Origin of the sequence: Streptomyces sp. NPDC058051, assembly GCF_042885475.1 — a bacterium.
Classification (GTDB): Bacteria; Actinomycetota; Actinomycetes; order Streptomycetales; family Streptomycetaceae; genus Streptomyces.
The window spans coordinates 747,502-838,658 of record NZ_JBHVRW010000001.1 but is presented as its reverse complement, the minus strand read 5'-3'; the positions used below and the strand labels follow the sequence as shown (position 1 = coordinate 838,658).

77 protein-coding genes and 1 pseudogene are annotated in these 91,157 nt (G+C 70.2%); 32 read left to right on the top strand and 46 right to left on the bottom strand.

The features are described from left to right. Positions 1–37: 37 nt before the first annotated feature. The 3 genes from ACFVUT_RS03545 to ACFVUT_RS03535 form a co-directional block, all read right to left on the bottom strand. Positions 38–262 (bottom strand): hypothetical protein, encoded by a 225-nt coding sequence (locus ACFVUT_RS03545; RefSeq protein ID WP_389643544.1) that lies wholly within the window; start codon positions 260–262, stop codon positions 38–40. A 176-nt stretch (positions 263–438) separates the two neighbouring features. Further along, positions 439–1,242, bottom strand: a complete 804-nt coding sequence (locus ACFVUT_RS03540) for a GPP34 family phosphoprotein (RefSeq protein WP_389643541.1) — start codon at positions 1,240–1,242, stop codon at positions 439–441. Beyond that, the gene (locus ACFVUT_RS03535) at positions 1,226–2,452 is read right to left on the bottom strand and encodes an amidase (protein WP_389643538.1); all 1,227 of its coding nucleotides are present in this window, start codon (positions 2,450–2,452) and stop codon (positions 1,226–1,228) included. Before ACFVUT_RS03535 ends, ACFVUT_RS03540 begins: the two co-directional genes overlap by 17 nt. A gap of 395 nt (positions 2,453–2,847) precedes the next feature. On the opposite strand from ACFVUT_RS03535, the gene ACFVUT_RS03530 reads away from it, so the two are divergent. After that, complete coding sequence (locus tag ACFVUT_RS03530) at positions 2,848–3,861, top strand: NAD-dependent epimerase/dehydratase family protein (protein ID WP_389643535.1); 1,014 nt, start codon at positions 2,848–2,850, stop codon at positions 3,859–3,861. 131 nt (positions 3,862–3,992) lie between these two features. Here the strand turns inward: ACFVUT_RS03530 and ACFVUT_RS03525 are convergent. From ACFVUT_RS03525 to ACFVUT_RS03510, 4 genes and pseudogenes are all read right to left on the bottom strand, one after another. Then, a pseudogene (locus ACFVUT_RS03525) lies at positions 3,993–4,264 on the bottom strand (relaxase domain-containing protein); the annotation flags it as partial. A 305-nt stretch (positions 4,265–4,569) separates the two neighbouring features. Further along, positions 4,570–5,238: a DUF4232 domain-containing protein gene (locus ACFVUT_RS03520; RefSeq protein WP_389643532.1), complete on the bottom strand. Its 669-nt coding sequence runs from the start codon at positions 5,236–5,238 to the stop codon at positions 4,570–4,572. Between the two features lie 399 nt (positions 5,239–5,637). Beyond that, on the bottom strand, positions 5,638–8,070 hold the full coding sequence (locus tag ACFVUT_RS03515; RefSeq protein ID WP_389643529.1) for a glycoside hydrolase N-terminal domain-containing protein: 2,433 nt from the start codon (positions 8,068–8,070) through the stop codon (positions 5,638–5,640). A gap of 174 nt (positions 8,071–8,244) precedes the next feature. Continuing rightward, on the bottom strand, positions 8,245–10,125 hold the full coding sequence (locus ACFVUT_RS03510) for a right-handed parallel beta-helix repeat-containing protein (protein ID WP_389643526.1): 1,881 nt from the start codon (positions 10,123–10,125) through the stop codon (positions 8,245–8,247). 587 nt (positions 10,126–10,712) lie between these two features. Here ACFVUT_RS03510 and ACFVUT_RS03505 point away from each other — a divergent pair. The 10 genes from ACFVUT_RS03505 (at position 10,713) to ACFVUT_RS03460 (ending at position 23,769) form a co-directional block, all read left to right on the top strand. Further along, complete coding sequence (locus tag ACFVUT_RS03505; RefSeq protein ID WP_389643523.1) at positions 10,713–11,864, top strand: FCD domain-containing protein; 1,152 nt, start codon at positions 10,713–10,715, stop codon at positions 11,862–11,864. A 593-nt stretch (positions 11,865–12,457) separates the two neighbouring features. Continuing rightward, complete coding sequence (locus ACFVUT_RS03500; protein WP_389643520.1) at positions 12,458–13,678, top strand: mandelate racemase/muconate lactonizing enzyme family protein; 1,221 nt, start codon at positions 12,458–12,460, stop codon at positions 13,676–13,678. Further along, complete coding sequence (locus ACFVUT_RS03495) at positions 13,675–14,697, top strand: hydroxyacid dehydrogenase (RefSeq protein ID WP_389643517.1); 1,023 nt, start codon at positions 13,675–13,677, stop codon at positions 14,695–14,697. Before ACFVUT_RS03500 ends, ACFVUT_RS03495 begins: the two co-directional genes overlap by 4 nt. A gap of 5 nt (positions 14,698–14,702) precedes the next feature. Continuing rightward, positions 14,703–15,704, top strand: a complete 1,002-nt coding sequence (locus tag ACFVUT_RS03490) for an aldo/keto reductase (protein WP_389643514.1) — start codon at positions 14,703–14,705, stop codon at positions 15,702–15,704. Positions 15,705–15,751: 47 nt separating this feature from the next. Next, positions 15,752–17,197 carry a hypothetical protein gene (locus tag ACFVUT_RS03485; protein ID WP_389670906.1) on the top strand — a complete coding sequence of 482 codons (1,446 nt, stop codon included), beginning with the start codon at positions 15,752–15,754 and terminating at the stop codon, positions 17,195–17,197. Between the two features lie 90 nt (positions 17,198–17,287). Beyond that, positions 17,288–18,553: an ABC transporter substrate-binding protein gene (locus tag ACFVUT_RS03480; protein ID WP_389643508.1), complete on the top strand. Its 1,266-nt coding sequence runs from the start codon at positions 17,288–17,290 to the stop codon at positions 18,551–18,553. A 2-nt stretch (positions 18,554–18,555) separates the two neighbouring features. Continuing rightward, the gene (locus tag ACFVUT_RS03475) at positions 18,556–19,467 is read left to right on the top strand and encodes a carbohydrate ABC transporter permease (RefSeq protein WP_389643505.1); all 912 of its coding nucleotides are present in this window, start codon (positions 18,556–18,558) and stop codon (positions 19,465–19,467) included. Continuing rightward, positions 19,464–20,306 (top strand): carbohydrate ABC transporter permease, encoded by an 843-nt coding sequence (locus ACFVUT_RS03470; protein ID WP_389643502.1) that lies wholly within the window; start codon positions 19,464–19,466, stop codon positions 20,304–20,306. Before ACFVUT_RS03475 ends, ACFVUT_RS03470 begins: the two co-directional genes overlap by 4 nt. 144 nt (positions 20,307–20,450) lie before the next feature. Continuing rightward, positions 20,451–20,792, top strand: a complete 342-nt coding sequence (locus ACFVUT_RS03465) for an L-rhamnose mutarotase (protein ID WP_389643499.1) — start codon at positions 20,451–20,453, stop codon at positions 20,790–20,792. 277 nt (positions 20,793–21,069) lie between these two features. Next, positions 21,070–23,769, top strand: coding sequence for a right-handed parallel beta-helix repeat-containing protein (locus ACFVUT_RS03460; protein ID WP_389643496.1), 2,700 nt, complete (start codon positions 21,070–21,072; stop codon positions 23,767–23,769). A gap of 64 nt (positions 23,770–23,833) precedes the next feature. Here the strand turns inward: ACFVUT_RS03460 and ACFVUT_RS03455 are convergent, their stop codons facing one another. Continuing rightward, the gene (locus ACFVUT_RS03455) at positions 23,834–24,583 is read right to left on the bottom strand and encodes a FadR/GntR family transcriptional regulator (RefSeq protein WP_389643492.1); all 750 of its coding nucleotides are present in this window, start codon (positions 24,581–24,583) and stop codon (positions 23,834–23,836) included. Positions 24,584–25,102: 519 nt separating this feature from the next. On the opposite strand from ACFVUT_RS03455, the gene ACFVUT_RS03450 reads away from it, so the two are divergent. Beyond that, positions 25,103–25,762: a ThuA domain-containing protein gene (locus ACFVUT_RS03450; RefSeq protein ID WP_389643489.1), complete on the top strand. Its 660-nt coding sequence runs from the start codon at positions 25,103–25,105 to the stop codon at positions 25,760–25,762. A gap of 83 nt (positions 25,763–25,845) precedes the next feature. Here the strand turns inward: ACFVUT_RS03450 and ACFVUT_RS03445 are convergent, their stop codons facing one another. The 5 genes from ACFVUT_RS03445 to ACFVUT_RS03425 form a co-directional block, all read right to left on the bottom strand. Next, positions 25,846–26,886 carry a LacI family DNA-binding transcriptional regulator gene (locus tag ACFVUT_RS03445; RefSeq protein WP_389643486.1) on the bottom strand — a complete coding sequence of 347 codons (1,041 nt, stop codon included), beginning with the start codon at positions 26,884–26,886 and terminating at the stop codon, positions 25,846–25,848. Between the two features lie 74 nt (positions 26,887–26,960). After that, the gene (locus tag ACFVUT_RS03440; protein ID WP_389643483.1) at positions 26,961–28,133 is read right to left on the bottom strand and encodes a fumarylacetoacetate hydrolase family protein; all 1,173 of its coding nucleotides are present in this window, start codon (positions 28,131–28,133) and stop codon (positions 26,961–26,963) included. Positions 28,134–28,143: 10 nt separating this feature from the next. Continuing rightward, complete coding sequence (locus ACFVUT_RS03435) at positions 28,144–28,947, bottom strand: enoyl-CoA hydratase/isomerase family protein (RefSeq protein WP_389643480.1); 804 nt, start codon at positions 28,945–28,947, stop codon at positions 28,144–28,146. Next, positions 28,944–30,041: an extracellular solute-binding protein gene (locus ACFVUT_RS03430; protein ID WP_389643477.1), complete on the bottom strand. Its 1,098-nt coding sequence runs from the start codon at positions 30,039–30,041 to the stop codon at positions 28,944–28,946. The genes ACFVUT_RS03435 and ACFVUT_RS03430 overlap by 4 nt, the downstream gene beginning before the upstream one ends. Further along, positions 30,038–31,246 (bottom strand): CaiB/BaiF CoA transferase family protein, encoded by a 1,209-nt coding sequence (locus ACFVUT_RS03425; protein ID WP_389643474.1) that lies wholly within the window; start codon positions 31,244–31,246, stop codon positions 30,038–30,040. Before ACFVUT_RS03425 ends, ACFVUT_RS03430 begins: the two co-directional genes overlap by 4 nt. A 201-nt stretch (positions 31,247–31,447) precedes the next feature. Here ACFVUT_RS03425 and ACFVUT_RS03420 point away from each other — a divergent pair, with 201 nt between their 5' ends. Further along, on the top strand, positions 31,448–32,194 hold the full coding sequence (locus ACFVUT_RS03420) for an SDR family NAD(P)-dependent oxidoreductase (RefSeq protein ID WP_389643471.1): 747 nt from the start codon (positions 31,448–31,450) through the stop codon (positions 32,192–32,194). Continuing rightward, complete coding sequence (locus tag ACFVUT_RS03415; protein WP_389643468.1) at positions 32,191–33,258, top strand: aldose 1-epimerase family protein; 1,068 nt, start codon at positions 32,191–32,193, stop codon at positions 33,256–33,258. The genes ACFVUT_RS03420 and ACFVUT_RS03415 overlap by 4 nt, the downstream gene beginning before the upstream one ends. A gap of 676 nt (positions 33,259–33,934) precedes the next feature. Here the strand turns inward: ACFVUT_RS03415 and ACFVUT_RS03410 are convergent. Next, entirely contained in the window at positions 33,935–34,843 is a 909-nt protein-coding gene (locus ACFVUT_RS03410) for a helix-turn-helix transcriptional regulator (RefSeq protein ID WP_389643465.1), read from the bottom strand. 159 nt (positions 34,844–35,002) lie between these two features. Between ACFVUT_RS03410 and ACFVUT_RS03405 the strand changes: the two genes are divergently transcribed. Together ACFVUT_RS03405 and ACFVUT_RS03400 are read left to right on the top strand one after the other, a co-directional pair. Beyond that, positions 35,003–35,596 (top strand): short chain dehydrogenase, encoded by a 594-nt coding sequence (locus ACFVUT_RS03405; RefSeq protein WP_389643462.1) that lies wholly within the window; start codon positions 35,003–35,005, stop codon positions 35,594–35,596. Next, complete coding sequence (locus ACFVUT_RS03400) at positions 35,597–36,625, top strand: hypothetical protein (protein WP_389643459.1); 1,029 nt, start codon at positions 35,597–35,599, stop codon at positions 36,623–36,625. Between the two features lie 249 nt (positions 36,626–36,874). On the opposite strand, the gene ACFVUT_RS03395 is transcribed toward ACFVUT_RS03400, so the two are convergent. Further along, positions 36,875–37,075, bottom strand: coding sequence for a hypothetical protein (locus ACFVUT_RS03395; protein WP_389643456.1), 201 nt, complete (start codon positions 37,073–37,075; stop codon positions 36,875–36,877). Between the two features lie 246 nt (positions 37,076–37,321). After that, complete coding sequence (locus tag ACFVUT_RS03390) at positions 37,322–37,789, bottom strand: DUF2000 family protein (RefSeq protein WP_389643453.1); 468 nt, start codon at positions 37,787–37,789, stop codon at positions 37,322–37,324. A gap of 52 nt (positions 37,790–37,841) precedes the next feature. On the opposite strand from ACFVUT_RS03390, the gene ACFVUT_RS03385 reads away from it, so the two are divergent. After that, entirely contained in the window at positions 37,842–38,642 is an 801-nt protein-coding gene (locus ACFVUT_RS03385) for an AraC family transcriptional regulator (RefSeq protein ID WP_389643643.1), read from the top strand. A 439-nt stretch (positions 38,643–39,081) separates the two neighbouring features. Here ACFVUT_RS03385 and ACFVUT_RS03380 read toward each other — a convergent pair whose 3' ends face one another. Further along, positions 39,082–40,170: a zinc-binding dehydrogenase gene (locus ACFVUT_RS03380; RefSeq protein WP_389643450.1), complete on the bottom strand. Its 1,089-nt coding sequence runs from the start codon at positions 40,168–40,170 to the stop codon at positions 39,082–39,084. 261 nt (positions 40,171–40,431) lie between these two features. Between ACFVUT_RS03380 and ACFVUT_RS03375 the strand changes: the two genes are divergently transcribed. Beyond that, positions 40,432–41,112: a TetR/AcrR family transcriptional regulator gene (locus ACFVUT_RS03375; protein ID WP_389643447.1), complete on the top strand. Its 681-nt coding sequence runs from the start codon at positions 40,432–40,434 to the stop codon at positions 41,110–41,112. Between the two features lie 177 nt (positions 41,113–41,289). On the opposite strand, the gene ACFVUT_RS03370 is transcribed toward ACFVUT_RS03375, so the two are convergent. Next, positions 41,290–42,546 (bottom strand): M20 family metallopeptidase, encoded by a 1,257-nt coding sequence (locus ACFVUT_RS03370; RefSeq protein ID WP_389643444.1) that lies wholly within the window; start codon positions 42,544–42,546, stop codon positions 41,290–41,292. Between the two features lie 525 nt (positions 42,547–43,071). On the opposite strand from ACFVUT_RS03370, the gene ACFVUT_RS03365 reads away from it, so the two are divergent. Then, positions 43,072–43,731 carry an MSMEG_1061 family FMN-dependent PPOX-type flavoprotein gene (locus ACFVUT_RS03365; RefSeq protein WP_389643441.1) on the top strand — a complete coding sequence of 220 codons (660 nt, stop codon included), beginning with the start codon at positions 43,072–43,074 and terminating at the stop codon, positions 43,729–43,731. 158 nt (positions 43,732–43,889) lie between these two features. On the opposite strand, the gene ACFVUT_RS03360 is transcribed toward ACFVUT_RS03365, so the two are convergent. Together ACFVUT_RS03360 and ACFVUT_RS03355 are read right to left on the bottom strand one after the other, a co-directional pair. After that, positions 43,890–44,612: a VOC family protein gene (locus tag ACFVUT_RS03360; protein WP_389643438.1), complete on the bottom strand. Its 723-nt coding sequence runs from the start codon at positions 44,610–44,612 to the stop codon at positions 43,890–43,892. 180 nt (positions 44,613–44,792) lie between these two features. Further along, positions 44,793–45,410, bottom strand: coding sequence for a TOPRIM nucleotidyl transferase/hydrolase domain-containing protein (locus ACFVUT_RS03355; RefSeq protein ID WP_389643435.1), 618 nt, complete (start codon positions 45,408–45,410; stop codon positions 44,793–44,795). A gap of 358 nt (positions 45,411–45,768) precedes the next feature. Between ACFVUT_RS03355 and ACFVUT_RS03350 the strand changes: the two genes are divergently transcribed. Further along, positions 45,769–46,239, top strand: coding sequence for an Lrp/AsnC family transcriptional regulator (locus ACFVUT_RS03350; protein WP_389643432.1), 471 nt, complete (start codon positions 45,769–45,771; stop codon positions 46,237–46,239). A 28-nt stretch (positions 46,240–46,267) separates the two neighbouring features. On the opposite strand, the gene ACFVUT_RS03345 is transcribed toward ACFVUT_RS03350, so the two are convergent. Next, the gene (locus ACFVUT_RS03345) at positions 46,268–46,753 is read right to left on the bottom strand and encodes an Lrp/AsnC family transcriptional regulator (protein ID WP_389643429.1); all 486 of its coding nucleotides are present in this window, start codon (positions 46,751–46,753) and stop codon (positions 46,268–46,270) included. A 247-nt stretch (positions 46,754–47,000) separates the two neighbouring features. Here ACFVUT_RS03345 and ACFVUT_RS03340 point away from each other — a divergent pair, with 247 nt between their 5' ends. From ACFVUT_RS03340 to ACFVUT_RS03310, 7 genes are all read left to right on the top strand, one after another. Continuing rightward, entirely contained in the window at positions 47,001–47,918 is a 918-nt protein-coding gene (locus tag ACFVUT_RS03340) for an ABC transporter permease (protein WP_389643426.1), read from the top strand. Continuing rightward, complete coding sequence (locus tag ACFVUT_RS03335) at positions 47,915–48,733, top strand: ABC transporter permease (protein WP_389643423.1); 819 nt, start codon at positions 47,915–47,917, stop codon at positions 48,731–48,733. The genes ACFVUT_RS03340 and ACFVUT_RS03335 overlap by 4 nt, the downstream gene beginning before the upstream one ends. A gap of 135 nt (positions 48,734–48,868) precedes the next feature. Then, positions 48,869–49,927 carry a PotD/PotF family extracellular solute-binding protein gene (locus ACFVUT_RS03330; RefSeq protein ID WP_389643420.1) on the top strand — a complete coding sequence of 353 codons (1,059 nt, stop codon included), beginning with the start codon at positions 48,869–48,871 and terminating at the stop codon, positions 49,925–49,927. 1 nt (position 49,928) lies between these two features. After that, a complete protein-coding gene (locus ACFVUT_RS03325; protein ID WP_389643417.1) occupies positions 49,929–51,008 on the top strand; it encodes an ABC transporter ATP-binding protein in 1,080 nt (359 codons plus the stop codon). 91 nt (positions 51,009–51,099) lie between these two features. Beyond that, positions 51,100–51,891, top strand: coding sequence for a carbon-nitrogen hydrolase family protein (locus ACFVUT_RS03320; protein WP_389643414.1), 792 nt, complete (start codon positions 51,100–51,102; stop codon positions 51,889–51,891). A gap of 5 nt (positions 51,892–51,896) precedes the next feature. Beyond that, positions 51,897–52,589: an RraA family protein gene (locus ACFVUT_RS03315; RefSeq protein WP_389643411.1), complete on the top strand. Its 693-nt coding sequence runs from the start codon at positions 51,897–51,899 to the stop codon at positions 52,587–52,589. A gap of 46 nt (positions 52,590–52,635) precedes the next feature. Beyond that, entirely contained in the window at positions 52,636–53,355 is a 720-nt protein-coding gene (locus tag ACFVUT_RS03310; RefSeq protein ID WP_389643408.1) for a 3-keto-5-aminohexanoate cleavage protein, read from the top strand. Positions 53,356–53,608: 253 nt separating this feature from the next. On the opposite strand, the gene ACFVUT_RS03305 is transcribed toward ACFVUT_RS03310, so the two are convergent. Continuing rightward, a complete protein-coding gene (locus ACFVUT_RS03305) occupies positions 53,609–54,067 on the bottom strand; it encodes an Lrp/AsnC family transcriptional regulator (RefSeq protein WP_389643405.1) in 459 nt (152 codons plus the stop codon). Positions 54,068–54,234: 167 nt separating this feature from the next. On the opposite strand from ACFVUT_RS03305, the gene ACFVUT_RS03300 reads away from it, so the two are divergent. Next, on the top strand, positions 54,235–54,879 hold the full coding sequence (locus ACFVUT_RS03300) for an AzlC family ABC transporter permease (protein ID WP_389643640.1): 645 nt from the start codon (positions 54,235–54,237) through the stop codon (positions 54,877–54,879). Beyond that, positions 54,872–55,201, top strand: coding sequence for a branched-chain amino acid transporter permease (locus ACFVUT_RS03295; RefSeq protein WP_389643402.1), 330 nt, complete (start codon positions 54,872–54,874; stop codon positions 55,199–55,201). The genes ACFVUT_RS03300 and ACFVUT_RS03295 overlap by 8 nt, the downstream gene beginning before the upstream one ends. Before the next feature lie 120 nt (positions 55,202–55,321). Here ACFVUT_RS03295 and ACFVUT_RS03290 read toward each other — a convergent pair whose 3' ends face one another. From ACFVUT_RS03290 to ACFVUT_RS03250, 9 genes are all read right to left on the bottom strand, one after another. Next, a complete protein-coding gene (locus tag ACFVUT_RS03290) occupies positions 55,322–56,356 on the bottom strand; it encodes an oligopeptide/dipeptide ABC transporter ATP-binding protein (RefSeq protein ID WP_389643399.1) in 1,035 nt (344 codons plus the stop codon). After that, positions 56,353–57,561, bottom strand: a complete 1,209-nt coding sequence (locus tag ACFVUT_RS03285; protein WP_389643396.1) for an ABC transporter ATP-binding protein — start codon at positions 57,559–57,561, stop codon at positions 56,353–56,355. The genes ACFVUT_RS03290 and ACFVUT_RS03285 overlap by 4 nt, the downstream gene beginning before the upstream one ends. Continuing rightward, positions 57,558–58,448, bottom strand: coding sequence for an ABC transporter permease (locus ACFVUT_RS03280; RefSeq protein WP_389643393.1), 891 nt, complete (start codon positions 58,446–58,448; stop codon positions 57,558–57,560). The genes ACFVUT_RS03285 and ACFVUT_RS03280 overlap by 4 nt, the downstream gene beginning before the upstream one ends. Beyond that, on the bottom strand, positions 58,445–59,566 hold the full coding sequence (locus ACFVUT_RS03275) for an ABC transporter permease (protein ID WP_389643390.1): 1,122 nt from the start codon (positions 59,564–59,566) through the stop codon (positions 58,445–58,447). Before ACFVUT_RS03275 ends, ACFVUT_RS03280 begins: the two co-directional genes overlap by 4 nt. 4 nt (positions 59,567–59,570) lie before the next feature. Beyond that, complete coding sequence (locus ACFVUT_RS03270) at positions 59,571–61,220, bottom strand: ABC transporter substrate-binding protein (protein WP_389643387.1); 1,650 nt, start codon at positions 61,218–61,220, stop codon at positions 59,571–59,573. Positions 61,221–61,601: 381 nt separating this feature from the next. Next, the gene (locus ACFVUT_RS03265; RefSeq protein WP_389643383.1) at positions 61,602–62,612 is read right to left on the bottom strand and encodes a dipeptidase; all 1,011 of its coding nucleotides are present in this window, start codon (positions 62,610–62,612) and stop codon (positions 61,602–61,604) included. Further along, positions 62,609–63,574 (bottom strand): hypothetical protein, encoded by a 966-nt coding sequence (locus tag ACFVUT_RS03260; RefSeq protein WP_389643380.1) that lies wholly within the window; start codon positions 63,572–63,574, stop codon positions 62,609–62,611. The genes ACFVUT_RS03265 and ACFVUT_RS03260 overlap by 4 nt, the downstream gene beginning before the upstream one ends. Beyond that, a complete protein-coding gene (locus ACFVUT_RS03255; RefSeq protein WP_389643377.1) occupies positions 63,571–65,334 on the bottom strand; it encodes a hypothetical protein in 1,764 nt (587 codons plus the stop codon). The genes ACFVUT_RS03260 and ACFVUT_RS03255 overlap by 4 nt, the downstream gene beginning before the upstream one ends. Before the next feature lie 503 nt (positions 65,335–65,837). Beyond that, positions 65,838–66,557: an IclR family transcriptional regulator gene (locus tag ACFVUT_RS03250; protein WP_389643374.1), complete on the bottom strand. Its 720-nt coding sequence runs from the start codon at positions 66,555–66,557 to the stop codon at positions 65,838–65,840. Positions 66,558–67,134: 577 nt separating this feature from the next. On the opposite strand from ACFVUT_RS03250, the gene ACFVUT_RS03245 reads away from it, so the two are divergent. After that, on the top strand, positions 67,135–68,637 hold the full coding sequence (locus ACFVUT_RS03245) for a carboxylesterase/lipase family protein (RefSeq protein ID WP_389643371.1): 1,503 nt from the start codon (positions 67,135–67,137) through the stop codon (positions 68,635–68,637). A 113-nt stretch (positions 68,638–68,750) separates the two neighbouring features. Here the strand turns inward: ACFVUT_RS03245 and ACFVUT_RS03240 are convergent, their stop codons facing one another. The 3 genes from ACFVUT_RS03240 to ACFVUT_RS03230 form a co-directional block, all read right to left on the bottom strand. Then, on the bottom strand, positions 68,751–70,961 hold the full coding sequence (locus tag ACFVUT_RS03240) for a HelD family protein (protein ID WP_389643637.1): 2,211 nt from the start codon (positions 70,959–70,961) through the stop codon (positions 68,751–68,753). A 374-nt stretch (positions 70,962–71,335) separates the two neighbouring features. Further along, the gene (locus ACFVUT_RS03235; RefSeq protein ID WP_389643368.1) at positions 71,336–72,259 is read right to left on the bottom strand and encodes an LLM class F420-dependent oxidoreductase; all 924 of its coding nucleotides are present in this window, start codon (positions 72,257–72,259) and stop codon (positions 71,336–71,338) included. Between the two features lie 333 nt (positions 72,260–72,592). Continuing rightward, on the bottom strand, positions 72,593–74,149 hold the full coding sequence (locus ACFVUT_RS03230) for a polysaccharide lyase family 1 protein (RefSeq protein ID WP_389643365.1): 1,557 nt from the start codon (positions 74,147–74,149) through the stop codon (positions 72,593–72,595). 506 nt (positions 74,150–74,655) lie between these two features. Between ACFVUT_RS03230 and ACFVUT_RS03225 the strand changes: the two genes are divergently transcribed. Further along, positions 74,656–77,367, top strand: a complete 2,712-nt coding sequence (locus ACFVUT_RS03225; RefSeq protein WP_389643362.1) for a cellulose binding domain-containing protein — start codon at positions 74,656–74,658, stop codon at positions 77,365–77,367. Between the two features lie 243 nt (positions 77,368–77,610). Here ACFVUT_RS03225 and ACFVUT_RS03220 read toward each other — a convergent pair whose 3' ends face one another. From ACFVUT_RS03220 to aroQ, 7 genes are all read right to left on the bottom strand, one after another. After that, positions 77,611–78,429 (bottom strand): isocitrate lyase/phosphoenolpyruvate mutase family protein, encoded by an 819-nt coding sequence (locus tag ACFVUT_RS03220; protein ID WP_389643359.1) that lies wholly within the window; start codon positions 78,427–78,429, stop codon positions 77,611–77,613. A gap of 242 nt (positions 78,430–78,671) precedes the next feature. Next, complete coding sequence (locus ACFVUT_RS03215) at positions 78,672–80,750, bottom strand: PQQ-dependent sugar dehydrogenase (protein WP_389643356.1); 2,079 nt, start codon at positions 80,748–80,750, stop codon at positions 78,672–78,674. A gap of 99 nt (positions 80,751–80,849) precedes the next feature. After that, entirely contained in the window at positions 80,850–81,812 is a 963-nt protein-coding gene (locus ACFVUT_RS03210) for a hypothetical protein (RefSeq protein WP_389643353.1), read from the bottom strand. A gap of 305 nt (positions 81,813–82,117) precedes the next feature. Further along, on the bottom strand, positions 82,118–83,131 hold the full coding sequence (locus tag ACFVUT_RS03205) for a pyridoxal-phosphate dependent enzyme (protein ID WP_389643351.1): 1,014 nt from the start codon (positions 83,129–83,131) through the stop codon (positions 82,118–82,120). A 415-nt stretch (positions 83,132–83,546) separates the two neighbouring features. Beyond that, complete coding sequence (locus ACFVUT_RS03200) at positions 83,547–85,346, bottom strand: bifunctional sugar phosphate isomerase/epimerase/4-hydroxyphenylpyruvate dioxygenase family protein (RefSeq protein WP_389643349.1); 1,800 nt, start codon at positions 85,344–85,346, stop codon at positions 83,547–83,549. Positions 85,347–85,365: 19 nt separating this feature from the next. Further along, entirely contained in the window at positions 85,366–86,241 is an 876-nt protein-coding gene (locus ACFVUT_RS03195) for a shikimate dehydrogenase (RefSeq protein WP_389643346.1), read from the bottom strand. Continuing rightward, on the bottom strand, positions 86,238–86,708 hold the full coding sequence (aroQ, locus tag ACFVUT_RS03190; protein ID WP_389643343.1) for a type II 3-dehydroquinate dehydratase: 471 nt from the start codon (positions 86,706–86,708) through the stop codon (positions 86,238–86,240). Before aroQ ends, ACFVUT_RS03195 begins: the two co-directional genes overlap by 4 nt. Before the next feature lie 139 nt (positions 86,709–86,847). Between aroQ and ACFVUT_RS03185 the strand changes: the two genes are divergently transcribed. After that, complete coding sequence (locus ACFVUT_RS03185) at positions 86,848–87,513, top strand: TetR/AcrR family transcriptional regulator (RefSeq protein ID WP_389643340.1); 666 nt, start codon at positions 86,848–86,850, stop codon at positions 87,511–87,513. Positions 87,514–87,661: 148 nt separating this feature from the next. On the opposite strand, the gene pqqE is transcribed toward ACFVUT_RS03185, so the two are convergent. From pqqE to pqqA, 5 genes are read right to left on the bottom strand one after another with little or no spacing between them, the layout of a single operon-like run. Further along, the gene (pqqE, locus tag ACFVUT_RS03180; protein ID WP_389643337.1) at positions 87,662–88,777 is read right to left on the bottom strand and encodes a pyrroloquinoline quinone biosynthesis protein PqqE; all 1,116 of its coding nucleotides are present in this window, start codon (positions 88,775–88,777) and stop codon (positions 87,662–87,664) included. Continuing rightward, complete coding sequence (pqqD, locus tag ACFVUT_RS03175; protein WP_389643334.1) at positions 88,765–89,040, bottom strand: pyrroloquinoline quinone biosynthesis peptide chaperone PqqD; 276 nt, start codon at positions 89,038–89,040, stop codon at positions 88,765–88,767. Before pqqD ends, pqqE begins: the two co-directional genes overlap by 13 nt. Further along, positions 89,037–89,789: a pyrroloquinoline-quinone synthase PqqC gene (pqqC, locus tag ACFVUT_RS03170; protein WP_389643332.1), complete on the bottom strand. Its 753-nt coding sequence runs from the start codon at positions 89,787–89,789 to the stop codon at positions 89,037–89,039. Before pqqC ends, pqqD begins: the two co-directional genes overlap by 4 nt. Further along, on the bottom strand, positions 89,786–90,685 hold the full coding sequence (pqqB, locus tag ACFVUT_RS03165; RefSeq protein WP_389643329.1) for a pyrroloquinoline quinone biosynthesis protein PqqB: 900 nt from the start codon (positions 90,683–90,685) through the stop codon (positions 89,786–89,788). The genes pqqC and pqqB overlap by 4 nt, the downstream gene beginning before the upstream one ends. Positions 90,686–90,696: 11 nt before the next feature. Next, positions 90,697–90,834 (bottom strand): pyrroloquinoline quinone precursor peptide PqqA, encoded by a 138-nt coding sequence (gene pqqA / locus ACFVUT_RS03160; RefSeq protein ID WP_389643327.1) that lies wholly within the window; start codon positions 90,832–90,834, stop codon positions 90,697–90,699. Between the last annotated feature and the right edge of the window lie 323 nt (positions 90,835–91,157).

The window sequence follows — 91,157 nt, the reverse complement described above, 5'->3', positions numbered from 1 at the left end:
TCACCACCCCTACCGACGTAGCCGCCTACCTCGACGCCTACGGCACCGAGCCCCCGGACAACATCAAACCCGCATGTTGATTCTCTGCGAGCCCTAAGGAGGCGCTGGGCACCGGAGTGCCCAGCTCGGGGTTGACGCTGATGGCGACGATCGCGCGGTCCAGCCGGTGTGTCTCGCTCGCGGTGAGCTTCGCCGGCTGGGTGAGCACGGGCTCCACCATGATGACGCGCGAGCGCCGGGTGCACCGCGGCGGCGTGTCCATCGTCCGTCCGCACGGGCCGGCAGCAGACTCTCGCCCCGCCTTGCCGGCAGAACCGCTCCAGCGTCCTGAAGCACGCGCACGAGCGCATCGTAGGCGGGCAGGAGTGGCCGCCGGACGGCTTCACCTGGATTGCTCCGGTGCAGGTGACCGGGCGCCGCAGCGTCCGGCTGTCGGAGTCACCAGCCGGCGTGCCCGTCGCTGTGGTGACCGGTGCCGCCTGCGCCGCCGCCTTCTGACCAACTGCCGGAGTCCAGGTCGTGGCCGAGACCGTGGCCGCCGGTGGTGAAGTCGGCGTAGAGGTCACTGAGCTCGCCGAGGAGTTGGCGGGTGAGGACGTCGGCGCCGGTGGTCAGTGCCACAGCGAGTTCCTCGTCGGCGACCGGGACCGCTCCGGCGGTTGCGGGGGTGAGACGGAGCGTTGCGGCGAGGGCGGCCATACGGCGGCGGTTGCTGATGCCGCGCAGTCCAGGGTAGGCGGCAGGGGCGAGGCGCGCGGCCTCGGCGAGCACGGCGAGGGTGAGGTTGCGGTCGGCGGTGGACCTTGCGGTGCCGGAGCGGACCACGCTGTCGAGGCGGGTCAGCAGCGCTTGGCGGCGTGGCAGGTCCACGGAGAGAATGTCGTTGCGGGTACGGCCGCTGGAATCGCGCCACCGACGGACACGGACCGCCTTCTGGTCCTCCAGTCGGGAGAGGTACTCGACGGTCAGGGAGCGCGGTGTCCGGCGCAGCCAGTCCTTGAGGCCGGGCGGGGGAGCAGCTGTGCCGAGACTTTGCAGGACATTGCTCAGGCGACGGTCCTCGACCGGCCGGGTGTCCAGCACCTCGATCCGCCGACGCCCGACGGCGATCCGTCCGGCCAGGCACAGATCCGCCAACTCCGAGATCCGCAGGGCGTACCGAAGCCGGTCCTCGCTTCGTATCCGTATGCGCTGCCTGCCCGGGACTATCGCGAGCAGGAGCAGTTCATCCCCCGTGGTCATGCCTGCCAGGGTAGGCGCGGCGGTCCGCGGAAGGGAGGGCTCGGCACTCCGGGGGGTCGGTCTCGGCGTTCAGGAAGGCGGCGAAGCTCCCGGCGATGTCGAGGAGTCGTCGCTCGTCGTGGTGGCGGGCTACGAGTTGGAGACCGACAGGTTCTCCCGCGGGGGTGGTTCCTACCGGCAGGGTGAGTGCTGGATGGCCGCTGATGTTGAAGGCCCAGGTCAGGGCGACGCTCATCCGTTGGCCTGGGCCGTCATGGCCGTGCGGTGGGTGAGGCGTGGTGGGGGTGATGAGGAGGTCGGCCTTCTCGAAACAGTCACGCAGCCGCTCATTGTTGGCGGTGACCCTGTCGGCGTCGGAGGGAGGGCTGCCCGCGCGGAGTGCCGTCCACGCGGGCGCGGGGTCCATGAGGGTGAGGTCGGACCCGGTCAGAGTGATCAACTGGGCCTCGCTGAGTCGTTCGGCTGCCCGGCGGGCGACGGCGGCGACCGACGCATCGGTGTCCGCATATCCCAGAGTGGCCGACCAGGTCGCTGTGAGCGGGTAAGCGGAGCGGGGCACCACCGCTGGCGACTCGTCGACTGCTTCGAGGTAGGCGAGGGCGTCCTCCGGGCTGCGGGCCAGGATGCCTGGCGAGTTCAGGCCAGCCCGGTCGCGGGCAGGAAGTCGACCGTTGGTGGGCTTGAAACCGACGATGCCGCACCATGCGGCCGGGATGCGTACCGATCCGGCACCGTCGGAACCGCTGGCGAGTGGCACCAGGCCGGCAGCGACCGCGACCGCCGAACCGGCAGAGGAGCCGCCGGGCGACCACGCCGGGTTAAGGGGATTGAGCGTGAGACCCCGGTCGGTGTGCCCGTACGTCTGCCAGCCCGAGCGGATGCGCGGGACCGAGGTGGCGCCGACCAGCACGCATCCGGCGGCCGCCAGGCGCTCGTTCTGGTGGGAGCGGGGGCCTTCGCTCGCCTTGACGCCGATGGGAACTCCCGCGAGCGGCAGTTGGGCGCCACGGGCGAGCTGCGCGTCGACACCGGCAGCCCGCTGGACAGCCTGTTCGGCCCAGACCTCGGTGAACGCGTGGAGCGCAGCGTCATGTTCACTGATGCGGTCCAGGGCGGCTGTGACGGCATCGACGGCTGTGAAGCAGCCGCTCCGTACGTGACGGGCGATGTCCAGGGCGGACAGCTCTGCGTACTCGCTGATAGTGGTCACCGTTGTCTCCTTCGCCTTCAGTGTGTGGGCCCTCGGCGCTTCTTGCTGTCGTGTTGGGCAGGTTGGTGCGCCGCACCGGGTCCGGAGACAGGGTCGGCGCCTTCTTTCCGGCCGGGCGCGTAGGTGCCGGTGCTGCGTGCCCTGGCCGCGGAGGTTCTGCGGCTCAGGTAAGGTGTCTTGGGGAACCTCCACGGCCGCCACGTCGGGTCGGCAGCCTGACGAACGATGCGTTCCATGAGCACGGCCATCTCCACGGAGCCGGCGACCGCGTTGGCCAGGATGGAGAAGGAAGGGCCGCCGGGCGAGGGTGTGTTCGGGAACGTCACGCGGTCCCGGTCAGCGCTGGTGGGAGGGGCCCCTTGGCAACTTCGCTGCATGATGAAAGTCTCGCGGGCATGAAGATCCTTTTCATCGGTGGAACTGTCTTCCTGGGCCGGGCGCTCGTCGACGAGGCGCTTCGGCGCGGGCACGAGGTGACGTTGTTCAACCGCGGGCAGTCGGGCCCGACACCTGCCGGGGTGGAGGCGGTCCAGGGGGATCGTGAGGACGAGAGCGCGCTGGCCGCGCTCGCGGAGGGCCGTAGTTGGGACTGGGTGGTCGACACCTGCGGGTTCGAGCCTCTGACCGTACGGAAGTCGGTGCGGGCGCTTGTCGGGCACGCTGATGCCTACGCCTTCGTCTCGTCGTTCCACGCGTACGCCGACTGGCCCGCCAAGGGCGTCGACGAGTCCTTTCCCCGGCACGCCTGTGCCGTCGACGCCTCGCCGGACGACGTGCCGTACAACGCGCTCAAGGCCGGCTGCGAGCGGGCCGTCGAGGAGGGCTTCGCCGAGAGCGCGCTGATCGTCAATCCCGGCATCATCGTCGGTCCGGGTGAGAACGTCGGCCGACTGCCGTGGTGGCTGGAGACCATCGCGCGTGGTGGCCGGGTGCTCGCTCCGGGATCCCCGGACCGTTCGATGCAACTGGTCGACGCCCGGGACATCGGCGTCTTCATGCTCGACCGGCTCGCCGACGGCGGCTTCGGTCGTTATCTGACCACCGGGGTGCCCGGGAACACCACCATGGGCGACCTCCTCGCGGCTTGTGTCGAGGCAACCGGGGCGGACACCGAACTCGTATGGGCCGACGAGCAGTTCCTCCAGGACCACGACGTGGCCCCGTGGACCGAGCTGCCGCTGTGGGCCCCGGACATCCCGGATGTCGCCGGTACCTGGACGGCTTCATCGGCCAAGGCCCTCGCTGCCGGGATGCGTTGCCGACCGGTCGCCCGGACCGTCGCCGACACCTGGCGGGCGCTCGACAAGGGCGGGTACCCGGTGCCGAAGTACCTGCAGGGGAAGATCCCGGTCGGCCTGGACAAGGACAAGCACGACGCGGTCCTCGCGGCGTTGGAAGCGCGGGGTTGAGGTCTGCCACACCGCGGCCTTGTCACTCACAAGCTGAGCCCTTGCGGCAGGCGGTTCACCAGCTCGTCCCCGAGGTGGTCATGAACTGCGAAGGGGTACGGCGCTACACCGATCCGGACATCGCACGCGACTGCCCTCGACTCGTAGTGCCGGAACGCTGCGACGATCAGCCCGTCCCGGATCGGGGCGCGGTACTTGCCGCCGCTCCCCCAGCGGATCTGTGCGACCGATCCCTCATCCACGCCGGCGTCTTGTCCCGGGCGATGTCATGGCACAGCTCCAGCACCATGCGGTGGTCGTCATCACCCAGCGCCCAGGCGATCTGTGCCGTCGGCGGAGGCCGGAACGTCAGGTCCATGGTCAGCCCGCCTTCGTCCAGCAGGAGCAGGCCAACGGACGGCATTGCCCCGGCTGTCAGGCGACCCGACCTGAACAACGGAGGCGATGCGGGTTCTCTACGGCGCCGCCTGACGATGTCGTGCGAATGCTGCGCTGCGGGCACACGAAGGGGGCCGGATTCCCCGTTTCGGAATCCGGCCCCCTTCCATCAGCCTCGGAGGCGTCGGGGCACTCGGCCGTCGGGAGTCAGGGAGATCCGGTCACGACCGGATCTCCGCCTTTCGCCCTGCGCGTCTCACTGAGCGTCGATGGCCAGGAGCCTCGCCGGATGCGGCGGTTCGGCACCGGCGTTGGCCGCGGGCGCCACCCCTAATTGGTTGTGTGCGTGGGGTAGACCTCAACGTCGGTGTAGGCGCCCTTGATCTCCCCCGCGCCCGCGGGCCACTTCAGGCTCACGGTGTGGGTCTCGTTCGGGGGCGTCACCAGGATGTTGGTCGGGGACGCGAGGCTGCCACCGGTGTTGTCGATGTCGTAGGCGAGGTCGAAGACAGCGGCGTCGCCGGGCTTCAGGGTCGTGATACGCGGCTGGGCGTGGCTGCGCTGGATGGGATTCGAGGTGTTGTCGGCGTCCTTGATGTCGACGCCCGCGAAGCCCGTTGCCGAGCAGGTGGTCGAACCCCGGTTGATCATGGTGATGTCGATCCTGCCGGAGTCCTTGTCGGGCGCGGCGTCCACCGCGTCGATGGCCAGGTCCTCCGTCTTGCAGAACGTGACCTTGCCGCCGGTCGTCGTCGCGCCGTTCGTGGCTGTCTCTTCCTTGGTGTTCTCACCGGAGCCCGACTTCGCGTTGTCGGCCTCCGCTCCGCCGGAGCCCGAGCTGCTCTCCGCCTTCGAGCCACCGTCCGAGGACGAAGAAGACAAGGACGAGGAGCCCCTGGAGGACGAGTGCTTCCCGGAGCCGTCGCTGCCACAGGCGGTGAGCGAGAGGGTGGCGGCAACGCCGATGGCGGCAAGAGCAGTGATACGGGTGTACTTCACGGTGTTCCCCCGGGAGTAACGCGGTGCATGCGGTCGGACATATTTGTATCTCGCACCGAGTCACAGGCCGTCCTCCGCGACGTCTTCGTTCTGTCACAGGCACATCGACCTCACGGCCCGCCAAGACGCCACACCCGCTCGGTCGCAGACGGCGACGTACACGTGGAGCTGAGCCACTGGAGCAGGCGCTGCGCAGGATCGTTCCCCGGGGAGTCGACGCGATCCTCGACGTCGTCGGCGCCCCTTCCCTCACGAGCAGAGTGGCCGACGTAGTGAAGGACGGCGGGGCCCCGTTCTCGACCCCCTTCGGCCTCGACGACCACCTCCTCGTCGACAAGCGCATCCGCACCACGAACCAGCCCGTCGTCGCGCCGCTGACCGGTGGGCCGCTCTCCCGCGTCAGCGCCCCGTGGGCCGGGCGGTCAGCAGGTACCGTCCGCCGCGGCGGGTATCGAAGGACACCACGCACTCCTCGGGCCGGTCGGCACCGGCACCCTCGACATTCACCGGGTGCGGGGTCCGGACACGCACCGGGTTGCCGAGCAGCGAGCGCACCTCGGCGTGCGTGATCCCGTCCGCCGTCCATGCGAGGTCGACCTCGAATCCGCCCCTGGCCCGCAGCCCGCGGAAGGAGCCGGCGGGCCAGGACCCGGGAAGCGCCGGCAACAGGGCGATCTCGTCGGCGTGGCTCTGCAGCAGCATCTCCGTAATGCCGGAGATCCCGCCGAAATTGCCGTCGATCTGGAACGGCGGGTGCAGGTCGAAGAGATTGGGGGCGGTGCGCGCGGGGGTGAGCAGGTCCGCCAGGTGCTTGTACGCCCGTGCCGGGTCCAGGAGCCTGGCCCACATGTTGATCTTCCAGGCGAGGGACCATCCCTGACCGGCCGTTCCGCGCAGTTCCAGGCTCTTCACCGCGGCAGCGGCGAGTTCGGGCGTCGTGCGCGGATTGATCTGCGCGCTCGGGAAGACGCCGTACAGGTGGGACACATGACGGCTGCGGACCAGCGCGGCCTCCTCCCAGTCCTCCAGCCACTCCTGGATCTGGCCGAGGTACCCGACCCGCGTGGGCGCGAGACGGTCGCGGATCTCACTGACCCGCTCGACGAGTCCGGCGTCCCGGCCCAGTTCCCGGGCGGCCTTGCGGTAGGCGTCGAACAGGTCCCGCAGGAGCTGCATGTCGATGGTGGGACCGGCACAGATACTGACGCTCTCGCCCTCGTCCTGGTGATGGGTGACCTCGGGGGACTGCGAGGGGTTGGTGACGAGCCAGCCGGTCTTCGCATCCACGACGAGCGTGTTGACGAAGAACTCGACCGCGCCCTTCATCACCGGGTAGTTGCGGCTCAGCTCGCCCCTGTCACCCGTGAAGCGGTAGTGGTCCCAGAGCATCAGGCAGAGCCATGCGCCACCGGTCGGCCACATGCCGTACTGTGCGGCGTCCACGGGCGCGGTCCCCCGCCAGCCGTCCGTGTTGTGGTGCAGCACCCAGCCGGGTGCGTCGTACATCGCCTTGGCGGTACGGGTTCCGGACTCGGCCAGTTCGTGGACCATCTGCACGGCCGGATCCCAGCACTCCGCCAGATTGGCGGGTCCGGCCGGCCAGTAGTTCATCTCGAAGTTGATGTTGACGGTGTACTTGGACTCCCAGGCCGGGTTGAGGCTGTCGTTCCACAGACCTTGGAGGTTGGCGGGCTGGCCCGGTGTCCGGGAGCAGGAGGCCAGCAGGTAGCGCCCGTACTGGAAGTACAGGGCGGCGAACTGCGGGTCCTTGCCGTCCGAGAAGAGCGGGATGCGCTGATCGGTGGGCAGAGCGGTCCGCTCCGAGGAACCCAGGTCGATGGCGACCCGGGAGAACAACTGCCGGTAGTCGGCCACGTGCCGGGTGCGCAGGTGCTCGTACGGCCGTCCGGCCGCCGGGGCGAGGTGTCGGCGGGCCCTGTCCTTGGGATCGGCTCCGGCATCCAGGTAATTGCGGTAACTGGTCGCCATGGAGATCAGCAGGGTCACGCTGTCGGCGTCCTCGACGGTCAGCGCGCCGTCAGCGGTGGACACGCGGCCACCCTCGGTCCGCGCATGGGCGAGCGCGCGGAAGTGCACGGACCCGGGCAGGCCGTACCAGTCGCCGCTGACGCCGTCGAGCGCGACGGTGTGCGCGTCCACGGTGGAGCCGGTCGCCCGCTGGGGAGTGGTGAAGCGGGCGGTGAAACCGATGGCGCCCGGTGTGTCGGCGGTCATCCGTACGACGATGACCTGGTCGGGGCTGCTGGCGAAGACCTCCCGCGTGTGACGGACTCCGGCGCGCGTGTAGCCGGTGCGCACGACCGCGGTCTCCAGGTCCAGCTCGCGTTCGTAGTCGGTCACTTCGCCCGTGCCGTCGAAGGCGAGTTCGAGGTCACCGAGCACCTGGTAGGCGACCTGCTCGGAGGGGCTGCCGATGAAGTCGGTGTCGATCAGCCGCTGCGCCTGGTTCCACTTCTCCTCCACCACCAGGCGGCGGATCTCGTCCAGGTGTGTTCCGGCACCGGGACGGACGTAGTCGTGCGGGCCCCCGGCCCACAGGCTGTCCTCGTTGAGCTGGAGCCGCTCGGTGTCGGTACCGCCGAAGACCATGGCGCCGATCCGGCCGTTGCCGACCGGCAGTGCCTCCAGCCATTCCGCCGCCGGGGACCGGTACCACAGGCGCATGGGGTTGGGACCGTGCGCAGAGCCGCCGGCCGCCTGTGCGGCGGCTCCGGCCGCTCCGGCCGCCTGTGCGTTTCCGGCGCTCAGGGCCATCGACGCCGCGGATGCTCCGGCAACGGCCAGGACGTTCCGCCGGGACAACTCGGACATGGGGTGCCTCCAGATGTGTGGTGCGGTGCGGGCAGGTGACGTGCCGGTCGCGGGGCGGGGGGCGCGGCCGCGTCCCGCCCCCCGGGGTGCGGAGGTACGGGCCCGTCCGGGTGGGGACCGTCGCCGGTCCCGCGGACGGGCCCGTACCTCTCGGGGTGTCCGGTCAGTGACCGGTCACTGGGTGTCGCCCTCGGGCAGCGGGTACGGGAAGTCGGCGGAGACACCGATCTTGTCGTACTCCATCTTCGAGGCGTCGTAGCCGTCTTCCCAGTTGGCGTTCTTCACGTCGTTGCACCGGTAGCTCTGGTAGCTCTGGTCGGTGGTCTTGCCGACCTCGATGTTCTCGAAGCTGAACCCGCAGCCGCCGGCGTCCATGTGGACACCGCGGGTTCCGCTGTCCGGCATGGAACCGTCCGGAATCACATCGCCGATGACCATCTGGCGGACGTGGTTGTCGATCGTGTGCGGTTCGACGTTGCTGACTCCGTAGGTGTAGAAGGCGCCCATGTCACCGCTGTCCAGGCCGGTCTGGTCGATGCGCAGGTACTCGAAGGTGTTGTCGCGGGCGTAGTCGTCCGCGGGAGCGACCTCGGGCCGCACTTCGAGGCTCACGCCGTAGCGCGCGCTGTGCTTGATGTGGCTGTGACTGATGGTGTTGTGACCGGTGTTCAGGAGCTCGATGCCGGAGGCGTCGCCGGGCACCAGTTCGCCGTAGTGGGTGATGTAGTTGTTGGTCAGCAGGTGTCCGTTGGAGGTGTTGCCCTCGCCCGGGTACGGGCCCTCCACCTTGATGCCGTCGCCGCCGATGTTCTCCAGCAGGCTGTCCCTGACCGTCAGTCCGTCGTTGGCGAAGAGCGCGTACACCGCGTGGTAACCGGTGTCGGACATGTGCAGCCGGGACAGGGTGATGTCCTTGCTGTTGGTCACGGTGACGGCGCCGAAGCGGTTGCGGGGAAGCTCGATCTGCCGGTCGTACTCCGGGTACTTGTGCGGTTCGCCGGAGTCGCCGTCGCTGATCCAGGCGTAGCGGTACCAGTCGACGAAGTCGGTGTACTGGAGCGAGAGCCCGTCGAGGGAGAGGTTCTGCACGCGCCGGTCCGGGCTGGGTCCGGCCAGGTTGAACAGGGTCTTCACGGTGGGCCGCAGAACGGTGACGTCGTTGATGTCACCACGCGGCTTGTAGTACACCTGGCCCTTCTTGAAGTCCATGTAGTACTCGCCCGCCTGGTCCAGGAAGTCCAGCGAGTTCTGCAGGAAGTACCGGGAGCCCCCGCGGGAGTTCATCAGGGCGTAGCGGGTCCAGTACTTCAGGGTCATCTGGTTCTTCGCCGCGTTCCAGTCCCGGATCGGGACGGTGTCGGTGAACCAGCTCCAGCTGCCGCCCGACCAGACGACGGCCGAGGCCTGGTCGAGATTCCAGCTCGCGTCCCAGTCACCGGGGCTGGAGTACAGCCACTGGTGGACGGCCTCCTTCTCCGGCTCGGCGAGCACGGAGGTCATGTAGGGGGCCCACTCGTCGTCGGACTTGCGGTTGGGGTAGCGGGCCGTGGTGGCGCGCTTGCCGTCCTCGAAGAGGGTGTAGAAGGGCTTGTCCGTGCCGACGTCCGCACGGTAGATGCCGTCCTTGTACTCCTCCCAGCCGGTGACCGGGGCCGCGCCCATCACACGGGCCTTGCCCACGCCGTCGTAGGAGCGGTAGACGACCCGGTGCCCGTCGGCACCCGAGTCCCGGTCGTCGAAGTCGACCGTGGTGGAGACCGGGTAGTCGCCCGCGCGCAGATTGACGTTGATGTCGCAACGCATGCGCCCGGGGCGGTTGAGGCCCTTGTCACGGATGTGGTCGCGGGCGCCTTCAATGGTCTTGAAGGGGCTGGCCTCGGTGCCCTTGGCCCGGTCGCTCCCGTCGGGCGCGACGAAGAGATCGGTGGCCTTGCAGCCGGTCGCCTGCGCCTGCGCGTCGGGGACGTTCAGTGTCGCTCCGCTGACCAGCAGGGCGCCGGCCGCCAGCAGCAGGGGAAGTCTTGACCTGTTTCGTACGAGGGTGGTGAGGGGCATGAGGTCTCCTTGCCACGTGCGTTGTGTGGCTTTGTCGTTCGGCCGTGGACGTGCGGCCGCCGGGCGGGGCACGGGTCGTGCCGCACCGGGGCGTGCTCCTGCACGCGATGACGACGTCCGAGCACGTCATCGCGGCTTCACGTTCGGTCTGTCATCGCCCGCCGGTCACCGGGGAGCAGGAACGCTCCGCCCGGGCCGTACGTGCGCGGAAGGGCACAGGAGGGATTCGGCCCGGGTAAGCGCGGGCACGGGGGTGCCGTCGCGCGGGCCGTCATGATCGGGGGCGGTTGTCCCCGGGGGGTTCCTGGTGTCCCGGGCCGGGCCGGGGACGGTGTTCAGGTGCGGACGGGAGACACGGAGCCGGTTCTTCCGGACCCTGTCCCTCCGGTCCTTTGTTCACGCAGCGTCTCCTCCTCGGGGGCTTCGCGGAGCACGATCTGGTGGGTCACTGGCTGAGCACGATAAGTAAGATGTTCGCGCCCGGTCGCCGTCAATACGCCGGAGCGAACAATAAGTTGATGTGTGCGGGACGTCATTCCCGTGGCCCTCCGAGTCATAAATTCACCCAACCGTGGAGTGGCAAAGCCATGACATTTTCCGATCCGCAGGCGTTTCCCCAGCTCAGCGAGGTGGACCGGGCGGCTCTGTCCGACTACTCGCGTCAGCCGCCCGGGGCGGTGCGTCTGCGCAGCAGCATCGTCCTGGCCCTGGCCGAAGGGCTGACCAACGCCGAGGTGGCTCAGCGGTTCCAGGTCAGTCCCGCCACGGTGGCCAAGTGGCGGGACCGCTACGTGCGCCGGGGCGTGGCCGGACTGAGGGACGCTCCCCGCTCGGGCCGACCGCGCAGCGTCACCAGACGGGAGGCGGAGGCGCGTATCGCGGAGGTGCTCGCGCAGGCCGGCGACGGCACTCCGGTGCCGTCCACCCGCACCCTGTCGGACGCCCTGGGCCTGTCGCAGTCCACCGTGGCGCGCATCCGGCGTGAGCAGGCAGCCGAGCTGCCCGAGGGGGTGCAACCGCCGAAGGCCGGGCGCCGGCGAGGGGGCGGCCGAAGCGCGGCGGGAGCGGCCCCGGCACGCCTCCCGCACCGGCCGCTCTCGGACCACGTGTACGCGCTGCTGCGTGACTGGATCGTCAGCGGTGAACTCGCGCCGGGTCAGCGTCTCGTGGAGGCGGACATCGCCCGCCGGGTGGGCACGGGTCAGGCACCGCCGCGCGAGGCGATCAAGCGTCTGGCGCACGAGGGCCTGGTGACCTCCCAGCCGCACCGCGGCACGCGCGTGGCCCGGATCCCCGAGCAACAGGCCCAGGACGTGCGGGACATCCGGGTCATGTTTGAGGAGTACGTGGCCCGTCGCACGGCCGGCCGTCTGGACGCCGAGCACACACGGCTGCTGACGGACGATGTGGCACGGCTGCGCCTCGCCGTGGACAAGGGCGACATCGCGGCCTTCCGCGGCGCCGACATGTCGTTTCACCGGCATGTGTGCGCGGCCGCCGGCAACGACGCGCTGATCCGGCTGTGGCGCGTGATCGAGTCCAGCCTCTGGGATCTCCACGTACTGGGCGACCCCCGCTACGACGGTGGCTGGGGCGCGCTGGCCGAGCACCACGCGGAGCTCCTGGAGGTCCTGCGCTCCGGGGATCCCGAGATCGCCGGGCCGATGTTCGCCGCCCACGCCGCGGGCGAGGTGGACGGCTACCTCGCCGGTCCGACAGGCCCGGGCACCTCGGGCTGACAGCCGGGCGGCCTCGGGAACGCTCCGGCCCGACGGTCCGCACGGCGCGGGGCAGAACGCGGAACCGGGCCCCCGGTCCATGGGCGTGGGCGGGGCATCGCCGGACGCAGCCGCACGGGCGGACGGGAGGCGGGCCGGCCGGGACGGACCGTGTACGACCGGCCCGCGCGTTCAGGGTCGCCCCCTGGTGCGGGCGACGGACCTGCCGGGGTCGGATCCGGGCCCATCGGGCACAGCATGTGCTCCGACATGGCGTTTCGCCGTCCACGAACCGTGCAGCACAGGCGAGTTCGGCGTTACCGCAGAGCCTCCAGGTCGTCACTTGTATGATACGTTACGACTGTTGAAGGGGTGGCACGGGGCCTCCCCCTCGACGGCGCGACGCCATGGCCCGCGCCAAGAGAAAACGCCCCCGAACCATCAGCAAACGGCGCGGTCGTCGAGCGCGAGCCGCGTGCCCCGGCACCATCCCCCGCGGCCCGCGCCCGGCCTTCCCGGACCACAGGTCACCGGTCCAGGGACGCACCAGCCACCCCGGAGGCCTCCCGCGCCTCTGCCCAGGGGCTGCTAACGAGCACTCAGAGGGGGAGCAGATGAAGATCACCGGATACCGGTCCCTGCGGACCGTGCACCACTGGGGCCGCCCCGTCGGGGACGCGAACGGCTTCGTCGCAAGCGGGGTCACCGAAGTCCCGGTCGTCCTGGTCGAAACCGACGACGGCCTCACCGGCGTGGGCCTGGGGGCCCACACCGAGGCCCATCGGATCTTCCCCGCCATCGAGGGTCAGGACCCCCGGGCCGTCACCGCCCTCTACGACCGGATGCTGGCCCACACGTTCAAGACCGGCCACGGTGGCACCGTGTTCGGCACCATCGGCGCCTTCGACATGGCGCTGTGGGACCTCAAGGCCAAGATGGCCGGCGAACCACTGTGGCGCACACTCGGCGCCGCCGACCGCTTCGTTCCCGGTTACGCCTCCGGCCTGGACATCGCCCTGGACGACGAGCAACTCGTCGCGCTGTACACCGGCTGGGCCGAACGCGGCTTCACCGGAGCCAAGATCAAGGGCGGACTCGACACCGACCGCGACATCACGCGGCTCAACGCGGTGGCGGACGTGCTACGAGCCACCACCCGCTCCCCCGCCCTGATGCTCGACGTCAACGAGACCTGGGGCAGACACCAGGCGGTGCGGCTGCTGGCCCGCATCGAGAGGCACGTCGATCTCACCTGGATCGAGGAACCGGTCCGCCGGTGGGACGTCGCAGGCAACCGGGCCGTGGGGCGAGCCGCACGCACTGCCGTCGCCACCGGCGAGAACCTGACCGGACTGGAGCAGTTCCGGCCCCTCCTGGCCGGGGACGCCGTGCAGGTGGTGCAGACCGGCAGCGTCTGGGGCATCACCCACTTCCTCCGGGTCGCCACCCTCGCCCACGGCCAGGACCTGCCCGTCAGCCCGGTCGGATACGAGACCAACCCCCTCGCCCACGCCGCCGCCGCGACCCCCAACCACCTGGTCACCGAAGTACAGGACACCTCGGCCCCGGCGGGACTCACCGTGGACCAGGAGATCGCCGACGGCGGCATCGTCCTCGGTGACTCCGTGGGGCTCGGCATCACCGTCGACGAGGCGGCGATCGCGCGTCTTGAGGAGACGGCAGGCTGGGCCCAGCCTGCCGGACCCCACGTCCGGCCGCCCGATGCCGGCCTGCGCCTCGTGGCCGAGTCCGGACACGACGGCCGGCCCACCGACAGCACCGCCGCCGGGCACCCTCGTGCCGTCGGGCGCGCCCGGAAGGGGATCGCCCCGTGACACGACCACGTGCCGTCCTCGCGATGAACCCGCCGGGTCTGCCCGGCTCCCTCTTCGACGAGAACGCGTTCGCCCGCCTTCGCCGGGCCGCCGACATCGACACCGGCCTCGTTCTCACCGAGCTGGAATCCGCCCGCTCACGGGAGGACCTGGCCGGGGCGGACATCCTCGTCGCGGGCTGGAACGCACCCGTCGTCCGCGCCGCCCACCTCCCGTACGTCTCCCGGCTGCGGGCCGTGGTCTACGCGGGCGGTGTCGCCGCGACCTGCCTGGAGGATCCCGAGTCCTTCGCCGCCCGCGGGGTGGTCGCCGCCAACGCCCGGGCCGCCAACTCCGTCCCGGTGGCCGAGTACACGCTCGCCATGATCCTTCTGGCCGGCAAGCGGGCGCTGCCCGCCGCGCGGGCGTACCGGCGGTCCAGGAGCGTTCCGGACCATCCGGCCACGCACTCCGTACCCGGCAACTACCGGCAGACCGTGGGTATCGTCGGCGCCTCCACCGTGGGCCGCGCGGTCCTCGCCCTGCTCCGCTCCTTCGATGTCGACGTGCTCCTGTACGACCCCACTCTCACCGCGGAGGAGGCCATCGGCCTCGGTGCACGGCCGGTGCCGCTCGACGAACTCATGAGAAGCAGTCACGTGGTGTCCCTGCACCAGCCGCTGACACCGCGAACGCGGGGGCAGATCGACGCGGGCCTGCTCGCCCTCATGCGCGACGGGGCAACGCTCGTGAACACCGCCCGTGGAGCCGTCGTCGACCAGGACGCCCTGACCGCGGAGCTCCGCAGCGGCCGGATCGACGCCGTGCTCGACGTCACCGACCCGGAACCGCTCCCCGCGGACAGCGGCCTGTGGTCGCTGGACAACGTCGTGCTCACCCCGCACCTGGCCGGCTCCATGGGCGGTGAGCTGCACCGCATCGGAGACGCCGTCGTCGACGAGGTGGAGCGGTTCGCGGCGGGCCGTCCGTTCGCCCACCCGGAGGACCTCGCGGCCTCCGCGCGCGCCAGGGTCCGGTGAGGCGCATGCGTACCCGAACCGCCGCCCGCACCCCGGCTCTGACAGAACTCGGCTTCGGCGCGGCCCAGTTGGGCAACCTCGGACGGGTCACGAGCGACGAGGACGCCTCGGGCGCCGTCGACGCGGCCTGGCGGAGCGGCGTCCGCTACTTCGATACGGCCCCGCACTACGGGCTCGGGCTGTCCGAACGCCGCCTCGGCGCGGCCCTCTCGCGGCGTCCCCGGTCCCAGTACACCGTCTCCACCAAAGTGGGCCGGCTGCTGGTGCCGAGTCCGGAGACGGCGCACCTCGGGGACGACGGCGGATTCGTGGTGCCCGCGGCGTCCCGCCGCAGCTGGGACTTCAGCCGGGACGGGATCCTGCGGTCCCTGGAGGGCAGTCTGGAACGTCTCGGCCTGGACCACGTCGACATCGTCTATCTCCACGACCCCGACGACCACTGGCAGGAGGCGTCCACGACGGGCGTCGACACCCTCGTCGAACTGCGCGACCAGGGGGTGGTGAAGGCGGTGGGCGCCGGAATGAACCGGACCGGGATGCTCACCGAGTTCGTCCACCGCTGCGACGTGGACATCGTCATGGTGGCCGGCCGCCACACCCTGCTCGACCACTCCGCCGCGGACGAACTGCTCCCGCTCGCCCTGGAGAGGGGCGTGGGCGTCGTCGCCGCCGCGGTGTACAACTCCGGGCTGCTCGCGGCCCCCCGCCCACCGATGCACGCCACCTACGACTACCGGCCGGCCTCCCGTGAACTGCTCGGCCGGGCCGCCGCAATCGCCGATGTCTGCGAGCGGCACGGCAGCAGCCTCCCGGAGGCCGCCATCGCCCACCCCCTGAGGCACCCGGCGGTCACCTCGGTGGTACTCGGCGCACGGAACGCCCACCAGTCCCGTACCAACGCCGACCGGCTGGCGGCCTTCGTCCCCGACGCGCTCTGGGACGAACTGACCGCACTGTCCCTGCTTCCCGCGAGCCGGGCGACGCGGCCCACGGAGAGACGGACATGAACGTCACCGACTCCGCACGGCCGTGCAACCACTACGGAAGGAACGCCATGGAACACCGCACAACCGAGCCGGACACGGCCGCACTCGCCGGCTGGCTGCACAGCTGGATCACGGAGGAGGGCGCGGTCAACGGCTTCCACAACCACAGCGTGTGGGGCACGAACCCCTTCACCTTCCTCGACTTCACCAGCGGGCACACCACGTTCGCCGGCCCGGCCGTCGGGGCCCTCGCGCAGGCCCTGGCCGAACAGCCCGACGAGCGGGGCGTCGAGCTGCTGCGGCGGCTGGTGCGCTACCAGGCCACGGAGTTCCAGGACGACGGCCAGTACCGGCACATCGGCTTCCAGGTCGGTGAGTCGGCGACCACCGGTCTCATCCACAACGCCGTCGGCAGCCTCGGTGTGCTGCTCGCACTGAAGCACGCACGTCATCTGCTGCCCGACGACGAGGTGGACGCCGCGCTCGCGGCCGTACGCCGCAATCTCGACGCGTGCGAGATGTACGGGGGCGGCCGGGCCGGTGAGGACGGTACCTGCAACCAGGAGTACGCCCGGGTGTGGGTCAAGCAGCTCTACACGGAGCTGGCCGACGACAAGACCTACGCGGAGCAGATACCCGAGGACCTCGCCACCCTGGTCCGCCTGTTCCACCACCGCGGCGTACCCGACGCGGACAGCTCCGGCACGTTCCGCACCGTGCGGGACCGTACCGAGGGCGGCATCCTGGAACCGGCCGAGTACTACGGCCTCATGATCGTCCCCCTGGTGCTCGGCTACCGCGCCCAGGGCGATCCGGAGCTGCTGGCCGAGGCGAGGCGGCTGTGCCGGCACGTGGCCCGCTCGGCGTGGACCGACGAAACCGGCGCCGTCCGCTACCACCGCTACTGGTACGTCCAGGGCGACCGCGCCCTGAAGACGGACACGCCCATGCTGATCGCGGGCATGGGCCTGACGCTCTACGGCATCCACGAGGTGCTGGCCGAGGGGCCCGACGCCGAGCTGGAAGCGTTCACCGAGGCGTGCCTGGCCACCTATGCGGGCTACCAGACGCCCGGTGGCTACTTCGCCTCCGCCAGCGGCTGGCACAACGAGGCCGACATCGCACCCAGCACCGCCTGGCACGCCCACGACCTGATGTTCCTGATGGCGCGGCTGGGACCGGGCGACGGCTTCTGGGACAAGGTGCTTGCCCCCAGGGACCGGCAGTCGGTACTGATCAGCGACCGCGCCTTCTGGGCCGAGTCCGGCGTCCACTGGTGCGTGCGCTCACCGCTGACGGCGGGGGACCTGCACATCTACGGCCGCAAGGACAAGGACACCTTCACCCGGGAGTTCTTCGCCTGGACCGACCGCGAGCCGCTTCCCGAGGACCTGCGGTATCCGGACGCGCTCGAGTTCTTCGTCGCCAACGACGGCATCTACCGCGTCGACGGCGACGAGGTACCCACCGACATCACGGCCGTCGGCCCCCTGCCCTACCGGGGGCGGCTGTGACACCGGAGCACGACCCGCATCCGCACGCCCCGCAGTCCAGCGAGCGTTGATCACCAGCTTTCCCTACCGAGGAGAAGAGAGTCGACAATGATGTCTGCCAACCGAGGGAGCAAGGCGCGCGGAGCCGCCCTTGCCGCCGTGGTTCCGCTGCTGCTCCTCGCGGCCTGCTCGTCGGGCTCCGGTACGTCCGGCGGCAAGGACGGCGAGATCCGGATGATGGTCAACCTGACCGACAACCTCGACCGGGCCTACTGGGAGAAGCTGGTCAAGCCGTTCGAGGACAAGACCGGTCTGAAGGTGAAGATCGAGGGCCCGACCGGCAAGTCCGTCGCCGAGTCCTTCCCCCAGCAACTGGCCGCGGGGACCGCCCCCGATGTCATCCAGTCCATCTTCCCGGACGACGACACGGCTCCGGAGCTGGTCGACCTCAGCGGTGAGGCCTGGGCCGAGGGAACCCCGATGTTCGACGCGTACGCCATCGGCGACACGCACTTCGCCGTCGGCGTCGGCACCCAGACCCAGTCGCTCGTCTACTACAACAAGGCCGCGTTCAAGAAGGCCGGCATCACCGCGACTCCGACCACCTGGAAGGAGATGACCGCCGATCTGGGCAAGCTCAAGAAGGCCGGCTACACGCCGATGCAGACCGCGGGCGACTACCAGACCGGCCTCCAGCTCCAGCAGATCTACCACCCGACGCTCAACGAGCTCCACCCGAAGTGGCAGAGCGCCGTCACGGACCAGAAGCTCACCGTGGGCGATGCCTACAGGCCCGCCTTCCAGATGTACGCGGACTGGATCGACGCCGGATACATAGCCAAGAGCGACGCCGGACTCAACCCCTCGCAGGCGGACGGCAACTTCATCGCCGGCAAGGCCGGTCTCTACACCAACGGCAGCTGGTTCGCCGCCACGCTGGCCAAGGCCGGGAAACTGCCCTTCGAGGTGGGCGTGTTCTCCCCGCCGGCCGCCGACGGCAAGAGCTATCCCGGTCCGCAGGGCGCCACCATGGCCAACCCGTACATGGTGCACAAGGGCGCGTCGGACGAGGCCGGCGCGAAGCAGCTGGTGGAGTTCCTCGTGACCGACCCGGCGGCCGTCAAGGCGCAGCTCGGCTCCGACGGGGTGTTCCGCCAGGATTCCGACGTCAAGCAGACCGGTACCGACGCCCTGATCCAGGGCATTCTCGACCATGCTCCCGCGCTCGTCGCCGTGGGCGAGGGCCAGGGCAACGTCCGACTGCCGGTGACGGGCTTCAACCCCAAGTTCACCGAGGTCGCTCAGAGCCTCTACACGGGGGCGAGCCCGGCCGACGCCGCCAAGGCCATCGACCAGTGGACCGACGAGAACCGCTGACCATGGCACGCACACTCCCCTCGAAGCAGCGGCAATGGCGCAACGCGGGCGTCAGTATCAGCATGGTCGTCCCCGCGGTGCTGATCTACTCCGCACTCCTGGTCGTACCGGTGATCTACGCGTTCTACTACAGCTTCACCGAGTACAACGGATTCCCCACCCGCGTCCCCGAGTTCATCGGGCTCGACAACTACCGCACCATCTTCGGTTCCGACGACATGACGAGCACCATGGGAATCACCGCCGTGGTGGCCGTGGTGGGCGCGGTCGCCGTCAACGTCGCGGCGCTCGGCCTCGCGCTGCTGCTGAAGCGCACCAACCGGTTCAACACCTTCGGCCGGGTGGTCATGTTCTACCCGCATGTCCTGAGCGCGCTGGTCGTCGGCTTCCTGTGGCAGGCGATCCTCGGGCCCCAGGGTGTGGTCAACACCATGCTGGAGAAGGTCGGAACCGACAGCCTGCCCTTCCTCAGCGACCCCGACTGGGCCCTGTGGTCGATGATCCTCGTCATCGTCTGGTCCCTGTTCGGCGTGCAGTTGATCCTGTATCTGGCGGGGCTCCAGGCCGTGCCGGAGGATCTGCTGGAAGCGGCGAAGCTCGACGGGGCCGGCCGGTGGCAGACCTTCCGTGCCGTCACCTGGCCATCGCTGGCTCCCACGGTGACGGTCGCCGTCATCACCTCGGGCATCTCGCTGCTGAAGACGTACGACGTCGTCGTGTCGCTGACCGGAGGCGGTCCCGCGGGATCGACCAAGACCCTCGCCTACTCGATCCTCGCGGTCTCGTTCCCCCAGCGGAACATCGGCCTGGCATCGGCCCAGGCCGTGCTGCTGATCCTCGCGGCCGCGGTCCTGTCCCTCACGGTCCTCTTCCTGCGCAGGCGCGCCGAGAACGACGCGGAGTCCATCGGATGAAGAAGACACTCACCTCGGCCGCCGCCCTGCGCGTCGCGTTCGTCACCCTGGCGTCCCTCGGCATGCTCGTGCCGATGTACCTCCTCGTGGTCAACGCCTTCAAGAGTCAGCGGGAGATCCTCAGCAACCCGTTCACCCTGGACCTCGGCACCGCGACGTTCCAGCACCTCGCGGACGCGTGGAACAACCCCGACTTCAGCCTTCTCAAGGGCTACGGCACCACGCTCGCGCTGGTGCTCTGCGTGAACGCGCTGGCCATGGTGGTGTGCGCGCCCGCGGCCTACGTACTGGCCCGCACACCGAAGCTGATCTCCCGGCTGCTGCTGTTCTTCTTCATCGCGGGGATGTTCATCCCGACACAGGTGATCCTGGTGCCGGTCATCTTCGTGCTCCGCGCCGTGGGACTGATGGGCACGATGCCCGGCCTCATCCTCTTCATGACAGCCACCACCATCCCGTTCACGCTGTTCGTCTTCTTCGGCTACATCCGCGTGCTGCCCCGGTCCCTGGACGAGGCCGCGGCCATCGACGGGGCCGGCAAGTACCACACACTGTGGCGGATCATCGTGCCGCTGATGCGGCCGATCATCGCCACCGTGTTCATCCTGAACTCCCTGAGCGTGTGGAACGACTTCGCCAGTCCGCAGATGATCCTCGGCCCCGGCAGTGACGTCTACACCGTCACCACCGGTGTGTACGCCGCCGTCGGCCAGTACTCGACGGACTACACCAAGGTGTTCCCGACCCTGCTGCTCGCCGTGATCCCCATTTTGGTGATCTTCGTCGTGATGCAACGTCACGTCATGAGCGGCCTCGCGGCAGGAGCCGTGAAGGGCTGATCCCCGATGGCGGGGCCGGCCGGACGTCTCCCGGCCGGCCCGCCCGTCCCTCTCCTCCCCCGGACCCGACCGGCCCGGCCCTTCCGCCCGGCCGGCAAAGGCCGCCGGCGGGCCGACCGGCCCGCGTCATGAAGGAGCTCCGCCATGCCCGCCCCCCGTACCCCGCGCCGTGTCGCGTCCGTGATCCGTCTGCGTCCGGAACAGGAGGAGAAATACCGGGAGTTGCACCGGTCGGTCCCGCAACCGGTCCTGGACACCCTCTCCCGCGCCCACATCACTTCGTACTCCATCTTCCTGCGCGACCACACACTGTTCGCCTACTACGAGTACACCGGCGACGACTACAACGCCGACATGGCCGCCGTCGCCGCCGACCCGGAGACCCAGCGGTGGTGGACCCTCACCGATCCCTGCCAGCAGCCGCTCGGCTCGGCGGAGCCCGGGGAGCGCTGGGTGGACGCGGAGGAGGTCTTCCATCTGGACTGACGCGCCGTCCGCCGACTCCGCCCGGCCGCCCCCCACCGCCGCGTCCCCTCGCGCCCGCTCTCCGGCGCCCGGTTCTGTCGTGACGCTTGTGCGGGGTCAACGGAAGTCATAGTCTGCACATGTCACACATGTTCTATGTGCCTGCGGCGCTGCCCCGGGCGGCACAGGGGCTGTCGGACGCCCCCTCCGACGTCCGCTCACGGACGCCGGGACGCCTTGCAGCGGACCGGATGTCGCGGCCGGGACGGAATCACGGAATCCAACGAAAGGCTCCTCCATGTCGAGAACCGGGAGACGACCGGCGCGGACCCTGCTGGCCTCCGTCGCCCTCGCGCTGGTGACGAGCGCCGGCGTGCCGGCGGCCGGCACCGCGTCGGCCACGCCGTCCGGCCGGGCGGCCTCCTCCGGGGCCCTCACGGTATACGTGTCGGCCTCGGACGGCGACGACGGAAACAGCGGGGGCCGCGATGCCCCTCTGCGGACGATCACGGCGGCGCGGGACGCGCTGGCCGGCCGCACCTCCCCCGGGGCGCGGGGCACGGTGTACATCCGGGGCGGGACGTACGTCCTCGACGACACCATCCGGCTCAGCGGCAAGGAGAACTCATGGGTGACGTACGCCGCGTACCGCGATGAGACGGTCACGCTGACCGGGTCGCACGAACTTCCGGCGGACGGGTGGCAGAGGCTCACCGACCTATCGGACGACACGCTCGCCGAGCCCCGGTACTCGTCCAACACCCGCCTCAACACACCGGAACTGCGTGACGGTGTGTGGGTGTTCGACCTCGGCGCGCACGGGATCGACCCGGGCACGCTCTACAAGAACGGCTTCAACTGGGTCCAGCAGCCGTTCGCTCCGGAACTCGTCGTCGACGGCGGCACCCAGACCCTGGCCGAGTACCCGGACGGCAACTCGTGCACCACCACGGAGACCGCCTGCCACCTGTGGGGGACGGGAGCCAAGTGGAAGGCCGACGGCCCCCGGGACCTGATGAACGTGGATCTGGACGCCCGCTTCGGGCCGGAGAGCGCCTGGAACGGCTCCGGCACGACGCCCCGCGCCCAGTTCGAGGACAAGAAGCAGTTCCTCCCCGACACCGGGCAGCGGGACACCTGGAGCCCGGAGGAGATGCGGCGCATGACCCCGTCCGTCTTCACGGTCGGCGGCCGCGCCGCCAGTGGCGACCGCTACCGGAACTGGGCACCCGAGGCGGTGCCCGCGGTGGATGATCCGGGCACCCGCGGATTCGGCGAGTACTCCGACGTACCGGTCCAGCTGGATCCGCGCTGGATCGAGGACATCGACAACACCGAGTCCGAGACGGAGGGCTGGCTCTCGGGCTACCTCGGCAACAACTACGCCAACGACATGGTGCGCATCCTGTCGTGGAGCGGCGACAAGCTGTACACGAAGTACCCCTCCATGTACATCCCGCAGGACTCCTGGACCAAGGTCAAGGTGCTCAACGTCCTGTCGGAGATGGACACGGCCGGTGAGTACTACATCGACCGCTACCACGACAACGACGTCCTCTACTACCGGCCCCAGAACGGCACGATGGAGGGCAGGACCACCACGCTGCAGACGTTCGACAAGAACTTCATGCTGCTCGACGGCACCCGGGGCGTGACGGTCCGGGGCCTGGCCATGACCGGGTCGCTGATCAGCGGCGTGCAGTTGCTGGACGCCGTCGGAACCCTCATCGACGGGGTCGACATCTCCAATGTGAGCATGGACGCGATCCGGATCGGGCGTACGACGGACACGATCACCAGCATGCCGGACTACGAGACGTTGCAGGGCGGGCACGACAACGTCGTGCAGAACTCCTACCTCCACGATCTCGGCGGCGGAGGCGTACTGCTCGGCGGCGGCGACCGCGCCACGCTCGAACGCGGAAACAACGTCGCCCGCCACAACGAGATCACACGTTTCTCCAAACTCGCCACGTACACCCCGGCCGGCTACATGTACGGCGTGGGGAACACGTTCGAGTACAACTACGTCCACGACGCACCGCACATGGCCGTGCAGATCATGGGCAACGACATGCGCGTCAACCACAACCACTTCTACGACGTGGTGAAGAACGCGGGCGACATGGGGGTCGTCTACGCCGGGCGGGACTTCACCTACCTCGGCAACGAGATCGCCTACAACCACTTCGAGAAGGTCGGGGGTTCCAACGACGCCCTGTACATGGACGACGGCGCGACCGGAGTCCGCTTCCACCACAATGTCGTGAGCGACGCGAAGTCCGGCGTCAACTTCAACTCCGGCCACAACAACACCGCGAACGACAACGTGTTCATCGGGGTGGACCACGTGGGCCACGGCGGCATCTACCACAGGAACGGCGAGACGCGCCTTCCGCCGGCCAACAGCTGGGTACTGGAGAGCCGTTACAACACGTTCCTCGACGTCCGCGAGGGCGAGAAGTACAGCGCGACCCCCCGGACCGTCGCCGCCTGGCACGCGCACTACACGAACGGGAAGCAGAAGTACTCCGACGGAAAGCCGATCACGTATCCGGAGATCACCGACTGGTACGTGCCACGCGTGACCGCGACGGGCGAGGAGTGCACGGCCGCCGCCTACACCACGTCCGGGACCAACGGCTGCAGCCGCGCGACGGTGTGGGAGGATCCCGACTCGGTCTGGGTGCCGTCGCGGGTCGAGATCGACCACGCGGTGATCGTCGGCTGCTGCGGCTTCATCGAGACGAAGGCCGACTTCGCCGAGCCGGCATCGCAGTACAGCCTGTCGCGGTGGAGCAACCGGGTCAACACCAACCCCGTCCTGGCCGCCTCGGTGGCGGAGACCGGCCTCGACCTCGGCACGCTCAGGTTCTCGGCCTCCGGCTCGGTGGCGCGGTCGTACGGGGCCGCGTGGGTCCGGGAGTGGAACCGCAGCGTCACGACGCAGGGCATCGGCCGCCCGGCGAACCGCGACACGGACGCCGTCCACCGGTAGCCGCCGGGTGAACACCGTCTCCTCGCGCCGGGGCATCCACCGCACACGGATGCCCCGGCGTACGTCACGCGCCGGACGTGTCGAGCGGTCGCCGGCGCTCCCAGGAGGACGTGATGTGGTCCCGCATCGCCTCGGCCGCCTCGTCGGCGTCCTGGGCGAGCAGGGCGGCCGCGATCCGTGCGTGCGCCTCGTGCGTCAGCTCGATGTGCTCACGCGTGGGATCGCCGCTGTACTGGGGGTAGCGCACGGCCTTGCCCTGAATGCTCGACACGATGGCCCGCCCGAACGCGTCCCGCGACGCACGGTGGATGATCTCGTGGAACTCGATGTCGGCGCGGGCGTAGGCCTCCGGGTCGCCTCGCAGAGCCGCGAGTTCGTCGAGCTTGGCCGAGAGCGCCGCCGCCTGCGTGTCGTCCATGAGACGGGCGGCGCGGGCGGACATGGCGCACTCAAGGGTCGTCCGGATCTCGATCAGGTTGTCGAGGAAGACCAGCCGGTCCTCCCGCTGGAAGAGCGCGTCGAGGATCAGGGGGTCGAGCAGACTCCACTGCCCCTGATCGAGCACGACCGTCCCCCACCCCTGGCGCGTCGCGACGAGACCCTTCTCGGAGAGGGCCATGGTCGCCTCGCGGATGACGGTGCGGCTCACCTCGTACTGTTCACACAGGACGCCCGCCGAGGGAAGTGCCGTTCCGGGCGGGTACTCGCCGAGCACGATGGCCGTCGCCAGGCTCTGCACGACGGCGGCGGCGAGGGGAGGCCGACGCCGTTGACGGGGGGACACGGCAACGGCGTCCGCGGATGGGTTACTCATCTGGTCAGCGACTCCCAATGTGTGCAGGTGTGCCCGGTCCCCACTGTCCGAGGGCTCAAGGCTAGCGGAACATGCTAAGGTCATCACTCGTATCATAAGTGATGACCAAGGTTTCCGGTCACGCCACCGCCCCGGAGGCGAGAGCACGCCCGGGGCCGGACCGGCCGCCCGCGAAAGGCACTTCGGGCATGTCCGGTCAGGGCTCCGGGGGCAGGATTCGCCCGTCACCATCGTGCGACACGCTTCAACCGAAGGCGGGGTGCGACGCATGTCACTGGGTTCCGGTCCACGGCCACGACGGGAACAGCGGGCCAAGGAGTGAACGAAGCCTGACCACCGGAAGGCCCGGAAGGCTCGGAGCGCTTCGCGCCAGGTTACTCCCCGGTCCTTGATTCGCACTCAGGGACGGGGAGTTGAGGGAGCCGGCAGCAATCGACCGGGCGCGGTTCCGCCCGGCAGCGGCCGAGCGGAACCACCACAGCCGCAGGGACAACCGACACCGTACGGAGGCAATCCGAAGTGAGTCAGCGCAACGCCCTGGTGGTACGCGGCGGCTGGGAGGGGCACGACCCGGTCGGCTGCACCCGGATGTTCATTCCCCGGCTCGAACGCGCGGGGTTCGACGTATCCGTCGCCGAGGACCTCTCGGTGTACGAGGATGCGGACCTGCTCGCCGCCACCGACCTCGTCGTCCACTCATGGTCCGGGGGCGAACTGACGCCCCTTCAGGAGAACACGCTCGTCGCGGCCGTGGAGGCGGGAACGGGTTTCGCCGGCTGGCACGGCGGCGTCATCGGAACGAATGTCGCCGCCGCTCGCTATCTGCGCATGGTGGGGGGACGGTTCCTGTGGCACCCGGACGGGTTCCAGGACTTCACCGTCCGTATCACGGCCCTGCCGGAGCGGGACGGCGAGATCACCCAGGGCATCGAGGACTTCGACGTCCTCACCGAGCACTACTGGGTGCTGACGGACACTCTGAACACGGTGCTGGCCACCTCGGTCCTCTCCCCCGACGGCGGCCAGTGGGACGAGCCGGTCGAGTTCCCCGTCGTGTGGACGCGCCGCTGGGGAGCCGGCCGGGTCTTCGTCTGCACCCTCGGCCACCGCGTCGCGGACCTGGAGGTGCCGCAGACCGCGACGATGGTCGAACGGGGCCTGGTCTGGGCAGCACGCTGAGGCCCGGGGGCGGCCGCTCGCCGGTACGCCGGCCGCCCCCGGGCCTCAGCGGGATCCGCCCCGGCCCGGGCGGCGCCCCTGCGTCAGGAGCTTGCGCGGGCGACGACCCGGTAGCCCACGTCGCGGTGCGGAACGCCGACCGGGGTGCCGCGCATCCTCTCCAGCAGCAACTCGGCCCCCAGCTCGCCGATGAGGGTGCCGGGCACCGCCACCGTGGTGAGCGAGGGGACGAGGTGCCGGGCCAGCTCGAAGTCGCCGAACCCGGCCAGGGCCAGCGTGCCGGGGACGTCGATCCCCCGGCGCACGCACGCCTGCAGGGCGCCGGCGGCGAAGACGTCGCTGGAGAACATCACGGCGTCGGAGTCCGGATGCCGTTCCAGCACAAGGTCCAGGAGCGTGACGCCGGTGTCCATGGTGACCGGCTCCGGCCCCGCGTCCACCGTGCGCGGAGCAGTCCCCAGCAGCTCACGGACAGCGGTCGCGTAGCCGTCGAGCCGCTCGGCGGCCCGGGGGTCGCCGGAGGTGTGCCGCCCGGCGAACGTGATCCTGCACCGGCCCCGCTCGACGAGGTGCCCGACCATCGCGGCGGCGGCCGCCGCGTTGGAGAAGCCGACCAGCAGGTCCACCGGATCGTCCGACCAGCCCCAGGTCTCCACGACGGGCACTCCCGCGGCGGCCAGCAGGGCACGGGTTCCGGGGGTGTGGTCGGTTCCCACCATGAGCAGTCCGTCCGGCCGCCGGCCGAGGAAACTCCGCAGCACGTCCTCCTCGTGCTCCGGCCGGTAGTCGGTCGTGCCGACGAAGATCTGGTAGCCGTGGGCCGCCAGGGCGGTCGAGAAGGCGTGAACGGTGTCCGCGAAGACCGACGCGTTGATCTGCGGGACCAGGACACCGACCGTGCGGCTGCGGTTCGACGCCAGGTTGCTGGCGGCGAGGTTGGGCACGTAGCCGGTCGCTGCGATGGCCGCTTCGACGTTGGCCCGGGTCTCGTCCGGCACCGACCGCGGGTCGCGCACGACCCGGGAGACCGTCTGGGCGGACACCCCGGCCGCCGCCGCCACGTCCGACAGGGTCACCGAACGGGTGGCGGAACGCTTGCGTGGGCGGCGGGGTGGCTGGGTCACATCCGAGACGATATCCATTGCGCCCGCCGCCACGCCGTCCGCCCGGCCGGTCCGGGCGGACGGCGCGCCCTGCGTCACAGCGCTCCTCGTGCGGCCAGGGAGCGCATCAGATCGGAGATTCCGAAGTTCCACGGCTCGCAGGCATCGCTCGGCCTGATCCGGCTGACGAGTGAACCGAGCCGGGGCGTGGCGACGGTGACCAGGTCTCCGTCGTGATGGGTGAAACCCTGGCCCGGAGTGTCACGGTCCTCGACGGGGGCGAACATCGTGCCCAGGTAGAGCACCGCACCGTCGGGGTACTGGTGGTGCGGACCGATCAGCTGACCGACGAGGTCCAGTGGATCGCGGCTGATGGCGGACATGGAGGACACCGCGTCGAGTCGGTAGCCTTCCTCGCCCTCGACGGACAGGGTCACCGCCGCCGTCCGCACGTCGTCCATCCCGAAGGTCGCGTCGAAGAGCCGCACGAACGGCCCCAGGGCGGCCGAGGCGTTGTTGTCCTTCGCCTTCGACAACAGGAGTGCCGAACGGCCCTCCACATCACGGAGGTTGACGTCGTTCCCGAGAGTCGCGCCCACGACCTTCCCTGCGGAGGAGACGACCATCACCATCTCCGGTTCGGGGTTGTTCCACCGCGAGGTGGAAAGGACCCCGGCATCGGTCGCGGTACCGACGGCGGCCAGCACGGGGGCCTTGGTGAAGATCTCGGCGTCGGGCCCGATGCCCACCTCCAGGTACTGACTCCACATCCCCCGGGCGACCAGGAGTTCCTTCAGCGCGGCGGCCTCCGCGGAGCCGGGCCGCAGGGATGCCGGATCGTCCCCGACGAGTCCGCGTATCCGCTCGCGCACCTCGGCGGCGCCGGAGACCTCGCCCCGCACACGTTCCTCGATCACCCGCTCCAGCATGGACACCACGAAGGTCACGCCGGCGGCCTTGACCACCTGAAGGTCCACGGGGGCGAGCAGCCAGGGACGTGCGGGATCACGTGCCTCGGGCGGTGTGTTGGCCAGCAGTTCGTCGAGTCCAGCGAGCCACTCGCCGTCGGCCGTGCGCAACTGCGCCGCCGGGTCGGGTGTTTCGCAGAGGTCGCGGACGGTCGGGAAGGTCCCCGTCACGTCGTGCACACCGCTCTCGCGGACGGCGACGACGCAGGGGCCGGTGCCGGGCTGCCAGACCCGGCCGACGAGGGCCCCTTCCGTGCCGTCGTCGGGCAGGGTGGTAGCGGCGTCGGGCCACTGGGTCATGTCGTTCCTCTCAGGCTTTGCGGAAAACGGGCGGGCGCTTCTCGGCGAACGCGCGGCGGCCTTCGGCGGCGTCCTCGGTGGCGAAGCAGATGGTCTGCAGGTCCCGTTCGTAGGCGAGAGCCTGGTCCTCGGGCAGATTCCCGGCCGCCCGCAGGTTGATCTTGGCGGTCTCCGCCGCCACGGGGGCCCGGGAGGCGATGACCGCGGCAAGGGCCTGGGCCCGGTCGAGCAGTTCGCCGGGGGCGACCACCTCGCTGACCAGGTGCCACTCCAGCGCCCGTGCGGCGTCGATGCGGTCGCCGGTGAGCAGCATGAGTGCCGCGTTGCTCGGACCGGCCGCGCGGCTGAGGAAGGCCGCCATGCCGCCGCCCCCGATCCAGCCGAGTGTGATCTCCGGTGCTCCGAAGGACGCCGTCCGTGAGGCGATCCGGATGTCGCAGGACAGGGCGGTCTCCAGCCCGCCGCCGAGGGCGTAGCCGCCGACGGCCGCGATCGTGGGCGTCCGGGCCTCGCGGATGGCGTCGCAGTAGTCGACGCGGTTGCGGAACTCCCAGGGCGTGCGGTATCCGTCGAGTTCGCGGATGTCCGATCCGGCGCTGAAGGCGCGCCCGCCCGCACCGGTCAGGATCACCGCGCGGACATCGTCCGTGGTGTCGCACCATTGCACGGCCCGGACCAGGGCGCGGGACATCTCGGGGGTCACGGCGTTCAGTTTCTCGGGCCGGTTCAGCGTGAGGGTGGCCACACGGTCGGCGACGTCGAGCAGGACGTGTCCGGTGCCGAGGTCGGGCGGGGTGCTGGTGGTATCGGTCATGCTCGTCCTGCTTCCTTCGTGGTCCGGCTCGCGCGGTGGAGAGCTCGCAGCCGGCCGACTGCCGCCCGGTGGCCGATCCCGCCGGCCAGGGCGTCCCGGACAAGGGCGGAGGCGGCGCTCTGGAAGCCGATGTAGCCGGCATGGCGGGGGCGGACCCACGCCTGTTCACAGGTGGCGGTGGTCCGGCGGTAGAAGTCCGCTGCGACGATCGCCGGGTCCGTCCAGGCGGCGCGTGCGCTCGGCTGCCCGCTGTGCCGGGGCAGGAATCCGCACTGGGCGGAGGGCGACATCAGCCAGCGGATGTGGTCCAGGAGTTCCGAGGTGGGGGTGCAGCGGGAACTGACGGCGAGTCCGGTGCCGCCGAGGGTGGAGCCCGGCCGTCCCCCCGGTCGGGCGGCCGGGGCGTCGGTGAACGTCAGCCGGTCCGCGTAGGTGACGTAGCCGTACACCAGCGGGCAGTGCGCCAGGCGGTCGGTGCCCGCCATCAGCTCCAGCAGCCCGATCGGGTTGAGCGTGCGCGTACGGGCGGGTGCGTGGGCGTCGATCCCGGCCATGAGGTCCAGGACGGCGCGTCCCGTCGTGTCGCTGATCAGTTCACCGGGGTCGGCGGCCGGTTCCTCGCCGAGGGCGACCGCGACGGAGGCGAAGGTGAGGAAGGCGTGCGGTCCGGCGAGCGACAGGGCCACCGGCGCGCGGCGCGCGAGGCCGAGCACCTCCTCCCAGGTGGTGGGCGGCTCCCCGGCGAGATCGGTGCGGGTCGCGGAGACCTGGGTGGCCGCGTCCAGGGGCAGGGCCCACTGACTGCCGTCCATCGCGTACGAGCGCATGGTGGGTCCGATCGAGCCGGCGCGCCAGCCGTCCAGTTCCTCCCTGCCGAAGAGGTCGTCCAGCGGGCGGAGGCAGCCGGAGGCGAGTGCCTCGCCGAGGTGCGGATGGTCCAGCACGACGAGGTCGTAGCGGGCGCAGAGCTCGTCGACGGGATGGGACTCGAAACCCTCCAGCGGCTGGACGGACCAGTGCACGAGGTCGCCGGCCGCCGCGGCGAGGGCGTCGTGGCCGCGCGGGTGGTCCCAGGTGAGTCCGGCGTAGGTCACTGGGTCTCCGTCACGGTGCCGGAGGCGAACAGCGCCTCGATCTCCTCCTGGCCGAGGCCCGCTTCGGCCAGGATCTCGCGCGAGTGCTGGCCGGTGAGCGGTGCGCCTCGGTCGATACGGGGCGGCGTGGCGGAGAACCTGTAAGGGAACCCGGGCACCTTCACACGGCCCTCGGTGGGGTGGTCGTAGGTGACGAAGGTGCCGTTGTGGCGGATCTGCGGGTCGTCGACCAGGTCCGCGTAGCCGTAGACCGGTCCGGCCCATACGCCCGCGGTCTCGAAGGCGTCGAGCCAGTGGCGCGATGTACGGGTACGGAGCCGGGACGCGGTGCGCGAGAAGAGCTCGTCGCGGTGGGTCCAGCCGTGCTCCTCGTCCTCCATGGACAGGAAGCTGTCCTCGCCGAGGAGTTCGCCGAGTGTCTTCAGCGGCGGGAAGGCGAGGACGATGTAGCCGTCGGCGGTCTCGAACGCGCCGTAGGGTGCGCGGATGTAGACATGTGCGTGCGGTTCGCCGGAGCGGTTCTGCGCCAGGCCGCCCACGGTGTGCACCGACAGTTCCTGCATCTGGAGTGTGGTGACGGCGTCCAGCATGTTCACCGTCACGAGCTGTCCCTCACCGGTGCGTTCGCGGTGCAGCAGCGCGGCGAGCACCCCCTCGAAGGCGGTGGACGCGGTGACGGCGTCCACGAGGTACTGGCCCGCGGCCTGCGGTGCCTCGCCGGCGCGGCCCGCGGAGAGCATGGCACCGGACATCGCCTGGAGCAGCAGGTCCTGCCCGGGGCGTTGGGCGTAGGGACCGTCCTCGCCGTAGCCGGAGATGGAGACGTACACGAGCGACGGGTTGATCTCCGCCAGCGAGGCGTAGTCGACGCCGAGGCGGTCGGCGACGCCGGGGCGGTAGTTCTGCAGGAAGACGTCGGCGTCGGCCACGAGCCGGCGGAGCACCTCTTTGCCGTCCGGGTCCTTGAGGTCGACGGCGAGGGAGCGCTTGTTGCGGTTCAGCGAGAGGAAGGAGACGTTGATCCGGTTACCGCCCGCGCCTCCCGCGGCTGCGTGACGCTGCCACTCCCCGGTGACCGGCTCGACCTTGACCACGTCGGCCCCGAGGTCGCCGAGCCGCTGGGCCGCGAACGGGCCGGCCATGGCGATGGAGCAGTCGAGAACCCGGTACCCGCTGAGTATCCCGGGCTTGTCAGGCGTCGTCATGGGACTCCTTGAAAGGGGAGGGAGGCGAAGAGGAGGGAGGGAAGGGAACTCGCCGCGCCGTCGCCGCATTTGTTGTTCCCCGCTCTGTTGTTAGCGCTACCGGCAGCGCTAACATTCACGCTATGCGGGCACCGCTCGCAGTGTCAACGCCCCGATCCGCCCCGCGGCGCCCGGCCGGCACCGGGAAGATGGGAACCACCGATGAGTCAACCGCAAGCAGCACTCGTGACCGGCGCCGGCGGCGCCCTGGGCCGCGCCATAGCCTCCCGTCTGGCCGCCGACGGGCACGATGTGGCCGTGCTCGACCGCGACGCCGCATCGCTGGAGCAGACGGTCGAGGAGGTGCGGAAGTCGGGTGCCCGCGTCTTGGCCCTGACCACCGACCTGCGCGACGCACAGGCGGTCGAAGCGGCCGTCGAACGGTCCGCGGCCGAGCTGGGCACCCTGCGCGTCCTGGTCAACAACGCCGCCGTGTACCCGAGCCGGCCCTTCCTCGATGTGCCGCTGGCGGAGTACGAGGATGTGGTCGCGGTGAACCAGCGCGCCTACTGGGTCGCCGCTCAGGCGGCCGCGCGCCGCATGGCCGGCACGGGCGGCGGGGCGATCGTGAACGTCGCCTCGATCACCATGCACGGGGGCTGGGACTCGCTCGCCGCCTACATCTCCACGAAGGGCGCGGCCGTCGCCTTCACCCGCGCACTCGCCCGCGAGCTCGGGCCTGCGGAGATCCGCGTCAACTGCGTCTCCCCCGGCGCGTTCCCCACGGCTGCCGAGGAGATCCACGACGATCCCGGGGCCTATACGCGGCATGTGCTCGACCATCAGGCTCTCAAGCGGCGCGGCCGCCCCGAGGAACTGGCCTCGGCTGTCTCCTTCCTCGCCGGACCGGACTCCTCCTTCGTCACCGGCCAGTGCCTGGAGGTCAACGGAGGGTGGGTGATGGCGTGAAGCTGAACGGACGCGACTACGACCGTCACGCCCTCGCCCGGCACGCGGGCGACCTCGCAGCCGCCGGCGGTGTGCGGTCCGTCGTCCTGGACGACGGCTCCGAACGCGGCATCCGCACGCTGGAGTTCCGTACCGGTGCCGGGCTTTCCTTCGATGTGCTCGTGGACCGGGCCATGGACCTCGGCGGGGCGGAGTTCCTGGGCCGCGGGTTCGGCTGGCGCTCCGCGACCGGGTTCCGCCACCCCGGCCTGCACGAGTACCGCGACGACGACGGCCTGTCGATGATGCGCAGCTTCTCGGGTCTGCTGCTCACCGCCGGTCTCGACCACACGCTGTTCGGCGCCGAGGTGGACGCCTCGCAATACCGCTACCCGCCGCGCCGCACCGCCTCCCACGCACTGCACGGCCGGGTCGGCAACCTGCCCGCCCGGCTCACCGGCTACGGCGAGCAGTGGCAGGACGAGGAGCACTGCGTCCTCTGGGCGGAGGGCGAGGTCCGCCAGGCCGCCGTCTTCGGTGAGCACCTGCGGCTCACCCGCCGCATCGAGGCCGATCTCGGCGGCACGGAGATCCGGCTCATCGACCGGGTGCGCAACGCCGGCTTCGACCCCACACCGCACATGTTCCTCTACCACATCAACGTCGGCTGGCCCTTCCTGGACGAGGGCGCGCGCTACGAGATGCCGCTGCGCCGCACGCTGTGGCAGAGCGACAGTGTCGCCGAACAGGGCGTCTCGAACACCGAGATGCCGGGCCCGCTGTCCGGATTCGTCGAGCAGGTCTACGAGCACGAACTGGAACCGGACGCCGACGGCTCGGTACGGCCCCGGCTGGTGAACGACCGCCTGGGGATGTACTTCGAGCTGGAGTACGACCAGGCGCAGTTCCCGTCCTTCTTCCAGTGGATGCACCTGCGCGAGGGCGCCTACGCCGTGGGCTTCGAGCCCTCCACGCACCATGTGCAGGGCGAGACAGCGGCCCGGGAGGACGGGTCCATGACGTTCCTGGAGCCGGGTGAGGAACGCCTGTACACGACGACGTTCCGGGTGGGCCGGACCGGCTGATCACCCGACGGAGCCGACCGCGTCGCGGGGCCGAGCACCGGCCCCGGCAACGGCGCGGCCACTCCGGACATGTGCGCACAGGGGGGCGACGGCGGGAGGCCGCCGGGCCCCGGGGCGTGTACGCGCAACCTGCTCGGCCCGGACCCGCCGGAAGACGACGGGCTGCGGCACGGCTACCGGCTCGTCGCCGACCGGGGGCGTGTCCCACGACGCGTTCGTCAACCCCGGCTTGTCGCCGGAGCCTGAGATCACATCACCGACGAGACGACCGCGCTCATCGCCTGCTTGCAGCATGGACCGATCGGGCGTTTCCCCTTGAGCGTGGACACCCTGATCATTGGATCGTGATGATCCATAGGACAGGAGTTCCCGTTGGGGACGTCGAAGTACTCGCCTGAGTTCCGGGCCGATGCCGTCGCGCTGTACCACTCCAGCCCGGTGGGACGTACGCGTCGGTGGCCAAGGACCTGGGCGTCAACCACGAGACGCTCCGCTCGTGAAGCTAGTCGAAGCAGCTGCCGACGGTAGTTAAAGAACAAGCTCAAGTACCTGTTTGCAAAGCTCCGGTGCGCGTTTACCCAGCCCAGGATTCGAACGGAGGGGAGTTTGGCGGCAAGGTCAGCGGCGCAGGGCGGCGAGTTCAGCGGGGTCGATGGCTCGGGTCAGCAGATGAAGGTCACGTTCGGGAGCAGGGCTCCGGCCCGCAGCGGCGCGTAGCCGGCGGGCTGGGTGTGCCTGCGACGGTCAGGTCGGCGAGTAGTCGTAGGGCGGCTTCGGATGGTGAGCCCGGTTCGGCATAGAAAACGGCTACGCGCTGACCTCCGTCGTTGGGGAGGGTCATGAACTCGGTTTGGAGCGCCATGGTGCCCACCATCGGGTGGTGGTAGGTGCGGGTGTCGGTGCCGCAGTCGCCGACGGTATGCGCCGCCCACAGCTTCGCGAACTCTGGGCTTTTGACCGTCAGTTCGCCTACGAGAGCGGCCAGGCCAGAGGCGCCGGAATGGCGGCCGGCGATGAGCCGCAGGTCGGCAACGGTGGAGCGCGCCTTGCGCGGCCAGTCGCCGTACAACTCGCGCATGTGGGGGTCGAGGAACAGCATGCGGGCGATGTTGGGGCGTTCGGTGCGCCGGTTCGGAGCGTCGAAGTCGAAGTGCCCGGCCAGCAGCGCGTGCGCCATCGGATTCCATGCGAGGACATCGAGGAAGCGACCCATGACCAGTGCGGGCACGTCCCCGAACGAGTCGATCACGAGCCGTACCCCTGGCCGTATCCTCTCGGGTCCGGCTGCTCCGCGACGCGCCTTCGCCTCCGGTCGGGCCAGTGCGTACAGGTGGGCGCGTTCGGCCTCGTCCAGGAGCAGGACACGGGCCACGGCGTCGAGCACGGCGTCCGAGGCGTTGGGGCTCTGCCCCTGTTCCAGTCGTGTGTAGTAGCCGGCACTCACCCCAGCAAGTTGAGCCAGCTCCTCACGCCGTAGGCCGGGCACCCGGCGGCGCCCCCCGAACGTGGGAAGTCCGGCGTCCTCCGGCTGTAGCCGCGCCCGCCTCGACCGCAGGAACTCGCCCAGTTCCCCTTGTGTGTCCATAGGCGCAAGTATCACGGACTCGCAGCCGCTGAGCCTGCACCTGTCAGGTGCAGTCGCCGCAAGTGCACACCTGGCGGGGGGCTGGATGAGGCTCACCGTCGGTCGCAGTCTGGTGTCCGGGCACGACAGCCCGTCGGGCCAAACGGAACGGAGAACATAGTGAAGATCATCGTGATAGGTGCGACGGGGACCATCGGCGGAGCGGTCGCCGAGGCGTTGGAGGCGCGCCACGACGTGGTGCGCGTGTCGCGCCGAGGCCCGGTGCGCACGGACATGGACGATGCCGCATCGATCGACACGCTCTTCTCGGAGGTCGGCCAGGTGGATGCGGTGGTGTGCTGCGCGGCAAGCGGCGGTCTGACACCGCTGGACACGCCGTCGGACGCGGACTACTGGCGCGGTCTTGAAGGAAAACTGATCGGACAAGTGAACCTGGTCCGCAGAGCGCTCACCCACGTACGGGACGATGGATCCGTCACGATCACCAGCGGGCGGTTCGTCGAACCTGTCCCAGGCAGTTCGCTCGGTCACCTGGTCAACGCAGGTTTGGAGGCGTTCGTACATGCCGCCGCCATCGAGATGCCGCGGGGCATCCGCCTGAACTCCGTCAGCCCCGGCTGGGTCCGCGAAACCCTCCTCGCCCTGGGCATGGACCCTGCCCCCGGCACCCCGGTGGCGGATGTCGCCCACACCTACGTGGACGCCGTGGAAGGCCGCGCCCACGGCCGCACGCTCCTCGTGAGCACGCCGTGAGTGCCTATGTGGGTGCTGCGCGCCCACCTGGCGGAGGCGACCGGACTCCCCGAAACGGTCGTCGTGAAATGCCTCCGCCCCGAGGGATACGGCCTCCGCACTGCTGAGGAGCTGACGCGGTGCGAGCACGCCGCGCTCGCCTTCATCGCCGACGACCTCCGTCTCGACCTCGCGCCAGGCCTGCACGCCGCCTCACCGGACTCCCGCCTGCTCGTGCTGGAGGACCTGTACCCACGCACCGAACTGGCAGAACTGCTGCACCGCGACGGCCACACCCCGGCCCTGGACGCCGAACTGACCGCCTTCGCCTCCTCGATGGGCGAGCTGGCCGCCGCATCCGCCGGCCACACCGCGCTGTTCAACGCCCGCCGCACAGCACTGGGCACCGGCGCCGACCGGCTGGGGGACTGGGAACACGCCTACACCGGTCTCTGGCGGAACGGGCGCGCCCGGGCCGCCGCCTTCGGCGTCCCGCTGCCCGCCGCCGCAGAGCGCGATCTGGAAACGGCCGTGGCCGAACTGGCAGATCCCGGCCCATTCCTGGCCCTGACCAACGGCGACACCGAGGCACACAACTTCCTGACCGGGCCGAACGGTGGCAAGCTGATCGACTTCGAAGGGGCGGGCTTCCGCCATGCCCTCACCGCCGCGACCAGCTTCGCCGTCCCCGGCCCGAACTGGTGGGGAGTATCGGGGCCGGGACAGGTCGAGGCGTTCCGTCGAGCCCTTGCCCGGACGGTCCCCGAGGCCGAGGACGACCAGCGGTTCGGCTTCGGCCTGGCTTCGGCTTCCATGGTCTGGGTAATGATGCGCACCGGCCGGCTCACGACACTGGACGCACACAGCCCCGGCAACGACTCCCGCACCCAGATGGTGGCCCTGCTGGAGTCCGGAGCCCGCACCGCGGAGGCACATCGGGTACTCCCCCACCTGGCGGCCTGGTGCCGGTCCACGGCGGCCCTGCTGCGTCGCCGCTGGCCCGACACCGACATCGACACCGCCGCCCCCTACACCTGGCGTGAACGGTAGCGCGGAGAGCCGGGCGGTCACCGCCATGGAGATGCCGCTGCGTGTGTTCGGGTTTGATGTCGGCGAATGCCTGGATGGTCGGCCACAGGCCGGTTGCACCGGCTGCGAGCGTCGCGCTCGTGGCGAGCGCACCTTGGACGGCTTCGGGGCGGAGTACGGCAAGGACGGCGCTCGTCGAACCCGGCACGGCACCGGAGCGGATGAGGGCGCTGGACCGGGACGCTTTGCTCATCTCGGCGGTAGCGGCGTTCAATTCGTCGCGGATGGAGAGCGCGATCCGTCCCAGGGCGACTTGGGAGTCGACGCTTCCAGCGCGTCATCGAATGCGAGGAGCCTGGAGCGCATGAAGTAGCGGAACTGGGTGCAGGAGTCGAACTCGTCGCTGGTGAGCTGTGCGAAGTCGCCGAGACTGAGCGGGAGACCCTGGGCACGACTCTGAAGACCGCCCACCCCCAGCAGTTCGCCGACGAGCAGCGATGTCCTGCGGACCGCAGAATCGCCGAGCGGCTGACCGGCCCCGGGGCCTGCCGCAGTGTCAGCGGTTTCGTCCGCACCGTGCCGGAGGGCCCTGCCCGGGGCTCCCGTGAGAGCACACCGCTCAGGAGCCCCGGATGAGCCACCCCTCGGTCTCGCCGTCGGGCCGATCGACAGCGGTCGATGCAGCACACAAGATCCTTTGCTGCGAGGTCGCGTTGCTCAGGGGTGCATCCGCGCGCCCTTGAGGACCTTGTCCACCGCGTTGCGTGGCCCGTAGACGGCCATCCCCACCAGATCGAGCTGGTCCGTGCCCACGGCCCGTACAGCCGCCCGGTTGTCGCGGTCGTTGCCCGTGCCGAAGAGATCCGAGGTGAAAACGGCCCTCGGCAGCAGACGGGACAGCGCACGACGGTGCGCCGTGGTCAGCATCTCCTTCGTCCCCTCGAAGACCAGCACGGGCTGGCGGAACATCGGCAGATACGCGGTGTCGTCGGCGTCCGCGTACGGCTCACCGATCACCTCGGGTGACGCCGTACCGAGCCCACTCACCACGAAGGCGGTCACATTCAGCCGCTGCCAGGGCTCCAGGTCCTCGCGCAGCAGTACGGCAATCTTCGTGTCGAAGCGGACAGGCACGGCCGCAGCCCCTGCGCCGGTCGCGGCCTCGGTCTCGTCGTTGGTTCTCATGCTTCGAGACTCCAGGGTGCACGCCTTCTCCGTCTTGTACGTTCTTTGCGTGATGCCCCAGCAGGAGATCTCCGCCTGGCGCCCTCCAGTCACGGGCGTCGTGGAGGTCTTCCATGCCCACTTCACCGAGCACGCGTACCCCATGCACGTCCACGACACCTGGACCCTGCTGATCGTCGACGACGGCGCGGTCCGCTACGACCTGGACCGCCGCGAGCGCGGCACCCCGAGCGGCACCGTCAGCCTGCTCCCGCCACAAGTCCCGCACAACGGCTCACCCGCCACTGCTCATGGCTTCCGCAAGCGCGTGCTCTACCTTGAGACGACACAGCTCGACGAGCGTTTCATCGGGCCGGCGGTGGACAGTCCGGACCTCACCGACCCCGTCCTGCACAGACGCGTCGGACAGCTCCACACGGCCCTCGCCAACCGGGGAGACGAGTTCGAGGCGGAGAGCCGTCTGGCCCTCATCAGTCAGCGCCTGCGCGCGCACCTTCGGCCTGGGCCGGCCGTCCGCGGCGCAGCGCCCGACCGCGGCGTCGCCCAGAACCTGCGTGACCTTCTCGACGAGCGGCTGATCGAAGGCATCGCCCTGGAAGAGGCCGCGCGCCTGGTTCATGCCCACCCAGCACATCTCGTACGCGCCTTCAGCTCCGCCTTCGGCATTGCACCCCACCAGTACGTGACGTCCCGCCGCGTCGATCTGGCCCGCCGCCTGCTGCTCGACGGACAGCCGCCGCGAGAGGTGGCGACCGCCGCCGGCTTCTACGACCAGTCCCACCTCACCCGGCACTTCAAGCGGGTCGTGGGCATCACCCCGGGCCGGTACGCCCGTGCCGGGGCGGTCAATTGAGCACGGGCCGGGATCCCTGGTGAGGAAGCAGGACGACGCGGCGCAGGCGCTCACTCGGGAGTGACGTGGCCCGCAGCCGCTTGTTCCAGCCGGGCTGCTTCGGGGCGTACGGGAAGATGCCCCCTCAGGTGCGTGCGCGAGTAGCACACCAGCGCGACTCCGAGGAGAAGTCCAGCGGCGCCTGCGCGACCATCACGTCCCGACCCCGGATGAGCGCAGTGTCTTGCGGTGCGGCAGTTCGGGGAACCACAGCCCTGTCGGAAGCGGCCGCCGTCGTCGCGGACGGCGGCCGCCTCGGCCATGACGAGGCCGAGGAAGCCACCGTGCCGAGCCTGGCGGCCGTGGTGCGGATACGAGTGCCCCCGCCACCCGCACCCGCACCCGCACGGATGGAACGGCCGTGCGCCATCGGCGCGTGCGGGATGCAGAGGGCCCGGTGTCAGGAGAAGTCGGTGATGACGACGCGGGCAGTGGTGCCGTCCTTCAGGGACTCGTAGCCGCTCTCGATGTCGGCGAGCCCGATCTCCTTGGAGACCAGGTCGTCGAGGTTCATCCGGCCCTGGAGGTACATCGAGGCGTAGAACGGGATGTCCCGCTTGAGGTGGGAGGAGCCCATGTAGACGCCCTGGACCTTCTGCGACCCGGAGAGGACGGCCATGGCACTGACGTCGATACCCGCGTCGTTGCCGCCGACACCGATGAGGTAGAGACCGCCGCCCTTGCCGAGCATCTGCATGCCCTGGGCGGTGACCGGACGGACGCCGACGAAGTCGAAGACGTGGTCCGCGCCGTGGCCCGTGATACCGCGGACGGCCTCGACCGGGTCCGCGGTACGCGAGTTGACGACATGGGTGGCGCCGAACGCCTTGGCACGCTCCAGCTTGCCGTCCTCGATGTCGGTCACGATGATCGTGCCGGCGCCGGCGATCCGGGCACCGCTGACCGCGTTCATTCCGACGCCGCCGGCACCCATGACGACAACGGTCTCGCCCTGCTGGACGTTCGCGCTGTTCAGGACGGCCCCGGCGCCGGTGAGCACTCCGCAGCCGATGAGGGCGGCCTGCGCCCAGGGCATCTCGTCAGGGATGACGGCAAGCTGGTTCTCGTGGATCAGGGTCTCCTGGGCGAAACCGCCCAGGCCCATGCCCTGCGCCACCGGGGCACCGTTCCAGGTGATGCGGGGGGCCTGGCCGGGGGCGCGCAGGGTCGCCTCGGGGCGCAGGCAGATGTGGGTGCGGCCGGCGAGGCAGTTCACACAGGCCCCGCAGTACTGGATGAGGCTGCCCACGACGTGGTCGCCCACCTTGACCTGGCTGACCTCCGGACCGACCTCGGTGACGACGCCGGCCACCTCGTGGCCGAGGACGACGGGGAATTCCCCGCCGATGAAGGTGGCGACGCTCAGGTCGGAGTGACACAGGCCGGACGCCCTGACCTCGACGCGCACCTCATGTCCCGTGGGTGCGGCGAGCTCGACGTCCTCGACAACGAAGCCCTTGCCGAGACCCTTGGTGACGGATGCCTTCATGATGCTGCTTCTTTCGTATGCGGGCCGCGGGCACCGCCGGGGTGGGGAGGCGCCCGGGAAGGAACACCGCGCGGGGCCGGGCGGGCTCGACGGATGTCGGCGGGCGAGGACGGGCGCGGCCGTGGAAACGGCCCGCAATGGTGCTTCCGGGCCGCTCTGCCACGTCGGCCATTGTGGCATCGCGCAACCGAAAAGAAAAGAGACACATGTCGATCAGTGCACGTGGGAGGGGTGCGAGCGGCGCAGCGATAGGCTGTGCCGATGCACGGAAGCAAGCAGTCCCCCGCCGACCGCCGGCCCTGCGGCCCTCAGCCGCCCGCCGTGGGGGACGACAGCGAGGAAGCTCTCGACGTCCGCACCCGCCGCACCCGCGCGCGCCTGCGCGAGGCGGTGCTCCGACTGGCCGCGCAAAGGCCGGTCGAGGACATCTCCGTCGCCGATCTGGTCCGCGCCGCCCGCATCAACCGCACGACCTTCTACAAGCACGCCGAAAGCCCGGCGGCTGTCCTGGAGCAGGTGCTGTACGCAGACCTCGACGAAGTACGCGCAGGCTGGCTCACCGACACCGTCACCGCGGAACTGACCGCGCACGAGATCTGGGAACGCGCCTCCGGCGCACTCGTCGACCACCTCGAACGCCACGACGCCATCTACACCGCCGGACTCGCAGGACGCCGCAGCGCCGTTCTGCACCACCTGCTCGTCGACCACTTCACCACGTCGGTCCACACCCTCCTCGACCAGGACCCAGAACTGCTCCCCGGCGGGGAGGGACCGGCCGCCTGGCGCGCCGACGCATACAGCCGCTTCGTCGCCCACGGCGAAGTCGGCCTCGTCGAGGCATGGCTCTCCCTCCCCACTCCACGCGACCGCCGCCTGTTCACCTCCGCCGCGGCAACCCTCCTCCCGCCCTGGCTCGCGACGCGACCACGCCAGGGCTGATCCCCGCCCTCGCCGCGTGTGCCGCCGAACCCCCGGAACGTCCGGCACCAGCGACAGAATCGGGCACGGGACGCCCTGCCGTGCGACGGGCAGGACCGTCTCGGCGCGCCCTCCACGCGTACAGAGATGCGGCGTGACCTGCACGGGTCCACCTGTCGGCAACCGCACGGGTCCGTGTCAGGTGCCGAGCCAGGCGAGGGCGGCCACGGCCATGGCGCTGACGCCGGTGTCCAGAGTGGGCTGGATGACGACGGCGAAAGCGGGACTGTGGTTGACCGGGACGTCCTGGGCGATGGTGCCGTTCCTGGCGGCCTCGGCGTAGCGGCCGGGGTCGGTGCCACCGATGCCCCAGTAGGTGAACGGCACACCGAACGCCTTGGGGATCTCGCTCATGTCCTCGCTGGCGGTCTGCAGGTCGATGGTGTGTGCGTCGTCGCCGAAGTGGGCGGCGAACGCCTCGGCGACGCGCCGGGTCGGCGCCTCGTCGTTGACGGTGGGCGGAAAGGAGGTGATCCGTTCGATCTCGGGTGGCCGGGGCGAGCGGGAGGCCGCACACTCGGCTTTGACGATCCGTTCGATCGCGTCCAGGACCTGGGTGCGCGAGGCGTCGTCGTAGGTACGCACGTTGAGCTGCATGACGGCGCTGTCGGGGATGGTGTTGGGGCCCGAACCGGCGTGGATACTGCCCACGGTGAGCACGGCGGGGGTGGTGGCGGCCAACTCCCGGGCCACGACGGTCTGCAGGCGTACGACGATCATCGCGGCCATCACCACCGGGTCGACCGCGGCCTGGGGCATGGAGCCGTGTGCCCCTCGTCCGTGCACCGTGATACGCAGGCTGTCCGCGGCCGACAGGAACGGCCCGGGGCGGGTGCCGACGTAGCCTGCCGGATAGGGCAGGACGTGCTGGGCGAGGACCACGTCGGGCTTGGGCGACTTGGACGTCAGACCGTCGTCGATCATGGCAGTGGCGCCGTCACCGTTCTCCTCCGAGGGCTGGAGGAGCGCCACGAAGGTACCCCGCCAGGCGTCCTTGGCCTCAGCCATCAGGCGTGCGCAGCCGATCAGGCAGGTCACGTGCACATCGTGCCCGCAGGCGTGCATGACCGACTGCTCGGTGCCGTCCGGACCGATGGCGGTCACGGTGGAGGCGTAGGGCAGGCCGGTCTGTTCGCGTACGGGAAGGGCGTCCATGTCGGCGCGGGCCATGACCGTCGGGCCGTCGCCGTTGGCCAGGACCCCGATCACGCCGGTTGTCCCGATGCCGTCGGTGACTTCGTAGCCGAAGGCCCGCAGGGCGTCGGACGCCTTCTTCGCGGTGCGATGCTCCCGCAGGCCGAGTTCCGGGTGTCGGTGCAGGTCCTTGTACAGGACTTCAAGGTCGGAGCGGATGCCGTCGAGGCCGGCCAGCACGGTGGTGACACGGTCGGTCATGGTGACTCCTTGGACGGGGGGACTGCTCGCCTTCCCCGGTTCGGGTGGCGGGAAGCGGTCAGCGAGGGCGTAGTCGGTCGACGCGACCGGCGTGCCGTGCTGCTGCAGCACCTCCCTGGTCGTCCCCCGCCCAGGCCGGAGGCGATACCGACGACCAGGAACCCCAACAGGTCCGGGCCGGGCGTCCGGGCCACGGCACCACCCGGCGGCGCGCACGGGAAGACGTCGGCAAGGTCCAGGTGACGCTTCGCCCTGTCAATCCGGGGAGAGATCCAATAACTCGGCATCACGAGCGCACCGGACATGAGGCAAGCATAGGCGCGATATGTCCTGACATGCCGCGTTCTCCCCTCGATGGGCAGTTCGATCACATGGTCGTGTGTCACGAGGCGGTGGCTGCACCGGGACATGGGGCCGCGCGGGCCTGTTCGATCTTCATACACCGGACAACATGCGCGGGTGTCTCCATGCCCCGCACTCACCGGCCAAGATCAATCGCAGGTCGGCCGGCGTTATGGTCGGGGCATGACACCACCCGTTGCCGGCAGTGCCTTCGACTCGCTCCGCCTCGACGCCGTGCCCGACCAGGAGGCGCTGCGCCGGGCCTACGAACTCCCCAGCGACGCTGCCGTGCGCAAGCAGATGAACGAACTCACCGAAAAGACAAGACAGTTGATCGGATGCTCATCGCTGGTCCTGGTCGCCAGCGCGGACGCCGAGGGCAATTGTGACGTTTCCCCGCGCGGCGGCCCCGCCGGGTTCGTCGCCGTCCTGGACACACGGACGGTGGCGATACCGGACGCGACCGGTAACAAGCGTCTGGACACCCTGCAGAACGTCGTCGCCACCGGACGGGCCGGGCTGCTGTTCATCATCCCGGGGCGCACCACGACGCTCAGGGTGAACGGCCGGGCCTGCGTCTCCACCCGCCCGGAGCTGCTGTCGCAGCTGACCGCCGTGGGCAAGCCGCCCGCCAGTGCGCTGGTGCTGGGGATCGAGGAGGTCTACCCGCACTGCCCCAAGTCGCTCCTGCGTAGCGGGGCCTGGAAGCCGGAGCAATGGCTCGCGGCGGGTGCCCAGCCGACCTCGGCCGAGGTGACGCTGGCCCAGCTGCGGATGCCGGAGCTGACGATCGCCGACATCGAGCAGGCGGAGGCGGATTCGCTGAAGTACCGGTACGAGTAACCGGCCGACCCTGCGATTGCCGAACCACCGGCCCGCCGAACCCCCGGACCAGCACGCCCCAGGATCAATCTCGGGGCATCCCGTAAGCGCGAGGGAGCCGAACGACCGTGGCTCGGCCCTCCGTGAGAAGGGTCGCCGCCCACCGGGACCTGTTCGCGCTATCGGGGGGTCAGGACGGAGAACTCATTGCCGTCGGGATCGGCCATCACCACCCGGCCGGCCTCGTCCTGGCCGATGCCGATGCGAGTCGCCCCCAGGGAGACGAGACGGTCGGCCTCCGCTTGCTGATCACCGTCGGCAGGTGGGGCCATGTCGAAACGCAGCCGGCTCTTCCCCGTCCTCGGCATCAGCGGCGGACCGCCCCACGTGATCTTCGGACCGCCATGCGGCGAGCGGATCGCGGTCTCCTGGTCCTGGTCCCAGACCAACGGCCAGCCCAGTGCCTCGCTCCAGAAGTACCCGACCTCCTGCGAACCGTCGCACGCGAGCGCTCCGATGAATCCGCAGTCGGCAAGGAAGTTGTTGCCCGGCTCGATGACGCAGAACTCGTTGCCCTCGGGGTCGGCGAGCACCACATGCCCCTCCTCCGGCCGTTGCCCGATGTCGATGTGCCGGGCGCCGAGTCCGAGCGACGTCGCGACCGTCTTCTGCTGATCCTCAAGGGACGCGCTCGTCAGATCGAAGTGCATCGGGTTCTGGCCGCTCTTCTCCTCCCGGGTCGGGAGAAACCGGATCCGGAACCCGGTGTCATCGTTCGGCAGGAGGACGATGCCGTCGTGGGCGTCGTCAGTCGTCTTCCAGCCCAGCAATCCGGACCAGAAGCGCGCGAGACGGAGCGGGTCGTCCGCGTCGATGCACAGCGCGTGAAAGTGAGAAGTCATCCCTCGGCATTCCGATCTGCTGACCCGCTGCCCCACCCTCCGATCGGGTAGGGCAGACCACCAGCGAGAAGGCTTTCATCCAGGTAGTGGCTGGAGCCTGCCCAGACGTCGTCAGCCGGTCAACTCATTAACGACCCGCGTCAACCGCCGTCGTCGCAACCGCCTTCCGCGTTCACCACGTCACAGGCTCGTGAGGAGGTCGTCGAGCGGGGGCGGTACCTGTTCGGGGTCGAGGGCCTCGACGAGGAGGTGGCCGTAGCGGATCTTGCGGCCCTTCTTCGTGCCGAGGAAGCGCCGCAACTGCTGCGGCCGGGGGCGACTCTGCTGTGCGGGCTGGCGCAGGAAGGTCTCCCAGGCACGGAAGTCGCCCTCGGCCCGGACGACCTCCTCGACGCTTGCCGTGCCCAGCGCGCGGATGAGCTCGTCCTCCAGGTCCGCCACGCACACGAAAAAGCCTTGCTGCGGCGCCCCGGCCCGCTTCAGGCCGCGGTCGTAGAAGCTCTGCTCGCCCTCGTCGCACAGTCCGGTCAGGCGCAGGCCAAGACCGGGTGGCCCGAGAAGACCGGCGTAGCGGCCGATGTTCATCGCCCCACCCATCGGCACGACGCACACCCCCTCGGCGGCCAGGTCCCGGCCACGGCGGGCGGCCAGTGCCTCAACGGCCGCGAGGTCACTCAGCCCTTCCAGCAGCACCGCCGTCCGCACCCCCAGTCGCACAGCCAGATCACTCGCCGGCCCGCCCGCACCGCCGGCCGCCCAGCCACTGACCTCGTCCCGGAACGCCCGCATCTCCGCCATGGAGCGAGTCTGCACCTTCCCCGGCCGGACGGCACAGCAATATGCGACGGCCCCTCAGCAACCAGCAACGGCGACAGCAACAGCGCGGGCGCCGGTCCGGACAAGGCTCGCCCGGCACCGCCGGCCGCCCTCTCATGTGAATGCGGCCGTCGGTCGCCTGCTCGGAGTCCGGAACCGGAGGGAACACGGTGAAGACCGTGGCAGAGGTGAAGCAGAGCCGGCGGCGACCTGCACGGGGGCAGGGTCGGTGTGGACCAGGGGGGCGCTTGGGCTTCAAGGGTGACGCGGTCGCCGCGGGAGGCCCCCGGACCCGGCGGACGCACATCACGTACCGTCGGCGGGGAAGGAGGTGGCCGCGTTGATCGACGAACTCGACCGCAGCATCATGCAGGCCCTCACCCTGGACGGCCGTACGCCGTACACGGCGCTCGCCCGGAAACTCGGGGTCTCGGAGGCGACCGTGCGCCAGCGGGTGTCCCGCCTCCAGGAGAGCGGCGCTCTGCGCATCGTGGCGCTGTGCAACCCGCTCACGCTGGGCCACCAGTCCGTCCGGCTGATGATCCAGGTCCGTGACCTCACGCCGCGCGCGGTCGCCAAGAGCCTCGCCGACATGCCGATGATCAACCATGTGGCACTGTGCGCGGGCAGTCAGGACATCTTCCTGGAGGGCACCTGCCGCGACCAGGCGCAGCTGGTGCAGCTGCTCGACGAGATCCGCATGCTGCCGGGGGTGTCCCGGGCCCAGGTCCTGCTGCTCCTGGAGTTGTTCAAGGACTACTCCTACAACGGCCTCAACAGCGCGGTGGGCCAGGCCGTCACCGGCTCCTGACAAGCCCGGGGCCCCGGTCCCGGCCGGGTCACGGTGGCAGGATGCGCTGGTCCGGGGTGGCCGGCACCTCCCGGAAGCCCGCCCACAGATAGGTGTCCTTCACCACTTCCAGCACGGTCAGGGCCTCGGCGTGGGCGACGCCGTTCACCCGGCGCACCCGTTCCGTGAGCAGCTCGGACAGGTGCTCCAGATTCCGGCAGCGGACGTCGGTGATCAGGTCGTAGGGGCCGACGCACGAGGCGACGTACCGCACCTCCGGCATGCGGGACAGCTCCCGGGCGACCAGCGCCACCGGGATGTGCTGGACCCGCACCGCCAGGTGCACCTCCATCTCCCCCACCCGCACAGCGTCCGTCATGCCCACCACCTGGATCGCGCCCCGGCGCCGCAGGCGCTGGAACCGGGACCGCACCGAGGCCTCCGACAGGCCGATGGAGCGCCCGATCTCGCCGAACGATTTCCGTCCGTCGACACGCAGCTGGTCGATGATCTGCCGGTCCAGGTCGTCGATCACACCGGCACCTCCGTTCCGTTCTCCCCACCATCTTCACCCTGCGGCATTTCGGCGCCGTTGCGAGATGCGTGGAATTCAGACCCTGTTTCCACTGGATTCGATGTAAACAGCTCTGTTCAGGGCCTTGTGCCCCGACGGAGGCTAAGGGGCACGGCACGAACGGACGATCATCCGGACGTGCGCGACCGTTCCCGGAGGAGGCTCAGCGCATGCAGGCAGTTCCACCCCCCGCCGCCCAGGGGCCGCGGTGACCGTCACCGCCGCGCCGCCGGCATCCTCCCTCGCGCCGCCGAAGCCCCCGGCACGCGCGGGCCGGCTGCGCGAGCGCGCGGTCACTCTCGCCCTGCTGGCCCCGGCCGGTCTCACCGTCGTGGCGCTGGTGCTCGTACCCCTGGTCATGGTGGTGCGCAACAGCTTCGCGCTGCCGGACGCGTACGGGGGCATCCAGGGCGGTTTCACGCTCTCCAACTACGGCGAGCTGTTCGACCCGGTCTATCTGAAGGTCTTCGGTTACAGCCTGGGCATGGCGGCCTTGAACACGGTCGTCTGTCTGGTACTCGGGTACGTCGTCTCGTACTACCTCGCGGGGCGTCCGCCGCAGCGCCAGGGCATCCTGCTCCTGCTGATCATCGTGCCGTTCTGGACCGACTTCCTGGTGCGCGCCTTCGCCTGGATCAACCTGCTCAGCCCGGGCGGTCCGGTCAACGCGCTCACCGACGCGGTGGGGCTGACCGACGGACCGACGCAGTGGATCCCGAGTCAGGGCGCGTCCTTCGTGGGCCTCGTCTACGCCTTTCTTCCCACCGCGATCTTCCCGATCTACGCGACACTGCGCGGGGTGGATCCCTCGCTCGGGGAGGCGGCGCGGGACCTGGGCTGCGGCTGGTGGCGGGTGCACACCAAGGTGCTGCTGCCGCTGGTGCGGCCGGGAATGCTCGCCGCCGCACTGCTCACCTTCATCCCCACCCTCGGTGTGTTTGTGATCCCGGTTCTGCTCGGCGGCGGGAAGAACCAGCTGGTGGGCAACCTGATCGTCACGCTGTACACCGAGTTCCGCAACCAGCCCATGGGCGCGGCGGCCTCCGTCGTCCTGCTGGTCCTGATGATCGCGTCGGTGGCGGTCCTGGGCACCGCGGCCCGCCGGCTGAGGAGGAAGACCTCATGAGCGGCCGCACCCAGCGCACCGGGCGCCTGCCCGATGCCGTCACGGCCTGGCTGGCCCGGGGCGTCATCGTCTTCCTCTACATCCCGATCGTGGTCGTCGTGGTCCTGTCGTTCAACGACTCCGACGTCACCTACAAGTGGGCCGGCGCCAGTACCCGCTGGTACGGCGAGCTGGTCCAGGACACCGACCTGCTGTCCGCGCTGCGCGTGAGCGCCGAGGCGGGGATCATCTCGGCGACACTGGCCACCCTGGGCGGCCTCCTCGCCACCATGGGCATGGCCCGGCTGGGCCCGCGGGGACGGGCCCTGTTCTCGGGGAGTCTGTTCCTTCCCCTGGTGATCCCCGAGATCGTGCTCGGCGTGGCCCTGCTGTCGGTGTTCGGCATGCTCCGGGCGAGCCTCGGACTGACCACCCTTGTCCTCGGCCACCTCGTGGTGACTCTGCCGTACGCGGCACTGATCGTGCTCGGTGCGCACCGAGCCCTGGACTCCTCCCTGGACGAGGCGGCGGCCGACCTCGGCTGCGGAGCCTGGCAGCGGTTCCGGCTGATCACCCTGCCCCTGCTGAAGCAGGCTCTGCTGGCGTCCTGGCTGCTGTGCTTCACGATCTCCTTCGGCAACATCGTGATGTCCACCTTCACCAGTGGCGTCGGCACCACGACTCTGCCACTGCGGGTGTACTCGCTGCTGAAGACGGGCCTCACTCCGGAGATCAACGCCCTCGGCACACTGCTCGTGCTCTTCACTTTCGTGATCATCCTCGGCGCCGGGCTCCGCCAGATGCGCCGCGTCCTGATCGGCGAGGAACGCGGCTGACCCGCCCGGCCACCCCGGTTCCCACCCCCTTCACCCGCACTTCACCCGCACCGTCGCGCCGTACGTCCGTCCTGCCCGCACCACCTCGGTACGTCCCTGAAAGGCCTCGCCATGCCCCGTACCACCGTTTCGAGAGTGCTTCTGGCCACCTCGGTGCTCACCGCCACCGCCGTGCTCGCCACCGCCTGCGCAGGCTCCGACTCCCCCACCGCGGGCTCCTCCGGCGGCGGCAAGGAACTGCACGTCTACGCCTGGACCGGAGAGATCCCCGACACCGTGATCAAGGGCTTCGAGAAGGAGACCGGTGTCAAGGTCACGGTCGACACGTTCGACAGCAACGAGACCATGACCGCGAAGCTCAGCTCCGGGTCGTCCGGCTACGACCTCGTCGAGCCCAGCCAGTACACCGTGCAGCAGCTCATCGGGCAGAAGCTCATCGAGCCCCTGGACCACGCGCAGATCAAGGGCCTCGACAACCTGGCCGACAAGTTCCGCGACCCGTCCTACGACAAGGGCAACAAGTACAGCGTGCCGTGGATCTGGGGCACCACCGGCTTCGCCTACAACGACACCTGTATCAAGTCGGCCAGCAGCTGGAAGACCCTGTTCGACAGCACATACAAGGGCAAGCTGTACATGCTCGACAACATGCTGGCCGCCTACATCGCCGGCCTCCAGGTCACCGGGCACCGGGCCACCAGCACCGACAAGGACGAGATCGCCGAGGCGACGTCGGCCCTGCAGAAGCAGAAGAAGATACTCGCCGGCTACAACTCCACCAACTACCCGCAGCTGCTCTCCACCGGCCAGGCGTGCGCGGCGGAGGCGTGGAGCGGCACCGCGATGGCGAAGGTCGTGCAGTCCGACAAGCACGTGCACTACGTCATCCCCGAGGAGGGCGGCTCCATCTGGACCGACGGCCTCGCCGTCGCCAAGGGCGCCAAGAACCTCACCTCGGCGTACAAGTTCATCAACTACCTGCTGCGTCCGGAGGTCGCCGCCAAGGCCACCGACGACGGCTCCTCCGCCAGCGCCAACCAGGCCGCCCGCACGTACATCAAGAACCAGGACGCCCTGACCAACCCGGCGATCTACGCCCCGGACGCGGCCATCGAGCACGCCGACTTCCTGCTCGACCCGGGCACCGCGATGCAGTACTTCCAGCAGGGCTGGACCAAGGTGAAGGCGTCCTGAGATGACCACCACGAACCCCACGGCCCCGGCCGTCCGCCTCTCCGGTGTCGGGAAGGTCTTCAGCGGCACCCACGCGGTCCGCGACGTCACGCTGGACATCCGGCAGAACGAATTCTTCTCCATCCTGGGCCCCTCGGGCTGTGGGAAGACCACCCTGATGCGCATGATCACCGGCTTCGAGGAGCCCTCCGAGGGCACCGTCGAGCTCGGCGGCATCCCGGCGACCGGAGTGCCGGCGCACAAGCGGGACCTGAACATGCTCTTCCAGAGCTACGCCCTCTTCCCGCACCTGAGCGTCGCCGACAACATCGCCTTCGAGCTGAAGGTCCGCAGGCTGCGGCCCCGGGCCGAGATCGCGGGCGCGGTGCGCGAGGCACTGGCCCTGGTCCGGCTCGACGGCTACGGCGACCGGACGATCTCCCAGCTGTCCGGCGGTCAGCGCCAGCGCGTCGCGATCGCCCGCGCCCTGATCGCCCGGCCTTCCCTGCTGCTGCTCGACGAGCCGCTCGGCGCGCTGGACAAGAAGCTGCGCGCCGAGATGCAGCTGGAGCTGAAGAAGATCCAGCGGGAGGTCGGGGTGACCTTCGTGACCGTCACTCACGACCAGGAGGAGGCGCTGACCATGTCCGACCGGATCGCTGTCATGGACGGCGGCCGGGTCGTGCAGGTCGACACCCCGGAAGGCGTCTACGAGCGCCCCGCCAGCCGGTTCGTCGCCGCTTTCATCGGCACCTCCAACTTCCTCGCCGGTAAGGCCGACGGCCGTGCGCTCGCCGTCGACGGGCTCGGCACCCTGCGAACGCCCGACACGGACCTGACGGGCGAGGCATATCTCGCCATCCGCCCGGAGAACGTCGGAGTGTGCGGCGACGAGAGTGCGGTACCGCCCGGCAGCGCCGTACTGCCCGGCACTCTCCAGCAGTCGGTGTATCTCGGCAGCGCCGTCCGCCATCACCTCACACTCGCCGACGGCAGCACGTTCGTCGCGGAAACACACGCCTCCGGGACGGCCGGTCTCACCTCGGGCGGCCGGGTGTGGGCCCACTGGAAGCCCGACGCCGCCCGGATGCTCGCCGAGTGACCGCCGCACCCCTCGGCCGCACCGCCGGCCCGGCAACCGCACTCACGCCCGCCCCCGCCCATCTGCCCGAGCCCACCAAGGAGATACGACCGTGAAGGTCGCCGCAGCCCAATACGCCCCCACCGCCGACGTCGGCGCCAACCTCAAGGTCGTCGAGTCCATGGCGCGCGAGGCCGCGGCCACGGGCGCCGAACTCGTCGTCTTCCCCGAGGAGTCGATGATCCCGGCCGAGTCCGCCGGAAAGCCGCTGCACCGCGCGGCCGAGGCCCACTGGCCCGTCTTCCTGACCGCGCTGTCCCGCATCGCCGTCGACCACGGCATCGCCGTCATCGCCGGCGGCTACGAACCCAGCGGCCACTCCCTGCCGTACAACACCATCGCGGCGGTCTCCGCGGACGGTGAACTCCTGGGCCGCTACCGCAAGATGCACCTCTACGACGCCTTCGACTACCGGGAGTCCAGCGAGGTGCAGCGTGGCGACGAGGGACCGGTCGTCGTGCGCATCGGGGAGTTCAACGTCGGCCTGGTCAACTGCTACGACCTGCGCTTCCCCGAGTTCACCCGGGCGTTGGTGGAGATGGGCGCCGACCTGCTGTCCGTGTCGGCGGCCTGGGTGCGCGGCCCGCTGAAGGAGGACCACTGGACGACGCTGCTGCGCACCCGGGCGATCGAGAACACCTGCTGGGTGGTGGCGGCCTCGCTGACCACACCCGACTGCATCGGAATGAGCATGGCGATCGACCCACTGGGCGTGGTGCGTGCGGCGCTCGGCGAGGAGGAACGCTCGCTGCTCGTCGTGGAGGCGGACAAGCACCGCATCGACCGTGCCCGCACCGTGCTGCCCGTGCTGCGCAACCGCCGCATCATCATCGGACCGAGGTGACCGTCATGCCCCTGGACATCCGCGATCTGACCGAAGTGCCGCCCCTGGACGAGGAGTTGGCGGGACGTCTGGCCCGAGTGGACTTCCCCACCCTCGGCCACTACCTGGAGGAGGGGTTCTGCGACCCTGCGCTGCGACGCATGACCGGTACCGGCAAGCTCGTCGGCCGCGCGATCACCGTACGGATCACGGCCACCGACTCCACGATGCTGCACCACGCGGCAGGTCTCGTCGGCCCCGGTGACGTCGTGGTCGTCGACTGCGGCGGCGACCGCAGGCACGCCCCGCTCGGCGAGGTCGTCGTCCACGCCCTGGCGGCGCGCGGCGCGGCCGGAGCCGTCGTGGACGGCATGTGCACCGACATCGGCGCCCTGCGCGAGGTGGGCCTGCCCGTGTACGCCTACGGCTCCTGCCTCCTCACCACCAAGTTGCACGGCCTCGCCGACGGCGCCCTGGGCGCTCCGGTCTCCTGCGGCGGCGTCCCGGTGCGGGCCGGCGACCTGGTCCTCGGCGACGAGAACGGCCTCCTTGTCGCGCCCGCCGCCCGGCTGGCGGAGGTCGTCGACGAGGCGCTCGCCGACGATGCCGAGGAACCCGGCCTCATCGCCGAACTGCACCGCGGACACCCGCTCGGCACCCTCACCGGGGCCTCCCGCACCCTCGAAGATCTCCTGCACCCCTCCCCCACCACCGCGTGACCTCGGCCGACCGGCCCGCACGCACCGACCCCGCAAGGACGTACCGATGTTCCTCAAGGCAGCCATCAACGGCGGCCGCACCCGCGCCGAGCACCCCGCTGTCCCGGTGACCCCGGAGCAGATCGCCGCCGATACGGCCGCCGTGACCGCCGCCGGCGCCGATGTTGTCCACCTTCATGTCCGCACCCCGGACGGCGGCCAGACGATCGCGCCCGGCGCCCTCGCGGAGGTACTGCGCGCGGTGCGGGCGACCGCACCGGGCGCAGTGGTCGGGACCACCACCGGTCTGTGGACCTGCTCGGGCCCCCAGGAGCGCTACGACCTCGTCAAGTCCTGGGAGGCGCTGCCGGACTTCGCGTCCGTGGCCTTCTGCGAGGAGGGAGCCGCCGAGACCGCGGCACTCGTCGTTTCCCGGGGCATGACACTGGAAAGCGCGGTATGGAGCACGGACGACGTGCCCGCCCTGCTGGCGTCACCGACTCTGGCGGACAACGTGCGGATCCTCATCGAGCCGATGGACGAGGACCCGCGGACGGCGGTGGCGCACGCCCGGGAGATGGCCGCCCGCATCCGTGCCGCCGGAGTCACCTGCCCCCTGCTCTACCACGGAGAGGCGGCCACGACCTGGGCCGTGGTGCGCGCGGCGCTGGCGGACGGCCACCAGGTCCGCATCGGCTTCGAGGACGGCGTGGACCTGCCGGACGGCACCCTCGCCCACGACAACGCGGCGCTGGTCGCGGCGGTGCGTGCGCTGGCCTCCGGCTGAGTCGCGCATCGGCCGGCCTTCGCCGCACCGCCGACGGACCACCTGCTCCTCGCCTCGGCGGGCCCGCGGCCCGGGCCGGATCGAATGATCCGGCCCGGGCCGCGATTCGCCCCGTGATCGGCCCGCGACGGCGGCGCGGTGGCCGGGCTCGCTGGCACCGCCCCGGCTGTCCGGAATCACGTCGAGGCGTTTGGCCGCGCTGATCACGGCGACCAGGGAGACCGGGGAGACCCACGCGGTGATCGGGTGGCGGTCAGGAGTCGGTCTTGATCTTCTTCATCGTCAGGTGGGATTCGACGCGCAGGATCCCGGGCAGGCCGGTGAGCTTGCCGGTGAGGAAGGCCTCGTAGGCCGCGTGGTCGGCGACGGCGACGCGGAGGAAATAGTCCGGGCGGCCGAACATCCGGCGGAACTCGACGACTTCTTCGTAGGAGGCCAGCGTGTCCTCCAGCGCCTCGATGGTCTTGAGGTCGTTGGCGTAGACCTCGACGTCGATCATGACTTCCAGGCCGCGGCCGATGGCTTCGGAATTGATGACGGCACGGTAGCCGGTGATGACGCCGGCTTCCTCCAGACGCTTGAGGCGGCGCAGGCACGGCGGCGGGGTCAGACCGACCCGCTTGGCCAGTTCGACGTTGGTCAGGCGCCCGTCCTGACGCAGATGAAACAAAATTTCTCGGTCGACCGCGTCCAGAACGAATTCATTGCTCATACCAAGATCTTACGAGAATAATGGGAAACCATATGTGGCGTGATTCCTCCTAAAATTTCATCATGCGAACGCTGCCGGTCGCCGTGAGCGATCCTCCTGAACCTGCCCCCACGCCCTCACCTCGGCCACGGTCCGATGCCCTGGCGGCCTTCAAGGACTCCGCCTCCGTGGGACTGGGCCTGCTGCCGCTCGGCCTCGCCTTCGGAGTGTTCCTCACCCATGCCGGCCTGCCCTGGTGGTGCGCGAGCCTGTTCACCGCCGTCATCTACGCCGGCTCGTTCGAGTTCCTTCTCGTGGGCCTGGCTCTTGCGGCGGCGCCCCTGGCGACCGTCGCGCTGACCGCCTTCCTGGTCAACGTCCGGCACGTGTTCTACGCGCTGTCCTTTCCCCTGCACCGCGTGCGCGGGCGCCTCGCCAGGACCTACAGCACCTTCGCCCTGACCGACGAGGCATATGCCCTGACCACCGGCGAGCAGGCCCGGTCGTGGTCCGGCGCGCGCATCCTGTGGCTGCAGGCGTTCATGCACCTGTACTGGGTCGGCGGCGCCACCACGGGTGCCCTGCTCGGCTCACTGATACCCGACCGCGTCACCGGCCTGGACTTCGCGATGACCGCCCTGTTCGTCGTCCTGGCCCTCGACGCCGTCGCGGAGCGGCGCGGCGACCTGCCGACCCCCGTCCTCGCACTGCTGAGCGCGCTGGCCGCCCGCCTGCTCTTCCCCGACCAGATGCTGCCGGCCGCCTTCACCCTGTTCACCGCCGCTGTCCTGGCCCGACGACTCGCCACCGGCAGGAGGCTCCCCCGTGCCTGACACCCCCTACCTGCTCGTGGCCGTCGCCGTCTCGGCCGCCGTCACCTGGGCTCTGCGTGCCCTGCCGTTCACCGTCCTCGCACCCCTGCGCGCCAGCAAGACCGTCCAGTACCTCAGCGCCCGTATGCCGGCCGGTGTCATGGTGATCCTGTTCGTCTACTGCTTGCGCGACCTTCCGCTGAGCCAACCGCGTGCGGCCGCACCGCTGGCGGCCCTGGCCGTCACCGTGGGGCTGCATCTGTGGCGCCGCGACGCGCTGCTGAGCATCCTCGGCGGCACCGCCGTCAACGTGGTCATGGCCAGCACCCTCTTCGCTCACTGACCGGGTTCCACCAACGCGTCGCGGCAAACCGGCCGCCCCGCCCCACGACGCGGCACGCCCTGAGGAGGGAACGGCGGGTACGGAACGGGCGTTTCCGTACCCGGCGATCGCCATGATGCGTCAGGTCGCGGCCCCCGCAGGTGCGTGTGCCTGCGCGACCCAGCAGGCCACCCTGGTTCCGGCCGTGTCCCCGGCTGCCGTGCCCGGATCCCGCAGCGGGGGTTCCTCGGCCCGGCAGCGGTCGACGGCGAGCGGGCAGCGCGGGTGGAAGCGGCAGCCGGGCGGTGGGCTGCCGGGGTCCGGGACTTCGCCGGTCAGCGCACGGGGCCGGGTGCCGGTGCCGTCCGGCACCGGCACGGCGGCCAGCAGTGCCTGGGTGTAGGGGTGCTGCGGCGCGTTCCAGATCTGCTCGACGGTGCCCTCCTCCACGACTCGGCCGAGATACATGACGACGACCCGGTCGGCGAGCGCGCCGACCACGGCGAGGTCGTGCGAGATGAAGGCGAGCGCGATGCCCTCCTCGCGTGACAGGTCACGCAGCAGATTGGCCACGGCCGCCTGGGCAGAGGCGTCCAGGGCGGACACCGGCTCGTCCGCGACGATCATCTTCGGTCGGGAGGCGAGCGCGCGGGCGATCGCCGCGCGCTGCCGCTGGCCGCCGGAGAACTCGTGCGGGTACTTCTCCGCCGCCCCGTCCGGCAGGCCGACGCGGCGCAGTGCCTCGGCGGCCTCGCGGGCAGCCCGGGGGTCGCGGCGGGTGCGTGTGACGCCGCGCGCCCGGTCGCGGGCGACCACGACCTCCTGGATCTGCGCGCCGACGGTGCGGCGTGGGTTGAGCGAGGCGTTCGGGTCCTGGAACACCATCTGGAGCGGCAGCAGGCCGGGGTCACGGCGGCGGCGCCGCATGGTGCCGACCGCCGTGCCGTCGAAGGAGACCGAGCCCGAGTGCGCCGCCGCGAGCCCGGTGATTGCGCGGGCCAGGGTGGACTTGCCGCAGCCGGACTCGCCGACGATGCCGACGATCTCGCCGGGGGCGATCTCCAGACTGACCCCGGCCAGGGCCCGCATCGGGGGCAGTCCCCTGCGCGGGTACTCGACGACCACGTCGTCGACGCGGAGCAGCGGTGCGGCCGTGTGGTCGGCGCCCGAGGTCATGTGTTCCTCCTGATGGGGGCGTCGGCCGCAGCGAGGAGGCCGGGGGGCGGTGGGGTGTCGGCGGGGTGGATCACATCGGGCTCGGCCAGCACGCAGGCGACGGTGCGGGCAGGGCCGATGGTCACGGGTACGGGTCGGTCGCGGTCGCAGCCGTCGACGACTGCGGCGCAGCGCGGGTGGAACGGGCAGCCGGGCGGCAGCGCGTCGGCGGCCGGCGCCGAGCCGGGGATGGGCCGCAGTGGCACGGCGTGGCCGACGGCGGAGCGCTGCCCGAGCGCGGCGTGGGGCAGTGCGTCCAGCAGGCCCCGCGTGTAGGGGTGTCGGGGGGTGCCGATGACTTCGCCGGTGGTGCCGGTCTCGATGACGCGGCCGGAGTAGAAGACCGCGATGCGGTCGGCGATGGAGGAGAGTACGCCGAGGTCGTGGGTGACCAGGGCGATGGCCATGCCTGTCTCGTGCCGGAGTTCGTCGAGGAGTTCGACGATCCCTGCCTGGACGGTGACGTCGAGGGCGGTGGTCGGTTCGTCGGCGATGAGGAGGCGCGGCCCGCAGGCCAGCGCCGAGGCGATCGCGATGCGTTGACGCATGCCGCCGGAGAACTGGTGCGGGTAGCGGGCGGCGGCCGACGCGCCGCCGGGAATGCGTACCAGGTCGAGCAGTTCGATCGCGCGGGCGTCGGCCTGTTTACGGCTCAGGCCCTGGTGACGGCGGACATGGTCGGTGATCTGGCGGCCGACGGTGAGCATCGGGTGCAGTGCGGAGGACGGATCCTGGAAGACGACGGCGATGGCACTGCCGCGTACCTGTCCCCACTCCTTGTCGGGCAGCCCGACCAGTTCGCGGTCGTCGAAGCGGACCGAGCCGCTCACGGTGGCCCGGTCGGGTGCGAGGCCGACCAGGGTCATGGCGGTCACGGTCTTGCCGCTTCCGGACTCCCCGGCGATGCCGAGGACTTCGCCGGGCCGGATGTCGAGGTCGACGCCGTCGACCAGCCTGATCCCCCGTCCGGCGCGGGGCAGGGTGACCGTCAGGTCGCGCACCCGCAGCAGAGAACCGGTGTTCCGCGTTCCGGTACGGGCGGTTCCGGTGCCCGCGCGGGAGTCCAGCGGTACGGCGGTGCTCGGTGTGCCCGCACCGTCGTGACGCGGGGCGGTCCCGCCGTCGGAATCCTCGTGGCGCGGGTGGCGGATGTTGTCGCTGTTCATGACAGTTCTCCGGCCGTCGAGAGTTTGGGGTCGAGCCGGTCGCGCAAGGCGTCGCCGAGGACGTTGAAGGCGACCACGACCGTGACGATGGAAAGGCCCGGGACGACCGCGAGCCACCATTGGTTGAAGTACTGCGAGGCCTCGGAGATCATCGATCCCCATTCGGCGGCCGGGGGCCGGGCGCCGAGGCCGAGGAAGGACAGGCCGGACAGGAGCAGGATCGCGCCGCCGACATCGAGCATGGCGAGTACCAGCAGCGAGCCGGCCACGCCGGGCAGCAGGTCCACGAGGATCGAACGGATCGAGCCGACGCCCGCGAGCCGGTTGGCGTGCACGAAATCGGACTCGCGCAGTGAGAGCACCGTGGAGCGGACGGTACGGGCATAGCCGGGCCACCAGACAAGTGCGCCCGCGATGACGGCGTTGGGGAGGGACGGGCCGAGTGAAGCGGCCACCGCCATCGCCAGGATGATCACCGGGAAGGCGAAGACCACGTCCGTGAAACGCATCAGGACGTCGTCGACCCAGCCGCCGAAGAAGCCCGCGACGAGGCCGACGGCGGTGCCGATGACGGCGGCCGCGGTCACGAGCAGCAGCCCTACCGGGACGGAGAGCCGGGCACCGTAAAGGACCCGGGAGAGAACGTCGCGTCCGGCCGGGTCGGTGCCCAGCCAGTGCGCCGACGAAGCGCCTTCCAGCGGCGCGGAGCCCTGGTCGAGCGGGTCATAGGGAGCGAGCAGGGGGGCGAGGACGATGACGATCAGCCACAGCAGGAGTACTCCGGCGGCGACTGCCTGTGCGGGGTGGCGGCGTGCCCAGCGCACGGCGCCGGCCACTCGGCCCCTGCTGCGGCCCGGCCCGGTGGCCAGGGAAAGGGTGGCGGTCATGAGAGGCGGATCCTCGGGTCGAATGCGGCGTACAGCAGGTCGGCGATCAGGTTGACGACGACGAAGACCAGGGCGATGAGGATGGAGACGCCCATCACGGCCGGCAGGTCGAGGTTGGTCGAGCTGCGGAAGGCGTACTGGCCGATGCCGTTCCAGGAGAACTGCTGCTCGATGTAGACGGTCGCGGCGAGCAGGAGACCGAAGGTGAGGGTGGTTGCGGTGATCAGCTGACCGGAGGACGCGCGGACCGCGTAGCCCCACAGGACGGCGTGTTCGCGCAGGCCCTTGGCGCGCCCGGCCTTCACGAAGTCGGAGGAGAGCGCTTCGAGGACGGCACTGCGGGTGAAGCGCAGGACCATGCCCACGACCGAGAGGGCGAGGACCGAGGCCGGCAGGACGAGGTGGGCGGCGGCGGAGGCGAAGGCGTTGACGTCGCCGTCGAGCAGCGCGTCGACCGTGTAGAAACCGGTGACGTGTTCGGGCGGGTCGAGTGCGGGCGCGAGACGTCCTGAGCCGGGCAGGACGCCGAGGTTCTTGACGAAGATCACGGCAGCGACCATGCCGATCCAGAAGGTCGGCAGCGAGACACCGGTGAGCGACAGCATGCGGGCGGCCCGGTCGAGACGGCCGCCGCGCCCGCGGGCGGAGAGCACGCCGAGCAGTACGCCGGCGACGAGGGCCAGGACGGTGGCCGTGATGACCAGTTCGAGGGTGGCGGGCAGCTTGTCACCGAGGTCGTCGAGAACCGGGCGCTGGGTCTGCTGCGAGGTGCCCAGGTCGCCGGTGAACAGGTTGCCGAGGTAGGTGGCGTACTGCATCGGCAGCGACCGGTCGAGGCCCTGCTCGGTGCGGTAGCGGGCGACGATCCCGGGGTCGTCGAGGGCTCGCTGGCCGAGGTTGGCGGTCGCCGGGTCGGCCGGGACGACGGAGCTGAGCAGGAACGTCACCACGGTGACGCCGATGACGATCAGCACCGAGGAGGCGACGCGGCGCAGCACGTACGCCAGCAGGGGCGGCGTCCTGCGGCGGGTGCGCGGGGTGTCTTCGGGGCCGGGCGAGGGGTCTGCCGGGGTGGGGGGACGGTCCGCGAGGGCCGTACCGGGGGCGGTGTCGGTCATGGGTTCACCCCTCCGAGCGGCCGAGCGCGGCCAGGTCGAGGTAGTAGAGCGGGTTGCGGACAAGTCCGGTGACCTCGGAGGAGGCCACGGTGACGAAGTTCGGCTCCAGCAGCGGGACGAACGGGCTGTTCTCGTTCATCGCCCGGTTCCACGCCCGGTAGGCGATGAGCCGGTCCTGTTCGGCGACCGAGCCGTACGCGGTCCTGGTGAGCGCGGCGAGTCCGGGTGCGTCCGCGGCCGGCCAGTGCACGCGCTTGGAGAGGAAGTCGCCCGGCGCGAATCCGAGGATGTTCTGCGGGTCGAGGTAGTCCGGCGGGTAGGACCACAGGGCGAGTTGGGTCTTGCCGTCCACGTACCGCTGGAGGGAGGTGGAGGTCGGTGAGGGGCGGAGCGTGACGGCGATGCCGATCTTCGCCAGGTCGCTCTGGATGCGTTGGGCGAGGACTCCGTAGTCGAGCCCGGCCAGCCGGTGGTAGTCGCCGGCGTAGTCCAGGGTCAGTTCGATCTTCTTCAGGCCCTGTTCCTTCTTGGCCTTCTCGACGAGGGCGCGGGCCGCCTGCGGGTCGTACTCGGCGGCGGCGTCCGCGCCGAGGCCGCCGGTGAACACGGTCGGCAGGATGCCGGTGGCCTGGGTGGAGCCCGGACCGGCGATCTCGACGAGGCCCTTGTAGTCGATGCCGATCCGGATGGCCTTCTGCAGGGCGTCGGAGGCGGTGGGCAGGTGCTTTTCGCGGCTGACCGCGAGGTAGAGCACCTCGGCGGCCCGGCTGTTGTCGACGGTGAGGGCGTCGCTGACCAGACCCTTGCTCTGCAGCGCGGAGATGTCGAGTGCTATCTGCGAGTCGCCGGACTGGACACCGAGCAGCTGCTGCTGCGCCGAGGGCACGTTCCGGATGATCACCCGGCGGTACGCGGGGGTCTCCCCGTGATACTGCGGGTTGGCTTCCAGCACGATCTGCGAGGAGTTGCTGTAGCTCTTCAGCCGATACGGTCCGGAGCCCGCGGAGGCCGTGTTGAGCCAGGTCTCGGCCTTGTCCTCGGTGGCGGCGTTCTTCGCGTCGGTGCCGCCGTGCTCGCGCACCGCGTCGGCGTCGAGCACGCCGAACTGCGGGGTGACGAGCATGGCGGGCACGTCGGCACGGGGGGTCTCGGTGGTGAGGACGACAGTCCGCTCGTCCTTGGCCTCGACGGTGATCCCCGCCATCAGGTAGGCGGGGCTGGCGTCGACGTGACGGAGCCGGTCGAAGGAGAAGACGACGTCGCTCGCCTCGACGGGCTTGCCGTCGGAGAAGCGGGCGTCCTCGCGGAGGGTGAACGTCCAGGCCCGCCCGTCGTCCGAGTTGGTCCAGGACGCGGCGAGGCCGGGCACGGGGGTACGCAGGTCGTCGCCCTTGTAGGTGGTCAGTGTTTCGTACAGAGCGTGGTCGACGAGGTAGTCGGTGGGCTGGTAGACGCGAGCCGGGTCTATGGATCTGGCGTTGAAGGCCGTGTCGACGACGAGGGTGTGGCGTGCGGTTTCGGCGGGCACGCCTGCGGTCGCGCAGGAGGTGAGCGAGGCCGTCAGGGCTGCGGTCACGGCGAGGCAGGCCAGGGTGCGGCGTCGGGGCCGGGCCGGTGGGCGGCCCGCCGGTGGGCTGCTGGGATGGTGGATCACGTGGGTCTCCGCTCGGAGAGACGGGCATGGAGGAGGCGGGGAATCACTCCCGGGTGACGGTCCGGGGCGGGCCTTGGTGGGCCCGCCGGACGCGTGCGGCTGAGCTGCGGGGTCTGCGGTCCTGCTGTCGGCGCCGCCTTCGGGGCCGGCGGTCGGCCGGTGAGCCCGTCTCCGAAGGGGCGGGAGACGGGGGTCGTACTACGGACGTGATGCCGGGACTCGGTGCCGTCCGACGACACGGGCTGTCCGGCGGGGCGCCGGAGCGTTCGCAGGGTTCGGCCGGGGGCGCCGCACCGGCTCAAGGCCGGTCCGGCCGGCCAACGGCTGTGCCGGGCCCGGCGGCGGGTTCCCGGCCCGCTGCTACGGGCCCCGCGCCGGCGATCAGGCCACTGCGGGGGCGGGCACCGCGGGGCGGCCGCCCTGCAAGTCCACGTCGATGGTCTGCCGGTACAGGCGCAGCCAGTTGCCGCCGCAGAGCTTGTCGACCTCGGCGGGTGAGAAGCCGACCCGGGCCAGGCCGTCGGGGATGTTGCCGAACTGGGCGGCTGTCTCGAACCACTCCGGGTCCGGCACGACCGGCGACTGGCCCGGCTTGCCCGCGCCGTACTCGGGTCCGCGCGTCCAGTGGCCCTTGCGCATCTCGACCATGTGCTCCTCGGTGAGGAAGCGGCCGAGGTCGGATCCGACACCGACGTGTTCGACGCCGATCCGTTCCACGGTGCGGGCGACCAGTTCGCACCAGCTGTCGGCCGTCTCGCACCACTGGCCGGCGATGTTCGGGTACATCGTCAGGCCCAGCACCCCGCCGCGTTCCGCGAGCGCGTCGATGACCTCGGGCCGCTTGTTGCGGGCGTGGTCGAAGAACTCGCGCGGGTTCGCGTGGTTGATCGCCACCGGAACGGCCGAGGCGTGGATGGCGTCGTACGAGGTCCGGTCGCCGACGTGCGAGCAGTCGACGACGATGCCGCAGCGGTTCATCTCCTCGACGGCGTTGCGGCCGAAGCGGGTCAGGCCGGCATCGGTGGTCTCGTAGCAGCTCGCACCCAAGGTGTTCTGGATGTTGTAGGTGAGCTGCATGACGCGCAGGCCCATGCGGGCGAACAACTCGATGTGGTCGAGCCGGTCCTCGATCGGGGACGCGTTCTGGGTGCCCATGAGGACTGCCGTGCGGCCCTCGGCGGCGGCCGCCTCGATGTCGGCCGTGGAGTACGCGATACGGATCAGGTCGGCGTTGTCGCGCTCCATCCCGTACCAGTCGGCGAGGGCCCGCATGGTCTCCGCCGCGTTCTCCCAGAACGCGATGGTGTTGGTCACGCAGTCCACACGCCCGGCGCGCAGTTCTTCGAAGACCGTCCGGTTGAAGACGCCGCACTCAAGTCCGTCGATGTTCACCGCTGCTCCTCGCCGTCCGTGGCCGTGTCGTTGTCGGTGTTGTTGTCGTTGTTGCTGTCGTTGTTGTTTTCGGTGTTGTTGTTGTCGGTGTTGTTGTTGTCGGTGTTGTTGTCAGTGTCGCCCGCGACGACGCGGGTGCCGCCGACGAAGTCCACGTCGTCGGTCAGGTCGGGTTCGATCACGCCGTTCTCGTCGACAGCGGTGGCCCCCGCGTGCTTGAGCGAGGTCACCGACTCGGCGGACAGCGCGGTCGCGGAGCTCTCGAACAGCGACCACCACAGGACGGCCGGGGTTTCCACCCCGGTGCGCACCGCGCGGGCGGCGGGCAGCGAGCCGACCAGCGGCAGGAGGCGGCGCAGTTCGGGGTCGTCGGGAAGTTCTGGCGTACGTCGCTCCATGACGAGGAGCACGCCCTCGCCGGCCAGGATCCCGGGAACGTCGGGCAGCCCGGCGGCCGGTGCGGCCGCGGAGGTCACGGGGGTCACGGTGATCACCACGCCCCGGTCGGTGCCCTGGTGTTCCAGGACCGCGGCGAGTTCGGCGCGTTCGATGCGCCCGGCCCACAGCGTGACCCGCTCTCCGGGTTCGGACTGGAGCAGGTCGAGCAGGGCGGGGGCGACGACGAGGGCACTCTGACCGAGGCAGTCCACGACGAGCGCTCCGGGGGCCTCGGCGGCGATGTCCACCCGGCCGGAGCAGGCGCGGTCGGCGTCGCTGAGCCGGTCGGCAAGCATCTGAAGGGCGGGCAGTCCGGCGGCCTGGGCGTGCAGGACCAGATCACGTACGGCGTGCACGGCGCCGAGTTCCAGGCCCTGGGCCTGGAGCAGCCGCTCGGCGACGAGGCGCAGCTCGCGCAGCGAGAGGTGGAGGGTCTCGCGGTCGGAGGCGTTCTGCCAGGTGTGGCCGAGGCGGTCGGCGGCACCTTCGGTACCGGGGCCACAGGCGAGGGTGGCGGAGGTCATCGGGTGGCTCCGTTCGGGGTGGTGCGGCGCGTGGGTGCGTCCAGGGTCACGGTGTCCGCGGGGCGGGGCACGGCCGGCCAGAACCAGGGGCGGGTGCTGTCGGCGCCGTCCAGGTCGGTGGCGGTGGGGGCGCCCTGGAAGATGACGCCGCGCAGGTCGCGCCCCAGGTAGTCCTTGGTGCGTTCCAGGCCGTAGAGGGCGGCGTTGGCCAGACGGATGATCCGGGCGGGCACGAAGGCGGCGTCGCGGATGTTGGCGTGCGGCAGCGCGTACGTGTGCGCGGCGAGCGACTGGAGGCGCTCGACGGCGCCGCGCAGTTCGGGGCGGCGGGCCAGGAGACGTCCGACGGGGAGGGACGGGTCCTCGGCGGCGAGCGCGCCGTCGAGGACCTGGACCATGCCGGGGATGTCCACGGTGAGGTCGATGGTGCCCTCGGGCAGTTCCTCGGTGGCGCCGCAGCGCGGTTCCTCGGCGGACCGCGACTTGTACCAGGTGTTGGCGACCGCGCCGGGGGCGGTGCGGTCGACCGCGAGCGCCCAGGCGTACGTGTCGGTGAGCAGCCCGCGCAGTTCACCGACGGTCATCGAACCGTCCCGGCGAAACGTTTCGTTGACGGTGAGTTCCGTCGCGAGCCGGTCCGATTCGGCCGGATCCAGCTCGGTGAGTACCGAGTTGACCACCTCCGCGGCCTCCCCGCAGACGCCCTCGACACAGTCGACCAGCTCGGCCACCGACGCCACCCGGCCCTCGCGCTCGGCCGCGGCAGCCCGCGCGGTGACCGCGTCGAGCACGAGACGCAGATCCGCGACGATCCGCTCGGCCGGGGTGAAGCAGGTGTACTCGTTGACGTCCTCGCTCTGGTACACGATGGCCCGCTCCAGAAGGACGGCCAGGGTGTCCGCGACGGCCGAACCGGGCGCGGCCACGAGGCCGCGGGCATGGGCGAGGGCCTGCTCGCGCAACGAGATCCAACGGTCCACCAGGACGGGATGGTTGCCGACCCACAGCACCAGGCCGAGAGCCGAGCTGTTGCCGACACCGAGGAAGCGGCGCACCTCGGGGTCGAGCGCCACGGCCGTGTCAGAACGGCGGTCGGCCATTGCCTCGACCAGGTCCGCGCTCAGCTCGCGCATCATGTAGGCGGACAGGAGCTGGGCGTGGTACGGCACCGCCAGCGGGTGGTCCGCGCCGTACGCGAGGAAGGTGCGGGTACCGAAGGTGCCGTTGCCGTCGAGGCCGATGTTGCGCATGAGGTAGCCGACGCGGGCGAGAGCAGTGGTGTCGGGCTGCCGCCCGGCGGCCAGCGCCTCCACGACGTGCTCGAAGACGCGCAACGAACGGTTGGCGCGGCACCAGGTGAGAGTGTGCCCGGTGGCGCGGCCGTGGTACAGGCGCGGCATCTCGTTGCGGGTGTGCTCGATGTCGTCGGCTGTGGCCGGGCCGTCCAGCAGGGCGCCCATCATGTCCCAGCCGAGATCGAAGATGCGCAGGGTGCGCTCCTGCGAGGAGGGCGGGAACGCGAAGGCCACGAAGTCCATCACCCGGTCGGCGGCGTGGATCCGGTAGACGGCCTCGCCGCTGCCGTCGGCCTCGACGGTCAGCGACCGGCGCTCGACGCGCCAGCCTTCGCGAAGCATCCGGTTGACCAGGGATCGGGCCGACGACAGACGCCCGGCCTGCAGGGAGGAAAGAGCGGCGGAGGTCATGATCTCGGCGGCCGGACGTCGGCCTGTCCCGGCCCGGCTGGGCTGTGGTGCCACGAGTGGTTCCTTTCGTACGGGTCATGCTGTGCGGCGCCACCGCGGGAAAGCGGTCGCGCGGGCGGGCGGGCGATGAGCGGTCCGGCCGCCGGAGTGGTACGGCTGTGGGAGTGGTACGGCTGTGGGGCGTCCGGTCCGGCCGGGAAGCGGCTCAGGAGCGGACGTGTGGAGGCGCGGTCCCGAGGGGACTCGACGCATGGTGGTTCGGTCCGGTCGCTCGGGCGTCTCGCGCGGGTGGTGCGAGGAGGCGGCGGCCCCGGCGCACACCCCGGTCGGGGGCGGCAGCGCGGCGATGAGCCACATCAGGGCGGACGCGGGCGTCCGGGATCCCCGCCCCGGTGAGGCCGGGGCGGAATCGAGGGCGGATCCGGGTCCGGGCTCGGGTCCGGGCTCGGGTCCGGGCTCGGGTCCGGGTCCAGGTTCGGGTCCGAATGGCTGCTGTCAGAGGCGGATCCGGGTCCGGTTCCGGGTCCGGGTTCGGGTCCGGGTTCGAAGGGCGGCTGTCATCTGTGTCCGGAGACGATCGTGGTCACTCGGGCCGCACAGGCCATGGCGGCGGGGGCAGCCGCCTCGGCGTCGAAGCGGACCATGGGGCCGACCACGGAGAGCGCCGCCATCACCCGCCGCCTGGCGTCGAAGACCGGTGCCGCCACAGCGACGGTCGGCTCCAGCTTGTTCGGCAAGGAGATCGCGTAGCCCTCGCGCCGGATGCGCTCCAACTCGTCGTCCCCGGCGGTGGATACGCCCGCGTCCCGCAACGCGACAAGGTCGTGCGGCAGCGCCCACGCGGTGAGCACCCGGCCGGAAGCGGTATCGGAGATCGGCATCCGTGCCTCGATCCGCGCATCGACCCGCAGCAGCCGGTCCACCTCGACCCGCTGCACGATCCGAGCCGAGTCGCCGTCGAGAACAGCCAGCGAGACCGTCTCGTCGACCAGTCCGGCCAGTTCTTCCATCGCGGCGGTGGCACGGTGGCCGAGCCCGGCCTGCGTGAACGCCGCGTCGGAGAGCCGGGAGACGCGGAGACTGAGCCGATAGGTCCCGTCCTCGCACTGCTCGGCCCAGCCGCCGGCGCACAACGTCACCAGCTGCCGATGGACATAGCCCCGACTGCCACCGGTACGACGGGCCAGCGCGGAGACACCCACGCCTTGCGGCTCGTCGGCCAGGGCGGCGAGGACCTCCAGCGTCTTGAGCGAGGAGGTGAGGATCTGGGTAACCATGCAACGTCTCCCATAAGAGGACACTGTCTCCTATCGAGACACGTCACTGTTGCAGTGCATCCATCGAACCGTCAATGGCCACAGCGGAAAAACATCCGACACTTCATCAGGCGCGATTCAACCCATACAACGCCTTGGAATCAACGGATCATTGAATCAAAGGGCGATGCATGCAAGGCGCCAAGCGAATCCACGCAGCAGGCTCGCCCGCCGCCGGGCCGCCACGCCCGTCTTCCATGCGGGGACACCCTCCGACGAACACCTCATGAGCGGAGACCTCTCGACTCAGGCGTCTTCCATGCGAAGACACCGCGCTGCCGGGCACGACCCGCCCCTCCCCCATGCCGTACCGACACCCGGCTCGATGGCGCGCAGTGCGATGCCGCGCCTGCGCAGGTGGCCGCAGTCGTGTGCCCGCCCTGCGCAGGCGGGGCAGCAGCAGCAACGGCAGCAGGCGATTGACATCACCGGTGCGTGAGTTGCCGTGATCTTGGTGTTGGTCCTGCCGCGCCGAGCAGTGCAACGCTGAACGCCCGCCTTCCCCCGGCGAACCGGCGTACAGCGAGAGGCAGTCTCCATGGACATCTTCGAGACACAGAACGGTTCGGTCCAAGGCTTTCGGGCCTCTGCCGATGTCGTCGCCGTCCTCGGTATCCCCTACGCCGCCCCGCCCTTCGGCGCCAACCGGTTCCGGGAACCCTTCCCGGCGCCGGCGTGGACCGGAGTGCGGGACTGCACGGACTTCGGCCCGGTCGCCCCGCAGTCGGCGCAACTGCCCGGCGCGCCCGTATGGTCTCCCGGCGACGAGGACATCCTCACCGTCAACGTCTGGACCCCGGCCCCCGATGGCGGCCGTCTGCCCGTCCTGGTCTGGATCCACGGCGGCGCCTACACCTTCGGATCCTCGGCCCAGCCGGACTTCGACGGCACCGCGCCCGCCCGCGCCGGTCTGGTCGTGGTCACCCTCAACTACCGTCTCGGCTTCGAGGGTTTCGGCCACGTCCCGGACAGCGAGGCAACCTCGTACCCGGACAACCGGGGTCTGCTCGACCAGGTCGCGGCTCTCCGCTGGGTACGCGCGAACATCGCCGCCTTCGGTGGCGATCCCGACAACGTCACGGTCGCCGGCCAGTCCTCCGGGGCCGCTTCGGTCGCCTGCCTGATGGTGATGGACCGCGCCCGCGGGCTGTTCCACCGCGCCATCGCCCACAGCGCCGCCAGCCCTTGCTACACGCTCGACATCGCCGCCGCGACCACTCGTGAGATCGCCGCAGCAGCGCACTGCCCCGCCACCCCCGAGGGCCTGGCGTCCGCGACTCCACAAGCCCTGGTCATCGCCTCCGACCGGGTCGTCGACGATTACCGGCGCAACCCCGCCTCGGGTTCACGGCATTACGACCCTTCGCTCTACGCCCCCGTCCTCGACGGCGACGTCCTGCCCACCGACCCCCTCACGGGGATGGCCGCCGGCGCGGCCCGGGAAGTGGACCTGCTGGTCTGCCACACCACGGAGGAGTACTGGCTGCTCGACGCCGTCGGCAGCAGCGCGAAGATCACCACCGATGAGCAACTGGCCCTCTTCGCCGCGGACTTCGGCCTCCCCGACGGCCTGGTGGCGGGCTATCGCGCCGCGATGCCCCAGAGCCCCGTGCTCGACGTCTACCTGGCCGTCTTCGGCGATCTGCTGTTCGGCGAGTACAGCAACCGGCTCGCCGAACAGCACGCCCACGCCGGCGGCCGGTCCTTCCTGTCACGTTTCGCCCGTCGGCGCACCGGCCCGCACGGGGTCGTGCGGGCCTGGCACTGCGCGGACATCCCCTTCGCCTTCGGCACCCTGGACAGCGACTGCGTGTCATTCCTCATCGGCGGCGCACCCACCTGTGCAGACCGTGAACTGTCACGCCGCATGACGCGTGCCTGGGCCGACTTCGCTGCCACCGGAAACCCTGGCTGGCCACCGGTCGGCAACTCCACCACGCGGGCCAGGACATGGAGCGCCGACGACGGCTCCGTCGACGACGGGCCCGCCCCTGTCCGTACTCTGTGGGCCGAGGCCCGCTTTCCCGTCCTGCGGCCGTGATCCGGCGAGCCGCGCCCGCGCCCTGAACAGGCTCCGGAGCGTGTCCACGCGTGGTGGACACCGCACCTTCCTCACCGGATCCACTGCCGTTTCCGTGCCCGCCGCCGCAGCGGTCAGCGCAGCGACTCGGGCAGTTCCTCCCGGTGGACGATGCCCAGGCGCTGGGTCGCCCGGGTCAGCGCCACGTACAGGTCACTCGTCCCGAACCGCCCTGGCTCCACGACCAGGACATGGTCGAATTCGAGCCCCTTGGCCTCACGTGGGCCGAGCAGCACCACGGGACGGGTGAGGTCGGGTTCGGCTCCGGCCGTGACTCCGTCGAGCGGGGCCGCGATCTCCTCGTGCAGCGCACAGGGTGCGATCACCGCGAGGCGCCCCTCTTGCGGCGTCAGCTCCGCAACGGCCCGCTCCACCGCGCCCGCCAGATCCGCGCCGGCGTCCCGCGTCCACGGCGGGAAGCCGGTGGACCGCACCGACCCGGGCGGCTCGAACGTGGGGTTCTGGACGCGTACCACTCGGGCGGCCAGGTCCATGATCTCCGCAGGCGTACGGTAGTTGACCCGCAGTCCGACGTGCTCGAAACGGTCGCCGACATACGGCTCCAGGATCTTCTCCCACGATCCGACGCCCGCCTCCTCGGAGGTCTGCGCCGGATCGCCGACCAGGGTCAGTGAGCGGGTGGGTGACCGGCGCATCAGCAGCCGCCATGCCATCGGCGACAGTTCCTGCGCCTCGTCGACGATGATGTGCCCGAACGCCCAGGTCCGGTCCGCGGCGGCCCGCTCGGCCGCACTCCGGTGATCCGCCTCCTCCTGCCGCTCAGCCATCCGTTCGGCGTCGATGATGTCGTGGGCGGCCAGGACCTCGGACTCCTCGTCCTCGAACTCGTACGTCTCCGAGCCCTGGGACAGCTCCAGGACGCCCTGCGCGTAGGCGATCCGCTCCTGGCGCTCAGCCTCGGCGGCGGCCCGCTCGGCGCTGTCGTCGACCCCGAGGAGTTCCGCCGCCTCGTCGAGAAGCGGCACATCCGCCGGCGTCCACTCCCCGTCGCCGGGAACGCGGCGGATGGCCTCGGCGTCCTCGTCCGGTACGTACACCGGCTCGGACAGGTAGTCGGCGAGGAAGCCCTCGGGGGTGAGCACCGGCCACAACTCTCCGACGGCGGCGTGCACTTCCTCGCTCGCCGCGACGCTCTTGCCCAGCTGGGCGATGTCGTCCGGACCGAGGAGGTTGGGGCCGCCGTACGGGTCCGCGCCGATGCGTTCGGTGAGCTGTGCGGTGAGGGCGTCGATGACGTGGAACGTGAAGTACGGACGGGCGAGGTTGTGCGGCAGACGGGTCTCGCGGGCCGCCTGCCGGGCCTGGTGGGCGATCTCCCGGTCCAGGACGAGGTCCCCGTCATCGTGCGGGATCACCACCGGGGCGCCTGGCTCGGGCAGCCCCTGCCGGTCACGTACCGCGAGAGCGAGCGCCTCGGCCATCCCCGCGCCGCCCTTGACGGCTGCCGCGCGGGGGGTGTCGGTGCCGCGGGCGTGGACACCGGGAAAGAGTTCGGCCTGCGTGGCGAGCAGGACTCCGGTCTCGCCGAGGGCGGGCAGCACCTCGCCGATGTAGCGCAGGAAGGCAGGATTGGGGCCCACGACCAGGACCGCGCGCTTGGCCAGAAGCTCACGGTGCTCGTACAGCAGGAAGGCGGCACGGTGCAGCGCGACCGCCGTCTTGCCCGTACCGGGGCCGCCCTCGACGACGAGGACACCGCGGTGCGGAGCTCGAATGATGCGGTCCTGCTCCGCCTGGATGGTCCGCACGATGTCGCCCATGCGACCGGTGCGGGCGGAGCTGAGCGCGGCGAGCAGCACGGCGTCGCCGCTCGGGTCCTCGAAACCGGTGCGTTCACGGTCCCCGAGATCGAGGATCTCGTCGTGCAGCTCGGTCACCGTGCGGCCCTCGGTGGTGATGTGCCTGCGCCGACGCAGGCCCATGGGGGTATGCCCGGTGGCGAGATAGAACGGTCGGGCGACCGGTGCTCGCCAGTCGATCAGAAGGGGCGTGCGTTCAGTGTCGTCCTCACGCATTCCGATACGGCCGATATGATGCGCGGCACCGTCGTGGAGATCGATTCGGCCGAAGCACAGCGATCCGTCCACCGCATTCAGGGCTGCCAGCAGACCGGAGCGCTCGGCGACGAGCACATCGCGTTCGAGACGGGCCTGCAGGCCGTTTCCCACCGGGGTCAACGCCTCCTCGACGTGTTGCTCGGTGACCCCGCGCAGCGCATCGACGCGATCGTAGAGCCGGTCGACGAATTCCTGCTCCTTCTGCAGTTCGACGTTTTCGCGAGTTGACAAAATCACTCCCTGTCGGATATGGTTTTTCTAGTGGCCCTCATTGAAGGGCCTTTTCTGTGCCCACAGAAACACCCAATATACGTAAGGAAATCCCCGTTCCGCAATTGCGGAACGGGGATTTCCTGTGCCGGAACTCTATTTTCGACAGTGGTGGTTCACCGTCTCGGGAAGCAACCCGACCGGCCTGCAGGCGCTGTTCAGGAGGACATGAACCAGCCCGCTCGCCCTGCCTGCGGACGCCCGCCCCTCACCCCAGGACCCTCACCCCCGACGGGCCGGCCGATACCGATGGACGCCTCCCCTCGCCGGCCGCATCGACTCCGCGAGAGGCATTCCGTCCGCCAGGGGATTCAGTCCGCCAGTTCCCCCAGGAGGGTCCAGGTGCGGCGCCGATCGGCGTCTCCTGCGATCTCCGTCCCCGAGAACACCACCTCCGTCGCCCCCGCGTCCCGGTAGCGCCGCACCTCGGCGGCAACCGTCTCTTCGTCGCCGATCACGGCCACGTCAGCGGCCCGCTCGCCACCTGAGAGCTCGATGACCCGTGCGTACGACGGGATCTGCTCGTAGAACGCGAGCTGTTCAGTGGCCTTCGCGCGCACCGAGTCGACGTCGTCGGTCACCACCCCGGACACGAGTGCCACGATTCGGGGCGCGGGCCGGCCCGCGGCCTCCGCCGCCGCGGTGACGGCCGGGACGATGTGTTCAGCCAGCGCGCGGGGCCCCGCGAGATACGGCAGGATCCCGTCCGCCAGCTCGCCACTGGCGCGCAGCGCCTGCGGCCCCATGGCGGCGACGAGGAGCGGCACGCCGGACTCGGCACCCGGTACGCGTGCCGGAACCGGTGTGGTGGCGGTCAGTAGCTCGCCGTGATGGTCGGCGGCCCCGGTCTCGGTCAACTGGCGCAGCGCGATGAGGAATTCACGCAACCGGGCAATCGGCCGCTCGAACGGGATACCGAAGCCGGTCTCGGTCAGGAGCTTGGTGCCGAGCGCGAGTCCGAGGTGGTAGCGGCCGTGCGTGGCCGCCTGCGCGGTCTGGGCCTGGCTGGAGACGAGCAGCGGGTGGCGGCCGAAGACGGGGATCGCGGACGTGCCCACGTGCAGGTCCGGTACCTCACGCCCGACGATCGCGGCGAGCTGAGGGGAATCGGCACCGAAGGTCTGCCCGAACCAGGCGGATCGCAGTCCCGCGGTGGCGGCTTCCCTGGCGAGCCTCACGGAGGCGTCGACCTGGTTGTCCGCATCAGTAGCGTTGAGCGCAACTCCTACAGTCATGTCCCTGCGAACCACCGTCAGGCGGCTGCGCATTCCGGTTCATATGTGACAGCTTCATGTCAGCTTTCCCTACGCGGCGGCTGCGGGCTCCTGTCCCGACGCAGGCCCGGGACTACAGGCTCACGGTTCGCTCACCCCGTACAACTGGGCGAACTCGTTGGATACGTGCCAGGTCACGCCCCGCGCGTTGAACAGCCCGACGGCTCCCGGCTGCGTGCCGCCCCGTGTTCCGGGAGATCAGCAGCGGGTGGCGGTCGCGACGGCGGTGCCAAATGCGTTGCTGTTGCCCGGCGGGTCCGGGGGCCGGACCCGCCGGGCAACAGGATCGCGCCGCTATCCGGAGTAGGTCTCGTACTCGGCGACCTGCGGCGTGCCGGTCGAGCTGGAGATCTCGAAGGTGATCTTGCGCAGCGAGGTCTGGGGGAAGGCGATGACGCCCGCCCCGTTGCCGGAGGTCAGGACGGCGCCGGTGTCGGCGTTGATGACCCGCCAGGACCCGATGTTGCCCGTGGAGCCTGACGCCTCCCGGATGTTGATCTTGGATACCGCGGTGGCGGAGCTCCACTTGATGGAGATGGAACCGGTCCCCCCGGCCGGCGACCAGTAGGTGCTCATGTCACCGTCTCGCACGTTGCCATAGCTCGTCCCCTCGGCCTTGCTGGAACCGTCCGAGTCGGCGCCGGTACTGAGGTTGGTTCCGCTGGGCGGAGTCGGGTCGGTCGGGTCCGGCGTGGGGTCGGTGGGATCCGGCGTGGGGTCGGTGGGATCCGGCGTGGGTGTCTGCGGCGAGCAATTGCCGTCCGACACCTTCAGCCCCTTGTTGGCGCCTGCCGTCTGGCTCACGATGTCGGGCACACAGCCGGCCCCGTCGAGGCTGTAGGAGTAAGGAATGCTGACCGTGGTGTTGGACTTCAGGTCGGGGCCGGCGGGGTTGTTCTCGCTACTGGGGCTGGACCAGGTCACGTTGTCGAGAATGTTGCCGCTGACCTGCCAGTATCCGGCCGCGTCGGTGTAGAAGGTGCCCAGGACGTCCTTGGAGTCCTTGAAGTAGTTGCTGTCGACCCTGGCGCGCGCCCCGGCCCGGGAGTTGATCCCGGACTTGTTGAGCTTCGCGTAGTAGTTGTTGTAGATGTGAGCTGTGCCGCCGCGCAGCAAGGGCGTGCGGGAGTCGACGTTCTCGTACAGGTTGTGGTGGAACGTGATGAAGCCGTTCGAGAGATCGCTCTCACTGGATCCGATGAGGCCGCCGCGGCCGGAGTTGCGCAGGGTGCTGTAGGACAGCGTCACATACTGGGTGTTGGCCTTCATGTCGAAGAGGCCGTCGAACCCTTCCGACTCCCCGCCCGATGCCTCAAGGCTGACGTGATCGACCCAGACGTTGTGGACGTCGCTCTCCATGCCGATGGCGTCACCGCCGTTGGACGTGGGCGAGCCGGACTTCTTGACGTTCTTCACGGTCACGTTCTGGATGATGATGTTGCTTGCCTCGCGGATGTGAATGCCCAGCTGATCGAAGACGGCACCGGTGCCGACGCCGATGATCGAGACGTTGCTGATCTGCTTGAGCTCGATCACACCGGCGGCGGTGTTGCAACTGTCGCCCGATACCTTGCTGGTGTTGCCGTGGTTGATGGTCCCTTCGACCTCGATGGTGATCGGGGTGCTGCTGTCGGCCCGGCCGCACAGGGCCGCGTGGATCTCGGTTCCCGTGGTGGCCCGCACCGTCTGACCGCCCGCGCCGCCGGTGGTCCCGCCGTTCTGGGTCGCGTAGCCGGTGGCACTACCGGTCGCCGCCGACGCCTCGGGCATCGACAGCACCGCGCCGGTCCCGGCCGCCAGGGCCATCGTGGCCAGCGCCGCATAGAGTCGCAGTGCGACTGGTCGTCTCATCCTCGCCTCAACCTTCGTCTTCGCATGCTGGGGGTCGCTGTTCCATGCCGTAGTCGTTTCGGCGGCCGTAAAGGTTGCCGCCCTGTCGCCGGGCAGATGGCCGGCCCGTCCGGATGCTCTTCGCGCGACGCGAACCGGGCCGGCGGGACCGCTGCGGCCTGCACGTTCGCGTGCGCAGGCGCCGGCCGCGGGTCCGAGACCGTGACGTGGCCGCGCGTCCTCGTCACTGCCTGGCTCCGAAGAAGCGCCGTGCCGCGTACACGGCGGCAGTGTGCCGGACAGGCCCGCCAGTTGGTCCGACTCGCCGCCTCGCGCCGCGCCGGGCGTGCGCGGCGCGACGGCCGGGATCGACGGAGCCGCCGGGGAAGTCATCCGATGACCTTGTACGCCATCCCTTCTCCCGGAAGGGATGCCCCGCTACCATCGGCCTGCACATGGGAGCGCTCCCACATTCATGCCGGACCCGCACCGCCGCCTTTGCGGCCCCGCTCGGAGAGGACGCTTCCGTGCGCTCAAACGCAAGACCCTTCGCCGCCCTACTGGCGGCACTCACTCTGACCGCCGGCTTATTCGCCGCCGGAACCCCCGCCGCAGCGCGCTCGGACAATGTCCCGAGTGCTACCGAAGCATCCGATGTGTCCATTGCGGCGGACACCTACTCCTGGAAGAACGTGCGCATCGACGGTGGCGGCTTCGTGCCCGGCATCGTCTTCAACCGGTCCGAGAAGAACCTTGCCTACGCCCGGACCGACATCGGCGGCGCGTATCGGTGGGACCAGACCGGCAAGCAGTGGACACCTCTGCTGGACTGGGTGGACTGGGACAGATGGGGCTGGACCGGAGTGGTCAGCCTCGCCTCCGACACGGTCGAACCTGACAAGGTGTACGCGGCGGTCGGCACGTACACCAACAGCTGGGATCCGACCAACGGCGCGGTGCTCCGTTCCTCCGACCGCGGCGCCACATGGAAGGCAGCCACGCTTCCGTTCAAGCTCGGCGGCAACATGCCGGGGCGTGGCATGGGCGAGCGGCTGGCGGTCGACCCGAACAAGAACTCCGTGCTGTACCTGGGCGCGCCCAGTGGCAACGGACTGTGGCGCTCCACCGACTCGGGTGCGACCTGGTCGGAAGTGACCGCCTTTCCCAACCCGGGGAACTACGCGCAGGATCCGTCCGACACCTCGGGTTACGCGAGCGACAACCAGGGCATCGTGTGGGTCACCTTCGACGAGCGCAGCGGTAGCGCCGGCAGTGCGACCCAGGACATCTATGTCGGGGTCGCCGACAAGGAGAACACCGTCTACCGCTCGACCGACGGTGGCGCCACGTGGTCGCGGATAGCGGGGCAGCCGACCGGCTATCTGGCGCACAAGGGAGTTCTCGACTCCGCCACCGGCTACCTGTATCTGACGCTCAGTGACACGGGCGGTCCGTACGACGGGGGCAAGGGCAGGATCTCGCGCTACGACACGAAGACCGGCGAGTGGGCGGACGTCAGCCCGGTCGCGGAAGCCGATACGTACTACGGCTTCAGCGGGCTTTCCGTCGACCGGCAGAGTCCCGGCACTCTGATGGCCACGGCATACAGCTCCTGGTGGCCGGACACGCAGATCTTCCGGTCCACGGACAGTGGCGCGACGTGGACGCAGGCCTGGGACTACACCAGTTATCCGAATCGTTCGAACCGCTACACCCAGGACATCTCCTCCGTACCCTGGCTGTCCTGGGGCGCCAACCCCTCCCCTCCCGAAACCACCCCCAAGCTCGGCTGGATGACCGAGGCGCTGGAGATCGACCCGTTCGACTCGAACCGGATGATGTACGGCACGGGTGCCACGATCTACGGCACGGAGAACCTCACGTCCTGGGACTCGGGCGGCCAGTTCAAAATCACGCCCATGGTGAAGGGGCTGGAGGAGACAGCCGTCAACGACCTGGCGAGCCCGCCGTCGGGCGCGCCGCTGCTGAGCGCTCTCGGTGACATCGGGGGCTTCCGGCACACCGATCTCGATGCTGTGCCGAACCTGATGTACACCTCGCCGAATCTCGACTCGACCACCAGTCTGGACTTCGCGGAGACCAGTCCCGGCACGGTCGTACGGGTCGGCAACGCCGATGCCGCTCCGCACATCGGATTCTCCACGGACAACGGGGCCAACTGGTTCCAGGGTTCGGAGCCTTCCGGGGTGACCGGCGGCGGCACGGTCGCAGCCGCCGCGGACGGCAGCGGCTTCGTCTGGAGTCCCGAGGGCGCGGGTGTACACCACACGACCGGGTACGGAAGTTCCTGGAGCGCCTCCACCGGGATCCCGGCCGGGGCGACCGTCGAGTCCGACCGCAAGAACCCGAAGAAGTTCTACGGATTCAAGGCGGGCGCCTTCTATGTGTCCACGGACGGCGGAGCCACCTTCACCACGACGGCGGCGAGTGGCCTGCCCGCCGAGGGAAGCGTCCGCTTCAAGGCGTTGCCCGGGTCCGAGGGCGACGTATGGCTGGCGGGCGGCAGCTCCACGGGGACGTACGGCCTGTGGCACTCCACCGATTCGGGCGCGACGTTCAGCAAGGTCTCCGGAGTGGAGCAGGCGGACAGTGTCGGCTTCGGCAAGGCCGCCACGGGAGCCTCGTACCAGACGCTCTTCGTCAGTGCCAAGATCGGCGGAGTGCGCGGAATCTTCCGGTCCACCGATGCCGGGGCAAGCTGGACGAGGATCAACGACGATGCCCACCAGTGGGGTTGGACCGGTGCGGCGATCACCGGGGATCCGCGGGTCTTCGGCCGGGTGTACGTCTCCACCAACGGACGCGGAATCATGTACGGCAACTCCGCCGACGGCGACACCGACGGCGGCACGACCCCGACCGACCCCGGTACCGATCCGGGGGAACCACCGGCGGACGCCGAATGCTCCGTGGCATACACGGTCACCAATGAGTGGTCCGGGGGCTTCCAGGCGGATGTGACGCTCACCAACACGGGCGACACGGCCTTCAGCGGTTGGCAGCTGAGCTGGTCGTTCCCCGACGGGCAGAAGGTCAGCCAGATGTGGAACGCCACCTCGCAGCAGGAGGGCGCGAAGGTGACCGCGACCAGTATCGCCTGGAACGGCAATGTCGCGGCGGGTTCCTCGGTGGGCTTCGGATTCACCGGCACCTCGACGGGCGGCAACGGCACGCCGACGGCCTTCACTCTGGGAGGTGATGCCTGCTCCGTCGGCTGATCGATGACGGGGCCGTGCCGCAGGCGGGACGCACCGCTGTCCGGCGGCTACGCCGGATGCCGGTGCGTCCCGGGGGGCCGCGCACTCGTCCACACGGCCTCGGTCCGGTCACGTGCGTCCTCGGCAGGAGCATGTGGCCGGACCGGGCCGCTCACCCGAATGATCCGAAGCTCGCCAGTTGTCACAGCGACAGCCCTGTTGTGACAAGGATCCGCGGTGACACGCCGCACTGCGGTGGGCCGGTCAACGGGACTCGGAGAGCAGCGTGTTGAGTTCCGGGAAGGCGATCCCGTCGGCGAGGGAACTGTAGGCGCCGCTCTCGCTGAGCTCCCGCGCGGCTCGCCGGGCGGCCGCGTACGCGGCCTGCGCCACTCCCGAACCGAGGCTGACGCGGGCCACACCGATCTCACCGAGCTCGGCAACGGTAGGAGCGCCGGGTCCGGCCATGACGTTCAGCGGTACGGAGATGCCACCGGCCAACGCCGCGATCACAGTGGTGTCGGTGGTACCGGGGACGAAGATGCCGTCCGCGCCGGCGTCGATGTACTTGCGTGCCCGGGACAGGGTTTCTCCGAGCCGGGTGCCCGGATCCCCGAGTTCGAGAAGGTACGTGTCGATACGGGCGTTGAGGAAGAGATCGGCGCCCGCTCGGTCAGCGGCGCGCCGAGCAGCGGCCAGCCGTGTCACGAACTCGCCCGGGGGGCGGCGGCCGTCCTCGATGTTGACACCGACGGCGCCCGCCGCGAGCACCCCGATGACGGTCTCGGCAACGTCGGTCGCCTCCTGCCCGTACCCTCCCTCGATGTCAGCGGTGACCGGAACCGCGACGGCGGCGGTGACTCGGGAGATCAGTTCCAGTGCCTGATCGCGCGCGAGTGCGTCACCGTCCGGTGAGCCCAGCGACCAGGCGACGCCGGCGCTGGTGGTGGCGATCGCCGGGGCACCTGCGGATTCGATGACGCGGGCGCTCGCGACATCCCAGGCGTTGGCGAGCGCGAGAGGCTCCGGGACAGTGTGCATCGAGCGGAAGAGGCGGGCTTTGTCCGACTGCGTGGTGATCATGCGTGAAGTCAAACATCGCCTTGTGGTCGTTTTCCGGCAGGAATCCGACATCTGTGTCGGCCTGGCCATGAGGTCGCAGGTGATCGCCGAGGCAGCGGACCGGTCCGGTGCGGCTGACGCAGCCGCGGCTGCCCGGTCGCCGTGCCCGGTCCTGTCGCTGTGTCGGGTTCGCCGAGCAGAGGGGGATGGGGGGACGGTGCCGGGACGGGCCGACCTCCTCGGCCCGTCCCGCCCCGTCAAGGTCAGTCGACGGCCGGGGTGCCCGTGACCTTCAGGTGACGGACGCGGCCCGCGTTGTCGAACGATCCGAAACCCACCCTGCCCGAGGCGAAGACCGGGTCGGTGGCCGTGATCAGCGGATCGCGGCCGCCATCCAGGTAGACGGCAGTCTCACCGGTGTCGGCGCAGTGGGTGAGGCGCACCTTGTGCCATCCGTCGTCCTTGATCGCCGGAGGTGCGCCGGAGGTGCCGTCCCACTGGTCGTCGATGCGCAACCGGTCGGTGTCGTTGACTGTGAACATGCCGTTGTGCGGGTAGATCGTGTTGTCGCTCGACAGGTGCGTGTACTGGAACCGGGTGTCCGACTGGTAGTCCCAGATGAGAATGACATCGCGGTTGCTGATGTCGACGGGGGTATCGATCCGTACCTCCGCCTCGACGGTGACCGAGGAATAGCGCGGGCCCGCGGTCAGGACGGCGTATTCGAAGGGGCGACGCGGCCCCGGCCGGGCGACGCCCGGCTCGGTCAGGATCGTCTCCTGCCTGGTGTACGCCCACTTGGCCGGGGTGACCGGCGCCCAGTTGTCGGGCCCTGTGGTGTGGGTGGTGGGGGTGTTTCCGATCTCGCAGTCGGCGAAGGTGCGGGTTCCGGTCACCTTCCAGACCTTGCCGTTGGCCTTCGAGACGAGGTACAGGCCGCCGCTGCGGTCGGACCCGAAGCGCAGGTCGACGCGTTGGTCACCGGCGAGGTCGCGCATGGTGACCGTCTTCCCGGTGGACTTGTCGAAAAGCATCAGCCGCTCCAGCGGCGCGAGGTCGGCGCCGCGGCGCATGTCGCGCGTGTCCGCTGCCAGGATGCGGCCGTCCACGAGGTCGCCGAAGATGTATTTTCCGCGCAGCGCCGGCGCGTCCTTGCCGCGGTAGACGAAGCCTCCGGCGATGGCGCGGCCCACATCGGACCGGCAGTTCCAGTCGGCTCCCGGGTCGTGATCGTACGCGGCGACCGGATAGGTGTAGCCGTACTCGGCGTCGTCAGCGGGAAGGGGAAGGATGCGGGCGCACGGGTCGGTGGTCTCCTTGTCGAATACGAACGGGCCCTCGCGCTCGCTCCAGCCGAAGTTGTCGCCGGCCTCGACCTCGTACACCGACTCGATGGCGTGCTCGCCTATGTGACCGAGATACATACGGTGGCTGCCGCCCGTGTCCCAGCTGAAGCGATGCGGATCCCGCATTCCTCTGGCATAGATCTCGCCGAGCGAACCGGGCTTGCCGACGAACGGGTTGGATGTGGGGATGCCGTACCGGCCGTTGGCGCTGTTACGGCCCGCAGGGTCGATCCGGAGAAGTTTGCCGTGCGGGAGGGTCAGGTCCTGCGGCTCGCTGTTGCCCACTCCCCGCCCGCCGTCGCCCACCGCGAGGTAGAGCAGGCCGTAGTCCTCGTCGTGGGGCTTGGCCGTCGGGTTGAAGTCGATCTGCTGGATGCCGTGTATCTGGCCGGTGAAGGCGATCCGCAGCACCTCGCGGTGGGTGCCGTGGAAGACGGCCGCGGAGGGGTCGTCGGCGGTCCACTCGGTGATGACGTTGTGATAGGTGAGCGTGCCGGCCTGCCGGTAGTCGGGGGGCTCGGTGGTCTGCGAGGCGAGCTCGCTGTGGACGGTGTAGAAGCGCCCGTTCGCCCCGAACTCCGGGTGGAACGCGGCGTACCCGAACCCCTGGCCGAGACCGCTGCCCGAGAAGAAGTGAGGGAATGCCGCCTTGACATCCAGGTAGGGGTGCGGGGTGCCCCCGGAGGTGCTCCTCGCGGCACCGGGGTCGGTGAGGTACAGGGTGCCGTTGAGGTCGGGAGTCGCCATCCGGCCGGAGCCGTCGGGGATTTCATTGATGGTGTTGATCCGGGCGTGGCGCATCAGGCGCGGGTCCGTCGGCGCCGGGACGGGTTCCGACTTGGGGAACTGGGCGAACTCCTGGAGGACGAGACCCGTCCTGGACTGGACGGGTTTCTCCGGAATGGGGTCGGTCAGGGCGGCTGCCGTCGCAGCGGGCTCGTCGGCATGGGAGGGCGCGGCGAGCCCGCCCAGAGCGAGGGCGGTGCAGGCGGCCAAGACCGCCCAGTTCCTTCGATATGTACGTCGTGACGCCATGCGAATCCCTTCGGGCCGGCGCGACAAGCAGGGAGGGGGACGGTCCAGGGGCGAGAACGGTCAACGGCCCCGCGTCATGTGCCGGTACTCCGCCGCCACCGTTCCGGCCGGCACCGGGCGGTCCAGGAACAGGAGGTCGTCCATGCGGCAGTCGCAGGCGTTGGCCTCCCGGGTGTTCTGGGGGAAGCTGCCGCCGATCTTGATGCCGCGGGGATCGGTGGGCGAGGCGCGGTGGGGCGCGGACGTGGTTTCGAGCTCCCAGGGGTCGCCCGGCGTGACGTAGAAGCCGTCCAGGGGCTTGCCGTCGCGGTAGAGGGCAAGGGTGCCGTCGCGGAAGTCGAACGTCGCGGTCAGATGGACCCATTCGCCGCGCGGCAGCAGTTCTTGCCAGGGGGCGGTGGCGGCGAAGGTCTGGGAGGCGCCGCTGTCCAGGCGTCTGCCCAGCGCGACCAGCCTCAACTCCCCGTTGACCTGGATGAGTTCGAGCAGCGCACGCACCGCGTGGCCGTCAGAGGTTCCGGACAGTACGCCGGTCAGCCCGATGGCGTTGTAGCGGTCGCCCGGGTCGGCCGTGTTGGAGTTCAGGGCGGGATTGTCGCCCGTCATCTTGAACCAGCCCATGAGGGTGGCGCCCCGGGCGCTGCGGAAGGCGCCGAGCGATGACATGCCCTCGGCATCCCAGGCTCCGGCCTTCCAGTCGTCGTTGCCCGCGGTGGCCGGGTTCTGCTGGCGCACTTGCAGGGCGGGCGAGGCGCCCGGGTAGGCTGCGTCGGCGACGCGCATGGCGGAGCCGCCGTTGATCAGGCTGAGCGTGGTGCCGGACCGTCCCATGTCCTGTTCGCGACCGGGGTCGGCGGGGTCCGGGTGTCCGAAGTCGTACGCCGCGACGGCCTGGGCTCGCAGCGGAGAGTGGGCAGTTGAGGGGCGGGCCGCCTGAGCCGGAGACGTGGCGGCGGCAAACAGGGCGGTGGCGACGAGCGCGGCGGCGGCACATGAGCGGCGTCTGGTGCGGGGCGGTTTCATACAGCCTCCCAGCGGCAGCGAAAGGGGCAGCCGACCGGGGCATCCCGGCCGACAGAAAGCGCTTTCGTTCGCGTGCGATGACCATGTAACTCCCTCGCGGAGCCCCTGACAATGGGCGTGTACGCGCCAATTTTCTGCGTGCCCTCCGGTGGCGCGGACTCCTCGCTGAAGCGGATGCGGCTCGCGGGCGGTCCGCCAGGGCGCGGATACCAAGCGGCTCACCGCGGTCCGCACGCGGTCGGTCAGGGCGCGGATGCCCAGCAGTCGGCCGGCGCCGGGCACCGGCTCCCGCAGCCTGCCTCCGGTCAGCTTCCGGTTCCCGCCTGCCCGTCTCCGTCCGCGCACAGCGACGCCTCCACCACCCGGGTGCTCGCCTCCCGGACGGCCTCGGGATGGCCGAACAAGCCGGGCAGGCCGCCGCTGTGCAGCAGGACGGTGCGCCGGCCGGGGCGGATATCGCCCTCTCTGACCGCGGCGACGAGGCCGGCCAAAGCCCGGCCGGTGTACACGGGGTCCAGCACGATGCCCTCGGTCCGGGCGCACAGGGTGATCGCTTCGAGGACGGCGGGTTGGAGTGCGCCGTATCCGGTGCCCACCTGGTCTCCCCGCAGCCTCAGTTCCGTGCCGTCGGCCTTCTCCGGCATCGCCGTCAGCAGTCCGTCGACGGTTTCGGCCGCATCCGGAACCGCACCGCAGTCCACCCCGAGCACGCGCCGGCGGCCGAGCGCACCCACCAGTCCGGCCATGGTGCCGCCGGACCCGACGGCAGTGACGACGTGTTCCACATCGGGCACTTGCTCCATCAACTCCCTTCCGGCCAGCACATAGCCACGCGTCGCCCTCACATCGGTTCCGCCGAAGGGGATCACCGCCGCTGTCCGCCCGTGCGCGTCCAGATGGTGGGCCACGTCGCGGACGGTCCTCTCCAGCGTCGCCCCGTCCACGTCCCCGGCCCACACCAGGCGCGCGCCCAGCAGGCCCTGGAGTGTGATGTTGCCACCGGCATCGGCCGCCGGGCGGCCGGCGAGCACCAGCACTGCCTCAAGGCCGAGCCGCGCAGCCGCGGCGGCCGTCAGTCGGGCGTGGTTGCTCTGAGCGGCGCCGCTGGTCACGAGCGCGGTCGCTCCCCCGGCGATGGCCGCACCGACAGTCCACTCCAGTTTCCGAACCTTGTTGCCTCCGGCTCCCAGACCGGTCAGATCATCGCGTTTGACGAACAGGTCCTCCGGTCCCAGACCGATCGCCGCAGCCAGCCGGGGTGCAGGCTCCACCGGGGTCGGCCAACTGCCCAGGACCACGCGGTTGCTCAGTTCGGCCATCAGACAACCTCCTTCTCTGCCTCTGCCAGGCATTCTCCGCCGACTGCGCCGCGAGACCTGTCTTCCCCCGCCGATGAGCTCGCGCGGTCATCCCTTCCGCCTCCGACGGCAGTGGGGCAGGTGAGCCGGCCGACGTGTGCGACAGGTACGGCGTCCATCCGGGGCCGTGTCGCTCACGCATCCGCAGCGAGGAGCAGCCGCCGCACAGCTGCCGATCCGGGTTCCGTGTCGCTGGCGTGCCCACGGCGAGGGAGCAGCCGCCGCACGGCCGTCGATCCGGGTTCCGTGTCGCTGGCGTGCCCACGGCGAGGGAGCAGCCGCCGCACAGCTGCCGATCCGGGTTCCGTGTCGCTGGCGTGCCCACGGCGAGGGAGCAACCGCCGCTCGGCCGTCGATCCGGGCCCGGACCGGCACATCATCCCGGAGTCTGCGCGTGCTGGGCGGCCAGCCGGACGTGGGCACTCTGCTCCCCGAAGCCCGTGTACGCCTCGTCGCGCTGGACTACCTCGAAGAAGACATGGCCGACGGTCGCCGTGTAGAAGTGCCGGAACTGCCCGTCCCCGTCGTAGTCGTAGAGGATGCCCAGCTCGCGGTACATCTCCAGTTCACCGGGGCCGAGAAGATGGCGCGCGGCCAGGTCGTCGTAGTAATTGGCGGGAACCGGCAGAAGAAGGCCCGTGCCGGCCATCCGGCGCGCGACACCGATGATGTCGTCAGTGGTCAGGGCGATGTGCTGGGAGGCGCGGGCGGCCGGGCCGGGCGCGGGGTCGATGCTCAGCGCGATGCGCACCGCGCCGTCGGCGGTGGAGACGGCCCGGCTGCGGCGCAGCCCGTACGGGTCCGGGACGTCCACGCTGTTGTGCGGTCGGAGGCCGATCACGCTGCGGTAGAAGAGCAGCGCTTCGTCGTACTGGTGCCACGGCTGTGTGAGGGCGACATGGTCGATGCCCGTGACGAGCCCGGTGTCCGCTCCCGAGCGCGCCCCGGAGCTCGTCACCGGGGCGAAGTCGTCCAGCCAGTCGGGGAGGTTCGGGCGGCCGGTCGCGCAGAAGAACAGTTCGGTGCCGTCCGGCGCGGCCACGGTCTCCAGCAGTGTGTCCGTCCGGGCCCGGCGGCGCGGGAGCACCGGAGCGCCGAGGGCCTCCGCGCGCTTGGCCGCGGCCCCCGGGTCGGGAGACTCCAGGCCGATGGCCGCGAGGCCGACGCCGCTGCCGCCGGTGGCGGGGGCGGTGTTCACCAGGATCCGGGCCTCGCCCTGCTCCCACAGGTCCACCGGCTTCGATGTGTGCTTGCCCGTGCGGGAGAATCCCAGCGCCTCCAGAAGTGTGGTCACGGGTTCGGTGTCGAGAGTGACGACTTCGGTGAAGGCGACCCCGCTGGGTGGGGCGGCCTCCGGAAGCGCGATGACGCCCGCGGCCTCCTGGAGTGCGGTGAGGGAGCGCATCGCGTCGACGGCCGTGCGGCCGGATGCGGCCTGCCGGAAGACGTCGTTGAAGACTTCGAGCGAGAGCGGTCCGTCGTAACCGGCACGCACCACGGAGCGGACGAAGGCCGCGAGGTCGAAGTCGCCCTGCCCCGGAAAGCACCGGTGGTGCCGGCTCCACTGGAGGACGTCCATGCCGATGAGCGGCGCGTCCGCGAGCTGCACGAAGAAGATCTTCTCGCCCGGGATCGCCGCGATTCCCCCGGGGTCCGAGCCGCGCGCCAGGATGTGAAAGCTGTCGAGGCAGACGCCGAGTGACGGGTGGTCCGCGGCTTCGACGATCCGCCACGCGTGGTCGTACGTGCTGACACGGCTCCCCCACGCGAGTGCCTCGTAGGCGACACGAATGCCGTACTCGGCAGCCAGTTCGGCGAGTTCGCGCAGTTGGGCGGCGGCCAGCGCGTCGTCGTCGCGCGCGTCCGACGATACGTTGGAGCAGGCCAGCACGGTGTCGGCGCCCAGTCGCCTCATCACCCGGAACTTGTGCTCGGCCCGCCGCATGCAGTGGGCGAACGCCTCGTCGGAGAGGCCCTCGACGTCCCTCATCGGCTGGTAGAGAAGGATGTCCAGACCCAGATCCGCCGCACGGAGCCTGATCTGCTCCGGTGTGAGCGGGCTGGCGAGCAGATCGTTCTCGAAGATCTCCACGCCGTCGAAACCGGCGCGGGCGACGGCGTTGAGCTTCTCGGTCAGAGTTCCGCTGAGGGAGACGGTGGCGATGGACGTGCGCATGGTGATCCTTCTTCTGGCTTCAGCTGCGTGGACCGGGGATCTCGGCGAGATCGGTGACGTCGGTGAACATGCGTTCCACGTCGGGTTCGCGACGGGTGAAGAGCCGGAAGGAGTCGGCAGCCTGGAGCGCCGCCATTCCCCTGCCGTCGAGTGTGGCGCAGCCGATGGCGCGCGCCTCGGCGAGGAGCCGTGTCTCCAGGGGCCGGTAGACGACCTCGGCAACCCACAGGTCCGGGCGCAGCAGTCCGGTGTCGAGCGGCATGCCGGGGTGCGTGGCCATGCCCGTGGGGGTGGCGTGCACAAGGCCGTCGCACCGTGCCATCTCCCGTTCGAGAGTGTCCGGACGGCCCGCGGTGACCCGTTGCGCACCGAAGTCGGCGTTGAGCGACGCGGCGAGGGCTTGGGCCCGCTTCTCGTCGGTGTCGACGAGGGTGAGGTGCGCGGACCCGAGAGTGAGCAGGGCGTGGGCGACGGCCGCTCCCGCGCCTCCCGCTCCCAGTTGCACGACGCGGCCGGTCGGTGCGCCGGGCAGGCCCCGGGCGAATGAGGCGGCGAATCCGGTGACGTCCGTGTTGTGTCCGGTGGAGCGTCCGTCGCGGAACACCACTGTGTTGACCGCGCCGAGCGCTGCCGCCATGGGGTCCAGATCGTCCAGGTGCGGGATGACGACCTGCTTGCAGGGGTGGGTGACGTTGAGCCCGTCGTATCCGAGGTCGCGGGCGGCGTGGACGAGGTCGCCCACCTTCTCCGGGCCGGCGCCGAGTGCGTCCAGGTCGAGGAGCCGGTAGAGGTAGCGCAGTCCCTGCCGGTCGGCCTCCCGCTCATGCAGCGCGGGGCTGAGGGAGGTGGCGATGCCGGCGCCGATCAGGCCGATGAGATACGTGTTCCGGGTCATCGGTCCTCTTTCCGCAGCAGCCGGGCGATGCGCATCAGTGCGAAGACGTAGCCGTCGGTTCCCGCGCCGCAGATCACGGTGTCCGCGACCGCCGAGACGCGACTGTGGTGACGGAACTCCTCCCTGCGGTGAATGTTCGTCAGATGCACTTCCACCACGGGTAGTTCCACTGCGTCGAGGGCGTCCCGGAGGGCGACCGACGTGTGTCCGTAGGCGGCCGGGTTGAGCACGATCCCGTCGCAGGACGCCCCCGCCTCCTGGACGGCGTCGACGAGGGCGCCCTCGTGATTGCTCTGCCGGCAGCGGACCTCCAGCCCGTGGGCGGACGCGGTCGCGTGGCAGAGGGTCTCCACGTCGGCGAGCGTCTCGCTGCCGTAGAGAGCGGGCTCCCGTGTGCCCAGCAGATTGAGGTTGGGGCCGTTGAGGACGAGCACCCTTCCGACGGTCCGCCGGACGTCCGTTTCCATCACGCCTCCAGTAATGTACGAACTAGTACGTTACTTATAGCAAGAGAGGCCTCCAGCGAGAAGATCCCGGGCGGGAGTCTTCGGGATTGCGCTGCTTCTACAATCGGTGGACGTTCTGATAGCACGGAGGAGCCAGGGCATGCCCATCGCCCCAGAGTCGTCAGCGCCCTCGGACCGTCGGCGCGATGCGGCCCGCACCCGGAGCGAGATCCTCGCGGTGGCGACGAAGGAGTTCGCCCGTGACGGCTATGCCGGCGCCCGGGTCGACAAGATCGCGGCGCTGACGCGCACGACGAAGCGGATGATCTACTACTACTTCGGCGGCAAGGAACAACTCTTCACCGCGGTGCTCGAAGCGGCGTACTCCGAGATCCGGCAGCTGGAACGGGAGTTGGACGTCGAGCATCTGGATCCCGTCGCGGCCACGCGACGACTGGTCGAGCTGACCTTCGACCACCACGAGGCACACCCGGATTTCATCCGGCTGGTGAGCATCGAGAACATTCACGAAGCCGAACACATCAGCAGTTCGGAGAAGTTGAGCCGGCTGGGTTCCCCCGCGACCGAGGTCCTTCAACGCATCCTGGAGTCCGGCCGCGCTGCCGGGCTCTTCCGCGCGGACGTCGACGCCGTGGACGTGCACGCGGTGATCAGCTCCTTCTGCTTCTTCCGCGTGTCGAACCGCCATACGTTCGGTGCCCTGTTCGGCCGCGACCTCGTCGCGGCCGAACGCCGGGACCACTACCGGACCATGCTCGCGGACATGATCGCCGCCTATCTGACGGCGCCGCCCCCGGACGCCTGAGCGGGGCGCCGCCACCTATCTGACGGCGCCCTCTCCGGACGCCTGCGCAGGGCGCCGGCCGGGACGGCGCAACGGAGGGACAGCGATCCTGTCTCGGTGCCCCTCTTGTGCGGCGCGCTCCGCCCCGGGGAAGACGGTTCGGGACGCGTCAGGCGTGCGTCACCGTCCTGGGCAGGACGGTCGGCCTGCGGGGAATCACCGCGGGTGCCGGGTCGCGATCGGTCAGGGTCAGCGCGGTGAGTGCCGCGTGGTCGGGTGACATCGAACAGGCCGGGTCGGTGCGCGCGCCGTCGCCGGTGAGTGCGAAAGCCTGGCAGCGGCAGCCGCCGAAGTCCTGCTCGCGCCGGTCGCAGCCGCGGCACGGCGACGGCATCCATTCCGTCCCGCGGTAGAGGTTGAAGGCCTTCGACTCCTCCCAGATCCAACGCAGCGCATGGTCCTTGACGTTGACCGGGTCGAGGCCCGGCAAGGTGGCGGCTGCCGGGCAGGGCAGCACCGTGCCGTCGGGGGTGACGGTGAGCGAGACCGCACCCCAGCCTCCCATGCACGGCTTGGCGACACCGGCGAAGTAGTCCGGCGCGACCCAGACGATCTCCAGGCGCCCCTCCGTTTCCTCCCGCAGCCGGGTCACCGACGCGACGGCCGCGGCGAGCTGCTCACGGCTCGGCATGAGTGCCCGACGGTTGAGCAGACCCCAGCCGTAGAACTGGGTGTTGGCGAGTTCGATCCGGTCCGCGCCCCAGCGCAGCGCCAGCTCGACGAGATCGGCCACCGCGCCGAGATTGTGCCGGTGCAGCACGACGTTGACTCCGAGCGGCAGCCCGGCGTTCTTCACGAGGGCGGCAGCGGCCTCCTTGGCCGCGAAGGAACGGCTTCCGGCGATCCGGTCCGAGGCGGCGGAGTCCGCGTGCTGCACGGAGAGCTGCACACTGCGCAATCCGGCCGCCATCAGATCGCGCAGGCGCTCTTCGGTGAGCCCTGAGCCGCTGGTGACCAGCTGGGTGTAGATGCCGGCCGCGTCCGCCCCCGCGACGATCGTGTCGAGATCGCGGCGCAGGAGAGGCTCGCCGCCGGAGAGATGGGTCTGCAGGACCCCCAGCTGTGCCGCCTGGCCGAAGACGTCGACCCAGTGCTCGGCCGTGAGCTCCTGGGAACGGCGGGTCAGTTCGAGCGGGTTGGAACAGTATCCGCAATGCAGGGGGCAGGCGTGTGTCAGTTCCGCGAGCAGCGCCCAGGGGGGTGCGGTCGTGGTCAACGGATCCATCCTTCCTTGCGCAGGCGTTCCATGAACGGGCCCACCTCGGCATCGACGGGAGCGGCGGGAAACCTGGCCCTCAGCGCGCCGACGATGTCCGCCACCGTGCGCGTGCCGTCGCACAGCTCCAGCACGGCACCGGCGCTCCCCTCCAGGACGACGACGCGTTCGGGCATGAGCAGGACGTCCTTGCCGCGGATCCCGTCGTGCCGCAGCACGACCGCCGGGGCCCTGCGCGGACGCCACACTCCGGTGGCAGGGGTCGCCGTCACGGCGTGCCCGGTCGGCTGCCGTGCTCCACGGCGTCCAGCAAGGACCACAGGACGTCGCACTTGAACGCGAGTGCGGCCAGGGCCCGTTGTTGCTCGGTTCGGGTGTCCGCCCAGTCCACCACCCAGGCCAGTGCCTCCGTTCCGTCGCGACGTCCCTGCGGCACTCTGCTCCGGAAGTAGGCGAGTCCGGAGTCCTCGATCCAGGGGTAGTGGTGGGGGAAGGTCGCCAGTCGGGTCATCATGATGTCCGGCGCGCACAGTTCCGTCAGGGACGAGGCCACCGCCTCCAGCGCCGGGCTCAGCCGGCAGAAGTTGACATAGCCGTCGACGGCGAGTCGGACGCCGGGCAGCACGGACTCACCCGACTCCAGGCCGGCGCGGTCGAGACCGACGGCTTCACCGAGCCGCAGCCACCGCTCGATACCGCCCTCGCCGTCCACCGGACCGTCGTGGTCCTGGATCCTGCGCAGCCAGGAACGACGCAGGGCGGGCTCGGGCAGTTTCGCCAGGATCAGGGCGTCCTTCACCGGGATGCTGCGCTGGTAGTGGAAGCGGTTGGCAACCCAGGTGCGCAGCTCCGCCGGGCTCAGCCGTCCCTCGTGCATCCGCGTGTTGAACGGGTGCCTGTCGTGGTAGCGGCTGCGGGCCAGCTCTCGCAGCTCCGCCTCGAAGGCTTCCGGGGGCTCGGGGGCGTCGTCGGGTGGTGCGGTGGCACCGGTTGTGGTTCGGGGCCGTGCGACCGTTGTCATAGCTGGATCACCATCCCGTCCCGGGCGACTTCCAGTCCTCGCGCGGCCAGGTGGCCGTGGTGCCAAGAAGCGGGGTCGTTCAGGGGGTTCGTATTGTTGAGGTGCGTGTAGAGGCAGCGGGCCGGGAGCGGAGCGAGTCGTTCGGCTGTGCCGCCGGGCCCGTGGACGGGCAGGTGTCCCATGCCGGTGGCTGTCCGGGAGGAGATCCCGAGCCGCTGCGGCTCCTCGTCGTCCCAGAACGTCCCGTCGATGAGGAGACAGTCGGCTCCGGCGACCGCTTCGCCGAAGGCGTCGCTCCAGGCCGCGAGTGCCGGTGCGTAGAGCGCGGTCGTGCCGTGGCCGGGGTCGTGCGCGTGGACGGCGACGACCCAGGCGTCGTCCTCGGGTGCGGATGCCGCGTAGCGGGGCCGCTTGCTCGACAGGGGCACGGCGGACACCTCCACACCCGCCACCCGCGCGGGCGGCCCGGCACCGACGAGTGGCAGGTCGTGCCAGCTCAGCGTGGTGTAGGGCGTGAGTACGGTGTCGAGGGCGAGCCGTTCGCGCAGCGCCTGCCGTACCGGTGCGGTGGCGAAGATCTCCAGATGGTGGGCTTCCCGCAGGCGCAGGAGGCCGAGCGTGTGGTCGAGTTCGGCATCGGTGAGCAGGACGCGGACCACGGGGGTGCGCCGCTCGCCCGGTCCGGGGAGGAGCGCGGGATGGGTTTCCATCTGGTCGGTGACGTCCGGGCCGGCGTTGACGAGGAACCAGGAGGACGACCCCTCCCCGAGGACGGCGAGGGAGTCATGGCTGCGACGCCGGTCGGGGTGGGCGCGTGCCCCGGAGCATCCGGGGCACGCGCAGTTCCACTGGGGAACTCCTCCACCGGCTGCCGAGCCCAGTGTGAGCAGCAGCATGTGGCGTGCTTCTAGAGGGTGTTGAGGGAGTAGGCGGTGACCTCCATGGCCGTGTCGACGACCGTGAAGTCCGGCGTGGACCAGCCGCCCGGGGCGGCCGGGGCCGCCGCTTCGGTCTGCGGTTCGGGGGTCGATGCGGAGTTCGGCATGCTCGGTGTCCTTTCAGACGCGTGCTTGGTTGCGGAGACGGGTTGCGAGGTGTGCGCCGGGCCGGTCGGCGTCACGTGGGCCTGCGGCCGGAGAGCTCCGAGGCGCGGCGACCAACGCCTTCAGCAGTCCGTTCAGTGGTTCAGTTGGTCCACCTGACGGAATATTGTGGGGTGATCGATACGCTAGACACGTCGTGCGGCCCTGACAAGGGGGCGGACGGCCTTCGCTGTTCCGGCCGTAGGCGCTCCCGCGCACGGAGGCGCGCCGACGGCGCCCGGCGCTCACGCCGACCGCAGCGACAGCTTGAGGGCTGCGTGCGGTT

Bases quoted from the DNA above. Each gene is read 5' to 3' on its own strand.
- ACFVUT_RS03545 (WP_389643544.1), bottom strand. From the start codon at position 262: ATGGACACGCCGCCGCGGTGCACCCGGCGCTCGCGCGTCATCATGGTG.
- ACFVUT_RS03540 (WP_389643541.1), bottom strand. From the start codon at position 1,242: ATGACCACGGGGGATGAACTGCTCCTGCTCGCGATAGTCCCGGGCAGG.
- ACFVUT_RS03530 (WP_389643535.1), top strand. From the start codon at position 2,848: ATGAAGATCCTTTTCATCGGTGGAACTGTCTTCCTGGGCCGGGCGCTC.
- ACFVUT_RS03515 (WP_389643529.1), bottom strand. From the start codon at position 8,070: ATGTCCGAGTTGTCCCGGCGGAACGTCCTGGCCGTTGCCGGAGCATCC.
- ACFVUT_RS03510 (WP_389643526.1), bottom strand. From the start codon at position 10,125: ATGCCCCTCACCACCCTCGTACGAAACAGGTCAAGACTTCCCCTGCTG.
- ACFVUT_RS03505 (WP_389643523.1), top strand. From the start codon at position 10,713: ATGACATTTTCCGATCCGCAGGCGTTTCCCCAGCTCAGCGAGGTGGAC.
- ACFVUT_RS03500 (WP_389643520.1), top strand. From the start codon at position 12,458: ATGAAGATCACCGGATACCGGTCCCTGCGGACCGTGCACCACTGGGGC.
- ACFVUT_RS03490 (WP_389643514.1), top strand. From the start codon at position 14,703: ATGCGTACCCGAACCGCCGCCCGCACCCCGGCTCTGACAGAACTCGGC.
- ACFVUT_RS03485 (WP_389670906.1), top strand. From the start codon at position 15,752: ATGGAACACCGCACAACCGAGCCGGACACGGCCGCACTCGCCGGCTGG.
- ACFVUT_RS03480 (WP_389643508.1), top strand. From the start codon at position 17,288: ATGTCTGCCAACCGAGGGAGCAAGGCGCGCGGAGCCGCCCTTGCCGCC.
- ACFVUT_RS03475 (WP_389643505.1), top strand. From the start codon at position 18,556: ATGGCACGCACACTCCCCTCGAAGCAGCGGCAATGGCGCAACGCGGGC.
- ACFVUT_RS03470 (WP_389643502.1), top strand. From the start codon at position 19,464: ATGAAGAAGACACTCACCTCGGCCGCCGCCCTGCGCGTCGCGTTCGTC.
- ACFVUT_RS03465 (WP_389643499.1), top strand. From the start codon at position 20,451: ATGCCCGCCCCCCGTACCCCGCGCCGTGTCGCGTCCGTGATCCGTCTG.
- ACFVUT_RS03460 (WP_389643496.1), top strand. From the start codon at position 21,070: ATGTCGAGAACCGGGAGACGACCGGCGCGGACCCTGCTGGCCTCCGTC.
- ACFVUT_RS03455 (WP_389643492.1), bottom strand. From the start codon at position 24,583: ATGAGTAACCCATCCGCGGACGCCGTTGCCGTGTCCCCCCGTCAACGG.
- ACFVUT_RS03440 (WP_389643483.1), bottom strand. From the start codon at position 28,133: ATGACCCAGTGGCCCGACGCCGCTACCACCCTGCCCGACGACGGCACG.
- ACFVUT_RS03435 (WP_389643480.1), bottom strand. From the start codon at position 28,947: ATGACCGATACCACCAGCACCCCGCCCGACCTCGGCACCGGACACGTC.
- ACFVUT_RS03425 (WP_389643474.1), bottom strand. From the start codon at position 31,246: ATGACGACGCCTGACAAGCCCGGGATACTCAGCGGGTACCGGGTTCTC.
- ACFVUT_RS03420 (WP_389643471.1), top strand. From the start codon at position 31,448: ATGAGTCAACCGCAAGCAGCACTCGTGACCGGCGCCGGCGGCGCCCTG.
- ACFVUT_RS03410 (WP_389643465.1), bottom strand. From the start codon at position 34,843: ATGGACACACAAGGGGAACTGGGCGAGTTCCTGCGGTCGAGGCGGGCG.
- ACFVUT_RS03390 (WP_389643453.1), bottom strand. From the start codon at position 37,789: ATGAGAACCAACGACGAGACCGAGGCCGCGACCGGCGCAGGGGCTGCG.
- ACFVUT_RS03385 (WP_389643643.1), top strand. From the start codon at position 37,842: ATGCCCCAGCAGGAGATCTCCGCCTGGCGCCCTCCAGTCACGGGCGTC.
- ACFVUT_RS03380 (WP_389643450.1), bottom strand. From the start codon at position 40,170: ATGAAGGCATCCGTCACCAAGGGTCTCGGCAAGGGCTTCGTTGTCGAG.
- ACFVUT_RS03375 (WP_389643447.1), top strand. From the start codon at position 40,432: ATGCACGGAAGCAAGCAGTCCCCCGCCGACCGCCGGCCCTGCGGCCCT.
- ACFVUT_RS03370 (WP_389643444.1), bottom strand. From the start codon at position 42,546: ATGACCGACCGTGTCACCACCGTGCTGGCCGGCCTCGACGGCATCCGC.
- ACFVUT_RS03365 (WP_389643441.1), top strand. From the start codon at position 43,072: ATGACACCACCCGTTGCCGGCAGTGCCTTCGACTCGCTCCGCCTCGAC.
- ACFVUT_RS03360 (WP_389643438.1), bottom strand. From the start codon at position 44,612: ATGACTTCTCACTTTCACGCGCTGTGCATCGACGCGGACGACCCGCTC.
- ACFVUT_RS03355 (WP_389643435.1), bottom strand. From the start codon at position 45,410: ATGGCGGAGATGCGGGCGTTCCGGGACGAGGTCAGTGGCTGGGCGGCC.
- ACFVUT_RS03335 (WP_389643423.1), top strand. From the start codon at position 47,915: ATGAGCGGCCGCACCCAGCGCACCGGGCGCCTGCCCGATGCCGTCACG.
- ACFVUT_RS03325 (WP_389643417.1), top strand. From the start codon at position 49,929: ATGACCACCACGAACCCCACGGCCCCGGCCGTCCGCCTCTCCGGTGTC.
- ACFVUT_RS03315 (WP_389643411.1), top strand. From the start codon at position 51,897: ATGCCCCTGGACATCCGCGATCTGACCGAAGTGCCGCCCCTGGACGAG.
- ACFVUT_RS03310 (WP_389643408.1), top strand. From the start codon at position 52,636: ATGTTCCTCAAGGCAGCCATCAACGGCGGCCGCACCCGCGCCGAGCAC.
- ACFVUT_RS03305 (WP_389643405.1), bottom strand. From the start codon at position 54,067: ATGAGCAATGAATTCGTTCTGGACGCGGTCGACCGAGAAATTTTGTTT.
- ACFVUT_RS03290 (WP_389643399.1), bottom strand. From the start codon at position 56,356: ATGACCTCGGGCGCCGACCACACGGCCGCACCGCTGCTCCGCGTCGAC.
- ACFVUT_RS03285 (WP_389643396.1), bottom strand. From the start codon at position 57,561: ATGAACAGCGACAACATCCGCCACCCGCGCCACGAGGATTCCGACGGC.
- ACFVUT_RS03280 (WP_389643393.1), bottom strand. From the start codon at position 58,448: ATGACCGCCACCCTTTCCCTGGCCACCGGGCCGGGCCGCAGCAGGGGC.
- ACFVUT_RS03275 (WP_389643390.1), bottom strand. From the start codon at position 59,566: ATGACCGACACCGCCCCCGGTACGGCCCTCGCGGACCGTCCCCCCACC.
- ACFVUT_RS03260 (WP_389643380.1), bottom strand. From the start codon at position 63,574: ATGACCTCCGCCACCCTCGCCTGTGGCCCCGGTACCGAAGGTGCCGCC.
- ACFVUT_RS03250 (WP_389643374.1), bottom strand. From the start codon at position 66,557: ATGGTTACCCAGATCCTCACCTCCTCGCTCAAGACGCTGGAGGTCCTC.
- ACFVUT_RS03245 (WP_389643371.1), top strand. From the start codon at position 67,135: ATGGACATCTTCGAGACACAGAACGGTTCGGTCCAAGGCTTTCGGGCC.
- ACFVUT_RS03235 (WP_389643368.1), bottom strand. From the start codon at position 72,259: ATGACTGTAGGAGTTGCGCTCAACGCTACTGATGCGGACAACCAGGTC.
- ACFVUT_RS03230 (WP_389643365.1), bottom strand. From the start codon at position 74,149: ATGAGACGACCAGTCGCACTGCGACTCTATGCGGCGCTGGCCACGATG.
- ACFVUT_RS03220 (WP_389643359.1), bottom strand. From the start codon at position 78,429: ATGATCACCACGCAGTCGGACAAAGCCCGCCTCTTCCGCTCGATGCAC.
- ACFVUT_RS03210 (WP_389643353.1), bottom strand. From the start codon at position 81,812: ATGAAACCGCCCCGCACCAGACGCCGCTCATGTGCCGCCGCCGCGCTC.
- ACFVUT_RS03205 (WP_389643351.1), bottom strand. From the start codon at position 83,131: ATGGCCGAACTGAGCAACCGCGTGGTCCTGGGCAGTTGGCCGACCCCG.
- ACFVUT_RS03200 (WP_389643349.1), bottom strand. From the start codon at position 85,346: ATGCGCACGTCCATCGCCACCGTCTCCCTCAGCGGAACTCTGACCGAG.
- ACFVUT_RS03195 (WP_389643346.1), bottom strand. From the start codon at position 86,241: ATGACCCGGAACACGTATCTCATCGGCCTGATCGGCGCCGGCATCGCC.
- aroQ (WP_389643343.1), bottom strand. From the start codon at position 86,708: ATGGAAACGGACGTCCGGCGGACCGTCGGAAGGGTGCTCGTCCTCAAC.
- ACFVUT_RS03185 (WP_389643340.1), top strand. From the start codon at position 86,848: ATGCCCATCGCCCCAGAGTCGTCAGCGCCCTCGGACCGTCGGCGCGAT.
- pqqE (WP_389643337.1), bottom strand. From the start codon at position 88,777: ATGGATCCGTTGACCACGACCGCACCCCCCTGGGCGCTGCTCGCGGAA.
- pqqC (WP_389643332.1), bottom strand. From the start codon at position 89,789: ATGACAACGGTCGCACGGCCCCGAACCACAACCGGTGCCACCGCACCA.
- pqqB (WP_389643329.1), bottom strand. From the start codon at position 90,685: ATGCTGCTGCTCACACTGGGCTCGGCAGCCGGTGGAGGAGTTCCCCAG.
- pqqA (WP_389643327.1), bottom strand. From the start codon at position 90,834: ATGCCGAACTCCGCATCGACCCCCGAACCGCAGACCGAAGCGGCGGCC.